General features: G+C 72.1%; 100 protein-coding genes, 1 tRNA gene and 1 other RNA gene (2 of these 102 running past the window's edge). 68 read left to right on the top strand and 34 right to left on the bottom strand.

From position 1 onward, the window contains the following. On the bottom strand, window positions 1-2,849 hold the 5' portion of the coding sequence (locus O7615_RS04925) for a permease (RefSeq protein ID WP_278176081.1). Its footprint begins 2,086 nt before the window's first position; the window shows 2,849 of its 4,935 coding nt (coding positions 1-2,849); its start codon is at window positions 2,847-2,849; its stop codon lies beyond the left edge, outside the window. A 113-nt stretch (window positions 2,850-2,962) separates the two neighbouring features. Beyond that, window positions 2,963-4,390 (bottom strand): UDP-glucose/GDP-mannose dehydrogenase family protein, encoded by a 1,428-nt coding sequence (locus tag O7615_RS04920; protein WP_278176080.1) that lies wholly within the window; start codon window positions 4,388-4,390, stop codon window positions 2,963-2,965. 257 nt (window positions 4,391-4,647) lie between these two features. Here O7615_RS04920 and O7615_RS04915 point away from each other — a divergent pair, with 257 nt between their 5' ends. Then, window positions 4,648-5,811 carry an acyl-CoA dehydrogenase family protein gene (locus O7615_RS04915; protein WP_278176079.1) on the top strand — a complete coding sequence of 388 codons (1,164 nt, stop codon included), beginning with the start codon at window positions 4,648-4,650 and terminating at the stop codon, window positions 5,809-5,811. An 80-nt stretch (window positions 5,812-5,891) separates the two neighbouring features. On the opposite strand, the gene O7615_RS04910 is transcribed toward O7615_RS04915, so the two are convergent. Next, window positions 5,892-6,542 (bottom strand): hypothetical protein, encoded by a 651-nt coding sequence (locus O7615_RS04910; RefSeq protein WP_278176077.1) that lies wholly within the window; start codon window positions 6,540-6,542, stop codon window positions 5,892-5,894. Between the two features lie 248 nt (window positions 6,543-6,790). Between O7615_RS04910 and O7615_RS04905 the strand changes: the two genes are divergently transcribed. Then, a complete protein-coding gene (locus O7615_RS04905) occupies window positions 6,791-8,773 on the top strand; it encodes an acetoacetate--CoA ligase (protein ID WP_278176076.1) in 1,983 nt (660 codons plus the stop codon). Between the two features lie 380 nt (window positions 8,774-9,153). Here O7615_RS04905 and O7615_RS04900 read toward each other — a convergent pair whose 3' ends face one another. After that, a complete protein-coding gene (locus tag O7615_RS04900) occupies window positions 9,154-9,843 on the bottom strand; it encodes a TIGR03089 family protein (protein WP_278176075.1) in 690 nt (229 codons plus the stop codon). A 151-nt stretch (window positions 9,844-9,994) separates the two neighbouring features. On the opposite strand from O7615_RS04900, the gene O7615_RS04895 reads away from it, so the two are divergent. Both O7615_RS04895 and O7615_RS04890 read left to right on the top strand, forming a co-directional pair. Beyond that, window positions 9,995-11,140 (top strand): glycosyltransferase family 1 protein, encoded by a 1,146-nt coding sequence (locus O7615_RS04895; protein WP_278176074.1) that lies wholly within the window; start codon window positions 9,995-9,997, stop codon window positions 11,138-11,140. 48 nt (window positions 11,141-11,188) lie between these two features. Further along, entirely contained in the window at window positions 11,189-12,280 is a 1,092-nt protein-coding gene (locus O7615_RS04890; RefSeq protein ID WP_278176073.1) for a sugar phosphate nucleotidyltransferase, read from the top strand. Here the strand turns inward: O7615_RS04890 and O7615_RS04885 are convergent. Next, complete coding sequence (locus tag O7615_RS04885) at window positions 12,249-12,863, bottom strand: NUDIX domain-containing protein (protein ID WP_278176072.1); 615 nt, start codon at window positions 12,861-12,863, stop codon at window positions 12,249-12,251. The genes O7615_RS04890 and O7615_RS04885 overlap by 32 nt on opposite strands. Before the next feature lie 333 nt (window positions 12,864-13,196). Here O7615_RS04885 and O7615_RS04880 point away from each other — a divergent pair, with 333 nt between their 5' ends. Beyond that, the gene (locus O7615_RS04880) at window positions 13,197-14,192 is read left to right on the top strand and encodes a winged helix-turn-helix domain-containing protein (protein ID WP_278176071.1); all 996 of its coding nucleotides are present in this window, start codon (window positions 13,197-13,199) and stop codon (window positions 14,190-14,192) included. Between the two features lie 13 nt (window positions 14,193-14,205). Here the strand turns inward: O7615_RS04880 and O7615_RS04875 are convergent, their stop codons facing one another. Both O7615_RS04875 and cofD read right to left on the bottom strand, forming a co-directional pair. Continuing rightward, entirely contained in the window at window positions 14,206-15,294 is a 1,089-nt protein-coding gene (locus O7615_RS04875) for a coenzyme F420-0:L-glutamate ligase (RefSeq protein WP_278176069.1), read from the bottom strand. Further along, window positions 15,291-16,238 (bottom strand): 2-phospho-L-lactate transferase, encoded by a 948-nt coding sequence (cofD, locus tag O7615_RS04870; protein WP_278176068.1) that lies wholly within the window; start codon window positions 16,236-16,238, stop codon window positions 15,291-15,293. Before cofD ends, O7615_RS04875 begins: the two co-directional genes overlap by 4 nt. A gap of 98 nt (window positions 16,239-16,336) precedes the next feature. Here cofD and O7615_RS04865 point away from each other — a divergent pair, with 98 nt between their 5' ends. From O7615_RS04865 to O7615_RS04855, 3 genes are all read left to right on the top strand, one after another. After that, a complete protein-coding gene (locus O7615_RS04865) occupies window positions 16,337-17,386 on the top strand; it encodes a hypothetical protein (protein ID WP_278176066.1) in 1,050 nt (349 codons plus the stop codon). Between the two features lie 98 nt (window positions 17,387-17,484). After that, complete coding sequence (locus O7615_RS04860; protein ID WP_278176065.1) at window positions 17,485-20,067, top strand: bifunctional FO biosynthesis protein CofGH; 2,583 nt, start codon at window positions 17,485-17,487, stop codon at window positions 20,065-20,067. Window positions 20,068-20,648: 581 nt separating this feature from the next. Further along, a complete protein-coding gene (locus O7615_RS04855; protein ID WP_013731688.1) occupies window positions 20,649-20,906 on the top strand; it encodes a WhiB family transcriptional regulator in 258 nt (85 codons plus the stop codon). A gap of 75 nt (window positions 20,907-20,981) precedes the next feature. Here the strand turns inward: O7615_RS04855 and O7615_RS04850 are convergent, their stop codons facing one another. Then, window positions 20,982-21,431 carry a metallopeptidase family protein gene (locus tag O7615_RS04850; RefSeq protein ID WP_221086181.1) on the bottom strand — a complete coding sequence of 150 codons (450 nt, stop codon included), beginning with the start codon at window positions 21,429-21,431 and terminating at the stop codon, window positions 20,982-20,984. Window positions 21,432-21,582: 151 nt separating this feature from the next. On the opposite strand from O7615_RS04850, the gene O7615_RS04845 reads away from it, so the two are divergent. Next, window positions 21,583-21,948: a DUF3499 domain-containing protein gene (locus O7615_RS04845; protein WP_278176059.1), complete on the top strand. Its 366-nt coding sequence runs from the start codon at window positions 21,583-21,585 to the stop codon at window positions 21,946-21,948. A 155-nt stretch (window positions 21,949-22,103) separates the two neighbouring features. Here the strand turns inward: O7615_RS04845 and O7615_RS04840 are convergent, their stop codons facing one another. After that, complete coding sequence (locus tag O7615_RS04840; protein ID WP_278176058.1) at window positions 22,104-23,450, bottom strand: aspartate aminotransferase family protein; 1,347 nt, start codon at window positions 23,448-23,450, stop codon at window positions 22,104-22,106. A 690-nt stretch (window positions 23,451-24,140) separates the two neighbouring features. Here O7615_RS04840 and O7615_RS04835 point away from each other — a divergent pair. Both O7615_RS04835 and O7615_RS04830 read left to right on the top strand, forming a co-directional pair. Continuing rightward, a complete protein-coding gene (locus O7615_RS04835; RefSeq protein ID WP_278176057.1) occupies window positions 24,141-24,815 on the top strand; it encodes a DUF5753 domain-containing protein in 675 nt (224 codons plus the stop codon). Next, window positions 24,806-25,018: a DUF397 domain-containing protein gene (locus O7615_RS04830; RefSeq protein WP_278176056.1), complete on the top strand. Its 213-nt coding sequence runs from the start codon at window positions 24,806-24,808 to the stop codon at window positions 25,016-25,018. The genes O7615_RS04835 and O7615_RS04830 overlap by 10 nt, the downstream gene beginning before the upstream one ends. A 203-nt stretch (window positions 25,019-25,221) precedes the next feature. On the opposite strand, the gene O7615_RS04825 is transcribed toward O7615_RS04830, so the two are convergent. Beyond that, on the bottom strand, window positions 25,222-25,734 hold the full coding sequence (locus O7615_RS04825; RefSeq protein WP_278176055.1) for an Lrp/AsnC family transcriptional regulator: 513 nt from the start codon (window positions 25,732-25,734) through the stop codon (window positions 25,222-25,224). A 207-nt stretch (window positions 25,735-25,941) separates the two neighbouring features. On the opposite strand from O7615_RS04825, the gene O7615_RS04820 reads away from it, so the two are divergent. The 7 genes from O7615_RS04820 to O7615_RS04790 all read left to right on the top strand — a co-directional run bounded on the left by O7615_RS04820 (window position 25,942) and on the right by O7615_RS04790 (window position 33,423). Next, complete coding sequence (locus O7615_RS04820; protein ID WP_278176054.1) at window positions 25,942-27,126, top strand: spermidine/putrescine ABC transporter substrate-binding protein; 1,185 nt, start codon at window positions 25,942-25,944, stop codon at window positions 27,124-27,126. Window positions 27,127-27,128: 2 nt separating this feature from the next. Further along, a complete protein-coding gene (locus tag O7615_RS04815) occupies window positions 27,129-28,280 on the top strand; it encodes an ABC transporter ATP-binding protein (protein WP_278176053.1) in 1,152 nt (383 codons plus the stop codon). A gap of 31 nt (window positions 28,281-28,311) precedes the next feature. Further along, the gene (locus tag O7615_RS04810; protein ID WP_278176052.1) at window positions 28,312-29,217 is read left to right on the top strand and encodes an ABC transporter permease; all 906 of its coding nucleotides are present in this window, start codon (window positions 28,312-28,314) and stop codon (window positions 29,215-29,217) included. A gap of 114 nt (window positions 29,218-29,331) precedes the next feature. Further along, on the top strand, window positions 29,332-30,138 hold the full coding sequence (locus tag O7615_RS04805) for an ABC transporter permease (RefSeq protein WP_278176051.1): 807 nt from the start codon (window positions 29,332-29,334) through the stop codon (window positions 30,136-30,138). Then, on the top strand, window positions 30,138-31,340 hold the full coding sequence (locus O7615_RS04800) for a saccharopine dehydrogenase C-terminal domain-containing protein (RefSeq protein WP_278176050.1): 1,203 nt from the start codon (window positions 30,138-30,140) through the stop codon (window positions 31,338-31,340). The genes O7615_RS04805 and O7615_RS04800 overlap by 1 nt, the downstream gene beginning before the upstream one ends. Further along, on the top strand, window positions 31,337-32,350 hold the full coding sequence (gene speB / locus O7615_RS04795) for an agmatinase (RefSeq protein ID WP_278176049.1): 1,014 nt from the start codon (window positions 31,337-31,339) through the stop codon (window positions 32,348-32,350). The genes O7615_RS04800 and speB overlap by 4 nt, the downstream gene beginning before the upstream one ends. Window positions 32,351-32,577: 227 nt before the next feature. Beyond that, the gene (locus O7615_RS04790; RefSeq protein ID WP_278176048.1) at window positions 32,578-33,423 is read left to right on the top strand and encodes a DUF559 domain-containing protein; all 846 of its coding nucleotides are present in this window, start codon (window positions 32,578-32,580) and stop codon (window positions 33,421-33,423) included. A 142-nt stretch (window positions 33,424-33,565) separates the two neighbouring features. On the opposite strand, the gene O7615_RS04785 is transcribed toward O7615_RS04790, so the two are convergent. Genes O7615_RS04785 through O7615_RS04775 form a run of 3 tightly spaced genes read right to left on the bottom strand, consistent with a single transcriptional unit; the run spans window position 33,566 to window position 36,802 of the window. Beyond that, the gene (locus tag O7615_RS04785) at window positions 33,566-33,958 is read right to left on the bottom strand and encodes a DUF779 domain-containing protein (RefSeq protein ID WP_278176047.1); all 393 of its coding nucleotides are present in this window, start codon (window positions 33,956-33,958) and stop codon (window positions 33,566-33,568) included. Continuing rightward, on the bottom strand, window positions 33,958-35,463 hold the full coding sequence (gene adh, locus O7615_RS04780) for an aldehyde dehydrogenase (protein WP_278176045.1): 1,506 nt from the start codon (window positions 35,461-35,463) through the stop codon (window positions 33,958-33,960). The genes O7615_RS04785 and adh overlap by 1 nt, the downstream gene beginning before the upstream one ends. A gap of 37 nt (window positions 35,464-35,500) precedes the next feature. Beyond that, window positions 35,501-36,802 (bottom strand): GAF domain-containing protein, encoded by a 1,302-nt coding sequence (locus tag O7615_RS04775; protein WP_278176043.1) that lies wholly within the window; start codon window positions 36,800-36,802, stop codon window positions 35,501-35,503. 156 nt (window positions 36,803-36,958) lie between these two features. On the opposite strand from O7615_RS04775, the gene O7615_RS04770 reads away from it, so the two are divergent. The 7 genes from O7615_RS04770 (at window position 36,959) to O7615_RS04740 (ending at window position 43,240) form a co-directional block, all read left to right on the top strand. Beyond that, on the top strand, window positions 36,959-37,627 hold the full coding sequence (locus O7615_RS04770; RefSeq protein ID WP_278176042.1) for a response regulator transcription factor: 669 nt from the start codon (window positions 36,959-36,961) through the stop codon (window positions 37,625-37,627). Further along, a complete protein-coding gene (locus O7615_RS04765; protein ID WP_278176040.1) occupies window positions 37,624-38,682 on the top strand; it encodes an ATP-binding protein in 1,059 nt (352 codons plus the stop codon). Before O7615_RS04770 ends, O7615_RS04765 begins: the two co-directional genes overlap by 4 nt. Window positions 38,683-38,799: 117 nt before the next feature. Beyond that, window positions 38,800-39,615 carry an acyltransferase gene (locus tag O7615_RS04760; protein ID WP_278176039.1) on the top strand — a complete coding sequence of 272 codons (816 nt, stop codon included), beginning with the start codon at window positions 38,800-38,802 and terminating at the stop codon, window positions 39,613-39,615. After that, window positions 39,587-40,627 carry a pyridoxal-phosphate dependent enzyme gene (locus O7615_RS04755; RefSeq protein ID WP_278181971.1) on the top strand — a complete coding sequence of 347 codons (1,041 nt, stop codon included), beginning with the start codon at window positions 39,587-39,589 and terminating at the stop codon, window positions 40,625-40,627. The genes O7615_RS04760 and O7615_RS04755 overlap by 29 nt, the downstream gene beginning before the upstream one ends. Further along, window positions 40,624-41,775 carry a D-alanine--D-alanine ligase family protein gene (locus O7615_RS04750; RefSeq protein WP_278176038.1) on the top strand — a complete coding sequence of 384 codons (1,152 nt, stop codon included), beginning with the start codon at window positions 40,624-40,626 and terminating at the stop codon, window positions 41,773-41,775. Before O7615_RS04755 ends, O7615_RS04750 begins: the two co-directional genes overlap by 4 nt. Continuing rightward, window positions 41,772-42,407, top strand: coding sequence for a M15 family metallopeptidase (locus tag O7615_RS04745; protein WP_278176037.1), 636 nt, complete (start codon window positions 41,772-41,774; stop codon window positions 42,405-42,407). The genes O7615_RS04750 and O7615_RS04745 overlap by 4 nt, the downstream gene beginning before the upstream one ends. A 125-nt stretch (window positions 42,408-42,532) precedes the next feature. Continuing rightward, entirely contained in the window at window positions 42,533-43,240 is a 708-nt protein-coding gene (locus O7615_RS04740; protein WP_278176036.1) for a hypothetical protein, read from the top strand. 58 nt (window positions 43,241-43,298) lie between these two features. Here the strand turns inward: O7615_RS04740 and gabT are convergent, their stop codons facing one another. Both gabT and O7615_RS04730 read right to left on the bottom strand, forming a co-directional pair. Continuing rightward, on the bottom strand, window positions 43,299-44,609 hold the full coding sequence (gene gabT / locus O7615_RS04735; protein ID WP_347405067.1) for a 4-aminobutyrate--2-oxoglutarate transaminase: 1,311 nt from the start codon (window positions 44,607-44,609) through the stop codon (window positions 43,299-43,301). Between the two features lie 27 nt (window positions 44,610-44,636). Beyond that, window positions 44,637-46,073, bottom strand: a complete 1,437-nt coding sequence (locus tag O7615_RS04730; protein ID WP_278176034.1) for a gamma-aminobutyraldehyde dehydrogenase — start codon at window positions 46,071-46,073, stop codon at window positions 44,637-44,639. A gap of 140 nt (window positions 46,074-46,213) precedes the next feature. On the opposite strand from O7615_RS04730, the gene O7615_RS04725 reads away from it, so the two are divergent. Further along, a complete protein-coding gene (locus tag O7615_RS04725; protein WP_278176032.1) occupies window positions 46,214-47,653 on the top strand; it encodes an aldehyde dehydrogenase family protein in 1,440 nt (479 codons plus the stop codon). A 16-nt stretch (window positions 47,654-47,669) separates the two neighbouring features. Here the strand turns inward: O7615_RS04725 and O7615_RS04720 are convergent, their stop codons facing one another. Beyond that, window positions 47,670-48,902: an SUKH-3 domain-containing protein gene (locus O7615_RS04720; RefSeq protein ID WP_278176031.1), complete on the bottom strand. Its 1,233-nt coding sequence runs from the start codon at window positions 48,900-48,902 to the stop codon at window positions 47,670-47,672. A 212-nt stretch (window positions 48,903-49,114) separates the two neighbouring features. Here O7615_RS04720 and O7615_RS04715 point away from each other — a divergent pair, with 212 nt between their 5' ends. The 7 genes from O7615_RS04715 (at window position 49,115) to ahcY (ending at window position 57,156) form a co-directional block, all read left to right on the top strand. Further along, a complete protein-coding gene (locus O7615_RS04715) occupies window positions 49,115-50,332 on the top strand; it encodes a hypothetical protein (RefSeq protein ID WP_278176030.1) in 1,218 nt (405 codons plus the stop codon). A 70-nt stretch (window positions 50,333-50,402) separates the two neighbouring features. Continuing rightward, on the top strand, window positions 50,403-51,782 hold the full coding sequence (locus O7615_RS04710; RefSeq protein ID WP_278176029.1) for a phosphomannomutase/phosphoglucomutase: 1,380 nt from the start codon (window positions 50,403-50,405) through the stop codon (window positions 51,780-51,782). 61 nt (window positions 51,783-51,843) lie between these two features. After that, window positions 51,844-52,026 (top strand): Trm112 family protein, encoded by a 183-nt coding sequence (locus O7615_RS04705; protein WP_278176028.1) that lies wholly within the window; start codon window positions 51,844-51,846, stop codon window positions 52,024-52,026. Beyond that, window positions 52,023-53,219, top strand: a complete 1,197-nt coding sequence (locus O7615_RS04700; RefSeq protein WP_278176027.1) for an SIS domain-containing protein — start codon at window positions 52,023-52,025, stop codon at window positions 53,217-53,219. Before O7615_RS04705 ends, O7615_RS04700 begins: the two co-directional genes overlap by 4 nt. 22 nt (window positions 53,220-53,241) lie before the next feature. Continuing rightward, window positions 53,242-54,195 (top strand): cation diffusion facilitator family transporter, encoded by a 954-nt coding sequence (locus O7615_RS04695; RefSeq protein WP_278176026.1) that lies wholly within the window; start codon window positions 53,242-53,244, stop codon window positions 54,193-54,195. Window positions 54,196-54,198: 3 nt separating this feature from the next. Further along, window positions 54,199-55,356 carry a mannose-6-phosphate isomerase, class I gene (manA, locus tag O7615_RS04690; RefSeq protein WP_278176025.1) on the top strand — a complete coding sequence of 386 codons (1,158 nt, stop codon included), beginning with the start codon at window positions 54,199-54,201 and terminating at the stop codon, window positions 55,354-55,356. Window positions 55,357-55,641: 285 nt separating this feature from the next. After that, entirely contained in the window at window positions 55,642-57,156 is a 1,515-nt protein-coding gene (gene ahcY, locus O7615_RS04685) for an adenosylhomocysteinase (RefSeq protein ID WP_278176023.1), read from the top strand. 87 nt (window positions 57,157-57,243) lie between these two features. On the opposite strand, the gene O7615_RS04680 is transcribed toward ahcY, so the two are convergent. Beyond that, a complete protein-coding gene (locus O7615_RS04680; protein ID WP_278176022.1) occupies window positions 57,244-57,402 on the bottom strand; it encodes a hypothetical protein in 159 nt (52 codons plus the stop codon). Next, window positions 57,402-58,478 (bottom strand): RDD family protein, encoded by a 1,077-nt coding sequence (locus tag O7615_RS04675; RefSeq protein ID WP_278176021.1) that lies wholly within the window; start codon window positions 58,476-58,478, stop codon window positions 57,402-57,404. Before O7615_RS04675 ends, O7615_RS04680 begins: the two co-directional genes overlap by 1 nt. 16 nt (window positions 58,479-58,494) lie before the next feature. Here O7615_RS04675 and O7615_RS04670 point away from each other — a divergent pair, with 16 nt between their 5' ends. Beyond that, window positions 58,495-59,475, top strand: coding sequence for a stage II sporulation protein M (locus O7615_RS04670; protein ID WP_278176020.1), 981 nt, complete (start codon window positions 58,495-58,497; stop codon window positions 59,473-59,475). Between the two features lie 74 nt (window positions 59,476-59,549). Here the strand turns inward: O7615_RS04670 and O7615_RS04665 are convergent, their stop codons facing one another. Genes O7615_RS04665 through O7615_RS04645 form a run of 5 tightly spaced genes read right to left on the bottom strand, consistent with a single transcriptional unit; the run spans window position 59,550 to window position 64,645 of the window. After that, window positions 59,550-60,860, bottom strand: a complete 1,311-nt coding sequence (locus O7615_RS04665; protein ID WP_278176019.1) for a DUF58 domain-containing protein — start codon at window positions 60,858-60,860, stop codon at window positions 59,550-59,552. After that, window positions 60,857-61,828, bottom strand: a complete 972-nt coding sequence (locus O7615_RS04660; RefSeq protein ID WP_278181970.1) for a MoxR family ATPase — start codon at window positions 61,826-61,828, stop codon at window positions 60,857-60,859. Before O7615_RS04660 ends, O7615_RS04665 begins: the two co-directional genes overlap by 4 nt. Before the next feature lie 11 nt (window positions 61,829-61,839). After that, window positions 61,840-63,150: a DUF4350 domain-containing protein gene (locus O7615_RS04655; RefSeq protein ID WP_278176018.1), complete on the bottom strand. Its 1,311-nt coding sequence runs from the start codon at window positions 63,148-63,150 to the stop codon at window positions 61,840-61,842. Further along, on the bottom strand, window positions 63,147-63,803 hold the full coding sequence (locus O7615_RS04650) for a DUF4129 domain-containing protein (protein ID WP_278176017.1): 657 nt from the start codon (window positions 63,801-63,803) through the stop codon (window positions 63,147-63,149). Before O7615_RS04650 ends, O7615_RS04655 begins: the two co-directional genes overlap by 4 nt. Continuing rightward, window positions 63,800-64,645 (bottom strand): hypothetical protein, encoded by an 846-nt coding sequence (locus O7615_RS04645; protein WP_278176016.1) that lies wholly within the window; start codon window positions 64,643-64,645, stop codon window positions 63,800-63,802. The genes O7615_RS04650 and O7615_RS04645 overlap by 4 nt, the downstream gene beginning before the upstream one ends. Before the next feature lie 210 nt (window positions 64,646-64,855). Between O7615_RS04645 and mtrA the strand changes: the two genes are divergently transcribed. The 5 genes from mtrA to raiA all read left to right on the top strand — a co-directional run bounded on the left by mtrA (window position 64,856) and on the right by raiA (window position 70,692). Then, a complete protein-coding gene (gene mtrA / locus O7615_RS04640) occupies window positions 64,856-65,545 on the top strand; it encodes an MtrAB system response regulator MtrA (RefSeq protein WP_278176015.1) in 690 nt (229 codons plus the stop codon). Between the two features lie 12 nt (window positions 65,546-65,557). Continuing rightward, the gene (mtrB, locus tag O7615_RS04635; protein WP_278176013.1) at window positions 65,558-67,315 is read left to right on the top strand and encodes an MtrAB system histidine kinase MtrB; all 1,758 of its coding nucleotides are present in this window, start codon (window positions 65,558-65,560) and stop codon (window positions 67,313-67,315) included. Then, entirely contained in the window at window positions 67,312-69,108 is a 1,797-nt protein-coding gene (locus O7615_RS04630; protein ID WP_278176012.1) for an LpqB family beta-propeller domain-containing protein, read from the top strand. The genes mtrB and O7615_RS04630 overlap by 4 nt, the downstream gene beginning before the upstream one ends. A gap of 7 nt (window positions 69,109-69,115) precedes the next feature. Continuing rightward, entirely contained in the window at window positions 69,116-69,814 is a 699-nt protein-coding gene (locus O7615_RS04625) for a phosphoribosyltransferase family protein (protein ID WP_278176011.1), read from the top strand. 248 nt (window positions 69,815-70,062) lie between these two features. Continuing rightward, window positions 70,063-70,692 (top strand): ribosome-associated translation inhibitor RaiA, encoded by a 630-nt coding sequence (gene raiA, locus O7615_RS04620; RefSeq protein ID WP_278176010.1) that lies wholly within the window; start codon window positions 70,063-70,065, stop codon window positions 70,690-70,692. An 81-nt stretch (window positions 70,693-70,773) separates the two neighbouring features. Here raiA and O7615_RS04615 read toward each other — a convergent pair whose 3' ends face one another. Both O7615_RS04615 and O7615_RS04610 read right to left on the bottom strand, forming a co-directional pair. After that, window positions 70,774-71,898, bottom strand: a complete 1,125-nt coding sequence (locus O7615_RS04615) for a GNAT family N-acetyltransferase (protein WP_278176009.1) — start codon at window positions 71,896-71,898, stop codon at window positions 70,774-70,776. Then, complete coding sequence (locus O7615_RS04610) at window positions 71,895-73,040, bottom strand: GNAT family N-acetyltransferase (protein WP_278176008.1); 1,146 nt, start codon at window positions 73,038-73,040, stop codon at window positions 71,895-71,897. The genes O7615_RS04615 and O7615_RS04610 overlap by 4 nt, the downstream gene beginning before the upstream one ends. 171 nt (window positions 73,041-73,211) lie before the next feature. On the opposite strand from O7615_RS04610, the gene secA reads away from it, so the two are divergent. Then, window positions 73,212-76,139 carry a preprotein translocase subunit SecA gene (gene secA / locus O7615_RS04605; RefSeq protein ID WP_278176007.1) on the top strand — a complete coding sequence of 976 codons (2,928 nt, stop codon included), beginning with the start codon at window positions 73,212-73,214 and terminating at the stop codon, window positions 76,137-76,139. A 112-nt stretch (window positions 76,140-76,251) separates the two neighbouring features. On the opposite strand, the gene O7615_RS04600 is transcribed toward secA, so the two are convergent. Then, complete coding sequence (locus tag O7615_RS04600) at window positions 76,252-76,929, bottom strand: Rv3235 family protein (protein ID WP_278176006.1); 678 nt, start codon at window positions 76,927-76,929, stop codon at window positions 76,252-76,254. Between the two features lie 115 nt (window positions 76,930-77,044). Beyond that, window positions 77,045-77,272 (bottom strand): helix-turn-helix domain-containing protein, encoded by a 228-nt coding sequence (locus O7615_RS04595; RefSeq protein ID WP_278176005.1) that lies wholly within the window; start codon window positions 77,270-77,272, stop codon window positions 77,045-77,047. 218 nt (window positions 77,273-77,490) lie between these two features. Here O7615_RS04595 and O7615_RS04590 point away from each other — a divergent pair, with 218 nt between their 5' ends. Then, the gene (locus O7615_RS04590; protein ID WP_278181969.1) at window positions 77,491-78,009 is read left to right on the top strand and encodes a hypothetical protein; all 519 of its coding nucleotides are present in this window, start codon (window positions 77,491-77,493) and stop codon (window positions 78,007-78,009) included. Window positions 78,010-78,049: 40 nt separating this feature from the next. Here the strand turns inward: O7615_RS04590 and O7615_RS04585 are convergent, their stop codons facing one another. Beyond that, on the bottom strand, window positions 78,050-79,132 hold the full coding sequence (locus O7615_RS04585; RefSeq protein ID WP_278176004.1) for a hypothetical protein: 1,083 nt from the start codon (window positions 79,130-79,132) through the stop codon (window positions 78,050-78,052). Window positions 79,133-79,415: 283 nt separating this feature from the next. Here O7615_RS04585 and pruA point away from each other — a divergent pair, with 283 nt between their 5' ends. From pruA to O7615_RS04545, 8 genes are all read left to right on the top strand, one after another. Further along, window positions 79,416-81,044, top strand: a complete 1,629-nt coding sequence (gene pruA, locus O7615_RS04580) for an L-glutamate gamma-semialdehyde dehydrogenase (RefSeq protein WP_278176003.1) — start codon at window positions 79,416-79,418, stop codon at window positions 81,042-81,044. A 167-nt stretch (window positions 81,045-81,211) separates the two neighbouring features. Beyond that, window positions 81,212-81,727: a PadR family transcriptional regulator gene (locus O7615_RS04575; protein ID WP_278176002.1), complete on the top strand. Its 516-nt coding sequence runs from the start codon at window positions 81,212-81,214 to the stop codon at window positions 81,725-81,727. Window positions 81,728-81,909: 182 nt separating this feature from the next. After that, window positions 81,910-83,031: a peptide chain release factor 2 gene (prfB, locus tag O7615_RS04570; protein ID WP_278176000.1), complete on the top strand. Its 1,122-nt coding sequence runs from the start codon at window positions 81,910-81,912 to the stop codon at window positions 83,029-83,031. 118 nt (window positions 83,032-83,149) lie between these two features. Next, the gene (ftsE, locus tag O7615_RS04565) at window positions 83,150-83,830 is read left to right on the top strand and encodes a cell division ATP-binding protein FtsE (RefSeq protein WP_013731749.1); all 681 of its coding nucleotides are present in this window, start codon (window positions 83,150-83,152) and stop codon (window positions 83,828-83,830) included. A gap of 68 nt (window positions 83,831-83,898) precedes the next feature. Beyond that, entirely contained in the window at window positions 83,899-84,774 is an 876-nt protein-coding gene (ftsX, locus tag O7615_RS04560) for a permease-like cell division protein FtsX (RefSeq protein ID WP_278175995.1), read from the top strand. Between the two features lie 238 nt (window positions 84,775-85,012). Next, complete coding sequence (smpB, locus tag O7615_RS04555) at window positions 85,013-85,492, top strand: SsrA-binding protein SmpB (protein WP_278175993.1); 480 nt, start codon at window positions 85,013-85,015, stop codon at window positions 85,490-85,492. Window positions 85,493-85,599: 107 nt separating this feature from the next. Further along, window positions 85,600-85,975, top strand: a transfer-messenger RNA (tmRNA) gene (ssrA, locus tag O7615_RS04550). Window positions 85,976-86,108: 133 nt separating this feature from the next. Continuing rightward, a complete protein-coding gene (locus O7615_RS04545) occupies window positions 86,109-87,065 on the top strand; it encodes a hypothetical protein (RefSeq protein ID WP_278175992.1) in 957 nt (318 codons plus the stop codon). 31 nt (window positions 87,066-87,096) lie between these two features. Here O7615_RS04545 and mdlC read toward each other — a convergent pair whose 3' ends face one another. Further along, the gene (gene mdlC, locus O7615_RS04540; RefSeq protein ID WP_278175991.1) at window positions 87,097-88,692 is read right to left on the bottom strand and encodes a benzoylformate decarboxylase; all 1,596 of its coding nucleotides are present in this window, start codon (window positions 88,690-88,692) and stop codon (window positions 87,097-87,099) included. Between the two features lie 296 nt (window positions 88,693-88,988). Between mdlC and O7615_RS04535 the strand changes: the two genes are divergently transcribed. From O7615_RS04535 to O7615_RS04525, 3 genes are all read left to right on the top strand, one after another. Next, a complete protein-coding gene (locus tag O7615_RS04535; protein ID WP_278175990.1) occupies window positions 88,989-89,579 on the top strand; it encodes a YqgE/AlgH family protein in 591 nt (196 codons plus the stop codon). A 90-nt stretch (window positions 89,580-89,669) separates the two neighbouring features. Next, window positions 89,670-89,745: transfer RNA gene (locus O7615_RS04530), tRNA-Ala, on the top strand. 680 nt (window positions 89,746-90,425) lie between these two features. Then, window positions 90,426-91,559, top strand: a complete 1,134-nt coding sequence (locus O7615_RS04525) for a tyrosine-type recombinase/integrase (RefSeq protein WP_278175989.1) — start codon at window positions 90,426-90,428, stop codon at window positions 91,557-91,559. A 240-nt stretch (window positions 91,560-91,799) separates the two neighbouring features. Here O7615_RS04525 and O7615_RS04520 read toward each other — a convergent pair whose 3' ends face one another. Both O7615_RS04520 and O7615_RS04515 read right to left on the bottom strand, forming a co-directional pair. Then, the gene (locus O7615_RS04520) at window positions 91,800-93,221 is read right to left on the bottom strand and encodes a relaxase/mobilization nuclease domain-containing protein (RefSeq protein WP_347405066.1); all 1,422 of its coding nucleotides are present in this window, start codon (window positions 93,219-93,221) and stop codon (window positions 91,800-91,802) included. A gap of 29 nt (window positions 93,222-93,250) precedes the next feature. Next, on the bottom strand, window positions 93,251-93,703 hold the full coding sequence (locus tag O7615_RS04515; protein ID WP_278175987.1) for a hypothetical protein: 453 nt from the start codon (window positions 93,701-93,703) through the stop codon (window positions 93,251-93,253). A gap of 681 nt (window positions 93,704-94,384) precedes the next feature. Here O7615_RS04515 and O7615_RS04510 point away from each other — a divergent pair. The 16 genes from O7615_RS04510 (at window position 94,385) to O7615_RS04435 (ending at window position 110,984) form a co-directional block, all read left to right on the top strand. Continuing rightward, complete coding sequence (locus O7615_RS04510) at window positions 94,385-95,293, top strand: hypothetical protein (protein WP_278175986.1); 909 nt, start codon at window positions 94,385-94,387, stop codon at window positions 95,291-95,293. A 236-nt stretch (window positions 95,294-95,529) separates the two neighbouring features. Further along, the gene (locus O7615_RS04505) at window positions 95,530-95,859 is read left to right on the top strand and encodes a hypothetical protein (RefSeq protein WP_278175985.1); all 330 of its coding nucleotides are present in this window, start codon (window positions 95,530-95,532) and stop codon (window positions 95,857-95,859) included. Beyond that, window positions 95,856-96,218, top strand: coding sequence for a hypothetical protein (locus tag O7615_RS04500; RefSeq protein ID WP_278175984.1), 363 nt, complete (start codon window positions 95,856-95,858; stop codon window positions 96,216-96,218). The genes O7615_RS04505 and O7615_RS04500 overlap by 4 nt, the downstream gene beginning before the upstream one ends. A 224-nt stretch (window positions 96,219-96,442) precedes the next feature. Next, window positions 96,443-98,023 carry a ParB N-terminal domain-containing protein gene (locus tag O7615_RS04495; RefSeq protein WP_278175983.1) on the top strand — a complete coding sequence of 527 codons (1,581 nt, stop codon included), beginning with the start codon at window positions 96,443-96,445 and terminating at the stop codon, window positions 98,021-98,023. Between the two features lie 136 nt (window positions 98,024-98,159). Next, entirely contained in the window at window positions 98,160-99,029 is an 870-nt protein-coding gene (locus O7615_RS04490) for a hypothetical protein (protein ID WP_278175981.1), read from the top strand. Beyond that, a complete protein-coding gene (locus tag O7615_RS04485) occupies window positions 99,026-100,129 on the top strand; it encodes a DNA methyltransferase (RefSeq protein ID WP_278175980.1) in 1,104 nt (367 codons plus the stop codon). Before O7615_RS04490 ends, O7615_RS04485 begins: the two co-directional genes overlap by 4 nt. Next, complete coding sequence (locus O7615_RS04480; protein ID WP_278175979.1) at window positions 100,126-101,361, top strand: hypothetical protein; 1,236 nt, start codon at window positions 100,126-100,128, stop codon at window positions 101,359-101,361. The genes O7615_RS04485 and O7615_RS04480 overlap by 4 nt, the downstream gene beginning before the upstream one ends. Window positions 101,362-101,434: 73 nt before the next feature. Then, entirely contained in the window at window positions 101,435-101,911 is a 477-nt protein-coding gene (locus tag O7615_RS04475; protein ID WP_278175978.1) for a hypothetical protein, read from the top strand. A gap of 340 nt (window positions 101,912-102,251) precedes the next feature. Then, a complete protein-coding gene (locus tag O7615_RS04470; RefSeq protein WP_278175977.1) occupies window positions 102,252-104,012 on the top strand; it encodes a DUF2637 domain-containing protein in 1,761 nt (586 codons plus the stop codon). 218 nt (window positions 104,013-104,230) lie between these two features. Beyond that, window positions 104,231-104,920: a hypothetical protein gene (locus O7615_RS04465; RefSeq protein WP_278175976.1), complete on the top strand. Its 690-nt coding sequence runs from the start codon at window positions 104,231-104,233 to the stop codon at window positions 104,918-104,920. Window positions 104,921-105,095: 175 nt separating this feature from the next. Continuing rightward, on the top strand, window positions 105,096-105,326 hold the full coding sequence (locus tag O7615_RS04460) for a helix-turn-helix domain-containing protein (RefSeq protein ID WP_018790599.1): 231 nt from the start codon (window positions 105,096-105,098) through the stop codon (window positions 105,324-105,326). A 19-nt stretch (window positions 105,327-105,345) separates the two neighbouring features. Further along, window positions 105,346-106,758, top strand: a complete 1,413-nt coding sequence (locus O7615_RS04455) for a hypothetical protein (protein WP_278175975.1) — start codon at window positions 105,346-105,348, stop codon at window positions 106,756-106,758. A 36-nt stretch (window positions 106,759-106,794) separates the two neighbouring features. After that, on the top strand, window positions 106,795-107,775 hold the full coding sequence (locus O7615_RS04450; RefSeq protein ID WP_278175973.1) for a hypothetical protein: 981 nt from the start codon (window positions 106,795-106,797) through the stop codon (window positions 107,773-107,775). Further along, window positions 107,772-108,230 carry a DUF4913 domain-containing protein gene (locus O7615_RS04445; RefSeq protein ID WP_278175972.1) on the top strand — a complete coding sequence of 153 codons (459 nt, stop codon included), beginning with the start codon at window positions 107,772-107,774 and terminating at the stop codon, window positions 108,228-108,230. The genes O7615_RS04450 and O7615_RS04445 overlap by 4 nt, the downstream gene beginning before the upstream one ends. Before the next feature lie 946 nt (window positions 108,231-109,176). Continuing rightward, entirely contained in the window at window positions 109,177-109,569 is a 393-nt protein-coding gene (locus O7615_RS04440; RefSeq protein ID WP_038849185.1) for a hypothetical protein, read from the top strand. Continuing rightward, the gene (locus tag O7615_RS04435; protein ID WP_278175971.1) at window positions 109,566-110,984 is read left to right on the top strand and encodes a hypothetical protein; all 1,419 of its coding nucleotides are present in this window, start codon (window positions 109,566-109,568) and stop codon (window positions 110,982-110,984) included. The genes O7615_RS04440 and O7615_RS04435 overlap by 4 nt, the downstream gene beginning before the upstream one ends. A gap of 284 nt (window positions 110,985-111,268) precedes the next feature. On the opposite strand, the gene O7615_RS04430 is transcribed toward O7615_RS04435, so the two are convergent. The 3 genes in view from O7615_RS04430 to O7615_RS04420 are tightly spaced (each overlapping or abutting the next) and all read right to left on the bottom strand, a layout consistent with a single transcriptional unit that may run on beyond the window. Continuing rightward, the gene (locus O7615_RS04430) at window positions 111,269-113,341 is read right to left on the bottom strand and encodes a toprim domain-containing protein (protein WP_278175970.1); all 2,073 of its coding nucleotides are present in this window, start codon (window positions 113,339-113,341) and stop codon (window positions 111,269-111,271) included. After that, window positions 113,331-113,537, bottom strand: a complete 207-nt coding sequence (locus O7615_RS04425; RefSeq protein ID WP_038847634.1) for a hypothetical protein — start codon at window positions 113,535-113,537, stop codon at window positions 113,331-113,333. The genes O7615_RS04430 and O7615_RS04425 overlap by 11 nt, the downstream gene beginning before the upstream one ends. After that, on the bottom strand, window positions 113,534-115,343 hold the 3' portion of the coding sequence (locus tag O7615_RS04420; protein WP_278175969.1) for a type IV secretory system conjugative DNA transfer family protein. 59 nt of this gene lie beyond the right edge of the window; 1,810 of the gene's 1,869 nt are visible here — the last part of the coding sequence; its start codon lies beyond the right edge, outside the window; the stop codon is at window positions 113,534-113,536. Before O7615_RS04420 ends, O7615_RS04425 begins: the two co-directional genes overlap by 4 nt.

Here is a 115,343-nt window from a genome sequence, read left to right as displayed (position 1 = left end):
CACCACGAGAGGTCGAACGCGGCGGGAGCGCCGATGGTGGCGAGCACGACCGCCACGCCGGCCACGTCGTAGCGCCAGGGCGGGGGCAGCAGGATGCCCGCGGCGACCGCGAGCAGCGCCAGGGCGATCGGGCCCTGCCAGGTGGCGCCGCCGGTCGGTGCGGCCGGCCAGCCGCTGAGATCACCGTTCCAGATGGGGCCGGGGGTGGCCAGCACCCCGACGCCTCCGCGCAGGGCCATCCAGCCGGCCAGCAGCCCGATCAGCACGCCGCCGACCGTGAGACCGAGGACCGGTCCGCGCCGCCACTGCTCGGGCATCGCCCGTGCCGCCACGGCGACCAGCAGGACCAGGGCGGCGGCGACGGCGAGCTGCCCGCCCGGCGCGAGCACCGCGCCGATCCGCAGCAGGGTGGCGACCAGCGCGGCGGTCACCGCGGCGGCCGCCAGGTCGGAGCCGTCCAGGGTCAGGTCGGAGCGGCGGCCGGTGTCGATCGAGGGGGCCAGGAAGAGCAGCACCGCAGAGACCAGCAGCAGCGCGCCGACCCAGGCGTCGGCCACGGTGGCGCCCGGTGCGCCGAACGCGGCAGCGGCCACCGCCAGCGCACCGAGGCCGGTACCCACCGACAGCGGTACCGGGATCTGGCGTTGCGACACCTGCACGATCGCGGCGTAACCGAGGGTGACGCAGACGGCGAGGAAGCTGGCCGCCAGCACCGGCACGGTCGCCTCGCGCAGGCTCGCCGGGGTCGGCGTGGCGTCGACCGGCAGGGTGGCGGCGACGAAGGCGGCCACCGCTCCGGGCAGCGCGAAGGCGGCGCCGCCGGCGGCCCAGGCCGAGACCGTGTCCGCCGGCGCCGGGGCGAGCCGGATCCGGGGGGCGGCGGCGATCAGCGCGCCGGCCACGACGATGCTGAGCAGCACGGCGGCGGTCAACGCCGGACGGGTCAGGGATGCGCCGGCACCGGCCAGGCCGACGACGGCGGCGGCGACCGCGTGCGCCAGCGCGGCCCGGGCGGTGCGGGCGGACAGTCCGGTCGCGCCGATGCCGATCGCGGCCAGCACCATCGGCCACGGCGCCCACGTCCAGGCCAACCCGAAGGAGGCCGGTACGGCGAGTGCGGTCAGCGCGGCGCCGGTCACCGCGAACTCGCGGCGGATCTCCGGTGGCAGGGCCAGCACCGCGGCCACGGTCAGCAGGAAGGCGCTGGCGGCGAGCTGCCCGGCGGCCGGTCCCACCGCGGCGGCCAGTTCGGCCGGGTACCGGTCGAGATCCGCCGCCCAGGCCGGCAGCGCCGCCTGTACCGGGGCGAGCCCGGCGCGCAGGGCGCTGCCGGCGACCACCACTCCGCTGACCGTGAGCGCCACCGCGGAGGCCAGCTGTGGGCCGCGGCGGGCGGACTCGGGTACCGCACGTACCGCGAGACCGGTGACCGTGATGACGGCCGCGATCAGCAGCAGCGCGCGGCCGGGCAGCGCCACCGAGGCGATCCGGCCCAGGGCGCCGATCACGGCGAGGGTGAGCACGCCCGCGCCCAGGTCGGGCAGGGGTGGGCGGCGGAGCATCAGCGTGCCGGCCAGGCAGACGGCGGCGGCGAGGAGCAGCACCAGCCCGGCGCCGGTCGCGTCCGTCACGGTGGTGGTCCGCAGCAGGGCGGTCACCGCGTACGCCAGGGCGACCGCGACCGCCACGCCGTGCAGCGCCCAGGTCAGTTCCCGCAGCCCCGGCACCGGTCGGCTCGGCGGCACCGCCGCGGTCCCCGGAGTGAGGTCCAGCAACTCGCCGGACTCCTCCGGCGCGGCCTCGGGCCTCCCCTCGGCCTGCCGTTGCCGGGGCGCGTTCGTCCGGGCGGGCGCGGTCGGGACCTCGGTGAGCGGCTGTTCCACGGTGACCGGGGAGCGGGCCAGCCACAGGTCGAGCAGGGCCACCACCGTCAGCACCAGCGCCCAGCCGGCCGGGCCGGTGATCCGGTCGTATGCCAGCAGCGGCACCACCGGCTGCGCGGCCAGTACGGTGGCGAACCGGGGTGCCCGCAGCCTGGTCCACCCCGCGTAGGCGACGGAGACGGCGGCGGTCACCGCGAAGATCACCCCGGCGAAGACCGCACCGGAGGCGGCGCCGTTGCCGATCCGGTCCACGGTCCACAACGCGTACCCCGCGAGGGGCACCAGGAGCAGGCCCACCGCGGAGATGGTCTCGGCGGTGGAGGTCAGCCCGCGTCGGACCAGCACCGGCGGCGCGAGCAGCATGAGCACGGTCGCGAGCAGCAGGATGCCGAGGCGGGTCAGCGCGTCCATCGAGCTGGTGGCGACCACGGCGAAGACCACCGCGGCGACACCGAGCAACAGCGCGCCGAGGCCGAGCGGGATGTTCTGCACCTCCCGTGAGGAGGCCTCCGGCGGGTGCTCCGGGTCGTCGGCGTCCAGCCAGACGGGTGGTACGGGATCGTCCGCGTCGATGGTGGCGCCCTGCCGGGGCACCCGAGGCGGTGGTGGTGGCGGTGGTGCGTTGCCGGCCGCCGGGCGACGCGGTGCGGCGGTGCCGTCGCCCGACGGGCGGCGCGGCGATCGGCGGCGCAGCACCCGGCGGGGCCGGGCGGCCTGGCCGGTACGGTCCTCGCCGGCGTTACCGGCGTGCGCGAGGGTGTCCCGCTGGAAGAGTGCGGCCTGCATCTTGGAGGCGAGTTGCCGCTGTTCGCTGGCGATGGCGGCCTCGCGGGCCTTCATCTCCGCGATGGACCGCTCGATCTCCGCCAGGTGCTCGGACCACTGTGGCTGATGGGCGCCGCAGTGCGGGCAGCGGACGGCCGGCTTGATCTCCCGGTCGCACGAGGAGCACTGAAAGGTCGCCACGACACCCCTCCACCCGCAGTGTGGATTTCCACTGTCGCAGCATGCCCAATGCAGCCCCGGAATTCGACCACCGTCGGCGGGTCACTCACCAGACTGGGCCAGGTCACCCCAACCTAGGGTCGCCCCATCCCCCGATACTCCCACCCCGCCTGCGTCCACAGTGCCGGGTCGAGGCAGTTGCGGGCGTCGACCACCCGCCGGCCGGCGACCAGCTCGCCGAGGGCGGTGGGGTCGGCGTTGCGGAAGTCCGCCCACTCGGTGAGGACGCAGACCAGGTCGGCGCCCCGCACCGCCTCGGTGACGTCGGGTTCGTAGACCAGCTCCGGCACCGCCCGGCGGGCGTTCTCCATGCCCTGCGGGTCGTGGACGTGCACGTCGGCGCCGGCCTTGTGCAGCAGCGCGGCGACGGCGAGTGCGGGCGCGTCGCGTACGTCGTCGGTGTTGGGTTTGAAGGTCGCGCCGAGCACCGCGATCCGGGTGCCGGACAGGTCCGGGCCGGCGGGGCCGGAGGGGCGGCCGAGCAGGTCGGCGGCGAGCTGGAGGACCCGCGTCCGGCGGCGCAGGTTGATCAGGTCGACCTCGTGCAGGAAGCGCAGCGCCTCGCCGGCGCCCAACTCCTGTGCCCGGGCCTGGAAGGCGCGGATGTCCTTGGGCAGGCAGGCGCCGCCAAAGCCGAGCCCGGCCTGTAGGAAGCGGTTGCCGATGCGGGGGTCGTAGCCGATGGCCCGGGCCAGCTGGGTGACGTCGCCGCCGGAGGCCTCGCAGACCTCGGCCATCGCGTTGATGAAGGAGATCTTGGTGGCGAGGAAGGCGTTCGCGGCGACCTTGACCAGCTCCGCGGTGGCGAAGTCGGTGACCACCAGGGGCACCTCGCGGTCCTCGGTGGCGGCGAGGTCGAACACGCCCTTGTGGGCCGCGTACAGCATGCCGTTGGCCCACTCGCTCTTGACCCCGACCACGATCCGGTTGGGCCGCAGCACGTCGTCGACGGCGAAGCCCTCCTGGAGGAACTCGGGACTCCAGGCCACCTCGACGCCGAGGTCGATCTGGCTGTGCTTGCCGACCAGCTGCTCCACCCATTCGGCGGTGCCGACCGGAACGGTGGACTTGCCGACGATCAGCGCCTTGCGGGTCAGGTGCTGGGCCAGGCGGGTGACCGACGCCTCGACGTACGACAGGTCGGCGCCCATCCCGTCGGCGCGCTGCGGCGTGCCGACGCAGATGAAGTGCACGTCGCCGAAGTCGGCGGTCTCGGCGATGTCGGTGCTGAACCGCAGCCGGCCGGCGGCCAGGTTGCGGCGGAGCAGCTCGTCCAGGCCGGGCTCGTGGATCGGCACCTCGCCCGCGTTGAGCTTGGCGATCTTGTCCGTGTCGACGTCGAAACCGAGCACCTCGTAGCCGAGTTCGGCGTAACAGATGGCGTAGGTCGCGCCGAGGTAGCCGGTGCCCAGGAAGGTCACCCGCGGCCGGGAGGCGCCCGAGGGAGGTGCCACCGCCGCGATGGCGGGCACCGGCTGGGTGTTCGGGTACGGGATGGTCACGCCTGTCTTCTCCGCTCGCGTGGGCGCCGCGTGGCTGCGTCGCGTTCATGTCGCGGCGCCAGGGCGGGGCGCCGGAGGGGGTGGTTCGTTGTCCGTCTTCCATCATCGCCGAGCGGCGCCGGCGCCCCGCCATGACCCAGCCTACGCGCCGGTAACATCAGCTGAACTGTGGCCGTTATCCTTCAAGTCTGCGCGGTGGGCGTCCGGATGACCACGCTACAGATTGCGCATGTTGGCGGCGAAGGGGAGGGGCCGATATGGCCGCAGAGCAGTCGTTCGACGCGTACCGGTTGCCCGAGGAGCACGAGGCGATCCGGGAAGCGGTCCGTGAGGTCTGTGCGGCGAAGGTGGCTCCGCATGCCGCCGAGGCGGATGAGACAGGTGAGTTCCCGAAGGCGTCGTACGACGCGCTGCGTGCCGCCGACTTCCACGCGCCGCACGTCCCGGTCGAGTACGGCGGTGCCGGGGCGGACGCGCTGGCCACGGCGATCGTGATCGAGGAGGTCGCACGGGCCTGCGCCTCGTCCTCACTGATCCCGGCGGTGAACAAGCTCGGCACGATGCCGCTGCTGCTCGCCGGCTCCGACGAGCTCAAGCGTCGCTACCTGACCCCGGTCGCCAGCGGCGAGGCGATGTTCTCGTACTGCCTCTCCGAGCCGGAGGCCGGCAGTGACGCGGCGTCGATGACGACCCGGGCGGTACGTGACGGCGATCACTGGGTGCTCAACGGCGTGAAGCGGTGGATCACCAACGCCGGTGTCTCGGAGTTCTACACCGTCTTCGCGGTGACCGACCCCACCGCCCGGTCCCGGGGCATCTCCGCCTTCGTGGTCGAGAAGTCCGACCCGGGGGTCAGCTTCGGCGCGCCCGAGAAGAAGCTGGGCATCAAGGGCTCCCCGACCCGCGAGGTCTACCTGGACAATGTCCGGATCCCGGCGGACCGGATGATCGGCGCCGAGGGCACCGGCTTCGCCACCGCGATGAAGACCCTGGACCACACCCGGGTCACCATCGCCGCGCAGGCCGTGGGCATCGCCCAGGGCGCGCTCGACTACGCCAAGGGGTACGTCGCCGAGCGCAAGCAGTTCGGCAAGGCGGTCGCCGAGTTCCAGGGCGTGCAGTTCATGCTCGCCGACATGGGGATGAAGCTGGAGGCGGCCCGGCAGCTGACGTACGCGGCGGCCGGCCGGTCCGAGCGTGGCGACGCCGACCTGACGTACTTCGGCGCGGCGGCCAAGTGCTTCGCCTCGGACGCGGCGATGGAGATCACCACCGACGCGGTGCAGCTGCTCGGCGGCTACGGCTACACCCGGGACTACCCGGTGGAGCGGATGATGCGCGACGCCAAGATCACTCAGATCTACGAGGGGACGAACCAGGTCCAGCGCATCGTGATGGCCCGCCAGCTGCTCAAGGGCTGACCGCCGGCGCAGATGCCGGCCGCCGCCCCCCGCCCCGCGGACTGCCGCCGGGCGGGGGTGGCATTCCGGTGTACGGGGGTTCAGCTGATGGTGTCGTCACGCCGGGGCAGGCTGCCCGGCGGTTCCGACCAGGGTGAGGCCCCGGCGCGCCGGGGCAGCGGTTCGGTCGGCGTCGGGTCCGGGGCCGGGTAGCCCAGGCTCAGTGGGGCGGTGTCCCGCTCCGCCCCGTCGGCCGTCGGCCAGTCGGTCGGGGTCGACTCCTGCGTCGGCCCGTCCGCCGCCACCGGCGTCGGTTCGGTGACCGGCAGCGGCCAGCTCCGCCAGCGCTGCCCGCTGAACGTCGCGACCAGCAGCAGCATGCCGATCAGGAAGAGCGTGCCGTTCTGCACCGGCAGGAGCAGCGGCAGCGGGTCACCGAGGAACTCCCAGCCGGACGGGATGCGCTCGCGTACCCGGAACGGCGCGATGAACAGCCCGACGTACGGGGTGACCAGCAGCAGCCCGGCCACCAGTGGGCCGAGTGGCGAGATGCGCAGTGTGCCGAGCAGGCCCAGCACGATGCCGCCGACGGCGAGGTATACGGCCGGTTCGATGAGGTTGGCCGTGTTGGATGTGCCGATCTCCACCCACCGGTCGACGGTGCCGGCCGACCCGTCCTGCCCCAGGGTGACCAGCACCCAGGTGACCGGCACCACCACCAGCCCGGCGAGGAAGCTCCACAGATGTCGCATTGGCGCACCGTACCGTTTCCGACATGACCGAGCATCCTCCACCGCCCTGCCGGCCAAGCCGGCGTCGTACTCCCGGGTAACCCACCGCGGGCAGTGGCGTAGCACCCACATCGCATGCGGTCGGGGGGTGTGGGGCGGGCACATGCGCTGGCCGGGTCCGGGTGCGGAGAATGGCGCTTCGAGGTAGGGCAAGATGGCGCCACGGCCCACCGCACAGCGTCGTGCCGGGCCAGGGGAGGAGTGGACCAGTGACTGACGTGCTGTGGACGCCACCGGCCGACGTGCTCCAGCGGTCGCGGATCGGGGCGTACCTGCGCTGGCTCGCCGACCACCGAGGGCTGGAGTTCGCCGACTACGACGCGCTGTGGCGGTGGTCGGTCACCGACCTGGACGCCTTCTGGCGCTCGATCTGGGACCACTTCGAGGTGGTCGCGCACACGCCGCCGACCGCGACCCTGGCGCACCGGGGGATGCCCGGGGCTCGGTGGTTTCCCGGCGCCACGCTCAACTACGCGGAGAACGTGCTGCGGATGCCGGGCCGGGCGGACGACGACCAGGTGGTCATCGCGCACGGACAGACCCGGGCGCCGGTCACCCTCACCGCCGCGCAGCTGCGCGAGCAGGTCCGCCGGGTCGCCGCCGGGCTGCACCGCCTCGGTGTCACCACCGGCGACCGGGTGGCCGTGTACGCGCCCAACATCCCCGAGACGTACGTCCTGCTGCTGGCCACGGCCAGCCTCGGCGCCGTCTTCTCCTCCTGCGCGCCCGAGTTCGGCACCCGCAGCGTCACCGACCGCTGGCAGCAGATCGCGCCGACGGTGCTGGTCGCCGTCGACGGCTACCGCTACGGCGACAAGCCGGTGGACCGGCGCGCCGAGGTGAGCGCGATCCGGGCCGCGCTGCCCTCGCTGCGGCACACGGTCTCGATCCCCTACCTCGACCCCGACGGCCCGGCCCCGGCCGGGACGCTGGCCTGGGCGGAGCTGGCGGCCCGGACCGACGAGCCGCTGACCTTCACCCCGGTGCCGTTCGACCACCCGCTCTACGTGCTCTACTCCTCCGGCACCACCGGGCTGCCCAAGCCGATCGTGCACGGTCACGGCGGCATCCTGCTGGAGCACCTGAAGATGCTCGCGCTGCACCACGACCTCGGGCCGGCCGACCGCTTCTTCTGGTTCACCACCACCGGCTGGATGATGTGGAACTTCCTGGTCTCCGGGCCGGCGGTGGGCGCGGCGATCGTGCTGTTCGACGGCAACCCGGGCCACCCCGACCTGGGCGCGCTGTGGCGGCTGGCCGAGGAGACCGGCACCACCTACCTCGGCACCTCGGCGCCGTTCCTGCTCGCCTGCCGCAAGGCCGGGCTGGTGCCGCGCGCGATCGCCGACCTCGCCGCCCTGCGCGGGGTCGGCTCCACCGGCGCCCCGCTGCCCGCCGAGGGCTTCACCTGGGTGTACGACGCGGTCGGCGCCGACCTCCAGCTCCAGTCTCTGTCCGGCGGCACCGACGTCTGCACCGGCTTCGTGGGCGGCGTGCCGCTGCTGCCGGTGCACGCCGGCGAGATCACCTGCCGGGCGCTCGGCGCCAGGGTGGAGGCCCGTTCGGTCGACGGCACCCCGGTCGTCGGCGAGCTGGGCGAGCTGGTGATCACCGAACCGATGCCGAGCATGCCGGTGGGCTTCTGGAACGACCCGGACGGCGTGCGCTACCGGGAGGCGTACTTCGACGTCTACCCGGGGGTGTGGCGGCACGGCGACTGGATCACCATCAACGCCCGGGGCGGCTGCGTGATCACCGGCCGCTCCGACGCCACCCTCAACCGGGGCGGCGTGCGGCTGGGCACCGCCGAGTTCTACTCCGTGGTGGAAGGGCTGGACGAGGTCGCCGACTCGGTGGTGGTGCACCTGGAGGACGACGAGGGCGGCGCTGGCGAGCTGCTGCTGTTCGTGGTGCCCGCGCAGGGCGTGACGCTCGACGACGAGCTGCGGCGGAAGATCTGCCGGGAGCTGCGCACCGCGTTGTCGCCCCGACACGTCCCCGACGAGATCCACCAGGTCCGCGCGGTGCCGCGCACCCTGTCGGCGAAGAAGCTCGAGGTTCCGGTCAAGAAGATCCTCACCGGCACCCCGGTCGACCAGGCCGCCGCCAAGGGCGCCCTGGCCAACCCGGAATCCCTCACCGCCTTCGCCGCCCTGGCCGAACACCGCACCCCGGACCACCCGGCCACCTGACCCGACCCGGTCGCCTGACCCGCCCCCGTCACCTGACCCGACCCGGTCACCTGGCTCCACCCACCTGTCGCCGACTCCACGCAGCCTGCGCCCTGCCTTTACTCAGCGTGCTGTCGCGCCCCGAGGGCCGACTACCCTTCCCCATCCTTTGCTCTGCTTCAACCCACGCAACGGTTACTCGCCGCAACTTCTGGCGCTTGGTCGGCCCGTGGCTCCGGCTGAGGCGGTGCAGGTCAGTGCGGGTTGCGTAGGTTGAAGCAGAGCAAAGCGTCGAAGTGGGGACTCCGGACGACAACCTGAGTGGCCACGCTCGGTAATCGTTACGTAGGGTGAGTCGCCGCCGGTCGCCGGCCCGGGTCAAGACGGGCCCTCAGGGGCGGTCAGGCGATCGTGCGGGTGGCCCTCTCGGTCGACTGACGGTCGGCGAGGCGGGCCGGGTCCGGGTGGGCGCAGAGCACCAGGGTGGCACCGGCGCTCAGCGGTGCCAGCAGCCAGTCGAGCGGGTCCGGGTGCCGGTCGACATCCACGAGCAGGCGGTCGCCCGGGGAGATCCCCAGCTCCGCGGCGCGGGTGGTCGCCCGGTCCCGCAACGCCGCGTGGTCCGGCCCACCCGGCGGGTACGCCCCGAAGTGGTCACCGTGGGCGCGTACCTCGGTGACGTAGTCGGCGAAGCCCGCCGGCACCTCCCGCAGCGGCAGCGCGAAGGGGTGCAGGGCGAGGGCGTACCGGTCGCCGGCCGACCAGGCGTCCGCCTCGGCGGTGCGGTCCGTGGCGGCGAAGAGGACGTCCACCTCGCCCGGCCGGTCGGCGACGGTCAGCCCGGCCGACCAGCAGCCGAGCAGCACCGCCGCGCTCTGCCAGTGTGGTGGCAGCAGCACCGCCGCGGTGGCGTCGGGACCGAGGGCCAGCTCGTCGACGAGCAGGTTGGCCGTCTTGGCCACCCAGTTCGCCAGTGTCGCGCCGGAGAGTTCGGTGCGTTCGCCGGTCGCGTCGTCATACCAGGTCAGCAGCGGGCGGTTCGGGTCGGTCGCGATCGCGTCGGCGAACACCCGGGCAATGTTGTCGGCCATCGGCGCGAACGATACGCGCCCGGCGGCCGTACTCGATGACAGCGGCAAGTCGGCGTACCGTCGGGTCGCAGTCAGCGTCCGTACCCGGCTCCGGCGTAGGCTTGGCCGGAGTGTTGTTCCCCACAGTCCCGCCATTGCAAGGAGTCGCCCCGTGACCGCCGGTCGCCCGCCCCGCGTGCTCATCGACGCCACGAGTGTTCCCGTCGATCGCGGCGGCGTCGGTAGATACGTCGACGGTCTGCTCGGTGCGCTGGGCAAGGTGTGCGGGTCGGCGGTGGATCTGGCCGTGGTCAGCCTCCGCACGGATCTGGAGCGCTACCGCCGGATGCTGCCCGGCGCCCAGATCATCCCCGCCCCGGCGGCAGTCGCACACCGGCCCGCCCGGCTCGCCTGGGAGCAGACCGGCCTGCCCCTGCTCGCCCAGCAGGTCGGCGCCGAGGTCCTGCACTCGCCCTTCTACACCTGTCCGTTGCGGGCTGGCTGCCCGGTCACGGTGACCGTGCACGACGCGACCTTCTTCACCGAACCGGAGCACTACGACAAGTCCCGCCGCACGTTCTTCCGCAGCGCCATCAAGACCTCGCTGCGTCGCGCGGACCGGGTGATCGTGCCCAGCAAGGCGACCCGCGACGAGCTGATCCGGCTGCTGGACGCCGATCCGACCCGGATCGACGTGGCGTACCACGGCGTCGACCACGCCGCCTTCCATGCCCCCGGCGACGAGGAGAAGGCCCGGGTACGCGCCCGACTGGGCCTCGGCGCCAGCAGCTACGTCGCGTTCCTCGGTGCCAAGGAGCCCCGCAAGAACGTGCCGAACCTGATCCGTGGCTGGGCCCGGGCGGTCGCCGATCGGCAGGATCCGCCCGCGTTGGTGATCGCCGGTGGGCAGGGGCACGACGACGACATCGACCGCGCGGTCACCGAGGTGCCGTCGCACCTGCGGCTGCTGCGCCCCGGCTACCTGCGCTACGCCGACCTGCCCGGCTTCCTCGGCGGAGCGCTGGTGGCCGCCTACCCGTCGTACGGTGAGGGGTTCGGGTTGCCGATCCTGGAGGCGATGGCGTGCGCCGCCCCGGTGCTCACCACGCCCCGGCTGTCGCTGCCGGAGGTCGGCGGCGACGCGGTGGCGTACACCAGCGAGGATCCGGACCAGATCGCCACCGACCTGGCCGCGCTGCTCGACGACGAGCCGCGCCGGCTGTCGCTGGCCAAGGCCGGCTTCGATCGGGCGAAGGAGTTCACCTGGGAGTCGAGCGCCGAGGTGCACATCGCGGCGTGGACCAGGGCGCGGGCCTGAGGCCGGCAACCGGGCGCCCGGTCCGGGTGGTTCGGGCATGATGTCCAGGTGATCTATGTCGTCATTCCGGCGGGTGGCAGCGGCACACGGTTGTGGCCGCTGTCCCGAGCCGGCCATCCCAAGTTCCTCCACCCGTTCACCGGCACCTCCGCGTCGCTGCTCCAGACGACGGTGGAGCGGCTGGAGCCGCTGACCACCCCGGAGCGCACCATGGTGGTCACCGGCGCCGCACACGCCGCCGCCGTGGCCCGCCAGCTGACCGGTCTGCCGGAGGAGAACATCCTGGTCGAGCCCTCGCCACGGGACTCCTGCGCCGCCATCGCGCTGGCCGCGGCCGTGATCGCCGTACGCGATCCGGACGCGGTGATGGGCTCGTTCGCCGCGGACCACCTGATCGGGGACCCGCAGCAGTGGGTGGCCACGGTGCAGGAGGCGGTCCGGGGGGCGGAGCAGGGGTTGCTGATGACCGTCGGGATCACCCCGACCCGGCCGGAGACCGGCTACGGATACCTGCGGACCGGCGAGCCGGTCGGCGGCGGCCCGATGCGTCCGGTGATCGAGTTCAAGGAGAAGCCGAGCGCGGAGGTGGCCGAGGCGTACGTCCGGTCGGGCCACTACCTCTGGAACGCCGGCATGTTCGTCTGGCGGGTGTCGGCGTTCCTCGCCGAGCTGGCGCGGCAGCAGCCCGCCCTGCACACCGGGGTGACGGCGATCGCGGCCGCGTGGGGCAGCGGCGAGCAGGACGACGTGCTCGGCGCGGTCTGGCCGACACTGCCGAAGATCTCGGTCGACTACGCGGTGATGGAGGGCGCGGCCGCCGCCGGGCGGGTGGCGACCGTACCGGGCGACTTCCGGTGGAACGACGTGGGCGACTTCCACACCCTCGGCGAGGTGCTGCCGCCGGACGCCGACGGCAATGTGGTGCTCGGCGCGGACGCCAAGGCCGACGTGCTGCTGCGCGACAGCAGTGGACTGGTCGTGGCGCCCTACTCCGGCCGGCTGGTGGCCACCGTCGGGGTACGCGATCTCATCGTGGTGGACACCGCCGACGCGTTGCTGGTCTGCTCCCGGGAACACGCCCAGGGCGTCAAGTCGATCGTGGACGAACTCAAGGCGCGGGGTGCGGACGGGCTCGTCTGAAGGCCGCCAGGCCCGGCGCGACGAGCCGGGCCGTCCCGCCGGCCAGCGGATGCGGCAGCCGCTCCGGCGGGAACCAGCCCAGCGCCTCGGACTCCGCGCTCACCCGTTCCACCGCCCCCACCGGGGCGAACACGGCGAAGCGGACGTCGTGGTGCAGCGACCCGCCCTGGCAGGCCACCGGGTGCACGTCCACGTCGATCGGCACCGGATCCACCCGCAGGCCGGGGATGCCCGACTCCTCGGTGGCCTCGCGCAGGGCCGCGCCGGCCAGCGTCCGGTCGCCCGGCTCGCAGTGCCCGCCCAGCTGCACCCACTTGTGGAACTTGCCGTGCAGGCAGAGCAGCACCCGTCCACCGGTCGCGTCGAAGACCAGCGCGCTGGCGGTGACGTGGCCGGGACGGTGCTCGCGGCTCATCGCGACCGGCCCGGCGCCCAGCAGGTCGAGGGTGCGATCGCGGGTGTCGACGGCGTCCGGGCTGGTCGGCGTCCAGCCGGCGAGCAGGGCGGTCGCGTCGGCGTGCAACTCCGCCCAGCCGGCCGCGTCGCTGTGCGGGGAACCGTCCACCACCCGGGGCGTCAACAAGGGTCGCTCCTCTCGTCCGTGGCCAGCGTACGGGTGTGGCGTTCGTACGCGGGCAACGGTGGGCCGGAGCGGCGGGGATCGGGTCGATGGGGTGGGCGGCGCCCCCTGCGGAACTCGCGAGCCGCAGACCCTCGTATGGCACCGCCCCCCACGGACGCCCCAGGAGCCGGACACGCTCGACGTCGGTCGCCCCTGTGGCACGGGAAGCATGGCGGACCGGGCCGGTCAGCGTCGACCTTTTTCAGCTGAGGCTTAACTGCCCGAGGCTGACGCGGGCGGGTAGAGTTCGTAGGTCGCCGGGTGTCCCCCAGCCGGGCGGCGGGGAGCGGTCCCATGCTGAAGATCCATTTCTCTGCCGAGGACATTTTCCGGACCCGGGTGGCACCGGCGGCAGATCCGGTCTGGGAAGTGGTGCTGAGCCTGCACCTGTTGGCCGGACGCAGCCGTGACTCGCTGTTGGCCGGCTGGCGTCGTGAGGTCTCGCGCGAGCTGCGCCAGCAGGAGGACGTCGACGCCCTGCGGCTGCTGTCCGCGTTGAGCCCACCGCGTGGCTACTTTCCGGACTTCCTCACCCCTTACGAGAGCCTGCACGGGTTCGAGGCGGGGATGGAGGCGTTGCGACGCACCCCTGTCGCGCTGCTGCAACGCGACCTGACGCTGCTCGCCAACGGCAGGAGCGGGAGTCTGCCCGCCGGCGTCGCCGCGCTGGCCCGGGGCGAGCCGGATGCCCTGGGGCACCTGACCGAGACGATGGGTCGCTACCGGGAGTTGGCCCTCGGGCCGTACTGGCCGCGGGTCCAGGCGGCGGTGGAGGCCGACCGCGTCCGCCGGGCGCGGGCCATGCTCGACGGCGGCATCGAGGGGCTGCTGACCACGCTGCGGCCGGGCGTGCGCTGGGAGTCGGGGGCGCTGGAGATCCCCGCTTACCCGAGCAACCGGGAGCTGCACCTGCGGGGTCGAGGGCTGCTGCTGGTGCCGTCGTTCTTCTGCGCGAACACTCCGGTCGCGCTGCTCGACCCGCAGCTGCCCCCGGTGCTGGTCTACCCGGTGGACCGGCTGGGCGGACTGACCGCCGATCGCGCCGGGGCGGACGGTACGGGCCGGGAGGCGCTGACCGCGTTGCTCGGCCGTACCCGCGCGGCCGTCCTCGCCGCCACCGACGACGGCTGCACCACCGGCGAACTGGCGCGCCGCTTGCACATCTCGGCGGCCGCGGCCAGTCAGCACGCCACCGTCCTCCGCAACGCCGGCCTGCTGATCAGCCAGCGCGACCGCAACACCGTCCTGCACACCCTCACCCCGCTGGGCCGCGCCGTCCTCACCTCATAGACCCGCCCGGGATTCAGAGGGCGAGGGTGGCGGCGGCGGTGGTGGCGTTGGGTGGTGGGAGGAGTTGGGTGGGGACGTTGTGGGCCGCCAGGGCGGTGCGCAGGCGTTGTACGTCGGTGCCGAAGCGGACCAGTTGGACCGGACCCACAGGGGTGGGCGGGGAGCAGAGCACCAGACCGTTGGCGTGTGGCGGCCAGCCCGGCACGGTAGCGACCAGGCCGCCGCGTACGTCATCGTCGGTGACCTGGGTGAAGACCGTGCCGGGCGCGATCACGCCGGCGACCGCCGCGATCGCCCGGTCGACCACCGTCGGGTCGGGTGCGACGCTGCCCGGGTGGTCCGGCAGGGTGGCGGCGGCCGCGAACCCGACCGCCTTCGCCTCGGCGGTGCCGAGCGAGAACAGGTCCATCGCGGCATCCCGGACCAGGACCCGGGTCCCCTCGCCGTCGTCCGGCAGCGGCGGGACCAGGTAACCGCGGATCACCGCCACCGGCATCTGGTCGCGCTTTCCCTTGATCAGTTCGCCCGCCGCGGCCAGCTCGTCGACCACCGCCATCTGCGTCAGCACCAGCTCGTTGCCGTACGGGTCGACCTCGCCCCGGTGGTCGCGGATGGCGGCCATCCCGGCGACGCCGAGCGCCACGTCGGTCAGCCCGTTGCGCCAGGGCCGGCCCATGGTGTCGCTGACGATCACCGCCACGTCCACGCCGTACCGCTGGCGCAGGCCGGCGCGCAGCGCCCGCGCCGAGGCGTCCGGGTCCTCCGGAAGCAGCACCAGCCGGGTCTTGTCGACGTTGGAGGCGTCGATCCCGGCCGAGGCCATCACGAAGCCGTGGCGGGTCTGCACGATCTGGGTGTCGCCCCGGGCCGCCACCGCCCGTACGCTCTCGGCCGCCAGCACCCTGTCCCGGGCGGCCTGCCGGTCCGGGCCGTCCGCCGGCACGTCCACCAGCCGTCCCTCGGCCTTGGAAACGATCTTGCTGGTCACCACCAGCACGTCACCGTCGCGCAGCCAGGGTGCCGCGCCCCCGATCAGCGCCGCCAGGTCGTCGCCCTCGGTCACATGCCCGATGCCGGGCACCGGCAGGATCTCCAGTCTCACGTCAACTCCACCGCGGCGCGGACCATCGCCGCCGTCGCCGCCTCGTCGGTCATCCGCAGCGGCACCGCGCGGACCGTCACGTCCGGCACCAGCGTGCCCGCGTCCTCCTCGGCCACCAGCCAGCCGTCGAGCAGGCCGCCGGCGGCCCGCCCACCGTACAGACCGCCGACCCCGGCGGCGCTGCACTCGACGTCGACCACCGCCAGGCAGCGGTCGGCCATGCCCCGTACCGGTGCACCGCCGATGATCGGCGACACCCCGACGACCGGGGCGGGGCCGTCCGTGACCGCCTCGCGCAGGCCCGGCACGGCCAGAATCGGTGCGATGCTGACCACCGGGTTGCTCGGTGCCACGAGCACCACGTCGGCTCCGGTGATCGCCTCCGTCACGCCGGGCGCCGGCTTGGCCGACTCCGCGCCGACGAAGACGAACCGGTGGGTCGGCACCTGCGCCCGGTGCCGCACCCACCACTCCTGGAAGTGGATCGCCCGCTGGCCGCCGTCGGCGTCGACGACCGCGTGCGTCTCCAGGCGGTCGTCGGTCGCCGGCAGCAGGCGTACGCCGGGCTGCCAGCGCGTCGCCAGCGCCTGGGTGACCGCGTGCAGCGGATAGCCCGCGTCCAACATGGTGGTGCGGACCAGGTGGGTGGCGATGTCCCGGTCGCCCAGCCCGAACCAGCCCGGTTCGGCACCGTACGCGGCCAGTTCCTCCTTGACCGTCCAGCTCTCGTCGATTCGCCCCCAGCCCCGCTCCGGGTCGGCACCGCCGCCCAGGGTGTAGAGGACGCTGTCCAGGTCCGGGCAGATCCGGAGCCCGTGCAGGCGGAGGTCGTCGCCGACGTTGACCACGGCGGTCACCTCGGCGCCCACCTCGCGGGCGTACGCCCGCACCCCGAGCAGGAACCGGGCACCGCCGATTCCGCCGGTCAGAACCACGATGCGCATCCGCCCATCCTCGCCTACGTGACGCCTTCGGCACCGGGCCGCCCGGGGAGACTAGGCTCACGTCGGCATCTGTCCGCTTTCGCCCCCAGGGAGAGTTCGTGACCAGCCCCGCCGAGCCCTCGCCAACCGACCCGACCCCGGCCCGTCAGGTGACCGGGCCGTTGCGGGAACTCATCGCCATCGTGCTCCTCGGCGCGAACGCCGTCTTCCTCTTCGTCGGGTTGGTCCGGCTGTTGACCCCGCAGGGCGCCTACAGCACGGTGACCGGGCGCGCCGCCGACTCGTTCTCCGCCTTCATCGGCGTCGAGGCGGTTGTCCTGCCGGTGCTGGCCGTGCTGCTGGCCACCCACGTGGCCCCGGTCGTCCCGAGGGCGAAACTGATCACTCAGGTCGCGCTCGGCGAGTACGCGGCCAGCGCGATCCTCGGCGGGCTGACCCTGCTGATCTGGGTGGTCGGTCGGCTGGCCGAGGCGCAGCTCTTCGACGCCATGACCGGTCTGCTCACCCGGGCCGCCTGGGTGGCGCTGTTCGCGGCGGCCGCGTACGTGGTGTGGAGCGTCTGGCAGCGGCTGTACCACGTGCCCCGGCCGAAGCCGGAGCCCGGCGTGTATGGCACGCCGCAGCCGGGCTGGCCGCAGCCGAGTGGCCCGGGCCAGTCCGGATACCAGCAGCCCGGATACCAGGCTGGTGGCTGGCCACCGGCGGGCCAGCCGGGCGCCTGGACCGGCGGTCACCCGGGCAGTGGTCAGCCGGGCAGTGGTCAGCCGGCCGGTGGCTACCCGGCCGGTGGACAGTCGGGGTCGCCCGTGGTGGGCCAGACCCACCCGGCCGGTGGGCCGCCGGAGTCCCCGCACACCTGGCCGCCGCACGGGCAGCCGGCGGTGCCGCCGCAGCCGGCCGCACCCACCTCACCGGCCGCGCCGCCGTTCGGGCAGCCCGCGTCGGCCGATCCGACCCAGAGCATCCCGCGCCAGGGCGCGGAGCCGACCCAGGCGATCCCGCGACCCGGCGACGGTGGTGCCGACCCGACACAGGCGATCCCGCGACCGGGCCACGGCGGCGCGGAGCCGACCCAGAGCATCCCGCGACCGGGCGACGGCGACGCCGACCGGACCCAGCGCATCGACCCGGGCGACAACCCCGGCTGACCGAGCGATCTCCAGTCGACAGAGGGCGGCCAGCCGGATCGCGTGCGGTTGCCCACGGGGCGGGGACCGGACCGGGCGGCAGCGCATAGGCTGGGCGGATGGTTGATCGGAGCGAGCCTGGGCCGGGCGACGCGGGCGTACGGCGGGCGCTGCGCCGGGCCGCCGCCGGGCGGGCGCTCGACGTCGACGAGGCGTCCGCACTGCTGACCGCCCGGGGCTCGGCGTTGGAGGAACTGCTCGCCATCGCCGGGTCGATCCGCGACGCGGGCCTGCGTGATGCCGGCCGGCCCGGCGTGGTGACGTACTCGAAGAAGGTCTTCATCCCGCTGACCCGGCTCTGCCGGGACCGCTGCCACTACTGCACGTTCGCGACCGTGCCGCACCGGTTGCCGGCGGCCTTTCTGGACCGCGACGAGGTGCTCGCCATCGCCCGGGCCGGCGCCGCGCAGGGCTGTAAGGAGGCCCTGTTCACCCTCGGCGACCGGCCGGAGGCGCGCTGGCCGGCGGCCCGGCAGTGGCTGGACGAACGGGGCTACGAGTCCACCCTGGACTACCTGCGCGCCTGTGCGGTGGCGGTGTTGGAGGAGACCGGCCTGCTGCCGCACCTGAACCCGGGGGTGCTCTCCTGGTCGGAGCTGCAACGGCTCAAGCCGGTCGCGCCGAGCATGGGGATGATGCTGGAGACGACGGCCACCCGGCTCTGGTCCGAGCCGGGTGGCCCGCACTACGGCTCACCCGACAAGGAACCGGCGGTGCGGTTGCGGGTGCTCGACGACGCCGGGCGGGTGGGCGTCCCGTTCACCACGGGCATCCTGATCGGCATCGGCGAGAACCTCACCGAGCGGGTCGACGCGATCTTCGCGATGCGGCGGGCGCACCGGGAGTACGGCCACCTCCAGGAGGTGATCGTGCAGAACTTCCGGGCGAAGCCGGACACGGCGATGCGCGGCATGCCCGACGCCGAACTGCACGACCTGGCGGCCACCGTGGCGGTGGCCCGGGTGCTGCTCGGGCCGAAGGCCCGCATCCAGGCGCCGCCCAACCTGATCGCCGGCGAGTACGACCTGCTGCTGCGGGCCGGCATCGACGACTGGGGCGGTGTGTCGCCGGTGACGCCGGACCACGTCAACCCGGAGCGGCCCTGGCCGCACCTGGACGAGCTGGCGGCCCGCACGGCCGCCGCCGGCTTCACCCTGCGGGAGCGGCTGACCGTCTACCCGGAGTACGTCCGCGCCGGCGAGCCGTGGCTGGATCCGCGCCTGCTGCCGCACGTGACGGCGCTGGCGGATCCGGCGACCGGGCTGGCGGTGGCGTCGGCCCGGCCGGTGGGCCGACCATGGCAGGAGCCGGACGAGACGTACGCCGGCGGCCGTACCGACCTGCACGTCACCATCGACACCACCGGGCGTACGGAGGATCGGCGGGGCGACTTCGACCACGTCTACGGCGACTGGTCGGAGGTCGCGGCCAAGGTCGCCGTACCGCCGGCGCGGGCGGGCACTGTCGACGGCCCGGCGGCGGATGCGGGCCAGCGGCCCGGGGTCGGCCGGCAGGCCACCGCGGGCTCCGGTGACGCGGATCTGCGGGCCGGGCTGCGGCTGGCCGCCGATGACCCGGCGGCGTTGCTGGAGCCCCGACACGTCGATGCCGCGCTGGCGCTCTTCGGCGCGGACGGCCCGGCGCTGGACGAGCTGTGCCGTACCGCCGACGAGCTGCGCCGGGCGGCGGTCGGCGACGACGTCACCTACGTGGTGAACCGCAACATCAACTTCAGCAACGTCTGCTACGTGGGCTGCCGGTTCTGTGCCTTCGCGCAGCGGGAGCGGGATGCCGACGCGTACCGGCTCTCGGTGGAGCAGGTCGCCGACCGGGCGCGGGAGGCATGGGACGCCGGTGCCGGCGAGGTGTGCCTGCAGGGTGGCATCGACCCGAAGTTGCCGGTGACGATCTACGCCGACCTGGTGCGGGCGATCAAGGCGCGGGTGCCGCAGATGCACGTGCACGCCTTCTCGCCGATGGAGATCGTCACCGCCGCGGCCAAGGCCGGCGTGTCGGTGCGGGAGTGGCTGACCGGGTTGCGGGAGGCCGGCCTGGACACCATCCCCGGGACCGCGGCGGAGATCCTCGACGACGAGGTGCGCTGGGTGTTGACCAAGGGCAAGCTGCCGACCACCGCCTGGGTCGAGGTGGTCAGCACGGCCCACGAGCTGGGCATCCGGTCCAGCTCCACGATGATGTACGGCCACGTCGACCACCCCGCTCACTGGTTGGCGCACTTCCGGGTGCTGGCCGGCGTGCAGGACCGTACCGGTGGCTTCACCGAGTTCGTGGCGCTGCCGTTCGTGCACACCAACGCCCCGATCTACCTTGCCGGCATCGCCCGACCCGGGCCGACCTGGCGAGAGAACCGGGTGGTGCACGCGATGGCCCGGGTGCTGCTGCACGGCCGGATCGACAACATCCAGTGCTCGTGGGTGAAGCTGGGCGACGCGGGCACGGCGGAGATGCTGCGCAGTGGCTGCAATGACCTGGGCGGCACGCTGATGGAGGAGACCATCTCGCGGATGGCGGGCTCCGGCAACGGGTCGGCGCGTACGGAGGAGCAGCTGCGGGCGATCGCGGCGTCGGCGGGCCGGCCGGCGCGTCGGCGTACGACCGCCTACGGCCACGTCCCCGCCTAGGGGCGTTGTACCGCCTGGTGGGATGGTGGCACGCTGCCGCGCCGGTCACTGTGGTCGGTCGGCGGTGGCCACGTTAGCGCTGGTGGCCGGGGCACCTTGGATGACGGATCGATCGCTCAGGTCCCTTGTGATCGCGCGCGTCGTCCACAATGTGGACGGAACGCGGTCGTCGTCTACCCGCTCGACGGGCGGGGGTGGCGAAGTCGGGATAACCTTGCGGGTCAAGATCAACCGATCTTGACGGGTGGCTCTCCCGGGGGTCGGCGACGCTCGATCACGTCTGCGCAGGCCGCGCGCCACGGGAGAAAACTCGGGCAACTCGCCGGGAGGGGCGTTACTCGGCCGGGGTCTGAATCGATAGGGCAGGACGAGGCCGGGTGGTCCGAACGGCCGTCCGGATGCGTGTCGGGAGGGCGACTCCATTATCAAGTTTGGCTTGACGGCGCACGTATTACACGCGTGTAATTTGAATGGGGTTGTTCGAACGAACCGCAACATAAGGGGATGGGACGGACAAAGCACGCCTTTCGCGTGGGGGGTTGCAGCGGCGATGACGCCGGTGCGCGACAAGGAGGCAATCGATGGACGGCCAGCTCGAGGCGGCCGACCTGCTCGGAAACGCGCCGGAGTGGCAGGAGCGGGCCCTGTGCTCGCAGACCGACCCGGAGGCGTTCTTTCCCGAGAAGGGCGGCTCGACCCGCGAAGCGAAGCGGATCTGCTCGCGGTGCGAGGTCAAGACGGAATGCCTCGAATACGCTCTCGGGCACGACGAGCGGTTCGGGATCTGGGGTGGGCTCTCCGAGCGGGAGCGGCGCAAGCTCAAGCGTCGGGCGGCCTGACCCGTCGGCGGGGCGGGGCGGTTGGGGGACCGTCCCACCCGGTGCCGGTCGGTGCCGGCCCGTGCCCGCCGAGGCTCAGGCCAACTCGTCCGGATCGACGCCGAGCAGGTTGGCCACCTGCTCGATGATCACGTCGTGCACCAGGTCGGCGAGATCCTCCCGGTCCATGGCCCGGAACTCCAGCGGGCGCCGGTACAACACGATCCGCGGCGGCACCTCCTGACGACCCGGCCGGCCGGGCAACAGCCGGGCCAGCGGCACCTCGCCGTCCTCCAGGACGTCGGAGTCGTAGACGTTCAGGTCGGGCGGGACGTCCTCGACGGCGAACTCCACCCCGGCCAGCTCCTTGGCGAACCGGCGTTCGAGCGTCTCGACGGTGTCCAGCACCAGATCGTCGAAGATCTCCGCCTTGGTCCGCGCCAGCGGCACGGTGGCCGGTACCAGCCGCCCGCGCAGGCCGCGTCCGTGCCGGTCGCGGTGGGCGCGCCGGCCGGGGCCGGGGCGGCGGTTCTCCGGGCTCGTCATGAGCCACAGGGTAGCTTCTGGTCTGGCCCGGGCCGCATCAGCGCCACCACCGTGGCGCGCCGCGGTGCCCGGGAGAAATGTGATCACCAAGACGGGCGTGTCGTAACGCGAAGCGGTGCGCCGGAGCCGGTAATGGAGATACCCTGCGCCGGTGAGGTCACCACGGCGCTGCTCCCGTAACGGCTGCCCCCGGCAAGCGGTCGCCACACTGACCTATGTCTACAACGAGTCGACCGCCGTGGTGGGCCCGTTGGCCGCCTTCGCCGAGCCGCACACGTACGACCTCTGTGAGCCGCACGCGCGCAGCCTGACCGCACCGCGTGGCTGGGAGGTGGTCCGGCACGAGGGCGAGTTCGAGCCGCCGCCGCCCACCACCGATGACCTGGTCGCCCTCGCCGAGGCGGTCCGCGAGGCGGCCCGTCCCGCCCCCCGCCCCCCGCAGGACGATCACGCCGACCACGCCGCGCCTCCCACCTCCCGCCGCGGCCACCTACGCGTCATCCCACCCACCCACTGACCCCCGCCCTCCCGCCCCGCCCTCCACACCCGCTGACTCCCCGTTGATCATGAGGTTGGCGGGCGGTTTGATCTCTAAAACACCCGCTAACCTCATGATCAACGGGCCGGATGGGGCGGGTGGGGTGTGTGGGCGGGTGGGCGGGTGGGAGGCGGTTAGAGGTGGGAGTGGGCTTGGGTTAGGACGGATCGGAGGATCTGCTCGATCTCGTCGAACTGCTGCTGGTCGGCGATCAGCGGCGGGGCGAGCTGGATCACCGGGTCGCCGCGGTCGTCGGCGCGGCAGTAGAGGCCGGCGGAGAAGAGGGCGCCGGAGAGGAAGCCGCGCAACAGCCGCTCCGACTCGGCCTCGTCGAAGGTCGCCCGGGTCGTCTTGTCCTTGACCAGCTCGATGCCGTAGAAGTATCCGTCGCCCCGGATGTCGCCGACGATCGGCAGGTCGTGCAGCTTCTCCAGGGTGGTGCGGAACGCCGCCTCGTTGGCGCGTACGTGCCCGACCAGATCCTCCCGGGCGAAGACCTCCAGGTTGGCCAGGGCCACCGCGCAGGAGACCGGGTGGCCGCCGAAGGTCACCCCGTGGGCGAACATGCCGGTCTCGGTCAGGAATGGTTCCATCAACCGGTCGCTGGCGATCATCGCGCCGAGCGGGGCGTAGCCCGAGGTGATGCCCTTGGCGGTGGTGATGATGTCGGGCTGGTAGCCGTAACGGATGGCGCCGAAGTACTCCCCGAGCCGGCCCCACGAGCAGATCACCTCGTCGCTGACCAGCAGCACGTCGTGCGCGTCGCAGATCTCCCGTACCCGCTCGAAGTAGCCGGGCGGCGGCGGGAAGCAGCCGCCGGAGTTTTGCACCGGCTCCAGGAAGACGGCGGCGACGGTGTCCGGCCCCTCCCGCTCGATGGCGCGGCCGATCTCGTCGGCGGCCCACCGGCCGAACGCCACCGGGTCGTCGCCGTGCTCCGGCGCCCGGTAGAAGTTCGTGTTCGGCACCTTGATGCCGCCCGGCACCAGGGGCTCGAAGTCGGTCTTGATGCCGGGCAGGCCGGTGATCGACAGGGCACCCATGGAGGTGCCGTGATAGGCGATGTAGCGGCTGACCACCTTGTGCTTGGTCGGCTTGCCGGTCCGCTTGAAGTAGGCCCGGGCCAGCTTCCAGGCCGCCTCGACCGCCTCCGAGCCGCCGGTGGTGAAGAAGACCCGGTTCAGGTCGCCGGGGGTCAGCGCCGAGATCCGCTCCGCCAGCTCCACGGCGGTCGGATGAGCGTACGACCAGAGTGGAAAGTAGGCCAGCTCACCGGCCTGCTTGGCGGCGGCCTCGGCCAGCTCGGTGCGGCCGTGGCCGGCGTTCACCACGAAGAGCCCGGCGAGCCCGTCCAGGTAGCGGCGGCCCTGCGCGTCCCACACGTAGGCGCCCTCGCCGCGGACGATGGTCGGCACCTCGCCGGCGGAGTAGCTCGCCATCCGGGTGAAGTGCATCCAGAGGTGGTCGGTGGCGTTGGCCATGTCAGCCCCATCGGTCTCGGGCCGGTCAGGGTCACCGGCCGCTCTGCCTCGGTTATCCCACAGCCCGACGCCGGATAGCAAGTGCTATCGGTTGCCTCTGCGGCAAAGCGCGACGGATTTAGCAATCTGCTATGACTTACGCAACGGAATCCGTACCACACTGACCCGGCCTGTGCGGTGCCCCTTGGCCAGCCGGCCCGCACCCCGAGGCGGTCGGGGCCCGGTCCGGGTGGGGGTAACTCCAGCGCCGCCTTTGCTCTGCTTCAACCGACGCACCGCCTTCGGGCGGGAATCGCTGCGTGGGGTGTTCGGCAGCCGGCTCTCTGCCCGGCCGGGCTCATGGCCGCGATCGGTTCGAGATCTTGGAAAGTTTCCGTTAGTGCGGAACGGTAACTGTCCAAGGTTCACATTCAACGGGGTGGAGGGCCGCCGGGGCGGTGGTCGGTGGGGCATGTCCAGGGCAGTCGGGGGTCAGTTCGGTCGCATCTGAAGTGCGCGAAACAGTCCCGACCGCAACACGCCGAGACCGGGCGGACAACGCCACTCAGAGTGGCTAGCGTGCGGCGCAATGTGACGCTCGAATGGAGGTCGGTAGATGAACGAGGCGCTGCGGCTGGCGATGGCGGACAAGGGCGAGACTGCCGAATCATTGGCAGGGAAGGTCGGTGTCGACCCGAAGACGGCGGGCCGGTGGCTGGCGGACGGACGGACCCCACATCCCGGACCCGGGTCGCCGTCGCCACGGTCCTCGACCGCAAGGCCAAGGAACTCTGGCCGGAGCCGTTCCGCCGCCGCGACCTGCCCTGGTTCCGGGAGTGGGCGGAGTTTGAGCAGAAGGCCAGCTCGCTCCGGTGGTATGAGCCGCTGCTGGTGCCGGGCCTGCTCCAGACCGAGGCGTACGCCCGGGCAGTGCTCACCACCGGCGGCCTGCTGCCGCCGGTCGAGGTGGAGGAGATCGTGGCGGCGCGGCTGGCGCGGCAGCGGGTGCTGGAGCGCGAGATCCCGCTCCAGTTGGTGGCGGTGATCGACGAGGTGGTGCTGCGTCGGCGGGTGGGCGGCGACCGGGCGGTGATGGCCGGGCAACTGACCCACCTGGCTGACCAGGGCGAGCGGGAGAACGTGCAGGTGCGGGTCATTCCGGCGGAGAGCCCGTGGCACACCGGCCTGGCCGGGCCGTTCGTGCTGGGCCGCACGCCGGACGGTGCCGAGGCGGCCTATCTGGACAACCAACTACGCGGTCAGGTGGTGACCGAGCGTGCCGACCTTGCTAGCCTGGGCGCGAGATGGGAGAGCGTCACCGGTGAGGCGCTGCCCCGTCGCCGGTCCATCGAGCTGATCAGGGAAGTGGCGACGACATGGAGTTGACCGACGCCCGTTGGCGCACCGCCACCCGCAGCAGCAACAACGGCGGTGCCTGTGTCGAGGTGGCCGACAATCTGCCCGGCCGGGTCCTGGTACGCGACAGCAAGGACCGGACCGGCGGCACGCTGACCTTCACCCCCGACGCCTGGCGCGCGTTCGTCGCCACCACCCCTGCGCCGACCTCCTGCGACGGCCTCCCGCACTGACCGTCCGCGCCGACCACGCACACGCCGACCGAGCGCGTGCCGTCCCTCACGCGCCGACCGTCCGCGCGCCGATCATGGAGTTGTGGTCGCGGAAACGCGCCGATCGCCCTGGTTTGTCGCTGCCACAACACCATGATCGCCGTGCCGTGCCGTGCCGTGCCGTGCCGTGCGGGGCGGGGCGGGGCGGGGTGAGGCGGGGTGGGTTAGGCGGTGCCCCAGCTGTAGGTCTGCTTGCGGAGCTTGAGGTAGACGAACGCCTCGGTGGAGAGCACGCCGGTGACCGCGCGCAGCCGTTGCAGGATCTCCAGCAGGTGCTCGTCGTTGCGGCAGACCACCTCGGCCAGCAGGTCGAAGGAGCCGGCGGTGATCACCACGTAGTCGACCTCCTCCAACTCGGCGATGCGGTCGGCCACGCTCTCCAGATCGCCGTCGGTACGCAGCCCGATCATGGCCTGCCTCGGAAAGCCGAGTTGGAGCGGGTCGGTCACCGCGACGATCTGCATCACCCCGGCGTCGAGCAGGCGCTGCACGCGCTGGCGTACCGCCGCCTCGGAGAGCCCCACCGCCTTACCGATCGTCGCGTACGGGCGGCGGCCGTCCTGCTGCAGCTGCTCGATGATCTGCTTGGCCACGTCGTCGAGCAGGGCGTGGCTGGCACCGTCGCGCACGCTGACCCGGCGCCCGCCGTTGCCGTTCTCCTGCTGCCGGTTCGTCATCGACCGCTCCCCATGTCCGTCACCGGGCTGAGCCTATCGCCAACGGCCGCGCTGGCGTAATTCGTCGTCTATAGCTATTCCAGCAACGGAATCCCTTGTGAGAGAGGTTTCCTCATGTCACGATCAGTCGTCCATCGCCATTGACCCTCCAGCCGGCGCGCCCACCCCCGTCCCGCCGCCGACGATCACCCCCATAGGAGTCGTCACATGCGTAGTGCCTTCCGGCCCCTCACCCGGCGTGGTCTGCTCACCGGCACCCTCGGCTCGGCCGCGCTGCTCGCCAGCGGTGGCGCCCTCGCCGGCTGCGGCACCCCCGGCGCGCAGCAGACGGAGGCCGGCTGCGTCAGCGAGGACGTGTCCGGTACGGAGAAGACGCTGGCCTTCTCCAACTGGCCGCAGTACATGGACGTCGACGAGGACGACGAGTCGAAGCGCCCGAGTCTCGACGCCTTCGTCAGCAGGACCGGCATCCAGGTGACGTACACCGAGGACGTCAACGACAACAACGAGTTCTTCGGCAAGGTGCAGAACCAGCTTTCCGCCTGTCAGAGCACCGGGCGGGACCTCATGGTGCTCACCGACTGGATGGCCGCCCGCATGATCCGGCTCGGCTGGATCCAGCGGCTCGACAAGGCGAAGCTGCCCGCCGTCGAGGCCAACCTGCTGCCGTCGCTGCGCAACCGGCCCTTCGATGTCGACAACCACCTCGCCGTCCCGTGGCAGTCGGGCCTGGCCGGCCTCGCGTACAACGGCCGGGTCACCGGGGAGGTCCGGACCGTCGACGAGTTGCTCACCCGCCCCGACCTGAAGGGCAAGGTGACCGCGCTGACCGAGATGCGCGACACCATGGGGCTGCTGTTGATGTCCAACGGTCACAACCCGGCCGACTTCACCGCCAACCAGTTCGACGACGCGCTCAACAAACTCAAGAAGGCGGTCGCCTCCGGGCAGATCCGCCGGTTCACCGGCAACGACTACGCACCCGACCTGGCCAAGGGCGACATCGCGGCCTGCATCGGCTGGTCCGGCGACATCATCCAGCTCGGCTTCGAGGACGAGCGGATCCAGTTCGTGGTGCCGGACTCCGGCGTGATGCTCTGGTCGGACAACATGCTCGTGCCGAACCGGGCCACCCACAAGGGCAACGCCGAAGAGCTGATCAACCACTACTACGACCCGGCGGTCGCCGCCCAGCTCGCCGCGTACGTCAACTACATCTGCCCGGTGCAGGGCGCGCAGGAGGAGATGGAGAAGATCGACCCGGAGCTGGCCGCCAACCCGTTGATCTTCCCGGACGAGGCCATCCTCGCCAAGGCCCGCGTCTTCATGGCGCTGGACGAGCAGCAGGAGCGCGAGTACGAGACCAAGTTCCAGCAGGTTATCGGAGCGTGACGATGGCGCGGGAGACCCCGGCCGGCGACCTGAGGCTGGCCCATCTCACCAAGACGTTCGGCGCGTTCACCGCCGTCGACGACCTGAGCCTGACGATCGGCCAGGGCTCGTTCTTCGCCCTGCTCGGCGCCTCCGGCTGCGGCAAGACCACCACGCTGCGGATGATCGCCGGCCTGGAGGAGCCGACCGGTGGGCAGGTGCTGCTCGGCGACCGGGACATCGCCCGGCTGCGCCCGTACAGGCGGCCGGTCAACACGGTGTTCCAGAGCTACGCGCTCTTCCCGCACCTGGACATCTTCGAGAACGTGGCCTTCGGGCTGCGCCGGCGCGGCATCCGCTCCGTCGACGGGCAGGTCCGGCAGATGCTGTCGCTGGTGCAGCTCGACGGGTACGAGCGGCGGCGTCCCGGCCAGCTCTCCGGTGGTCAGCAGCAGCGGGTCGCGCTGGCTCGGGCGCTGATCAACCATCCGCAGGTGCTGCTGCTCGACGAGCCGCTCGGCGCGCTCGACCTCAAGCTGCGTCGCCAGATGCAGATCGAACTCAAGCGGATCCAGACCGAGGTCGGCATCACGTTCGTGCACGTCACCCACGACCAGGAGGAGGCCATGACGATGGCCGACACGGTCGCGGTGATGAACGCCGGCCGGATCGAGCAGCTGGGCGCGCCGGCCGAGATCTACGAGTTCCCGGCGACCGCGTTCGTGGCCAACTTCCTCGGCCAGTCCAACCTGATCGCCGGCGAGGTCACCGGCGGCAACGGCGGGGACATCCTGGTCACCGCGCACGGCTCGCGGTTCTCGGTGCCCGCGGGCCGGTCCCGCGCCGACCAGGGTCCGGTCCATCTCGGGGTACGTCCCGAGAAGCTGCACCTGGCCGGCGCCGCCGACCAGGTGCCCGCCGGCAGTCAGTACCTGGACGGGACGGTCACCGACGCCTCCTACGTCGGCGTCAGCACGCAGTATCTGCTGCGCACCGGCTGGGGCACCGAGCTGAGTGTCTTCGTTGCCAACAGTGGCGCCCAGCAGCGGTTCACGCCGGGGGAGCGGGCCGTGGCGTACTGGGATCCCCGGCACGCTTTCCTGCTCGGCCGCCGCGCCGACGAGGACGACCGAACCACCCCGCTCCTCGACGAGCCCGTGAGTGCGGCGTCGTGAGTGAGCGCAGCGAACGGGACGGGACGGCGACGTGAGTGCGCTGGCGCACGTACCCACCACCGGGTCCGGGCCGTCGGCGCCGCCGCCGGCCGGCCGGCACCGGCTCCTGCCGTATCTGCTGCTGTTGCCCGGTGCGGCGTGGCTGTTCCTCTTCTTCGCCGTGCCGCTGGTGCAACTCGCCGCGGCCAGCCTCTACGACCCCACCGGCACGCTCTCCACCGGGTACACGCTGACCTGGGCCTTCGGCAACTACCCGGCGGCGTTGCAGGCATACTGGCCGCAGTTCGGCCGGTCGTTCCTCTACGCCGGCATCGCGCTGGCCCTGGCGCTGCTGATGGGCTACCCGCTGGCGTACGCGATCGCGCAGAAGGCGGGCCGGTGGAAGAACCTGCTGCTGGTCTGCGTGATCGCCCCGATGTTCACCAGCTTCCTGGTCCGTACGCTGGCCTGGAAGACGATCCTGTCGGACAACGGCGCCCTGGTCGGGCTGCTGCGCGACGTGCACCTGCTCGGCCCGGACGGGCGGCTGCTGGCCACTCCGATCGCGGTGGTGCTCGGCCTGACGTACAACTTCCTGCCGTTCCTGGTGCTGCCGCTGTACGCGAGCCTGGAGCGGCTCGACTACCGGCTGCTGGAGGCCGCCCGCGACCTGTACGCCACCCCGCTGAAGACGTTCCGCCGGGTCACCCTGCCGCTGTCGATGCCCGGCCTGATCGCCGGCACCCTGCTCTTCTTCATCCCGGCGACCGGCGACTACATCAACGCCGAGCTGCTCGGTACCCCGAACGAGTACATGATCGGCAACGTCATCGACTCGGCGTTCCTGGTCCGGCTGGATTATCCGCAGGGCGCGGCGCTGTCGTTCCTGCTGATGTCGGCGATCCTCGCGGTGGTCTTCGTCTACCTGCGCCGCGCCGGCACGGAGGAGGTCCTGTGAGCGCGAGGAGTGCAGCGCAGCGGAGCCCCGCAGTCGCGAACGAAAGGCAGGCGCCGTGAGCGCGAGGAGTGCAGCGCAGCGGAGCCCCGCAGTCGCGAACGAAAGGCAGGCGCCGTGACCCGCTTCTCCCGCTGGCTGGCCGAGCACTGGGTGATGGGCGTCGCGCTGCTGGTGCTCGGCTACCTGTTCCTGCCGATCGCCGTGGTCGCCGCGCTGTCGTTCAACCGCCCGTCCAGCCGGCTGTCGTACGACTTCAACGAGTTCACCCTGGACAACTGGCGCAACCCGTGTGCCACCTCCGACATGTGCGACGCGGTGCTGCGCAGTGTGCAGATCGGCTTCATCGCCACGGTGGCCGCCACCGCGCTCGGCACCCTGATGGCGTTCGCCCTGGCCCGGCACCGGTTCCGGGGCCGGTCCGGGCTCAACGTGCTGATCTTCCTGCCGATGGCGACGCCGGAGCTGGTGATGGGCACCTCGCTGCTCGCCCTCTTCGTCGCCGGTGGGGTGCCGCTGGGCTTCTGGACCATCGTCATCGCCCACGTCATGTTCTGCGTGTCGTTCGTGGTGGTCACGGTCAAGGCGCGGCTGGCCGGGATGGACCGGCGGATGGAGGAGGCCGCGATGGACCTGTACGCCACCGAGTGGCAGACGTTCCGGCGGATCACCCTGCCGCTGGTGCTGCCCGGTATCGTGGCCGCCGCCCTGCTGGCGTTCTCGCTCAGCTTCGACGACTTCATCATCACGAACTTCAACTCCGGCACCACCGTCACGTTCCCGATGTACGTCTGGGGCGCCGCCCAGCGGGGCATTCCCCCGCAGGTCAACGTCATCGGCACGGCCATGTTCCTGGTCGCGCTGCTGCTGGTGCTGGCCACCACCCTGCGCGGCCGGCGCGCCCGCCGGGCGGTGGTGGCGTGATGCGTATCCTGCTCGTCGGCGCCGGTGGCGTCGGATCCGCCGTCGTCGCCATCGCGGCCCGGCGGGCGTTCTTCGAGACCATGGTGGTGGCCGACCACGACGGTGCCCGCGCGACGCGGGCGGTCGCCGGCCGGGGCCCCCGCTTCGTCGCCGCCTCGGTCGACGCCGCCTCCGCCGAGGCGGTCGCCGCGCTCTGCCGCGAGCACCGGATCACCCACGTGCTCAACGCGGTCGACCCGCGCTTCGTCATGCCGATCTTCGACGGTGCGTACGCCGCCGGCGCGGACTATCTCGACATGGCGATGTCGCTGTCCCGCCCGCACCCTGATCGTCCCTACGTCGAGACTGGCGTCAAGCTCGGCGACGAGCAGTTCGCGGCGGCGGACCGCTGGGCCGGATCGGGGCGGCTGGCGCTCTGTGGCATCGGCGTCGAGCCCGGCCTGTCGGACGTCTTCGCCCGGTACGCGGCCGACGAGTTGTTCCGCGAGATCGACGAGATCGGGGTGCGGGACGGCGCGAACCTGACCGTGGAGGGCTACGACTTCGCGCCCTCGTTCTCCATCTGGACGACCATTGAGGAGTGCCTCAACCCGCCCGTGGTCTGGGAGGCCGGCCGGGGCTGGTTCACCACCGCACCGTTCAGCGAACCGGAGGTGTTCCACTTCCCCGAGGGCATCGGCCCGGTCGAGTGCGTCAATGTGGAGCACGAGGAGGTGCTGTTGATCCCGCGCTGGGTGCCGGCGAAGCGGGTCACCTTCAAGTACGGCCTCGGCGACGAGTTCATCGAGGTGCTGAAGACGCTGCACAAGCTCGGCCTCTCCTCGACCGCGCCGGTGCGGGTCGGCGGGGCGTCGGTGTCGCCGCGCGACGTGGTGGCCGCCTGCCTGCCCGACCCGGCCACCCTCGGCGACCGGATGCGCGGCAAGACCTGCGCCGGCACCTGGGTACGGGGGACCGGCATCGACGGCCGGCCCCGCGAGGTCTACCTCTACCACGTGGTCGACAACGAGTGGTCGATGCGCGAGTACGGCCACCAGGCGGTGGTCTGGCAGACCGCGATCAACCCCGTGGTCGCCCTGGAGCTGCTGGCCAGCGGCGCATGGTCGGGCGCCGGAGTGCTCGGCCCGGAGGCCCTGCCGCCGAAGCCCTTCCTCGACCTGCTGACCGGCTACGGCTCACCCTGGGGCCTGGAGGAACGATGACCCGGTACGGCGCGATGTACGGTCCCGACGTCACCTTCCTCGGCGTACCGCCGTGCACGCTGGAGGAGCCGGTGACGTACGCCGACGCCGACGTGGTCGTCGTCGGGGCGCCCTTCGACGGCGGCACCTCGCACCGGCCCGGCACCCGGTTCGGCCCGTCGGCCATCCGGCAGGCCTGCTACCTGCCGCACGACGGCTCCCGGCCGTCGCTGGCGCTGCGCGTCGACGCCCTGCGTGACCTGTGCGTCTACGACGCCGGTGACGTGGAGATGTTCTCCGGTGACATCGAGCGGTCGTTGGCCGCGCTGGAGACCGCCGTGTACGCGGTCGCCTCGGCGGGGGCGATCCCCGTCGTACTCGGCGGCGACCACTCGATCGCACTGCCCGACGCCACCGGGGTGGCCCGCCACCACGGGCTCGGCCGGGTGTCGCTGGTGCACTTCGACGCGCACGCCGACACCGGTGACATCGAGTTCGGCTCGCTGCACGGGCACGGCCAGCCGATGCGCCGGCTCATCGAGTCCGGGGCGGTACGCGGCGACCGCTTCCTCCAGATCGGGCTGCGCGGCTACTGGCCGGGGCCGGAGACGCTGCGGTGGATGGCCGAGCAGCGGATGCGCTCGTACGAGATGACCGAGATCGTGGCGCGGGGCCTGAATCCGTGCCTGTCGGAGGCCTTCGAGATCGCCGTGGACGAGTGCGAGGGCGTCTTCCTCTCGGTCGACGTGGACGTGGTCGACCCCGGCATGGCGCCCGGCACCGGCACCCCCGAGCCGGGCGGCCTCACCTCGCGGCAACTCCTCGACGCGGTCCGCCGGGTCTGCTACGAACTGCCGGTGGTCGGGGTGGACGTGGTCGAGGTCGCCCCGCCCTACGACCACGCGGACATCACCGCCTATCTCGGCAACCGGGTCGTCCTGGAGGCGCTGTCCGCCATCGCCCGCCGCCGCCGCGACACCGCCGACGGCCCACCCTGGAACCCACACCAACCCCTCCTCGACTCCCGCTGACATCCACCCTCCCCGCCCACCCTCCGCCGCGATCTTGCACTTATTGTCTCCACATTCCGGGTCATACTGGACTAATGGCTGACACAAAATGCAAGATCGCGGGGGGAGGGGTGGGGGATAGCACATGTTGAGGGGAAGGAGGGGACTGTCCACAGGGGGGGTGGGTTATCCACAGGGGACTTGGTGTGGGTCGCGTGGAGTTGATGGGTGAGGGCAGGGTGCTCCGCGTGACGACTCAACTGTGGCGGGTAGAGAGCCTGATGCGTACCCTCAGTGCTCGTCGACTGCGAACCCGTGTCGGCCGAGACGAACTCCGACGGGTGCGCCGGGGTGTCTACGCCGACCAACCCTGCGACGACGAGGACGAGCTGCGGGCTCTGCTCCTGTGCCTGCCGGAAGGTGCGATGCTCGCCCGCCAGACGGCGGCCCGCCGGCACGGCTTCGGTGTACTGCGCGACGACCTGGTGCACGTCCAGCTGCCAAGCACGGTGCCGAAGCCTCGGCTGCCGGGGCTGGTCGTGCACCGTTCCGTCCTTCCGACGCGGCCGGTCGTCATTCGCGGGCTGCCCTGCGTGCCGGCGGCTCGGTGTGCCGTCGACCTTGCGCGTACGACACGACGCCTCGACGCGCTGCCCGTGCTCGACTGCGCCCTCAGATCTGGGGTGGTGACTCGGGATGACCTGTCGGCGGAGGTCGTTGTCCATCGGGCACTGCGCGGCGTACGCCAGGCGCGGGAGTTGGTGCCATTGGCGGACGGTCGGGCGGAGTGCCGGCAGGAGAGCCAGCTTCGGCTCGTCCTGCTCGACGGTCGGCTGCCGCCACCGGAGCCCCAAGTGTGGGTTCACGACGAGTATGGATTCGCGCGCCACCGCATCGATCTGGGCTATCGCGAGCGCAGGATCGGCATTGAGTACGACGGTCTCTCCCACCTCGACCGCGACGCTCTCCGGTACGACCGCGACCGCGTGAACTGGCTCGACGCGCAAGGCTGGCGGATGCGCTACTTCACCGACCGCGACCTCTACCGCCGCCCCACCCACATCGTCGCCACCATCCGCGCCGCCCTCTCCTGACTGCCCCCAGCCCTCCAACCCCGCCCCCGCCTCACCCCGCCCCCGCGATCTTGCACTTTACGTCGCGGCAAAAGCCGCATACTGCGCGTTTAGGCGACACAAACTGCAAGATCGCGGGGCGGGGTGGGGGTGGGGTGGGTGGTTAGGGGGCTAGGTGGGAGCGGGTTAGGAAGCGGAGGCCTTCGGGGGCTTCCAGGGAGAAGCCGCTGCCTCGGCCGGGGACCACGTCGATGGTGAGCCGGGTGTGTTTCCAGAGTTCCCACTGGGCCGCCGATATCCAGAAGTCCACCGGCTCGGCAACCCCCTCGATCTGCAGAGCCGCCAGCAGGACGTCGGACGCGCCGGTGCGGAACTCGCCGGCCGGGTAGCACATCGGGGCGCTGCCGTCGCAGCAGCCGCCGGACTGGTGGAACATCAGCGGCCCGTGTTGCCCCCGCAGCGACCGGATCAGCTCGGCGGCCGCCGGGGTCACCGTGACCGTGCCGGGAGCCGGTGCGGCCGTGGCGGCAGCACCGTCGGTGTCCGGGTCGCCCATCAGAAGAAGCCCAGCTTCTTCGGGGAGTAGCTGATCAGCAGGTTCTTGGTCTGCTGGTAGTGCTCCAGCATCATCTTGTGGTTCTCCCGGCCGATGCCGGACTGCTTGTACCCGCCGAACGCGGCGTGCGCCGGGTACGCGTGGTAGCAGTTGGTCCACACCCGGCCGGCCTGGATCGCCCGCCCCGCCCGGTAGGCGGTGTTCATGTCCCGGGTCCAGACGCCGGCACCCAGCCCGTACAGCGTGTCGTTGGCGATCTTCACGGCGTCGTCCAGGTCGGCGAAGGAGGTCACCGAGACCACCGGGCCGAAGATCTCCTCCTGGAAGATCCGCATCGAGTTGTCGCCCTCGAAGATGGTCGGCTCGACGTAGTATCCGCCGGAGAGTTCGTCGCCGAGGTCGGCTCGCGCGCCACCGGCCAGCACCCGGGCGCCCTCCTGTCGCCCGATGTCCAGGTAGGACAGGATCTTCTCCAGCTGGTCGTTGGACGCCTGTGCGCCGATCATGGTGTCGGTGTCCAGCGGGTGCCCCTGCGTGATCGCCTCGGTGCGGGACACCGCCGCGGCCAGGAAGTCCGCGTAGTGACCCTGCTGGATCAGCGCCCGGGACGGGCAGGTGCAGACCTCGCCGGAGTTGAGGGCGAACATGGTGAAGCCTTCGAGCGCCTTGTCCAGGAAGTCGTCGGCGGCCCGGCTGACGTCGTCGAAGAAGATGTTCGGGCTCTTGCCGCCCAGCTCCAGGGTGACCGGCCTGATGTTCTCGCTGGCGTACTGCATGATCAGCCGCCCGGTGGTGGTCTCGCCGGTGAACGCCACCTTGGCCACCCGGGGCGAGGAGGCGAGGGGCTTGCCGGCCTCCACGCCGAAGCCGTTGACGATGTTGACCACGCCGGGCGGCAGCAGGTCGGCGATGAGCGACATCAGGTAGTGGATCGAGGCCGGGGTCTGCTCGGCGGGCTTGAGCACCACGGCGTTGCCGGCGGCGAGCGCGGGGGCGAGCTTCCAGGTCGCCATGAGCAGCGGGAAGTTCCACGGGATGATCTGCCCGACCACGCCGAGCGGCTCGTGGAAGTGGTACGCCACGGTGTCGTCGTCCAGCTCGCCCAGCGACCCTTCCTGCGCCCGGATCGCCCCGGCGAAGTAGCGGAAGTGGTCGATGGCGAGGGGGATGTCGGCGGCCAGGCTCTCGCGTACGGGCTTGCCGTTCTCCCAGGTCTCGGCGATCGCCAGGGACTCCAGGTTCTCCTGCATCCGGTCGGCGATCCGGTTGAGGATCAGCGCCCGCTCGGCGACCGGGGTACGGCCCCAGGCGTCGGCGGCGCCGTGTGCGGCGTCGAGGGCCTTCTCGACGTCCTCGGCGGTGCCCCGGGCCACCTCGCAGACGGGCTGCCCGGTCACCGGGGTCGGGTTCTCGAAGTATCTTCCGCCGTGCGGCCTGACGTACTCGCCGCCGATGAAGTGGTCGTAGCGGGACTGCCAGTGGGTGGGCGCGTCGTAGCGCGTCATGGTGACCTCCGCCGTCGGTGGGTGGTGTTGGCGGAGGTTAGTTACGCGGACGTTGCAGCGACGTTGCGTGCGGCAGGCCGTACTCGATGCGGAGCTGGCGGATCCGCGCGGCGGCGAGCGGCCGGCGGGGCGCGCCCGGCGGCAGCGCCCGCGCCAGGGCCTGCCAGGCGGCCAGGTCGTCGGCGCCGGCCGGGGTGGCGGTCCAGGCGGCGAGCAGCGCCGGGTCGCCCGCCACCAGCACGGCCGCCCGCAACTGGCCGTCGACCAGCCGGCGCAGTCGCGTCACTCCCGGCGCGTCGGAGCCGGGCAGCAGCGGCCCGGCGTACGCGTCGAGCGCCCCCGCCGGGTCGCCCCCCTCCAGCAGTTCGACGACGGTACGGAAGTCGGCCCGGACGGTGCCGCGCAGCCGGTACGGGCGGGAGTCGAGCAGCTCGGGGCCGAGGACCCGGCGCAACCGGGACAGCTCGGCCCGCAGGGTCACCGGGTGCAGTCGGTCGTCGCCGTAGAGGTCGAGGCCGAGCTGTTCGCCGGTGCGCCCCTCGGGATGGTCGAGCAGCAGCACGAGCAGCTCGCTGTGCCGCCGCCCGAGCCGGATGCGTCGCCCGGCCAACCGCAGTTCCGCCTCGTCGTGGCCGAGCGCGGCGACGTGCACGGTGCCGGGATCGAGCGGTCGGTCGGCGGCGAGCTGCGCCTCCGCTGCCCGGGCGGTGGCCCGGACCAGGGCGAGGCTCTGCGGGGTGGCCAGGTGGTCGCCGCCGGTGATGTCGATCGCGCCGAGCAGCCGCCCGGTGGCCGGATCGTGGATCGGTGCGGCGGCGCAGGTCCACCGCTGCACCGGCCGGGCGAAGTGCTCGGTGGCGAAGATCTGCACGCTGTGGTCGACCGCCAGGGCGGTGCCGGGGGCGTTGGTGCCGGCGTGCGTCTCGTCCCAGCGGGCGCCGGGGACGAAGTTCATCCGCTCGGCATGGCGGAGCACACCCGGGTGGCCCTCCACCCAGAGCAGCCGCCCGTGCGCGTCGCAGACCGCCATCAGGTGCGCGCCGTCGGTGGCGATGCCCCCGAGCAGGTCGCGGAAGAGCGGCAGGACCCGGGCGAGCGGGTGCGCGGCGCGGTAGTCGGCCAGGGCGTCGTCGGCCAGCTCGATCGGTGGGGTCGCCTCCGGGTCGAGCAGCGCGGCCGAGCGGCGCCAGGAGTGGGCCACGACGTCCCGCAGCCGCCGGTCGGTGAGCCGGGCGGCGTCCGCGCCGCCGGTGAGGAACGCCTCGTGGGCGGCGCCCACCTGCGCGATCCGCTCCACCGGATCGACGCCGAATTCCAGGGCGAGCCACGGGTCGGCCACGGGCGACCTCCTCCGGCCCATGGTGACGCAGCTCACCCCGGATCGCCAAGTGGCTGGTGAGGGGGCGTGGAGGATTGCTGCGGCGGGCGCTTACAGAACTCTTAACTCCTGCCTGAGAACGTATGCCCGACAGCGACGGACCACGGGGAGCGGAACGTGCGGGTGCTGGTGGCGGACGACGAGCGGTTGCTGGCCGACATGGTCGCCGAGGGGCTGCGTCGTCTCTCGATGGCGGTCGACGTCTGCTACGACGGCGACGGCGCGCTGGAGCGGGTCGGGGTGAACCGGTACGACGTGGCGGTGCTGGATCGGGACATGCCCGGGCACACCGGCGACGAGGTGTGCCGCAGCCTCGCCGACTCCGGCTCCGGCACCCGGGTGCTGCTGCTCACCGCGGCCGCCGGCATCCGGGACCGGGTGGAGGGCCTCGGGCTCGGCGCCGACGACTACCTGACCAAGCCGTTCGCCTTCGCCGAACTGGTCGCCCGGGTGCAGGCGCTGGGCCGCCGGTCGGCCCCGGCGGTGCCGCCGGTGCTGGAGCGGCACGGTGTGGCGCTGGACGTGGCCCGGCACACGGTCACCCGGGAGGGCCGCCCGATCAACCTGAGCCCGAAGGAGTTCGCCGTGCTGCACGTGCTGATGCGCGCCGAGGGGCGGGTGGTCAGCGCCGAGGAGCTGCTGGAACAGGCGTGGGACGAGTTCGCCGACCCGTTCACCAACGTCGTGCGGGTCACCGTGATGACGCTGCGCAAGAAGCTCGGTGCGCCCCAGGTCATCCACACCGTGCCCCGGACCGGTTACCGGATCGGGGGTGCCGACCAGTGACGCCGCGCCGGCGGATCGTGCTGGTCGGCACGCTCGCCCTTCTGGTCGGGTACGCCCTGCCCACGCTGACCTGGGGGGTGCTGGGGCAGCTGTGGCTCTGGGCGCAGGAGCTCTGTAACGCGGGGCTGCCCGGCGCCAGTCGGGTGTGTCAGCCGGCGCGGGACGTCGCCGTGCTGACCGTCCCGCTCGCCGCGCTGGGCGTGCTCGCGCTCGCGGTGGCGGGGATCTGGGCCGCCGCGGTGTGGTGCCTGCGCCCGGTGCGGGATCTCGCCGGGCCGATCGCGCACGTCGGGCCGCAGAACCTCGGCCACCGGATCCGGCCGCGCGGCAACGACGAGGTGGCCCGGCTCGCCCGGTCGATCGACGAGATGATGGAGCGCATCGCCGCCGGGTACGAGGGGCAGCGGCGGTTCGCCGCGAACGCCTCGCACGAGCTGCGTACGCCGCTGGCGGTCCAGCGGACGCTGATCGAGGTCGGGATGGCCCGGTCGCTCACCGGCGAGCAACTGGAGCTGCTGACCGGGCAGCTGCTGGAGACGAACGAACGCAACGAGCGGCTCATCGAGGGGCTGCTCGCGCTCAGCGAGAGCGACCAGGGGCTGCGCTCACGTGCCCCGCAGCGCCTCGACGAGATCGTCGCCGCGGTGCTCGCCGCGTACCAGGACCGGGTCGCGGAGGCCGGGCTGACAGTGCAGAGCCACCTCGAACCCCGGATCGTGCTGGGCGAGCGGGTGCTGCTGGAACGCCTGGTGACGAACCTGGTGGAGAACGCGATCAAGTACAACCGGCCCGGTGGCACGCTGACCGTCACGGTGGGCCGGAGCCCGGCGCTGACCGTGGTCAACACCGGCCAGGTGGTGCCGGCCGAGGCGGTGGCCGGGCTCTTCGAGCCGTTCCGGCGGCTGGCCCGGGACCGCACGAACCACAGCGGGGGCGCCGGCCTCGGCCTGGCCATCGCCCGCTCGATCACCCAGGCCCACGACGGCCTGATCACCGCCCGACCCGCCGAGTACGGCGGGCTGCGGGTGGACGTCCAACTGCCCACCGCACGCTGACCCGGCTCCCGAGCCGGCAGCACATCACCCATCGCCCGACCGGGGCCGCGCAGCGCGGCATCCCGGCCTTCGGCGTGCCCGGAACCGTCCGCGCCCGTCATCGAACGAGGAGATCCCGTGCGTACCCCTGACCACGCCGCCCCGGGCGACGGCGCCGACGCGGCCGGCGGCCGGTTGGCCTGGGCGGACGTCGCCAAGGGCGGCTGCATCCTGCTGGTCCTGCTGTGGCACGTGATCATGAAGGACTACCTCCAGTTCGACTGGCGGCTCGACCTGCCGGTGGCGGGCGCCTGGGGGACGCTCGGCGAACTGCTGCCGATGCGGATGCCGCTGTTCTTCACCATCTCCGGGATGTTCGCGGCGCACGCCGTGCGGCGGCCGTGGCGGTCGGTCGGCCGGCCCCGGATCGCCCGGTTCCTCTACCTGTACGGCGTCTGGCTGCTGATCCACACCGCCGTGCTGGCCCTCGCGCCGGACTTCCCGACCGACCGGGCGACCAGCCCCGGTGAGCTGCTGGCACAGCTGACGGTCACCCCGTCCAACCTCTGGTACCTCTCCGCACTGGCGCTCTACTTCGTGCTGGCCAAGGCGCTGCGGCGGGTCCACCCGGCGGTGCTGCTGGGCGCGGCGGGCGCGGCTGGCCGCCCTCGGCCGCCGGACGCTGCCGATCTACGTGATCCACATGCCGGTGCTGGCGCTGCTGCACCGGCTGATCGCCGAGCCGGTCGCCGGCCTGGACGACACCGCCCGGCTCGCGTTGGCCTTCGGCTTCCCGTTCTCGCTCACCGTCCTGGTGTTGGCGCTCAGCCTCGGCCTGCACCGGGTGCTGCTGGCGGCCCGCGCGACGTGGCTCTTCGACCTGCCCGCGGCCGCGCCGCACCGATCGACTCGACAAGGAGACGACATGTTCCACACCGATCCAGCCGGGCCTGACCGGGCAGCGGTCGACGTGACGGCGGCCGCCCGGTGGCTCGACGGCCAGGTGGTGCGTACCCCGGTGCTGCGCTCCCCGGCGATCGACCGGCTGGCCGGCGCCCGGGTGCTGCTGAAGGCGGAGAACCTCCAGGCCGGCGGCTCCTACAAGATGCGTGGCGGACTGTACGCGGTCAGCCGGCTCGCCGCCGCCGGGCACGCGGGCGTGGTCGCGCAGAGCACCGGCAACCACGCCGTCGCGGTGGCCCTGGCGGCCCGGCGGTACGGGTTGGCCGCCACGGTGGTGCTCCCGGTCGACGCGGCACCGACGAAGGTCGCTCAGGCCCGTGCGGCGGGCGCCCGGGTGCTCCTCGTCGACTCGGACACGGCGGAGCGGCTGGCCGTGGCCCGCGAGATCAGCGACGAGACCGGACACCCGATCGTCGACGCGTACGACCATCCGGACGTCGTCGCCGGGCAGGGCAGCGCCAGCCTCGAACTGATCGAGGAGGCCGAGCGGGCGGGCACTCCGCTGGACGCGTTGGTGCTGCCCGTCGGCGGGGGCGGCGGTGTCGCCGGTGCCTGCCTGGCCGCCGCCGGCCGGCCGATCGAGGTGTACGGCGTCGAGCCGGTCGGCTGTGACTCGCTGGCCCGCAGCCTGGCCGCCGGTCGGCCGACCCCGGTGCGGCCGGTGCCGACGATCGCCGACGGGCTACGCCCGTCCTGCGTGGGTGAGCTGCCCTTCGCCATCCTGCGCAGCCGCCTGCGTGGGGTGATCCGGGTGGACGACGAGGAGATCGCCGAGGCCTTCCGGCTGCTCCTGATGGAGCTGAAGGTGCTGGCCGAGCCGTCCGGCGCGGCCGGTTTGGCCGGCGCGCTGCGGCTGGCCACAGACGGCGCGCTGCCGGCGGCCGGCCCCGGCACGCAGCGACAGCGCACGGTCGGCGTGGTGCTGACCGGCGGAAACGTGGAGGCGGAACTGGTCGCCCGGCTGGCGGCCCCCGCCCGACTTAGGGAAGAGGTACCGGCATGAGTGAGCGGCAGCGGGTGAAACCCCGGGTGCGGATCGGGATCCTGTTCGGCGGGCCGTCGGCGGAGCACGAGGTCTCCTGCGCGTCGGCGCTCGGCGTGGCCCGGGCGCTGGCCGGTGACGGCTACCGCGTCGTTGCGATCGGTGTCACCCGGGCCGGTGGGCTGCGGCTCATGCCGGACCCGGTGCTGGCCGGTTGTCTCGACGGCACCGGCGCGGATCGGGCCATCGACGACCGGCTGACGGTGACCGGGCCGGCCGTGGAACTGCGGGCCGGGCCGCGCGCGGGAACGGCGGTGGTCACCGCGGTGGACGCGCCCGGCGCGGTGCACGCCGAGCTGGACGTGGTCTTCCCGGCGCTGCACGGGCCGTACGGCGAGGACGGGGTGGTGCAGGGGCTGCTCGAATCGCTGGGTGTGCCGTACGTGGGGTGCGGCATCCTCGCCTCCGCCGTCGGGATGGACAAGGTGGCGATGAAGCGGGCGCTGCGGGCCGAGGGAGTGCCGATCACCCCGCACGTCTCGTTCGACGCGACCACCTATCGGGCCGCCGAGGATCCGGAGAAGCTGGTGGTGGGGCTGCGCCGGCCGCTGTTCGTCAAGCCGGCAAGGATGGGCTCCTCGATCGGCATCTCCCGGGTGGCCGACGGTGACGACCTCGCGGTGGCGGTCGAGGAGGCGCTGCGGCACGACACCCTGGTCGTGGTGGAGCAGGGGGTGACCGGCCGGGAACTGGAGTGCGGGGTGCTCGGCGGTGCCCGCCCGGAGGCGTCGGCGGTCGGCGAGGTCCGGGTGACCGGGGGCTGGTTCGACTACTGGCAGAAGTACCTCGGCGACGCCGACCCGATGGTGGTCCCGGCGGCGCTGCCCGAGGGCGTGGTCGAGCGGATCCGGGAGCTGTCGGTGCGGGCCTTCGCCGCGATCGGCGGCTGGGGTCTGGCCCGGGTCGACTTCCTCTACGACGAGACGGCCGGCGAGCTGTACGTCAACGAGTTGAACACCATGCCGGGCTTCACCGCGCATTCGATGTACCCGAAGGTGTGGGCGGCCGCCGGTGTCGGTTACCGGGAGGTCGTGGACCGGCTGGTCGCGTTGGCGTTCGCGCGGCACGCGGACCGTCCCCGACCCATCGGCAAGGAGGAGTCTCGATGATCCTCCTCGGTGATCCGCGCGTCGCGGCGGTGCGCGGTGCCGACGACGGTGAGCCGCTGGTCGACCTGCGTGGCGTGCCGGAGCTGCGGCTGGACGGCCGGGCGGCCGATCCCGCCGGGGCGTACGCCCGGTTGCGCCGGGGTGTGGTGGACCGGTTGCTGGCGGCGCAGCGGGCGCTTCCCGACGGGCTGCGCCTGCTGGTCATCGAGGGATACCGGCCGTACCAGGCGCAGCTGGACATCTTCCTCGGTTACCGGGACGAGTTGCGGCGTGGTCACCCGGACTGGTCGCCGGAGCGGGTGTACCGGGAGACCACCAAGTTCGTCTCGCCGGTCGAGGTGGCGCCGCACAGTACCGGTGGTGCGGTGGATCTGACGCTCTGCACGGCCGACGGTGTGGAGCTGGACATGGGCACCGCCGTGGACGCCACCCCGGAGGCCAGCGGCAACGCCTGCTTCACCGCCGCACCGTCGATCGGTGCCGTCGCCCGGCAGCGCCGGCAGGTCATGGTGGCCGCGCTGACCGGGGCGGGCCTGGTGAACTACCCGACCGAGTGGTGGCACTGGTCGTACGGCGATCGCTACTGGGCGTTGTTGACCGGTGCACCACACACCCGTTACGGCCCCGTATGACCGATAGGTCGCTGGTTCATCCGAGCCCTTTGTTTTCGATGCATGTCACGGCGGTGAACTGAACAGCACTCCCGGGCCGTACCAGCCTTCGAAGAGGTAGGGGCCGTGAGGACGGGAGGCAACAGGTGAGGCTGCAGCGCAAGCACGTGCTGGCGGCGGGGGTGGCGGTGGTCGCCGCGGCGACCGTGGCGGTGGGCACCGGGCTGGGGTTCGCCGACAGCGCGCCGGCGCGACAGAGCGTCTGCCCGGGGTCGATCACATTCTCGGCCGAGGGCGGCGTGCCGGCCGCCACCAGCAACCAGTTCCCGGTGGGCACCCGGCTGCGGGTGACCAACCTGGACAACGACCGGTCGGCGGAGGTGACCGTGGTCGGTCCGTCGGGCAGTTGCGTGCTGCTCAACGCCGCCGCGATGGAGTTGGTCCGGGAGCCGGGCAAGAACGTCATCCGGCGCAACGTGGTCGAGCGGGTGGGTGACGCCGTGGCACAGCCGGGCGCCGGACAGCCGACCGGGCGGCCGGGTGCCGGGCAGCCGGGCAAGGTCGGTGACCGGCCGGGCGCGGCCTCGCCACCGGCGACCCGCCCCGCCACGGGCTCGGCCTGTCAGGGTGCGATCACGTTCTTCGAGGAGGCCGCCGGGCCGGCCGCCACCAGTAACCAGTTCCCGGTGGGCACCCGGCTGCGGGTGACCAACCTGGACAACAACAGGGCGACCACGGTGACGATCACCGGGCCTTCGGGTAGCTGCGTGCTGCTGAACTCGGCCGCGATGGAACAGATCCGTGAGCCGGGCAAGAACCTGGTGCGCAACAACACCGTCGAGGTGCTGCGCTGAGTTGAGGGCCGGGTGGCTGCCGCGCGGTGCGGACGCGGCAACCACCCGGCCGGCCCGATCAGCCGAAGGCGGCGTCGAGAATGTCCAGGCCGCGATGCAGCTCGTCGTCGGAGATGACCAGCGGGGGCAGGAAACGCAGCACGTTGCCGTACGTGCCGCAGGTGAGGGTGAGCAGCCCGGCTGCGTGGCAGGCCGCGGCGAGCGCCGCCGTGGTGGCCGGGTCGGGGGTGAGGGTGCCCGGCCGTACGATCTCCACGGCGAGCATCGCGCCACGGCCGCGTACCTCCGCGACGCGTGGATCGCGGGCGGCGACCGCTTGCAGCCGCGCCTCCATCACGGTCCCGATCCGCCGGGCGGCGGCGGCCAGGTCGAGTGCGCGCATCGTCTCGATGGTCGCCAGCGCGGCGGCGCAGGCGATCGGGTTGCCGCCGTAGGTGCCGCCGAGGCCGCCGACGTGCACCGCGTCCATCAGCTCCGCCCGGCCGGTCACCGCGGCCAGTGGCAGCCCGCCGGCGATGCCCTTGGCCAGGGTGACCAGATCCGGTTCGACGCCCTCGTGCTGGCAGGCGAACCAGTCGCCGGTGCGGCAGAAGCCGGTCTGGATCTCGTCGGCGACGAAGACCACCCCGGCCGCCGTCGCCCAGGTGCGCAGCGCCGGCAGGAACCCCGGAGCCGGTACGACGAAACCGCCCTCGCCCTGGATCGGCTCGATCAGCAGCGCGGCCACGTTCTCCGCGCCGACCTGCTTCTCCACCAGCTCGACGGCACGGGCCGCGGCGGTGGCACCGTCGAGGCCACCGTCGCGCAGCGGGTACGACATCGGCACCCGGTAGACCTCGCCGGCGAACGGCCCGAACCGGTGCTTGTACGGCATGTTCTTCGCGGTCAGCGCCATCGTCAGGTTGGTCCGCCCGTGGTACGCGTGGTCGAAGACCACCACCGCCGGCCGCCCGGTGGCGTGTCGGGCGATCTTCACGGCGTTCTCCACCGCCTCGGCGCCGGAGTTGAACAGCGCCGAACGCTTCTCGAAGCGGCCCGGAGTCAACGCGTTGAGCTGCTCGCAGACCGCCACGTACGACTCGTACGGCGCGACCATGAAACAGGTTTGGGTGAACCGTCCGACCTGCGTGCGTACCGCTTCGACGACCGCCGGTGCGGCGTTGCCGACGCTGGTCACCGCGATGCCGGCGGCGAAGTCGATCCATTCCCGGCCCTCGACGTCGGTGAGCGTCCCGCCCGAGGCGCGGTCCACATAGGACGCGATGACGCTGCCGACGCCCCGGGCCACGGCCGTGCCGCGCCGCCTGTGCAGCCCTTCCGACGACGGGGTCACAGAGCTCTCTTTCGTTCGCGACTGCGGGGCTCGCAAACCCGGCTCACTCCTCGCGCTCACGGGTCAGGCCCCGATGTTGTGCATGACGTGCTTGATCCGGGTGTAGTCCTCCAGGCTGTAGACGGAGAGGTCCTTGCCGTGCCCGGAGTGCTTGAAGCCGCCGTGCGGCATCTCGGAGATGAACGGGATGTGGGTGTTCACCCAGACGCAGCCGAAGTCGAGCCGCCGGGTCATCCGCATCGCCCGGCCGTGATCGCGCGTCCAGACCGAGGCGGACAGGCCGTAGTCCACGCCGTTGGCCCAGCGCACCGCCTCGTCCTCGTCGGAAAACCGCTGCACGGTGATGACCGGCCCGAACACCTCGTCCTGGATGATCTCGTCGTCCTGTCGGACGCCGGAGACGACGGTCGGGGCGTAGAAGTAGCCGCGCTCGCCCACCTGCGCGCCGCCGGTGCGCACCGACGCGTGGTCGGGCAGCCGGTCGAGGAAGCCGCGCACCCGGGCCAGCTGGTGGGCGTTGTTGAGCGGGCCGTAGAGCACGTCCTCGTCGTCCGGCGCGCCGGTCCTCGTGTTGCGGGCCTGTTCGGTGAGGGCGGCGACGAAGTCCTCGTGGACGCCGGGCGCGGTGAGCACCCGGGTCGCCGCCGTGCAGTCCTGGCCGGCGTTGAAGTAGCCACCGACGGCGATGGCCTCGGCCGCCGCCGCGATGTCCGCATCGTCGAAGACCACCACCGGGGCCTTGCCGCCCAGCTCCAGATGGGTGCGCTTGAGGTCGGGCGCGGCGGCCGCGGCGACCTCCGCGCCGGCCCGGGTCGAGCCGGTGATGGAGACCAGTCGCGGGGTGGGATGCGCGACGAGGGCACGCCCGGTGTCCCGGTCGCCGCAGACGACGTTGAACACGCCCGCCGGCAGGAACTCGGCGGCGATCTCGGCCAGCAGCAGCGTCGACACGGGCGTGGTGTCGGAGGGCTTGAGCACGACCGTGTTGCCGGCGGCGAGCGCGGGAGCGATCTTCCACACCGCCATCATCAGCGGGTAGTTCCACGGGGTGACCTGGGCGCAGACCCCGATCGGCTCGCGCCGCACGTACGAGGTGTGCCCGGCCAGGTACTCGCCGGCCGAACGGCCCTCCAGCAGGCGGGCGGCACCGGCGAAGAAACGGAACTCGTCGACGGCGGGTGGCAGCTCCTCCTCGGCGGTGAGCTGGCGGGGCTTGCCGGTGTTGCGTACCTCCGCGTCGACCAGGTCGGCGGCGCGGGCCTCGACCGCGTCGGCGAGCTTGAGCAGCGCCCGCTGCCGCTCGGCGGGCGTGCTGTCCCGCCAGCTGTCGAAGGCGGTCGCGGCGGCCGTCATCGCCGCGTCCACATCGGCGGCACCGGAGACCGGGGCCCGGGCGAAGACGTCACCGGTGCAGGGGTCGATCAGGTCGGCGTAGCCGCCGTCGACCGGCTCGACGTACTCGCCGTTGACGAAGTTGCGCAGCTTCTGCTGGTCACTCATGGCGGGATCGCTCCGAGGGGTCCGGGGGCGCGCTGCGGCGGTTATCGCAGCCTTCTTGCCATCTTCGCTACTGAATTCGCGGCATACAAGGGCTGCGGCGACTGTTTCCGTCAACCAACCGGTGGTCTACGCTGCGGAATGTGGAGCCCACAGCGTTCTTCGTCGCCGGCCGGCCCGCCCACGGTGCCGGTGAGTTGACCGTCCACCACCCGTACGACGGCCGCCCGGTCGGGCGTACCACCCTCGCCACCGCCGACCAGGTCGAGGCGGCCGTGGCGGCGGCGGCCGGGGTGGCGGCGACGGCCGCCGCGTTGCCCGCGCACGCCCGCGCGGCGGCCCTGGACCACGTCTCGCGCCGGCTCGCCGAGCGGGCCGAGGAGGTCGCCGCCCTGATCACCGCCGAGAACGGCAAGCCGGTCAGGTGGGCCCGCGCCGAGGTGGGCCGGGCCAGCTCGACCTTCCGCTGGGCGGCCGAGGAGGCCCGGCGCTTCTCCGGTGAGCTGCAACGGCTCGACACCGACCCCGCGGCCACCGGCCGCATCGCCCTGGTGCGCCGGGTGCCGAAGGGGCCGGTGCTCGGCATCACCCCGTTCAACTTCCCGCTGAACCTGGTGGCGCACAAGGTCGCTCCGGCGCTCGCGGTCGGCGCGCCCATCCTGGTCAAGCCGGCGCCCGCCACCCCTCTGTCGGCGCTGCTGCTCGGCGAGATCCTGGCCGAGACCGAGCTGCCGGCGGGGATGTTCTCGGTGCTGCCGCTGCCCAACGAACGCGCCGCGGAGCTGGTCGCCGACCCCCGGCTGCCGGTCGTCTCGTTCACCGGCTCCGGGCCGATCGGCGCGGCGATCCGTCGGGCCGCACCGGAGAAACACGTGACGCTGGAACTGGGCGGCAACGCGGCGGTGCTGATCTGCCAGGACTGGGCCGACGACGAGGACCTCACCTTCGCGGCGCACCGCGTCGCCACCTTCTCCAACTACCAGGCCGGGCAGTCCTGCATCGCCGTGCAACGGGTCTACGTGCACGAGTGGCTCTACGACGGCTTCCTGCCCCGGTTGGTCGCGGCGGTGCGGGAACTGCGTACCGGTGACCCGGCCGACCCGCTGACCGACGTCGGGCCGCTGGTCTCCGAGGCCGCCGCGCGCCGGGTGGAGGCGTGGGTGGACGAGGCGGTCACGGCCGGCGCCACCATCGAGACCGGCGGCCGGCGGGACGGCGCGACCTACCCGCCGACGGTGCTCAGCGGGGTGCCGAGGGACGCCAAGGTCCGCGCCGAGGAGGTCTTCGGTCCGGTGCTCGTCGTGGACCGGGTCACCGACGACACCGCCGGCTTCGCCGCCGTCAACGACTCGGCGTACGGCCTGCAGGCCGGCGTCTTCACCCGCCGCCTCGACGTCGCCTTCGCAGCGGCGCGGACGCTGGAGGTGGGTGGGGTGATCGTCGGCGACGTGCCGTCCTACCGGGCCGACCAGATGCCGTACGGCGGGGTGAAGGGCAGCGGCGTGGGCCGGGAGGGGCTGCGCAGCGCCATGGACGACTACACCGACCCCCGCGTCACCGTCCTCACCGGCGTCCAGCTGTAGGTCAGGTGAGCGACCGTCACCAGCTGCCGTCGTCGCGTACCCGGGCGGGGGCGCGGCCGAGCAGCAGGGTGATCAGCGCGGCGTCGATGTCGGCGCCGAGGAACCATTCGCCGGCCTGATCCAGCGCGAAGATCCGGCCATGTTCGTCCACCGCGATGATGCTGTGCCGGCTCTCCGTGCCGATCGGGAAGAGCCGTGCACCGATCACCGTCGCGAAGTCGCCGAGCGAGTCGGCGGTGTGTGCCACCCGGCGGGGGCGGACGTCGAAGGGTGAGATCCACACCTGCTCACCCGGGCCGCGCCGCTCACTGGTCAGGCTCGGGAAGGCGGTGAGGGCGGCGGTCGCCGCGGGGATCGCGGCGTGCTCATGCGTCCTGCCGCGCACCGCCGCGACGTCGTGCATGGCCGACGTCGCCGTCGCCGCGTCGTCGAAGTGCGGCCGCCAACCGGCGGCGACCAGTGCGTGAGCGACCTCCGGCGGAAAGCGGCCCGGCGCGGGGTCCGGGGCGGGTTCGGCGAGCCGGGGCACGGTGTGGGCCCGTTCGGATGACGGCAGGGCGTGGAACTCCACCAGCATGTCGAGGCACGAATCGCAGGGCCGCTCGGCCGGGCCACCGTGCGGGTCGCCCGGTTCGCGCACCTGGAACACCTCGATGCGCGCGGACTCCAGCAGGTCCCTCGCGTCGCCCGTGCTCATCTGGGCGATGCCTTCGGCGTTGCGGCGGTGGTCGTACTCGTGCAGGACGTCGGAGACGACGACGAACTCGGCGTGCCGGTCGCCGCCCCGCACCAGGCGGCCGGCGGGCAGTTCGTCGAGGTACGCGCGGACCAGCGGATGATGGTGGAGCGTCACGTCCCCCTTGGCGCCCCGGGCGGTGAAGATCCGCCCGTCGAGGGTGAGATGCGCGGTCGTGGTCGGGGTGGGCAGCCGGCGGATCTCCCGTAGCAGCTGACCGGCCGGGTCGACGGTGCGCGGAAACCGCGGCCCGGTGGACCGGCTGCGGCGGTAGAGCCGCTCGACCACCTCGGGCGGTACGCGTGGCCAGGTGGTCACCTCGCCGGTCTGTTTGTCGACCACGGTGGTGGGCAGGTCGCCGGGAAGCGCTCTGGCCGGTGTGGACACGGTGGAGGTGATGACGTACCCGAGGTCGAACTCCGTGACGACCGGCTGGCAGTCGCGCCCCAGTCGTAGCGAATCGCGGCGGGCCCACACGGCTGCGATCTGCTCGGCCTGTTCGCGGTCGATCACATCCGCGAACCTACCGGACAACGGAGATCCGTGGCAGTCGGTGCGTCCCACCCTACGGACGGTGATGAGTTGGGCGCCGCCGGCCGGCGGTGTGGCGCGGGCGCGCGGCGTGGCGCGGCGCACATGCGGGGTGCTCGATGACCAGCCCGGGTCCGGCCCCGGTAGTAGCCTGACGCGGCGATCCCCCGCCGGGGGAGGAACGGTGGTTGATCATGTCGGTACGTCGCCACGCGGCGCGACTCGCAACGGTCTGCGTGCTCCTGGGCGGCCTGGTCGTGCTCGGTGGCGCCCCCGCGCACGCCGACGAGGACCGGGTGCGGGTGCGTTCGGCGGGGAGCTTCACCGCGGGCCGTTCCGCCGGGGGCGTGACCGTGGAGGTGCGGAAGCGGACCGACGGCTGCGTGCGGGTGCGTAGCGCGCTGGGTCTGAGCCTGCCCGGCGTGCGGGCCGACCAGGTGGCGGTGCAGGCCAACGTGGGGGGTCGCTGGGTGCCGGTGGCGGTCCAGGGAGAAGCGGAACTGGTGACCACCGCACCGGTCGCCCCGGCGAAGGACGAACTCTGCAAGGGCAAGGGCGTGGCGATGCGGTACCGCGTGGCCTTCGCCGCCGACGCGCCCGCGGGCCGTCTGGTGGTGACGGGCGAGGCCACCACGGCGCGGGCGGCCGTGCTGGGCCGGGCCGCGGTGTCGTCCCGGGTGATCGGTGGCCGGGTCTCGCCATCGCCGTCGCACTCGCCGTCGCCCACGCCCAGCGAGGAGGTGGCCGAGGAGAGCGTCGTCGAGACCACGCCGACCGTGGCGCTCGCCGCGGACGGGACGGGCGATCTTGCCCAGACCGCGGGCGAGTCCTCGGGCGGGTCGTCGGTGATGTACTTCGGTGTCGCCATGGTGGCCGCCGGGGCACTGCTCATCGGGCTGCTGATCCACCGCTCCCGCCGGGATCGGCGGCGCTCCGGTGACCGGCTCGACATTCCGCCGCCGCGCAACCCGGGCGGCACGACCTACCGCTCCGGCGGTGGTCAGGGTGCCGCACCGGTCCCACCGGGTCCGGGCGTCCCGCCCGCGACACCGCCCGGTCAGACGTACGGGACGGGCCGGTCCGGCACGCCACGGGTCTACGGCGGCACGCCGGCACCACGGCCGTCCGGCGGTCTGTACGGTGCGCGGCCCGCCGACCCGGGCGATCCGACCCGGGCGGTGCCGCCGGGCACGTCCGCCCGTGCCGCCGTCCCACCGACGTCGGTGCCGCCCGGCGTGCCGCCGATCTCCGCCCCGCCGATCTCCGCCCCGCCGATCTCCGCCCCGCCGGTCGCGCCGGCTTCGGGACCGCCCGGTGACGTCGGCCGTGGTGCGGTACCGGGGCGGCAGGACGGGTCACCGGCCACCGGTGAGGGCGACGAGCCGGGGTACGGGCGCGGGCTCCCCGGCTGAGCCGGGGCGGAGGCCGCCGCTCCGATACGCTCAGGTTCGTTGGCTGACCCGCAGGCGAGGAGTGGAACCGGTGTCTGATCTGTCCCAGATCGTGAAGGCGTACGACGTCCGTGGGACGGTGCCGGACCAGTGGGACGAGCGTGTCGCCGGTGCCCTCGGTGTCGCCTTCGCCCAGATGCTCGACGCCGCCGGTGAGCCTGGGCAGGCCGTCCTGATCGGGCACGACATGCGGGCCTCCGGGCCCGGACTGGTCGCCGCCTTCGCCACCGGCGTACGCGCCGAGGGACGCCCCGTCATCGAGATCGGGCTCGCCTCGACGGACATGGTCTACTACGCCTCCGGCGCGCTCGGGCTGCCCGGGGCGATGTTCACCGCCAGCCACAACCCCGCGCAGTACAACGGCATCAAGTTGTGCCACGCCGGCGCCCGCCCCGTCGGGCAGGACAGCGGGCTGGCCGAGGTCCGCGACCGGGCGCAGGCCCTGCTCGACAAGGACGAGCCGCTCGGTGCGCCGACCGCGCCGACGCAGCGGCGTGACCTGCTGCCGGAGTACGCCGCACACCTGCGCACGCTGGTGGACCTGTCCGGCATCCGGCCGCTGACCGTGGTGGTGGACGCGGGCAACGGCATGGGCGGGCACACCGTGCCGAGCGTGCTCGGCGACGCGGCCCTGGCGGCCCTGCCGCTGCGGATCGTGCCGCTGTACTTCGAGTTGGACGGCACGTTCCCCCACCACGAGGCCAACCCGCTGGACCCGGCCAACCTGGTCGACCTGCAGCGCGCCGTGGTGGCGCACGGCGCGGACATCGGGCTGGCCTTCGACGGCGACGCCGACCGCTGCTTCGTGGTCGACGAGCGTGGCGAGCCGGTCTCGCCGTCGGCGATCACCGCGTTGGTCGCCGCCCGGGAGTTGGCCAAGCACCCCGGTTCGACGGTGATCCACAACCTGATCACCTCCCGCGCGGTACCGGAGATCATCCGGGAGCACGGTGGTGAGCCGGTGGTGGCCCGGGTCGGTCACTCGTTCATCAAGGCCGAGATGGCCCGTACCAACGCCGTCTTCGGTGGCGAGCACTCCGCGCACTACTACTTCCGGGACTTCTGGTTCGCCGACACCGGGATGCTGGCGGCCATGCACACCCTCGCCGCGCTCGGCGAGCAGCCGCTGCCGCTGTCCACGCTGGCCGCGGAGTACGAGCGGTACGTCGCCTCGGGCGAGATCAACTCCACGGTGGCGGACCAGGCGGCCAAGGTGGCCGAGGTGCGGGCCGCGTACCCGGACGCCGAGGCCGACGAGATGGACGGGCTCACCCTGCGTTTCCCCGACGGGGCGTGGTGCAACCTGCGCGCCTCGAACACCGAGCCGTTGCTGCGGCTCAACGTCGAGGCACCCACCGCCGAGCGGATGGCCGCGCTCCGCGACGAGGTGCTCGAACGGGTTCGCCGATAAGATCGCTCGCGCCGTCGGCACCGCCGACCGGTGACGCCGCATACGTGGAAGGAGCCGCGCAGTGGCCCTCGACCCGCAGTTGCTGGACATCCTCGCCTGCCCGGACACACACCATGCCCCGCTGGACTACGACGCGCAGGCCCAGACCCTGACCTGCACCGAGTGCGGCCGGATCTTCGAGGTACGCGACGACGTGCCGGTGCTCCTGCTGGACGAGGCGCGCGGCCCTGCGGGGCGGTCGTGATCGACGGAACGGCCGGCGTCAGCGGCCACCGCCACGCCGACGAGCGGCTGCTCGACGACCCGCAGGCGTTGGCCGAGCGGGATCCGGGCGGCATGCTGCGGCACACCGCCTCGGCGGGCGCGCAGGTACGCGAGTCGGCCGCGCTGGCCGCCGAGGCCAACCTTGCCGTGCTCGCTGGCGAGGGGCGTCCCCGGGCGGTCGTGATCGCCGGCATCGGCACCGCCGGGCGTACCGGTGACGTGCTGGCCACGGTCGCCGGGCCACGGTGTCCCGTGCCGGTCATCGCGCACCGCAGCGCCGGGGTGCCCGGCTGGGTCGGCGCGGCCGACGTGGTGATCGCGGTCAGCGCCTCCGGCCGCAGTCCCGAGGCGCTGGGTGCCGCCGAGGCCGCCCACCGTCGGGGTGCCCGGCTGGTCGCGGTGGGCCCGGCGGACTCGCAGCTGCAGTCGGTGGCCGAGCGGGCCCGCGCGCCGTTCATCCCGGTGCCCCGGCGGGCACCGGCCCGGGCCAGCCTCTGGGGCCTGACCGTGCCGGTCCTGCTCGCCGCCCGGGCGCTCGGGCTGGTGAAGGTCAACGAGGCGGACCTGGCGGAGACGGCGGCCCGGCTGGACGCCGACGCCGACCGCAGCCGCCCGACCGCGGAATCCTTCGTCAACCCCGCGAAGTCGCTCGCGCTCGGCCTGGCCGGTTCGATCCCGATCGTGTGGGGCTCGTCGCCGCTGGCCGCGGTCGCCGCCCGCCGCTTCGGCGACACCCTGTCGGCCAACGCCCGGTACCCGGTGGTCACCGGGGCGCTCGGCGAGGCGGGTCGGGGCCGGGTCGGCCTGCTCGACGGCGTCTTCGGTGGCCTGGCCGAGGGGGAGCGGGACATCTTCGCCGACCCGGAGGAGCCGGTCGGTGAGGGCACCCGACTGCGGCTGGTGCTGCTGCGTGACGGAGGGCTGAACGCCGAGGACGACGCCGACGAGCCCCTCGCCGTCGAGGAGCGGCGCGCCGACGCGGTGCAGACCCTCGCCGAACGGCGGGGCGTACGGTGCGACGTGGTGACCGCCGAGGGCGGTTCGGCGCTGGAGCGGCTGGCCTCCCTGGTGGCGGTGCCGGACTTCGCGTCGATCTACCTGGCGCTGGTGCACGGCCTGGATCCGATGGCCGTGCCGGCGATCACGGAGATGAAGGAGCTGTCCAACCAGTGACCGGGCGCTGCGGGGAGCAGGCGTGAGTGCGTCGGGTGGCACCAGGGCGATCATTGCCGCGCTGCTGGCCAACCTCGGCATCGCCGTGACGAAGTTCGTCGCCTATCTGCTGACGAGTTCGTCGTCGATGCTGGCCGAGTCGATCCACTCGGTGGCCGATTCGGGCAACCAGGCGCTGCTCCTGCTCGGCGGCAAGCGGGCCCGGCGGGCGGCCACCCCGCAGCATCCCTTCGGCTACGGCCGGGAGCGCTACGTCTACGCGTTCATCGTCTCCATCGTGCTGTTCAGCCTGGGCGGGTTGTTCGCGCTCTACGAGGCGTGGCACAAGTGGTCCGACCCGCACGGGATCACCGCCTGGCAGTGGGTGCCGGTGACCGTGCTGGTTGCGGCGATCGTGATGGAGTCGTTCTCCTTCCGTACCGCGATCAGGGAGTCGAACCTGGTCCGGGGTGGCGAGTCCTGGGCCCGGTTCGTCCGCCGGTCCAAGGCGCCGGAGCTGCCGGTGGTGCTGCTGGAGGACTTCGGCGCGCTGGTCGGTCTGGTCTTCGCCCTGTTCGGCGTGGGCATGACGCTGATCACCGGTGACGGCCGGTGGGACGCGGCCGGCACCGCGATGATCGGTCTGTTGCTGGTGACCATCGCGATCGTGCTCGCGGTGGAGACCAAGAGCCTGCTGCTCGGTGAGGGGGCCGAGCCGGCGGACGTCTCGGTCATCGAGCAGGCGGTCACCGCCGGCCCGGAGGTCGAGCGGATCATCCACATGAAGACCCTCTACCTGGGCCCGGAGGAGCTGATGGTGGCCGCGAAGGTCGCGGTGGCCCGGTGCGAGACCGCCGAGGAGGTGGCCCGGGGCATCGACGCGGTGGAGGCACGGATCCGGGCCGCGGTGCCGGTGGCCCGGGTCATCTACCTCGAACCGGACATCTATCAGGCCAGGGCGGGCTCGTCGACGGCGTCCGGGCGCCCCGGGAGCTGACCGGTGGAACCGCTGTACGGGCAGATCAAGGACTACGCCTGGGGCTCGCGCTCGGCGATCGCCGCACTCCAGGGGCGACCGGTGCCGAGCGATGGGCCGGAGGCCGAGTTGTGGCTCGGGGCGCACCCGGGCGCGCCGGCCACCGTCGAGCGCGGCGGTGCCCGGGTCGCGCTGACCGAGGTACTCGCCGCCGAGCCGGCCGACTGGCTCGGCCAGCCGGCCCTCGACCGGTTCGGGGCACGCCTGCCGTTCCTGCTCAAGGTGCTGGCGGCGGAGGCCCCGCTGAGCCTGCAGGCGCATCCGGACGCGGAGCAGGCGCGAGCCGGCTACGCCGCCGAGCGCGCCCGCGTCGGTCGGCACCGCAACTACGTCGACCCGTTCCACAAGCCCGAACTGCTGGTGGCGCTCGGGCCGATGGAGGCGCTGTGCGGGTTCCGCGCCCCGGCCACCTCGGCGAGGGTGCTCGCCGGGTTGGGCGTACCGCAGCTGCGTCCGGTGCTCGACGCGTTGGCCGCCGGGCCGGCGGGGCTGGCCGAGGCCGTACGCCTGCTGCTGGACTGGCCGGCGGCGGAGCGTGCCGGGCTGGTGGCGGCGGCCCGGGCGGCGGGCGGCCCGGACGGCGACCTGGTCGCGCTGCTGGCCGAGGCGTACCCGGCCGATCCGGGGGTGCTCGTCGCGTTGCTGCTCAACCGGGTGAGGTTGGCCCCGGGTGAGGCGATCTGGATGCCGGCCGGGAACCTGCACGCGTACCTGCGCGGTACCGGGGTGGAGGTGATGGCGGCCAGCGACAACGTGCTGCGCGGCGGTTTGACCCCGAAGCACGTGGACGTCGCCGAACTGCTGCGGGTGCTCCGCTTCGAGGTGCTGGATCAGCCGGTCGTGGCGCCGCGGGCGGTCGCCGACGGCGTGGTGACCTGGCCGGTGCCGGTGGACGACTTCGCGTTGCATCGGGTGACGGTGGACGAGCGACGACCCGAGGTGACGCTGACCGTGCCGGGTCCGCGGGTGGTGCTGTGCGCATCCGGCCGGATCACCGTGTCCGACGGGTTGGCGGCGGTGACGCTCGGCTCCGGCCGGGCCGCGGTCGGGCCGGCGGCGGCCGGAGCACTGACGGTGACGGGCGCGGGTGCGGCGTACGTCGCCTCCACCGGCCTGGACTGAGGCGGGGCCTGCCGGTCTCCGCCCCGACCATCAAGTCCGACTTTCCCGGAATAGCTTGACTCGCCTCTCGCTCAGTGTAACTCTATGAGTGCGCAGCGTTATCGCGACGAAGGTCCGAGAACGCGCGGGGGAACCAAACCGGGGGGATGCACGGGGCGGACGGAGATGGACGGCACACGTCCACGACCGACCGCCCCGTGCGCTGTTCGTAACCACTCCAGCCGCCCTCAGACGGCGCGCGTAAGGTGGGAGGTTGCGCAGCACCATCGTCCGACAGGAGCTTTCATGACCAGCACCCTCCCGGCATCCGCCAGCGGCACGTCGTCCGAGGCACGGCCGCGCACTCTCGCCGAGGGCGACTACAAGGTGGCGGATCTGTCACTCGCCGAGTTCGGGCGCAAGGAGATCCGCCTCGCCGAGCACGAGATGCCCGGTCTGATGGCGATCCGCCGCGAGTTCGCCGACGCGCAGCCCCTCGCGGGCGCCCGGATCACCGGTTCGCTGCACATGACGATCCAGACCGCCGTCCTGATCGAGACCCTGGTCGCGCTCGGCGCGCAGGTCCGCTGGGCGTCCTGCAACATCTTCTCCACCCAGGACCACGCCGCCGCCGCGATCGTCGTCGGCCCCGACGGCACCCCCGACGCCCCCGCCGGGATTCCGGTCTACGCCTGGAAGGGCGAGACGCTGGAGGAGTACTGGTGGTGCACGGAGATGGCGCTGACGTGGCCCGACGGCTCGGCTGGCGATGTCGGCGGCCCCAACATGATCCTGGACGACGGTGGCGACGCCACGCTGCTCGTCCACAAGGGCGTCGAGTTCGAGAAGGCCGGTGCCGTGCCGCCGGTCGAGTCCGCCGACTCCGAGGAGTTCGCGGTCATCCTCGGCCTGCTGCACCGCTCGCTCGCCGCGGACGGCCAGCGCTGGACGCGGATCGCCGCCGGCATCAAGGGCGTCACCGAGGAGACCACCACCGGGGTGCACCGCCTCTACGAGATGCACCGCGCCGGCACCCTGCTCTTCCCGGCCATCAACGTCAACGACTCGGTGACCAAGAGCAAGTTCGACAACAAGTACGGCTGCCGCCACTCCCTGATCGACGGCATCAACCGCGCCACCGACACGCTGATCGGCGGCAAGATGGCCGTCGTGTTCGGCTACGGCGACGTGGGCAAGGGCTGCGCCGAGTCGTTGCGCGGCCAGGGCGCCCGGGTCGTGGTGACCGAGGTCGACCCGATCTGCGCGCTTCAGGCGGCGATGGACGGCTACCAGGTCGCCACCCTGGACGACGTGGTCGAGCGGGCCGACATCTTCATCACCGCCACCGGCTGCTTCGACGTCATCACCAACGAGCACATGGCCCGGATGAAGCACCAGGCCATCGTCGGCAACATCGGCCACTTCGACAACGAGATCGACATGGCCGGCCTGGCGAAGCGCTCGGATGTCACGCGGGAGAACATCAAGCCGCAGGTCGACCTCTGGAAGTTCGACGACGGCCACGCGATCATCGTGCTCTCCGAGGGTCGTCTGCTGAACCTGGGCAACGCCACCGGCCACCCGAGCTTCGTGATGTCGAACTCGTTCGCCAACCAGACCATCGCCCAGATCGAGCTGTACACCAAGACCACCGAGTACCCCACCGGCGTGTACGTGCTCCCCAAGCACCTGGACGAGAAGGTCGCCCGGCTGCACCTGGACGCGCTCGGCGCCAGGCTGACCACGCTGACCAACGAGCAGGCCGCGTACCTCGGCATCACCCCGGAGGGCCCGTTCAAGCCGGACCACTACCGCTACTGACCGCACCACACCGAACCGGGCCGACGCTGGAGCCGGCCCGGTTCGGCGTCTCCGGCCCCCGGCGCCGGGCTCACCTGGAACCGGCCGTCAGCGGGGGTGATCGCGGCGGCGGGAGGGACGGACCCAGGTCCAGACGCACCAGGCCAGCCAGGCCAGCGACACCAGCGCCGCCAGTGCACGCAACCGCAACGCGCTGAGCAGCAGCACCAGCGCGAGCACCGCCAGCCACGGTCCGAAACCCCTCATCACGGCCTTCCCGGTGTCGCGTCGACGCCGGCCACCGGCGCCGTGTGCGCATCAGCTCCCGCCGGGCGGCGTACCCCTGGCCCGGCCTGGGCCGGCACCGCCGCGTCGGCCCGCGTTCGGACCGTCGGGTCGGGCGGTGCCCCGGCCTCCGCGTCGGACCGTGTCCCGGGCGGCGCATCGGGTCGCGTTCCGGGCGGCGTGGCGGCGAGTTGGGGCCAGAGCGCGGTGGCGAGCCCGCGTTCGCCGGCGAGCCGGTGGCGGGCCCGCCGGTGCCGCTCGCCGAGGACGGCGGCCAGGTAGGCCGACGCCGGCAGCCCCGGCCGCCCCGTTGGGGGCGCCGGGGGCGGTGGGGTGGTCACCGTGGCGACCTCCCGCCACAGCCGGCGGGCCAGGTCGCCCCGGATCGGCTCGGCGAACTGGTGGGCCCGGGCAAGGTACTGCCGGGCGGCGAGCGCGAGGTCCGGGTCCAGCCGGCTCAGATCCAGGGTGTACGCCCAACCGGCCAGCTCCGGCACGGTGGCCGGTATCGGGCGCCACCTCGTCGCGGCCCGGGTGTGTACCACGAGGGTGCCCGCCACCAGATCGCCCAGCCGCCGGCCGCGGGCATCGGTCAGCATCACGGTCACCCCGGCCACCCAGGACAGCAGCGGCAGCACCAGGCCCGGCCACTCCACGGCGACCCCGACCAGCGCCCGGGTCAGCGACTGCCGGAACCCGACGGGGGCGCCGTCGACGCTGACCACCTGGAGCCCGACCGCCGCCTTGCCCGGCGTCCGGCCGTGGTTCAGCCGCTCGAAGAGCACCGGATAGCCGACCAGCAGCACGACGAGCGCGATGGTGAACAGCGCCCGCTCCATCGCCGCGTCGACCACGCCGTACGGCAGTGCCGCCAGGGCCAACCCCACCAGCACGGTGAGCAGCAGGGCGAACACCAGCTGGAGCAGCACGTCGAGCGACAGGGCGAGCACCCGGGAGCCGATCCGGGCGGCCCGCACGTCCAGGTGGACCGCCTCGCCGCTGACCAGTCCGGCATCGCCCCAGGCCGGGGCGGTCCACCGTCGCGCCGCTGTGCTCACCCCGACAGTGAACACTATGATCGCGCGGTCGGAGGTGGTGGTGGATCTCGACGCGTACGTCGCGGAGCACGGCGATGGCTGGCGCCGCCTGGACCAGCTCTGTGGCCGGCGGCGGCTCGACGCCGCCGAGGTCGACGAGTTGGTCGCGCTCTACCAGCGGGCCACCACCCAGCTGTCGGTGCTGCGCAGCCGCTCGCCCGATCCGGCCCTGGTCAGCGAGTTGTCCCAGGTGGTGCTCCGGGCGCGGGCCCGGCTCAACGGCCGGCCCCGCCCGTCCTGGGCGGCCGTCCGGCACTTCCTGATGGTCGGTTTCCCCGGTGCCGTCTGGCGGGCGGCGCCGTGGTGGTGCGCGGTGGCGACGGCCTTCACCGTGCTCACCTTCACCCTGATGTGGTTCGTCGCGGACAATCCGGAGACGGCGGCGGCGTTCATCGGCGACGAGGAGGCCGCCGAGCTGGTCGAGTCCGGCTTCGCCGGCTACTACACGGAGTTCTCCGCCCCGACCTTCGCCTTCCACCTGTGGACGCACAACGCCTGGCTGGCCGCCAAGTGCCTGGCGGCGGGGGTGCTGATCGTGCCGGTCGGCTACCTGCTGTGGCAGAACGTGGTGAACATCGGCGTGGTGGGCGGGGTGATGGTCTCCTACGGCCGGGCGGATGTCTTCTTCGGGCTGATCACCCCGCACGGACTGCTGGAGCTGACCGGGGTGTTCGTGGCCGCCGGGGTGGGGCTGCGCATCGGATGGGCGTGGATCGCGCCACCGGAGCAGCTGACCCGGGGTCAGGCGGTGGCCCGCGCGGGCCGCGACGGCATCCTGGTCGCCCTCGGCCTGGTCGTCCTCTTCGCGGTCTCGGCGGTGATCGAGGCCTTTGTCACTCCCGCCCCCCTGCCGACGCCCCTGCGCATCGCCATCGGCGCCACCGCCTGGCTGGCCTTCCTCGCCTACACCACCCTCCCCGCCCTCCGAGCCCCCACCCGCCCACCCTCACCCCGTTGATCATGAAGTTGTTGTCGCGACACGCCGGGCGGGGTCGCAACAACCTCATGATCAACGGGGCAAGGGCGGGTGGGTTAGAGCTGGGCGGTGGACTTCAGGTGGAGGTAGGTGTCGGCCAGGGCGGGGGCCAGGTGGGGGGCGGGGGTGTCCAGCACCAGGACGTTGTGGCGGGTCAGGGTGGCCGCGAGGCGGTCGCGTTCGGCGAGGGTACGCCAGGCGGCTGCCGCGGCGTACGCGTCCTGGGGGCGCCGTGGTGGCGCGACGGTGAGGGCGGCCAGCACCGGGTCCTGAGCCGCCGCCACCAGCACCCGGTGCCGGGCGGCCAGCCGGGGCAGCACGGGCAGTAAACCCTCGCCGAGCGCACCGGGCTCCAGGGCGGTGAGGAGCACCACCAGGCTGCGTGGGCGGTGCCGCCGCAACAGTTCACCCGCGATCATGCGGAAGTCGGTCTCGACCAGCGTGGGTTGCAGTGGGGCCAACGCGTGCGCCAGCCGGCCCCACTGCGCCGGCCGCTCGGCCCCGCCGACCGAGGCGCGGGTCACGGCGTCCGCCGCGAGCACGTCCACCCGGTCGCCGGCCCGTGCCGCCAGCGCGGCGAGCAGCAGTGTCGCGTCGATCGAGGCGTCCAGCCGGGGCTCGTCGCCGAGCCGTACCGCCGAGGTGCGCCCGGTGTCCAGCACGCAGACCAGCCGCCGGTCGCGTTCCGGCCGCCAGGTACGCACCAGCACCTCGGAGCGCCGGGCGCTGGCCCGCCAGTCGATGGAGCGTGCGTCGTCGCCCGGGACGTACTCGCGCAGCGCGTCGAACTCCGTGCCCGGGCCGCGTCCCCGACCGACCTGCGTGCCGGCGATGATGCGCAGCCGGGACAGCTTCTCGGGCAGGTGCCGGCGGGAGTCGAAGCGGGGCAGCACCCGCAGGACCCACGGCGGCGTGGCCGGCCGGCCCGTCCGTTGCCGGAACGCCAGCCCGAGCGGCCCGAACGAGCGGACGGTCAGGGCCACGGCGGCCCGGTCGCCCCGGCGGGTGGGGGTGAGATGGCTGGGCAGCGCCCGCACCTCGCCGGGGGCGACGTGGACCATCCGGGTCGGCGGCACCTCCGGCCGGGCACCGGCCGACGGCACCCAGGCGTCGCGGACCCGGGCACGCAGCGGGCGGCCGGAGGAGTTGCGCAGGTGGAGGGTGACCGTGGCGGTGCCACCGAGGCGGACGGCCCGCTCGCCGGCCCGCTCGGCGACGAGCGCCCGCAGCGGCGCGGCCAGCGCGAGATCCACCGTGACCAGCAGCAGGACCGCACCGGCCATCACCGCCACCCCGACGAAGGGCGCCGACCAGGCGGGCAGGGTCAGCGCACCCGCCGCGAGCAGCGCCGCCGCCCGCCAGGTCATCGCGGAGCCGGCACGGTGGCCAGCACCGCGTCCAGGACCGGATCCACGTCGACGCCGTCGAGTTCGGCCTCCGGGCGCAGCCGCAGCCGGTGCCGCAGGGTGGGCCGGGCCATCGCCTTGACGTCGTCCGGCACCACGTGGTCGCGCCCGTTCAGCCAGGCCCACGCCTTGGCGGTGCCGAGCAGGGCGGTCGCGCCGCGCGGCGAGGCGCCCAACTCCAGCGCGGGGGCGGCCCGGGTGCCCCGGCACAGGTCGACGACGTAGCCGAGCAGGGGCTCGGCGACATGCACCCGACCGACCGCCGCGCGAGCAGCGACGAGATCGGCCGCGCCGGCCACCGGGCGTACGCCGGCGGCGGCCAGGTCCCGTGGATCGAAGCCGGCGTGGTGGGCACGGAGCACACCCAGTTCCTCCTCCCGGCTCGGCAGCGGCACGGTGAGTTTGATCAGGAAGCGGTCCAGCTGGGCCTCGGGCAGCGGGTAGGTGCCCTCGTACTCCACCGGGTTCTGGGTGGCGACGACGATGAACGGGTCGGGCAGGGCGCGCTGCTCGCCCTCGACGGTGACCTGCCGTTCCTCCATAACCTCCAGCAACGCGGACTGGGTCTTCGGCGGGGTCCGGTTGATCTCGTCGGCGAGCAGCAGGTGGGTGAAGACCGGCCCCTCGCGGAAGGTGAACGCCGCGGTGCGCGTGTCGAAGACCATCGAGCCGGTGACGTCACCGGGCATCAGGTCGGGGGTGAACTGCACCCGCCGCGACGTCAGGTCCAGCGCGGCGGCCACCGTACGCACCAACAGCGTCTTGGCCACCCCCGGTACGCCCTCCAGCAGGACGTGGCCACGGCAGAGCAGGGCGACGATCAGGCCGCTGACCACGCCGTCCTGCCCCACGACCGCCTTGGCGACCTCGGCGCGCAACCGTTGCAGCGCGGCCCGCGTGGGGTCGACGGCGAGCGGGTCGATGGTCATGGCGGGTCGGGTCACCGGGTGTCTCCTTCGGCTCGTGTGGTGCGGTCCAGGTCGCCGGCCAGCTCCAGCAGGTCACGGTCGCTGTCGGGGGCGTCGCCGTAGAGCAGTTCGTGGACGGCGTCGGGGCGGTCGCCGGTGCGGGCGGCCACCGCGGCGGCGACGGCGGCGGGCGGCGCGCCGGCCGGCAGGTGCAGCCACCGCGCCAGCCGGGAGCGGGCGGCGGTCCGGAGCACCTGTGCCGCACTCTCCCGGGCCCGGGCCTGCTGGTAGAGCCGGGCCCGGCCGTGGACCGTCTCGGCCGCGGGCACGGTCACCGGCAGCGGTTCCGGGGTGGGCGGGCCGAGCCGCCGGGCCCGCCCGGCGGCGATCAGCAGGGCCGCCAGGGCGAGTTGCAGCAACAGCGCCCAGAACCAGGCAGGGAAGGCGGACCAGAGCGAGTGGGGTGCCCCGGAGGCGCTTGGTCCGCCGGGGTTGGCCGGCTCGCCGCCGGGACCGTTGCCCGGTGCCGTCCCGCCGTTCTGACCGCCGCCCGGGTCCTCTCGGCCGTCGGGCTCGTCCTCCGCGGGCTCTGGCAACTGCCGGGTGGGGGAGGGACTGGGCTCGGGCGGGGGCGGTGCCGGGCCATCGAGGTCGAGCCAGACCACCCGGCCGGAGGTGGCGAGCAGCCCGGTGGCGAAGGCGTGGTTGTCCCACTCGTCGATCCGGCCGTTGCGGAACGGGTCGCTGGCGCCCACCACCACGCTCTCGGCGGGGCCGGGCAGCCGGGCCAGGCCGGCCGAGTAACAGAGGTCGACGCTGCCCGGTGCGCCGATGGAGGCGTACCGCTGGCGGGCGACGGCGGCCGTGGTGGCGGGGATGATCTCGGCAAGGGGGCAGGACCGCTCGGGGGTGTGCGGGGCGACGGCCCGGGCCGCCCAGCGACGGCCGTTCGGCCGCAGCGGTAGCCCGGCGGCGGCCAGCACCCGCCGGGGCGGGTCGACCAGCACCAGCCGGGTGCCGTCGGGCAGCAGACCCAGGTAGTTGACGGTGCGCGGGTGCAGCAACTCGGGCGCCGGCACGAACAGGGTGACCGGGCCGGGCCGGGTGGCCCGCAGCGCCCGGAGCGTGTCGGTCTCCCGCTGCACCACCACGCCGCGCCGGCCCAGGCTCGCGGCGAGCCGGCTGCCGCCGTCGGCGCCGGTCGCCACCGGGGAGAGGAAACCCGGGTCGGTCTGGTCCGGCTGGTCGACCTCCCGGGTGACCAGCGTGACGGCGAGCAGCACCGCGCCCACCAGCATCGGGATCACGATCCGGTGGCGGCGTCGGGGCCGCCGGACGGTCACGGCGCCACCGTCCCGGACGGGCCACGCGGGCCTTCGGCGGTGGTGGGCGCCGGGTCACCGCTCGCTGCGGTGGCCGCCGGCCGCTGATCGGGCGCGGGGTCCGCGGCGAGCAGGTGCCGGAGCCGGTCGGCATGGTCGCGCATCCGATGGTCGTGCTGGGCCGTGGCGGGGCGCTGGGCGTACCACACCTCGGAGAAGATGGACGCGGCGGCGGCCAGGGGCGGGCCGGCCGGTGGGCGGTTGGCGGCGGCCACGGCGACCACCTCGGTGACGGTCATGCCCGGCCGGATCGGTACCACGTGGCGGTCGGTCAGCTCGTGGAGCATGGCCCGCAGCCGCTCGCGGATCGCCTCGTCGTAGCGGCCCTCGGCGGCCAGCCGGTCCGCGACCGCGAGGATTCCGTCGCGCGTAACGGTCGGCTGCGGGGTGTGCGCGGCCGGCGGCGGTGCGGTGGCGGTCGCCCGTCGGCGGGCCGGCCGGGCGGGGCGCCACCGGGGCAGCCGGGGCAGCCGGCGGGGCACCCAGGCGGGGAAGGCGTACCAGGCCGCCGCGGCCAGGGCCGACGCCAGCACGAGCAGCAGCAGGGCCAGCGGCAGCGGAACGTGGTCGCTGACGGCCGCCGTGGTCTCGGTCCACCACCGGCTGAAGCTCATCCGCCGACCGCCAGCAGCTGCGCCGGTGTCCCGGTGGCGGGGGCCCGCGAGAGGTGGATGTCCAGCCCCTCGGTACGGATCCGGGTCTCCAGGTGTACGACGGCGTCCAGGCAGGCCAGCGCGGCGTAGGCGACCGTGTTCACGGCCGCCCAGAGCAGCATTGCCACGGCGGTGGACCAGCCGTCGGGAATCATGCCGAGCGTGGTCAGCCCGGTGAACATTCCCCAGCCGAGCCCGACCCGGACGATCCACCAGACGAGGTAACCGAGCACCCGCACGGCGGCGGCGCGGCCGTCGACGCGCAGCGCCAGCGTGGCGGAGCGGGCGATCGCGCGTACCGGTGTGACCCGGTCGACCACCAGCGCCGGGGCGACCGCGCCGAGCAGGGCGAACCCGACGAGCCAGCCCGGCCCGAGCAGGGACACGAGCAGCATGACGGCGCCGACCATCGCGCCGAGCAGGGCGGTGGCGCCCCACCGGGCACCACCGGGGCGCAGCAGTTCGCCGGCGGTGACCCGGTGGCCGAGCAGCGCGCCGCCGGCGGCGCGGGCGGCCGGGTTGCCGAGCAACAGGATGATCATCGCTTCGGTGGCGGCGCCGACGGCGAGCAGGAACCAGAAGAAGCCGAGCCCGCTCATGCCGGGTGCCCACCACAGCGGGGCGGTGGCGCCCGCGGCGGTGCGCAGCGGCAGCAGGAGGAGTTGCTCGCCGACGGCCAGGGCGGCGGAGAGGGTGAGCAGGACGGATGCGCGGGTACGGAGCAGCAGCACTGCGGAGTCGAGCAGTTCGCCGACGGTGAGCGGGCGACCGGGGAGTACGACGATCGGGCCTGTTTCGGGCACGCGTACTCCTGGGGGGCGGTGACGGTGGCGCGCTGCGACGCACCCGGGGATCATGTTGACACGCGCGGTCCGCCCGGGTGCAGCCCTGCCCCCTGGGGTGGCTCGCGCGGGCGATGCAACCGGCCGGTGCTGGGCACGGCCCACCTGGCGGCAGTAGCGTGCCGGGTGACGCCGAGCCCAACGAACTGACGGGATGGAAACATTAACCCCATGAGAGCCCGGGTACTGGTGGTCGACGACGACCCCGCGCTCGCCGAGATGCTCGGCATCGTGCTGCGCAGCGAGGGCTTCATGCCCTCCTTCGTGGCGGACGGGGAACGGGCTTTGGCCGCGTTCCGCGAGAACCGGCCCGACATCGTCCTGCTCGACCTGATGCTGCCCGGAATGAGCGGTATAGACGTGGCGCGGGCGATCCGGACCGAGTCCGGGGTGCCGATCGTGATGTTGACGGCCAAGAGCGACACCGTCGACGTGGTGCTCGGTCTGGAGTCGGGGGCCGACGACTACGTGGTGAAGCCGTTCAAGCCCAAGGAGCTGGTGGCCCGGATGCGGGCCCGGCTGCGCCGGGGCGAGGACGCGGCGCCGGAGCTGCTCACCATCGGCCCGCCCGGCAACCAGATCGCCATCGACGTGCCGGCGCACACGGTCAGCCGCAACGGCGAGGAGGTGAAGCTGACGCCGCTGGAGTTCGACCTGCTGGTCGCGCTGGCCCGCAAGCCGCGTCAGGTCTTCACCCGGGAGGTGCTGCTGGAGCAGGTCTGGGGGTACCGGCACGCGGCGGACACCCGGCTGGTCAACGTGCACGTGCAGCGACTGCGCGCCAAGATCGAGCCAGATCCGGAGCGACCGGAAATCATCCTCACCGTTCGCGGCGTGGGCTACAAGGCGGGTACCGGATAGCCTGGTCGCACTGTGACCAGCTCCCCGATTCCGGATCTCGACCCGACGTCCCGCCGGCGTGGTGCCGCGCGGGAGCTGTGGCATGGCGTGAGCGGTCGGGTGGCCCGGTTGCTGGCGGGGCTGCACCAGACCTGGCGGCGCTCGCTGCAGGTGCGTGTGGTGACCATCACGCTGGTGACGTCCAGCCTGCTGGTCGGCGGGTTCGCCTACCTCATCGCGGACAAGATCACGAGCATCCTGCTGGACAACGCCAAGACCGACGTCCAACTGCGGCTGCTCAGCGGCGCGGAGTACGCGTCGAAGCAGTTCAGCCTCTACAGCCAGCCGCAGGAGGCCCAGCTCCAGGAGACCATCGACGGCACGGTCAACTACCTGGCCGGCGGCGACCCCCAGCAGAACAGCGGGGTGGTGGTGGCGCTCACCGCGGAGAACTGGCCCGGCGTGATCGAGCCGCGCACCTCGCCCGCGGTGAACGTCCGGCCGCTGATCAGCCCCGAGCTGCGGGCCGCGGTGGCCGGCGGCAACGTCGCCAACCAGATCCGCACCGGCCGGCTCACCGGCGACACCGAGAAGAAGTACCTCGTCTACGGCTCGCCGGTGCCGACCGGGTTCGGGCAGGTGGAGCTCTACTACTTCGTACCCCTGACCCTGCAGGACGCCACGGCGGGCCAGGCACGGGCCACGGTCGTGGCCACCGGCGTCGCCCTGGTGCTGCTGCTCGGCCTGCTCGCGGCCCTGGTGACCCGGCTGGTGGTGCTTCCGGTGCGGGTCGCCGCCCGCACCGCCCAGCGGCTCTCGGCCGGCCTGCTCGACCAGCGGATGGCCGTCAACGGCGAGGACGACCTGGCCCTGCTCGCCGCGTCGTTCAACCAGATGGCGACCAACCTGCAACGGCAGATCCTGCGGCTGGAGGAGATGTCGCGGCTGCAGCGCCGGTTCACCTCGGACGTCTCGCACGAGCTGCGTACACCACTGACCACGGTACGGATGGCCGCCGATCTGATCTTCGCCGAGCGCGACGGGTTCGACCCCGCGGTGGCGCGCAGCGCCGAACTCCTCCAGGCCGAGCTGGACCGGTTCGAGGAGCTGCTCACCGACCTGTTGGAGATCAGCCGGTTCGACGCGGGGTTCGCGGTGCTCGACGCCGAGCCGACCGACCTGGTGCCGGTCGTCCAGCGGGTGGTGGACCGGCTCTCCGGCCTTGCCGAGCGGGTGGGGGTGGCCATCGAGTGGGACGTACCGACCGCCCCGGTGATCGCCGAGATCGACCCCCGGCGGGTCGAGCGGGTGCTGCGCAACCTGGTCGGCAACGCCGTCGAGCACGGCGAGGGTCGGCCGGTGCGGATCACGCTCGGGATGGACGAGACCGCCGTCGCGCTGACCGTCCGCGACCACGGCGTCGGGCTCAAGCCGGGCGAGGAGAAGCTGGTGTTCAACCGGTTCTGGCGGGCCGACCCGTCCCGGGCCCGGCAGACCGGCGGGACCGGGTTGGGGCTGTCGATCAGCGTGGAGGACGCGCGGCTGCACGGCGGCTGGCTGGAGGCGTGGGGGGCACCGGGGCAGGGCGCGCAGTTCCGGCTCACCCTGCCGGCACGCGCCGGTGACCGGCTGACCACCTCGCCGCTGCGGCTGGTGCCGGCGGACGCCACGCTGCCGTTCGGCGGTGCGCCCGCCGGCGGCCTGCTGGCCATCGCCCCCGGTCCGGACGGCGCGCTCGCGATCGGCCCGGGGCCCGCCTCCGGGCAGCGGCGCGCGGAGGTGGGCTCGTGAGGCGACGGCTGCTGACCGGCGTGCTCGGCGGTGCGCTGGTGATGGCCGTGTCCGCCGGCTGCGGCATTCCGGACCGCACCGAGGTGCAGATCGAGCAGCGGGGGCCGGCCGCGGAGACGAACTGGTCGCTGGGGCGGGGCAACGAGCCGCCGACGCGGGAGGCCAGCGGTAGCGACGCCGACGCCTTCGTGCGGAACTTCCTGGCGGCGGCGGCCGGTGAGCCGGATCGGGCGTACGAGCGGGTCAAGCGGTTCATCGCGACCCCCGAACGGGGCGGGTTGCAGGTGAAGCAGGGCAGCGAGGTGGCGCTGTCGGTGGTGCGGCTCACCGAAAACCCGCTGATCGAACCGGACGTCGACAGCATGAAGGTCACCATCAGCGTGCAGCAGGTCGGCCTGCTGCGGGCCAACGGCATGCTGGTGCCCCCGCTGGCGACCGAGTCGACGTACGAGTTCCGGCTGGTCAACGCCGGCCCGGCGGGCGAGGACGACGCCGGTTTCTACGTGAGCAACCCGCCGAACCTGTTGCTGCTGAGCGATGACGCGCTGCGCCGCTACTACGAGGCGGAGCCGATCTACTTCTGGAACTCCGACCGCACCCGACTCGTACCCGACCAGCGGTACCTCTCCTCCGCGGTGCCGGCGGAGCGCCGGGTGAGCGAGGTGGTCCGGTGGTTGACCGCCGGTCCCTCGGAGTGGCTGCGGGTCGGTGTCTCCGGCCTACCGGACCGCACCGAGATGATCAACAACGCCACCGGGTCGGACGGCCGCTGGGAGGTCAACCTCGACATGCCCGGCGCCGACGAGATGCGGCTGGAGCAGCTCGGCACCCAGTTGGCGCTGTCCCTGCCGGAGTTGGACGGCACCCTCGAAATCAAGATCCTCAACCAGTCCCGCAAGGTGGTCGATCTCGGTGAGCGGCGCAGGCTGAACTCGCTCTACCGGATCGACGTCAACGCCCGGCGATACTGCGTCTACGACGGGGCGATCCACGCGCTGACCGTGTCCGGTGAACCGGCCGGCGCGGTGCCGGTGGCGCCCGAGGCGAACCGTGACATCGTCTCCGCGGCACTGCGGCGCGCCGACGAGGACGTCCTGGCCGCCGTGGTGGTGGCGGGGGAGGACGGGCGGCAGCGGCTGGCCGTCGGCCGGGGCAGGGGCGTGGTGGAGAGCCTCGACACCGGGTCCACCGCGTACACCGAGATGGGTCGCCCGGTCTGGATCCGCAGCGACGGCAGCCGGCCGGCGGGCCTGGTGGTCGCCGACGGCCGGCTGCACCGGTTCGACGACCGGGCGGCGACCAGGCAGGTCCAGCTCGGTCTGCCCGGCCAGGTCACCGCGGTGGCGGCGGCGCTGGACGGGCACCGGGTCGCGCTGGTCGTCGACGGTGCGCTGTACGTCGCCGCGATCAACTGGAGCGGTGGCCTGCCCACGCTGGGCCCGGCCCGGCGGCTGGTCAGCTCGCTGACCGACGTGACGGCGGTGGACTGGTGGGCGGAGAATCGGCTGCTGGTCGCCGGCTCGGTCGGCCGTCCGGCGATCTACGACGTCAGCGTGGACGGCGCCCTGGAGACCCCGCTGCGGGAGGACACCGGCACCCAGGTCAACCACCTGGCCGCGTACCCCACCACCCCGGCGCTCTCCCCGCTGGCCGGGTCGTTCATGTACGAGGCCAACGGGGTCGCCTACAGCAACCCGGTCGAGCGGATCAATCGTGACCAGGTCCAGGACGTGACCCCGCCGGCGGCGGGGCTGCGCCCGGGCAACCCCACCGCACCCGTCTTCCTCTACTGAGGTCGCCATGGTGGGCGGGCTCTGGGCGGACCTGGCCGACCTGGTGCTGCCCACCGAGTGCGCCGGCTGCCGGGACCGCCGACCGGGGCTGCGACACGGCGTCTGCCCGGACTGCGTGACCGCGCTGCGGTCGCTGCGCCCCGGTCCCGTGCGGCCCGATCCGGCCCCTCCGGACCTGCCGCCCTGCCACGCCCTCGGTGCGTACGGCGGACCGCTACGGGAGACGCTGCTGGCGTACAAGGAGCACGGCCGGCACGCCCTGGCCCGGCCGCTCGGCATCCTGCTCGCCGAGGTCGTCGCGGCGGCGGTCGGCCCGGCGCACCCGGTGCTGCTGGTACCGGTGCCGGACACCCCGGCGGCGGCCCGGGCCCGCTACGGCGACCACCTCGGCCGGCTGGCCCGGCACTGCGCGCGCCGGCTGCGGGCGGCGGGCTGGCCGGTACGGGTGCACCGGCCGGTGCGCGCGTCGCCCCGGCCGGACTCGGTCACGCTGGACAGCGCCGGTCGGGCGGCGGCAGCCACGGCCGCGTTCCAGGTCCGGCCGGGCACCCGACCGGCGCCCCGAGGATCGCGCGTGGTGCTGCTGGACGACATCGTCACCACCGGGGCCACCGTCGCGGCGGTGAGTCGCGCGTTGACCGCGCACGGGCTGGCGCCGTCGGCGGCGGCGGTGCTCGCCGCGACGGAGAAAAGGCACCGGCGGTGACCGATCGTGTTTCCGTTTCACCCCATCGTGTATGAGGTGTGGAAATTCACGGGTGGTCTTGGCAACCGGGGGTGACTGCCGGGCTAACAGGAGTTAGCGTTTGGCTGTCGGGGGTAGGAAGGCCATCCCACCCACCCTCGACGGTGAGAGGAGGCGTAGCCGTATCGACCGGTCGACGCCGAAAAGGGGCCATCCCCGGGCGCGACCGGAGTTCTCGGATCGAAGACCGTCCGAACAAGGGAGGTCACGTGGACATCGTGGTCAAGGGCCGCAACGTCGAAGTGCCGGACCATTACCGGGTGCACGTAGCAGACAAACTCGCAAAGATCGAACGCTACGACCACAAGCTAATCCGTGTCGATGTCGAACTGTTCCACGAGCGCAATCCGCGCCAGGCCGATCACTGCCAGCGGGTGGAGATAACCTGCTTCTCCCGTGGCCCGGTGATCCGGGCCGAGGCCTGCACGGACGACTTCTACAGCGCCCTGGACGCGGCGATCGCCAAGCTCGACGCCCGGCTCCGCCGCGCCGCCGACCGGCGCCGGGTCCACCGGGGCCGGCACGCGCCGCTGTCGGTCGCCGCCGCCACCGCCGGCCTGCCGGTGACCGATCTGCCCGCGCTGGCCGCGCCCGCGGAGAACGGCACCGCCACCGCGGTGGCCGAGCGGCCCGAGGATGAGTACGCGGACGACCAGCCGTGGCACATCGCGCGGGAGAAGGTGCATCCGGCCGAGCCGATGACCATCGACGACGCCCTTTTCCAGATGGAACTCGTGGGCCACGACTTCTACCTGTTCCAGGACAAGGAGTCCGGCCGGCCGAGTGTGGTCTACCGGCGGCACGCCTACGACTACGGGATCATCTCGCTGGACATCTGACCGGTGACGCCGGCCCGGGTCGAGTGCCTCGACCCGGGCCGGCGGGCCGGCCCGCGTGAGCCGGCGGAGCGCTGCGGCCGGTCAGCCCGCCAGGTCCTTGGGCAGCAGGCCGTAGACCGTCGAGTCGGCCCGGGTTCCGGCCGCGCCGGGCAGCCGCCCACGCAGCAGCCCTTCCCTGCGGAATCCGGCCTTCTGGAGCACCCGCTGGGAGGCGACGTTCTCCGGCAGGGTGCCGGCCCACAACCGGGACAGGCCGACGTGGTCGAACCCCCACCGGGCGAGCAGCGTCACGGTGCGGGTGGCGTACCCCCGCCCCCGCCACCGCGGCAGCAGGCTGTAGCCGAGCATCGCCTGGCCGGTGGCGGGCTGGTCGTAGATCAGGGTGCAGTTGCCGACGAAGTCCCCGGACGCCGCGTCGAGGACGGTCATGGCCGCGGCGGTGCCGACCAGCCACTGACCCTCCGCGGCGCGGCAGCGCCGGTCGACCTCGTCGCGGGCGGCCGGCACCGGGGGTACCCGGCTCTGCACCACCTCCGGGTCGATGTGCAGGCGGTACGTCTCGTCACCGTCCTCGGGGCCGAGGCGGCGCAGCATGATCACGCCGTCGGTGAGTCGGCCGCCGGGCAGATCCGGCAGCGGGCGCGTCGACGGGCCGGGCGGGTCGTCGACGAGTCGTACCCACACCGTCAGGTCCCGCCGGCCACCGTCCCGTAGCGGCGCGGCGGCGCGGCGTACCCCCTCGGGCCGGAACCCGGTGGCCAGCGCGACCCGCTGGCTGGCCGCGTTCTCGACGTGGGTGAGCAGTTCCAGCCGGGCGGTGCCGGTGGCGAAGGCGTGCGCGGCCAGGGACCGGGTGGCGGCGGTGGCCACCCCCCGACCACGCGCCCATGGTGCGACCCAGTAGCCGATCTCCGCCTGGCCGCGCTGCGGCACCGGGTGGCTCAGCCCGACGGTGCCGAGCAGCCGGTCGGTGGCCGGGTCCGCGATGGCGTAGGCGGCCCCGCCACCGGCAACGGCGGCGGGGGCGCCCTCGGTGACCCACCACCGGGCGTCGGCCTCGGTGTACGGGCTGGGCAGGCTGTCGATGAACCGCTGGGTGAGCGGGTCGGCGCAGCCGGCGGCGATGTCGCCGACGTCGCCCAGGCGGAACGGACGCAGCCGCACCCCGTACGCCTCGATGGCCGGTGGCTGCCTCGGCTGGCTCACGTCAGATCCCGTGCGAGCAGCGCGCCGATCCAGGCGTCCACCCGGACGCCACGGTGGTGCAGCGCCTGACGGAGCGTGCCCTCCAGGGTGAAGCCGGCCTTCTCGGCGACCCGCCGGGAGGCGACGTTGCCCACCTGGGCCTGCCATTCGATCCGGGCCAGCCCGAGCGTCGTGAAGCCCCAGGCACAGACCGCGGCCAGTGCCGCCGGCTGGTAGCCCCGGCCCCGGGCGGATGGTGCGGTGACGAAGCCGACGTCGGCCACCAGCGGGTCGGTGGCCGACAGCCGCAGGTCGATCGAGCCGGCGTACCGGTCGGCGGCGTCGGTGATGACGAAGCAGGCGCTGCTGCCGGCGGCCCAGGTGCCCCGGACGAAGGACAGGAAATCCTCGGCGTCCGTGCGCTCGTAGCCCTCCGGGACCGTCGTCCAGCGCAGCGTCTCGGGGTCGCGGCAGGTGTCGACGATGTCGTCGAGGTCGCGCTCCTCCATCGGGCGCAGACCCAGCTCGTGTGCGCTGGCGGTGGCGAACAGGGTGGGCTGCGGCCGGCCGAAGACGGCCGCCCGACGGGCTTCCAGCGTGCCCGGACCCGCCGGACCGACCTCGCCGGGAGCAGGTACGTCGCCGGGGAGCAGCGAGCCGAACCACTCGTGGGTGCCGTACGCCGGGTCGGCGGCGCGCAGTCTGCCCTCGATCCGGAACCCGGCGCGCAGCGCCACCAGCCGGGAGGCGTGGTTGCCCACCCGGGCACCCCAGAGCAGCCGGCGCAGCTTCAACTCGTCGAAGGACCAGCGGGACAGCGCCCGGACGGCGCGCACGGCGACGCCCTGACCGCGTGCCCACGGTGCGGTCCAGTAGCCGACCTCGCTGAGTTCGTGGTTGCGGTCGATCGCGTTGAGCCCGCAGCCGCCGAGCAACTCGCCGGTGGTGGCCGCACAGACCGCGAAGGGCGCGCCGGTGTCGAGTTCCCACTGGCGGGTCCGGGCGGCAACGAACTTCTGTGCGTGTTCGGGCAGGAACGGGCGGGGTACGGCGGTCCCGCGCTGGATGTCCGGGTCCTGGAAGGCGCGGTGCACGGTGTCGGCGTCGGCGGGGCGCCACGGCCGCAGCACCAGGCCGTCCTCGGTGATCTCCACGGGCTCCATCCCGGTCATAGTGCCGGATCGTTCGCCCACGGCGTAACCGGATAACCGGGGACACGGGCGGGACCTGGGCGTGATATGTCGGTTTCGCCGTAGCCGACCGCCGCCACCAGTGACCATCGACGCGATGGAGCGCCTACGATGGTTCGAGACTGTCTAGGGGAGCGTTGATCCGTGTCGATTCTGGAAAAGGTCCTCCGCGCGGGCGAGGGGCGCATGGTGCGCCGCCTCAAGGCGATCGCCGCCGCCGTCAACTCGATCGAGGACGACTACGTCAACCTCACCGACGACGAGCTGCGCGACATGACCGAGCAGTTCAGGGAACGGCTCGCCGAGGGCGAGACCCTGGACGACCTCCTGCCCGAGGCGTTCGCGGTCTGCCGCGAGGCGGCGGCCCGGGTGCTCGGCCAGCGGCCGTACGACGTGCAGGTGATGGGTGGCGCGGCGCTGCACTTCGGCAACATCGCCGAGATGAAGACCGGTGAGGGTAAGACCCTGACCTCGGTCATGCCGGTCTACCTCAACGCGCTGTCCGCCAAGGGCGTGCACGTGATCACCGTCAACGACTATCTGGCCCAGCGTGACGCCGCCTGGATGGGTCGGGTGCACGAGTTCCTCGGGCTGACCGTCGGCGTGGTGCTGCCCAACCGGCCGGCCGCCGAGCACCGCGCGGCGTACGAGTGCGACATCACCTACGGCACGAACAACGAGTTCGGCTTCGACTACCTGCGCGACAACATGGCCTGGTCGAAGGAGGAACTGGTCCAGCGCGGCCACAACTTCGCCGTGGTCGACGAGGTCGACTCCATCCTGATCGACGAGGCCCGCACCCCGCTGATCATCTCCGGTCCGGCCGAGCACTCCGCCCGCTGGTACGGCGAGTTCGCCGCCGTGGTGGCCCGCCTACAGGTGGGCAAGGACGGCGAGGGCGACTACGAGGTCGACTTCTCCAAGCGCACCATCGCGGTCACCGAGCGCGGCGTGGCCAAGGTCGAGGACCGGCTCGGCATCGACAACCTCTACGAGTCGGTGAACACTCCTCTGGTCGGCTACCTGAACAACGCGATCAAGGCGAAGGAGCTCTACAAGCGCGACAAGGACTACATCGTCAGCGACGGCGAGGTCCTGATCGTCGACGAGTTCACCGGCCGCATCCTGCACGGCCGCCGCTACAACGAGGGCATGCACCAGGCGATCGAGGCCAAGGAGGGGGTGGAGATCAAGCAGGAGAACCAGACCCTGGCCACCATCACCCTGCAGAACTACTTCCGCCTCTACGACAAGCTCTCCGGCATGACCGGTACCGCCCAGACCGAGGCGGGCGAGTTCAACAAGGTCTACAAGGTCGGCGTGGTGACCATCCCGACGCACCGGCCGATGGTCCGGGAGGATCGGGCCGACGTCATCTACAAGACCGAGAAGGCCAAGTTCAACGCCGTCGTCGAGGACATCGCCGAGCGGCACCAGGCCGGGCAGCCGGTGCTGGTCGGCACGGTCTCGGTGGAGAACTCCGAGATCCTGTCCCAGCTGCTGCGCCGCCGGGGCATCCCGCACTCGGTGCTGAACGCGAAGTTCCACGCCCGGGAGGCGGAGATCGTCGCCCAGGCCGGTCGCAGGGGCGCGGTCACGGTGGCCACCAACATGGCCGGCCGAGGCACCGACATCCTGCTCGGCGGCAACCCGGAGTTCCTCGCCGCCAGCGAGCTGCACCAGCGTGGGCTCGACCCGCTGGAGAACGCCGAGGAGTACGAGAAGGCCCTCGAAGAGGTCCTGCCGACGTGGAAGCAGGCCTGTGACGCCGAGGCGGAGGAGGTCGCCGCCGCCGGCGGGCTCTACGTGCTGGGCACCGAGCGGCACGAGTCCCGGCGGATCGACAACCAGCTGCGCGGCCGGTCCGGCCGGCAGGGCGACCCGGGCGAGTCGCGGTTCTACCTGTCGCTGCAGGACGACCTGATGAAGCGGTTCCGCTCCGGCGCGGTGGAGGCGGTCATGGACCGCTTCAACATCCCGGAGGACGTGCCCATCGAGTCGAAGATGGTCACCCGGCAGATCAAGGGCGCGCAGGCCCAGATCGAGGGGCAGAACGCCGAGATCCGCAAGAACGTCCTCAAGTACGACGAGGTCATGAACAAGCAGCGCCAGGTGATCTACGCCGAGCGGCTGCGCGTACTCAACGGCGAGGATCTCTCCGACCAGGTCCGCAACATGATCGACGACACCGTCGAGGCGTACGTGCGGGGGGCCACCTCCGAGGGCTACGCGGAGGACTGGGATCTCGAGCAGCTCTGGTCCAACCTCAAGCAGCTCTACCCGGTGGGCGTCACCGTCGAGGAGCTGGAGGAGGAGGCCGGCGGGTCGCGGGCCAGCATCGACGCCGACTTTCTGGTCGCCCGGCTCAAGGAGGACGCGCACGCCGCGTACGACCGGCGCGAGGAGCAGCTCGGCACCGAGGGCACCCGGCAGCTGGAGCGCATGGTGCTGCTCCAGGTCATCGACCGGAAGTGGCGCGAGCACCTCTACGAGATGGACTACCTCCAGGAGGGCATCTCGCTGCGGGCGTACGCCCAGCGCGACCCGGTGGTGGAATACCAGCGCGAGGGCTTCGCCATGTTCACCACCATGATGGAGGGCATCAAGGAGGAGACGGTCGGCTTCCTCTACAACCTCGAGGTGCAGGTCAACGAGCCGGAGCCGGAGGCCGAGGAGGTCCAGCTGCTGGACAAGCCGGTGGAGATCCGGGCCAAGGGTCTGGGCCGCGCGCCGCAGCAGCAGGGGTTGCAGTATTCCGCGCCGACCATCGACGGCGAGGCCGGTGCCGGTGGGGTCGCGGTGCAGCGTGAGGAGCAGCGGGCTCCCGCGCTCGGCATCGGTCGCCCGGACCCGGGCACCCCGGCGGCACCGGGGCGGACGGCCCCGGCCGCGCCGCAGCGCCCGAGCTCCGGTCTGCGTGGCCCCGCGGCTCCGGTCGGCGCGGCCCGCCAGCCGGCACCGGGGCAGGCGACCGCCAGCAACGGTCCGTCGCGCAACGCGCCGTGCCCCTGCGGCTCGGGCCGCAAGTACAAGCGCTGCCACGGCGCCCCCGGCGGCCCGTCGGCCAACTGACAACGCACCGCATCGGTGAGAGTCGGGGCCTTGGCGGACCGCAGCCCGGGCCGCGGCTCGCCCGGGGCGAGCACGGCTTGAGAGCGGCCGGCGACAGGACTGGCGAGGCGGGTCAGAGGACGCGCAGGTCGGTGCAGAGCCAGTTGCCCCGCCGGTGCTCCAGGCGCAACGCCATCGCCCAGCTGCGTCCGGCGGCGCCGGTGAGCACCGCGGCGGCCTCGATGGCGGCCGGCCGGGGCTGGCAGACGCGCAGTTGACGCAGCCGGAGGCCGGCACGGGTCGAGCGGCGCCGCGCCGGTGCTCCGCGGGCGGTGGCGCGGGCCAGCTCGGGCAGCAGCTGTGCGGCCCGGGCCGGGTCGAGCTGGCGCCGTAACTGCACCGGCGGCCGGAAGCCGTTGAGCACCTCCAGGCAGGTGGCGACGAACCGGTGGGCGACCCGATTCGCCGCCGGGGTGGCGGTGGCCAGTGCCCCGGGCGGCAGGTGCCGGGCCACTTTCGGGTCCGGCCTGGCCGGGGCGGGTCGGGTTCGCGGGCCGGAGTCGTGCGATGTCGGTGTGCCCGGTGCGACCGACCGGAGACCGGAGCGGGGGGCGCCCCACCGGGTGGGCGGCCGGTCCGGCTCACGGCCGGTGGGCCACTGCCGGTCGGCGGCGAAGAGGTCGAGCGCGAGTTGACCGTCGGCCGGCCGCCAGCCGGCGGCTGCCTCGTCGAGGAAGGGCGGGTCGAGGGCGGGCGCGGGGCGCAACCGCACGGGCGGTCGCGCCGGCCCGGGTCGCTGGAGGTCGGTCATCGTGCTGCCCCCTAGCTCAACCGCAACTCGTTGCGTTTGCCTTCGTTTGCTTCCGACAACCTCGATTCTCGGGCATGGGTAAGGCGATGGTCAATGCCTGACCGATATCGTGCGGCTACTCGGGGTCGCGCTCGGTCAGCGGGTTACCGCGTACCCACTCGGCGGTCTCCGCGTACTTGTGCTGGATGTACTCCTCCAGGCGGGCCCGCTCCACGCGCCACTGACCCCGGCCGCCGATCTTGATCGCGGGCAGTTCGCCGCTGCGTACCATGTGGTAGACCTGCGAGTCGGACACGTTCAGCTCGGTGGCCACGTCGGACAGGAGCAGGAACCTGGGCTCCACCGAAACTCCCCGGGTTGGCGTCGTTCGCCTCAGTTTGCCATCGACAGCAGGATCTGGGCCAACCGGTCCCCTGGCCCGCCGGCCGCCACGAACAGTCCGGCTCGCCCCGGAACTTCCACCGGGGCGGTGCGAGGTGTATGACGGTCAGGGCGTACGGCGTGGCCGTCCGCCGGGCCGGCGGCATCGCCGGCGAGGGAGCAGAGCGGGGGAGACCACCGGTGACCGACGAGCTTGTCCGGGTCTACGTGCCGGCGACCGTGCCGATGCTGGCCGGGTTGCCCGAGCACGGCCTCGCCGTGCCGCAGGCGCATGCCGTGACGCCGACGCTGCGCGAGTGGTATGCGGAGGGCGACGAGGAGGAACTGGAGTACGTCGCCTTCACCCGCGCCGCCCAGGACGCCCTCCAGCTGATCCGCCACGACCCGGCCGCGCCGCGCCGACGGGTGGTCGTCTCGGCGGACCTGCCCCCGGCCACGATCGGCCGGGGCGACGGGGAGCTGGGATCCAGCGTGGTCGAGTTGCGTGCCCCGGTGCCGGTCTCCGCCGTGGCGGCCATCCACGTCGACGGCGCGGACGCCGCGGCCGACATCGCCGCCGCCGCGCAGGTGGTGTTGGAGGCGCTGGCCGGCGACCCCGACGCGCAGTTCACCGTCGACGGGGCCGAGGACCACGAACTGGAGTGGTACGACGCCAGCGAACTGGAGTCGTTGCTGCGCGCCGCCTCCGCCGAGGACTGACCGGCGCGGTCTCCGCTCAGGGCCGCCCCGCCGGCCCGGGTCAGCGGCCGGCGGCGCGGTCGCCCGCCTCCCCGGTCCGGGCGCCGTCCGTGCCGGCCGTCTCGTCGTCGGCCGTCTCGTTGCCGGGTGTCTCGTCGGCGGGTGTCTCGTCGTCGGGCGGCGAGCCGAGCGTGCGGCCGAAGCTGACCAGGGCGGTCAGCGCGCCGACGAACAGTACCCAGATGGCGTTGTCCACCCGCGAGGTGCCGAGCGAGGTCTGTGCGACCGCGTCCGCCTCGCTGAGCGCGGCGGCCAGGTCGATCAGCGAGCGCCCACCGATCCGGATGATCACCTCGGTGAGCAGCAGGAGGAGCCCCGGCCCCGCACCGGCGACCAGGTACGCCGGCCAGTTCGGCCCCGACCACGTGCCACCGCGCACGGCCCGTCGCCGGGCCCAGGTGAGGTAGCCGAAGGCCAGGCCGCCGGCGATGAGCCCGGCCAGCACGGACTCGGTTCGGGAGACCCAGCTGGCCGCGGTGACCAGCGACTGCTGGCTGTCGCCGGCGCCGAAGAGCTGGAACAGCGGATCCCGCGCCACACTGAAGACCACCACGAAGATCAGCGTGCCCAGCGCCGAGGAGGCCACGGCCCCGACCGCCGCACCGTTGCGGGCACCCGCGAGCGCCCCGCCGATGACGGCCGCGGCGGCGGTGGTGCCGGCGATCGTGCGGGTCGTGATGTCGCCGGCGTAGCTGAGATCGATGGCGAGCGCGGCGAGGAGCCCGACCAGCAGACCGGCGCCGAGCGCCACCGCGAATCGCAGGGTCACCCGGTCGGCCCGGCGGATGACCGCCGTGCCGGCGGCCAGCCCCACCGCCGCGCCGGCCACCAGCGCGGCCGAGATCACGCCGGGCAGCGCGAAGGCCGAGAGGCTGACCGCGGTGACGCCGGCGGTCGCCGAGCCGATCGCCTCCCGGGTCGACCAGAGCATCGCCGCGAGCCAGCCCGTCGCCAGCAACGCCAGGGCCGGTGCGGCCGGTACGGGTGCCGGACGCCCGGTGTCGGTGGGCCCGCCGGTGGCCGGGTCGACGGTCTCGGCGTGGTCGGGCTGCGCGGCGGTGGACCCGCCGGGCTCGTTGGTCATCGTTGTCCCTTCGCCGCCGGGCCCGACCGGGCCGGACCATCACCGGCAACCCAGCGTACGCGTCGAGGGCGGCTGATCATTAGAACCTCGCAGCGCCTGCTTTCCTTCGGTCATCTGCCTCCTTCGGGTAAGAATCCGTGTCGAAGTTCGTCGTCGGCCTCCTGATCGGTGGTCTATGGGTGGCCGGGGCGTGATCGTGTGGCGGCGGGCGTGGGAAGATTGGCCGAGGTCCCGCCACCCGGGGCCGGTTTCGCCACCGCCGTCGAGATCGCCAGGAGCCCTGATGGACGCCGTGTTCTCCGTACCCGAGCCGCAGAACGAGCCGGTGCGCACCTACGAGCCGGGCAGCACCGACGCCGAACGGCTCCAGCGGCGGCTGACCGAGCTGGCCGCCGAGCGGATCGACCTGCCGATGACCATCGCGGGCGAGCAGCGGATGGCCGGCGGCGAGCCGATCCAGGTGGTGCAGCCGCACCGGCGCGCTCACGTGCTCGGGGTCACCGGGCACGCCACCCACGACGACGCGCGGGCCGCCGTCAAGGCGGCCAAGGACGCCGCGCCGGGATGGCGGGCGCTGCCCTTCGAGGAGCGGGCGGCGATCTTCCTGCGCGCCGCCGAGCTGCTCTCCGGCCCGTGGCGGGACACCCTCAACGCGGCCACCATGCTCGGCCAGTCGAAGACCGTCGTGCAGGCGGAGATCGACTCGGCCTGCGAGTTCATCGACTTCCTCCGGTTCAACGTGCACTTCGCCCGCAGGCTGCTTGCCGAGCAGCCGATGTCGTCGGCCGGGGTGTGGAACCGGTTCGACCACCGGCCGCTGGAGGGCTTCGTCTACGCGGTCACGCCGTTCAACTTCACCGCGATCGCCGGTAACCTGCCCTCGGCGCCGGCCCTGCTCGGCAACACGGTGGTCTGGAAGCCGGGGCCGACCCAGCAGTTCGCGGCCCACTTCACCATGCGGCTCTTCGAGGCGGCCGGCCTGCCGCCCGGCGTGATCAACATGGTCACCGGCCGGGGTGAGGAGGTCTCCGATGTGGTGCTGGCCGACCCCGACCTGGCCGGCATCCACTTCACCGGGTCCACCAAGGTCTTCCAGCACCTCTGGCGCACAGTGGGGGAGAACATCGCCACCTACCGCGGCTACCCGAGGCTGGTCGGGGAGACCGGGGGCAAGGACTTCGTGGTCGCCCACTCCAGCGCCGACGCCGACGCGCTGCACACCGCCCTGATCCGCGGCGCCTTCGAGTACCAGGGTCAGAAGTGCTCCGCCGCCTCCCGGGCGTACCTCCCTCGGTCGCTCTGGGAGGGCGGCCTGCGCGACCGGCTGGCCGCCACCGCCGACGGGCTGGCCTACGGCGACGTCACCGACTTCCGCAACTTCGGCGGCGCGGTGATCGACGACAAGGCGTTCTCCCGGCACACCGCCGCGCTGGAGCTGATCTCCACCGACGACAGCTGCCGGACCATCGCCGGTGGCACCGCCGACGACTCGGTCGGCTGGTTCGTCCGACCGACGATCTTCGAATGCGGCGACCCGGCACACGAGACGTTCACCACCGAGTACTTCGGGCCGATCCTCGGCGTGCACGTCTTCGACGACGCCCGCTTCGACGAGGTGGTCGCCCAGGCCGAGTCGATCGCCCCGTACGCGCTGACCGGGTCGATCTTCGCCACCGACCGCCGGGTGGTCGACGCGGTGGCCGAGCGGATGCGGTACGCGGCCGGCAACTTCTACATCAACGACAAGCCCACCGGCGCAGTGGTCGGGCAGCAGCCCTTCGGTGGCGCCCGGGCCAGCGGTACCAACGACAAGGCCGGCTCCTGGCACAACCTGGTCCGCTGGACGTCGCCCCGGACGATCAAGGAGACCTTCGTCCCGCCCACCGACCACACCTACCCCCACATGCACTGAGGAGGTACGGAAGGGCCCCTTCGTAACGCCTGGTAGAGGAGGGGCTCCTCCTTGACACCGGACGCAGATGGACCGTCGCGCGCCGACAGTGCACATAGGAAACCCCAATGGGTGGCGAAACGGTGAAATCCTGGACGCCGGCCCGGCAAAGTGGCAGCGTGAGGGGCATGGCGGAATCCGGAGTCAACCCCACGGCGGCGGCCCTGCTCGGGCTGCTCCATGAGGGTCCCATGACAGGTGGCCAGTTGATGGCCGCCGCCGAGCGCCGGCTGGCGCCGTACTGGTCGATGACCCGCAGCCAGGTCTACCGGGAGTTGCCGGTGCTGGCCGAGCGAGGTTTCGTCCGGTTGGGTAAGCCCGGGCCGCGGATGAGTCAGCCGTACGCGATCACGGCAGCCGGAAAACGGACATTCTCCCGCTGGCTGGCAGAGGACCCGGGGCGGGACACCATCCGCAACCCGATCGCCCTGCGCATCGCCTTCGGCGAACTGCACTCTCCGAGCCAGCTGAAGAACCTCCAGGCCGCGGCCAACGAGTACCACACGGACGCGCTGGCCCGGGTCCGCGAGCAGGTCAAGAACGCCAAGAAGGAAGGCGACACGTACGACGCGAGCGCGTTGGAGTTCGCCGTGGCGTACCATCGCGCCGCCCTGTCCTGGCTCAAGAGCGCCCCCGCCGGCTGACCGCCCCCGCCAGCTGCGGCGCGGGACCGCGGGGCTCGCAAGCTCACTCCTCGTCCGAGCAGGGTTGGTTTGGCTCGGACTGCGGGGCTCGCAAGCTCACTCCTCGTCCGAGCGGGGTTGGTTTGGCTCGGACTGCGGGGCTCGCAAGCTCACTCCTCGTCCGAGCAGTACCCTTGTCTGTCGTGACCGCTGCCGACTTCGCCGAACAGCTCAAGGACCTCGACGCCACCCTGCGCAACATCGAGGCGGTGCTCGACCTCGACCGCCTCCGCGCGGACAAGGCCCGCCTGGAGCAGGAGGCATCCGCCCCGGATCTCTGGGACGACCAGGCCCGCGCCCAACAGGTGACCTCGCAGCTGTCGTACGTCAACGGCGAGATCGACAAGCTCGGCAGCCTGCGGTCGCGGCTGGACGACGCGCGCGTACTGCTGGAACTGGCCGAGGCGGAGTCCGACTCGGGGGTGCTCACCGAGGTCGAGACGGAGATCGCCGGGCTCGGCAAGGCGATCCAGGAGATGGAGGTCCGCACCCTGCTCTCCGGCGAGTACGACTCCCGGGAGGCGCTGGTGGCCATCCGGGCGGGCGCCGGGGGCGTGGACGCGGCCGACTTCGCCGAGATGCTGCTGCGGATGTACCTGCGCTGGGCCGAGCGGCACGGATACCCGACCGAGGTCTACGAGACCTCGTACGCCGAGGAGGCGGGCCTGAAGTCGGCCACCTTCACGGTCAAGGTCCCGTACGCCTTCGGCACGCTCAGCGTGGAGTCCGGCACGCACCGGCTGGTGCGGATCAGCCCGTTCGACAACCAGGGCCGGCGGCAGACCAGCTTCGCCGGGGTCGAGGTGCTGCCGGTGGTCGAGCAGACCGACCACATCGACATCCCCGAGAACGAGATGCGGATCGACGTCTACCGCTCCTCGGGCCCGGGCGGGCAGAGCGTCAACACCACCGACTCGGCGGTGCGGATCACCCACATCCCGACGGGCATCGTGGTGACCTGCCAGAACGAGAAGTCGCAGCTACAGAACAAGGCCTCCGCGTTGCGCGTGCTGCAGGCCCGGCTGCTGGAGCGCAAGCGCCAGGAGGAGCAGGCCAAGCTTCAGGGCCTCAAGACCGACGCGGCGGGCTCCTGGGGTGACCAGATGCGCTCGTACGTGTTGCACCCGTATCAGATGGTGAAGGATCTGCGTACCGAGCAGGAGACCGGCAACCCGAGCGCGGTCTTCGACGGTGAGCTGGACTCCTTCATCGAGGCGGGGATCCGGTGGCGCAAGCAGCAGCAACTCGCCGGCGACAGCGCGTGACCGATCGTTGGCGGAGCGCTTCGTCGATCTCTACGTGACGTGCTGATTCGATGACTTGTCCCGCAACGGTGGGGCGTGGGACTTGGCACGACAGTTACACCGCGTAGACTCACCACCCGTGATTCAGCTTGAGCAAGTGACGAAGACGTACCCGAAGGCGTCGCGGCCTTCGCTCGACAACGTGTCCGTGTCGATCGACAAGGGCGAGTTCGTCTTCTTCATCGGTCCATCCGGCTCCGGCAAGTCCACGATCATCAAGATGCTGCTGCACGAGGTGACCCCCAACAAGGGGCGCGTCGTCGTCAACGGCAAGGATGTCACGTCGATGCGGTCCTGGAAGCGCCCGCACTTCCGCCGCTCCATCGGCTGCGTCTTCCAGGACTTCCGGCTGCTGCCCAACCGCACCGCGTACGAGAACGTGGCCTTCGCGCTGGAGGTGATCGGCAAGACCAAGGCGGTGGCCCGCCGGGTCGTGCCGGAGGTGCTGGAACTGGTCGGCCTCGGTGGCAAGGAGCACCGCTACCCACACGAGCTCTCCGGTGGTGAGCAGCAGCGCGTGGCGGTGGCGCGGGCGTTCGTGAACCGCCCGCTGATCCTGCTGGCGGACGAGCCGACCGGAAACCTGGACCCGGACACGTCCATCGAGATCATGCGCCTGCTGGACCGGATCAACCGCACCGGCACGACCGTCGTGATGGTCACGCACGACTCCAACATCGTGAACCAGATGCGCCGCCGGGTCATTGAGATCGAGAGCGGCCGCATCGTTCGCGACCAGGCCCGCGGCGTCTACGGGTGACGAGGCCGATCCACCGCACCCCGATCTGACGACGAACACCTCACGCCGGAGAGCCGGAGGAAATCCCGATGCGGATGAAATACGTCATGTCCGAGGTACTGGTCGGACTGTGGCGCAACGTGACCATGACCATCGCGATGATCATCACGCTGGCGGTCTCGTTGACCATGCTCGGTGCCAGCGGCCTGATCTACACCAAGGTCGCGGACATGAAGCAGTTGTACTTCGAGAACATCGAGGTCTCGATCTTCCTGACCGGTGATGTCACCGAGGAGCAGCGCGCCTCGATCGGCACCCAGTTGGAGTCCGACCCGCTGGTCTCGCAGGTCACCTACGTCAACAAGGACGAGGCGTTCCAGCGCTTCCAGGAGATGTTCCGGGACTCGCCCGACCTGCTGAGCGCGGTCAAGGCGGACCAGCTGCCGGAGTCGTACCGGCTCAAGCTGGTCGACCCGCAGGAGTACAAGACCATCTCCGACCAGTACGCCTCGGTCGAGGGGGTCGACCAGGTCGTCGACCAGAGCCAGGTGCTCGACAAGATCTTCAACCTCTTCACCGCCGGGCAGAACATCGCGCTGGCCGCCGCCGTCGCGATGGCCATCGCCGCCCTGCTGCTGGTCGCCAACACCATCCAGGTCGCCGCGTACAGCAAGCGGCGTGAGGTCGCGGTCATGAAGCTGGTCGGTGCGTCCAACTGGTTCATCCAGGCGCCGTTCGTGCTGGAGGCGGTGGTCGCCGGCCTGATCGGCTCGATCCTGGGCCTCGGTGCCCTGATCGCCCTCAAGATCTTCCTGTTCGACGGTGCGCTCAGCGCCCTACAGGGGCTGTTCGCGCCGGTGAGCTGGGGCGAGGTGTTGCTGACCTTCCCGGTGATGGCCGCCGTCGGTGGCCTGATCAGCGCGGTCACCGCCTGGGTCACCCTCCGTTTCTACCTGCGGGTCTAGGGCCTGCGTCGAAGTCCCTGGCCGGCCTGCGGCGGGCCCAGACGCCGGCCGCCGTCTGGACTCCGCCTCGGCGGCTCGACCGAGGACTTCGACACAGGCCCTGGTCCGTCGGGCAGGGGCCCTCCCGCCGCCGGAATAAACGGCGCGGGAGGGCCCTTGTCGTTCGGGTAACATGATCTCCGCTTTCCGACCGGCCGCGCCGGGCGGAGGGCGGCAACGGAAAGGGGGTGGCGCGGCGATGCCACGGGAGAAGGGGCGCAAGGTCGTCGCCTCCAACAAGAAGGCGCGTCACGACTACGCCATCCTCGACACGTACGAGGCGGGCATGGCCCTGACCGGCACCGAGGTGAAGTCGCTGCGGGCCGGGCGGGCGTCGCTGGTCGACGCGTTCGCCCAGGAGCGCGACGGCGAGCTCTACCTGCACAGCATGCACATCCCGGAGTACTCCCAGGGCACCTGGACCAACCACGAGCCCCGGCGGACCCGCAAGCTGCTGCTCAAGCGGTTGGAGATCGACCGGTTGATCGGCAAGCTCCGGGAGAGCGGGCTGACCCTGGTGCCGCTGCAGGTCTACTTCTCCGACGGCTGGGCCAAGGTGGAGATCGGCCTGGCCAAGGGCAAGAAGGCGTACGACAAGCGCCAGGACCTCGCCAAGCGGGACGCCGACCGGGAGATCGCCCGGGCGGTCGGTCGGCGAGGTAAGGGGATGCAAGACTGATTTGTCCGTATCATCCCTAGCTCGGGCGATCGGCGCGGGCTAGGGATGAATCCGGTTGCGGCAGGCGTTACGCTTGTCGGAGCCGCCGGAACCCGGCGGCCTGTCGAGGGGGTGACTGGTTTCGACTTCGTACGTTGCGGCAGGGGAAGCGAGCCGAGGAAGCCGACGTCGTCTCGAGAATCGTTCGTCGGAAACCAATAAGCGCCAAGAACAATCGCGCTGACTTCGCTCTCGCCGCCTGAGGCGAGTAGCAAGTCTGTCGGCCTGGGAGCGCCTTCGACCCAGTCAGCCGGCATCAGCTAGAAGGCTGGCCAACCGGACCCGGTCGCGGGGTCCGTGCGGCGAGATCAATCAGCGACTGGGCCCGTCACACCGACTCGCTCGCGTGATCGGAGGGGCCGAGTAGAGGCATAGCGAGCTGCGCTCGGAGAAGCCCTGACAAGGCGGCGAAGGACCCGGGTTCGATTCCCGGCACCTCCACCACCTGGACTGCGCGCCCCGGTCACCCGACCGGGGCGCGCAGTCGTCTGCCCGCCTGTGCACCGGGCTGGTCCGTCCGGTCGGGCGGCGACCGCGATCGACGGAACCCGTCGGGACGCCGGCCCGTCAAACGGCTATGCGTCGACGAGTCGCCCTGCTGGGCGTGCCGCTGATGATCATGGTCGCCGGTTGCGCCCCGGTGGGCACCGGGCCGGCCAACCCGGGCAGCCCGGCCGACCGCCAGGAGGCGTTCGACCAGCGGGCGAGGGAGGTCGCCGACGCGTGGCGGCCCGACGCGGCGTGGACGAGCGGCTACGTGCCGCTCCAGGAACCCACGGTGCTCGTCGGCGAGCCGGAGTTCACCGAGGAGACGAAGCTGGCCTTCCACGCCGGCTGGTACCACCAACGGGCGGATCTGCCGGCCGGGCAACCCGACGAGGGCACGATCCGCTTCCCCGACGGTGAGCAGCTACCCGTACCGCTGATCACCGCGGTCGAGGCGTACCGTCAGCTCGACCAGGGCGACCCGCCGCCCTGCCCGGCGCGGCCGACGGAGCCCGCCACGCCGCCGCCGGCCAGCCCGCCGGGTGGCCCGGACGACCCGGTGAGCAGCGAGCCGCAGCTCGCGTGCGTCCCGCTCACCGTCACCGACGTGGCACTGGGCCTGGCGCCGATGCACACCAGCCGGGGGGTGGCGCAGGTGCCGGCGTGGCTGTTCACCGTGGCGGAGATCGACGCCGTGGTGGCCCGGATCGCGGTCGCACCCCGCGCGGTCGGCGCCGCACCCGAGCCGGTCGCGCCCGCCGCGCCGGCCCCGCAGGACCTGGTCAGCGCGCAGGACATCCAGGCCGTCGACGGGGCGACCCTGACCTACCGGCTCGGTGTGGGCAGCTGCGACACCGGGATCACCCCGCTGGTGCAGGAGCAGGATCACGTGGTGGTGGTCGGCGGTTCGGTGGTGCGGCCCACCGCCGGCGCCTGCGACGACATGCTCAACCTGGCACCGGTCGTGGTGACGCTGCGGGCACCGCTAGGCGCCCGCGCGGTCCTGGACGTGCTCAACGGCGCGCCGCTGCGGCTCGCCGCCGGCTGACCGGCAGCGGAGGGCGGCCGCCGCCGTCGGGTCAGAGAATCGGCGGTACGTCCGTGCGGATCGGCACCGGCAGCACGGTCGGACCGTCCGCGCGCAGCGCCGTGGCCAGTGCGTCGCCGAGCTGGTCGGGTGTGTCGACGACTGTGGTGGCGCAGCCATAGCCCCTGGCGATCGCGGCGATGTCGAGGCCGGGCAGGTCCAGCCCGGGTACGCCCGGAGTGTGCTTGAGCGCGGCGAACGCCTTGAGGATGGCGTACTGCTGGTTGACCGGGACCACGACGGCCAGCGGCAGCCGCAGCTGGGCGGCGGTCCAGAGGGCCTGCACCGAGTAGTGGAACGAGCCGTCGCCGATCACCGCGACCACCGGCCGGTGACGGCCGGTGTCCCGCTGCGCCAGCGCGATGCCGACGGCCGCCGGCAGCCCGTAGCCGAGACCACCGCTGGCCATGGTGAAGTACGACCCGGGAGTGTGGAACCGCAGCCGGCGACGCAGCGCCGACAGATTGGACGGCGACTCCTGCACCAGCACCCCGTCCTCGGGCCAGTGGCGGGCCAGCGCGGCGAAGAGCGCGTCGGCGCTGAGCGGGACCGAGTCCTCCACCGGGGACGGTGCCGGCCGGGCCGGCGGCGGTGGCCGGTCGGCCGGCGGCATCAGCTCGGCCAGCGCGGCGAGGGCGAGGCCGGCGTCGCCGAGCAGGCTGTCACCGACCGGCGCCCGGGCCGCCTCCTCCGGGTCGTCGGTCACGTGCAGCAGGCGGGCACCGTCCGGGAGCGTCTCGCCGGGCACGTGCGGGTAGTAGCGGAACACCGGGGCACCCACCACCAGCACGGTGTCGTGTCCCCGCAGTTGGTCGGCCAGCGGACCGATCGCGAAGGTCAGCACGCCCTGGAAGTGCGGGTGATCCTCGGGGAAGGCGGTCCGTTCGGATGCGGGTGCCGACCAGACCGGGGCGACCAGCCGCTCCGCCAGGGCCACCGCGGCCTCCCAGGCGCCGGCCCGGTCCACGGCGGCGCCGAACACGAGGGCCGGTGACCGGCTGGTCGCCAGCGCCGCGGCGAACTGGCGCAGTCGCTCCGGGTCGGGGGCGAACCGGGTGGCCACCGTGCGGGCCTGCGGAGGCGGGTCGGCGGGCTGCGCCCAGTCGTCCAACGGCAGGGAGAGGAAGACCGGCCCGGCCGGCGGCTGGATCGCGGTCGCGTACGCCCGCATCAGCGCCGCCGGGACGTCCTGCGCCCGGACGGGCTCGTGGGCCCACTTGACGTAGGGCTGGGGTAGTTCGGTGGGGTGACGGGCGGCGAGCCGGGGTTCGAGCAGCAGCATCTCCCGGGTCTGCTGGCCGGCGGTGACGATCAGCGGGGTCCGGTTGTGCCAGGCGGTGACGATGTTGCCCATGGCGTTGCCGGTGCCCGGCGCCGTGTGCAGGTTGACGTGCGCCGGCCCTCCGGTGACCTGTGCGTACCCGTCGGCCATGCCGACCGCCGATGCCTCGTGCAGCGCGAGCACGTACTGGAAGTCGTCGGGGAAGGCATGCAGGAACGGCTCCTCGGTGGAGCCGGGGTTACCGAAGACGGTGGTCATACCCAGGGCCCGGAGCAGGTCGTAGGTGGTGTCGCGGACCGTTGCCATCGCTCCTGAATGTATCGGGACGGCTCGGCCGGCCAGGGCGTTTCGGCACTGCTCGCTATCGGCTTCCGCACAGTGCCGGCCAGCGCGTCCCGAAAGGGAGTCGGGGCCGGCTCCGGATGCCGCCCGGCGCCGCCGCCGGGTCTGTCGATCACCCGACGGTCAGACCTTCGCCTCGGTCGGGGACGCAGGCTATGGTGCCAGGCATGGCAATGACAGAGCGGACGTCACCGGTGGGGCCCGCCGTCGATGTGTGTTACCGGTTCCGCCTCCCCGTGCACGACTGACGGGTGCGCGTGATGCAGGGAGAGGGGCAGGCGATCGGCGGGCGGGCAACGGAGCCGATGAGCGGGAAGCTGCTGGTGGCGACACCGGCGCTGAAGGACCCGAACTTCGACCGTACGGTCGTGCTCCTGGTCGCGCACGAGCCCGGCGGCGCGCTCGGCGTGGTGCTCAACCGGGCCACCGAGGTGCCCGTGGCGGACGTGCTGCGCGACTGGGGCGACCTGGCCCGCCACCCGGCGGTGCTGTTCGAGGGGGGCCCGGTGCAGCCCGACTCGGCAATCTGCCTGGCCCGGATGCGGCCCCCGGTCCGCCGGCTCAAGGGCTTCCACCAGGTCTCCGGCGCGGTCGGCACGCTCGACCTGTCGGTCGACCCGCAGCGGCTGCGGGACAGTGTGCAGAGCATCCGGGTCTTCGCCGGGTACGCCGGCTGGGGCACCGGGCAGCTGGAGCAGGAGGTCGAGGACGGCTCCTGGTTCGTGCTGGACGCGCTGCCCGGGGACGCCTTCGTCGAGCGGCCCGACGACCTGTGGCCGATGGTGCTGCGCCGGCAGGGCGGCATGATGGCCGCGGTGGCGCACTTCCCGCCGGATGTGGCGCTGAACTGACCCCGCGCCGGCGGGCGACCCGCGAGATGACCATGCTGGCGGGCGTGTGTATAGTTCTTCCAGTGCCCGGGCGACCGGGTGCGACAGCAGGGGGCCGTGGCGCAGCTGGTAGCGCACCACACTGGCAGTGTGGGGGTCAGGGGTTCGAGTCCCCTCGGCTCCACCAGGATTGACCTGGTGATATAGAAGTACGGCGATGATCTTGTGGTCACCGCCGTGGTCACAGAGATCCGTTACCGTGGTCCTCGCAGTCGTCGCGTGTGACCACGGGAGGCACAGATGAAGGTCCTCTGTGACCAAGGGGTGAGGGAGTTTCGTAGCCCCTCGATCCACGTTTGTGCATGCCTGAGGTCGAGCTACCGGGCAGGCTTGCGTCCTGGTCGCCTTGCCGCTGGACGCATTCCGGCAACGCCAGAGCCCTCTGCGGTTGGGCTCACTCCATGACGGTCTCGTAGCGCCCGTAACCCTGCACGGATCCGGCTGAGCTTATCCGTAGCGCTGCCGATAACCCGCGCCGATCAGCATCGGCGGGGGAGATCACCGTGCCGAGGTACGACGAGATGGCTGCAACACCAGGGCGGCCCCGAGCACGTGACTCCACCACAAGCCCGGGGCCTAGATCGGACGTAGGAGGTCCAATCCATGCACAACTCTACGATCCCGTGCGGGTCCTGCCCGCGTGCCGTCGAGGTAGCGGCAGTGCCGGCAGGCGCTCTGCCTCCGGTTGCGCCGTACTCCAAGCCCGCCTTCACCTCGGCCGGCGCGGTCACCGTTCCATTCGAGGCGCGCTTGCGTGGTGCTGTTGCCGCGCTCGCGAACGTGGCGTGAGTCGAGGGAGAGAAGAACATGGCAGTTCATTTCGATCCCAAGCGGCGGAACTGGTACTTCGTCATCGACCTTCCCAGGGGCGAGGACGGCAAGCGAAAGCAGATGAAGCGTCGTGGGTTCAAGGACGAGAAGCAGGCAATCCGTGAGGAAGGGCTGGCTCTCAAGCAGTTCGGCAAGACCGAATTGGCGGCGGACGGAAGTGTGGCTGCCGAGCTGATTCACTGGCTGGAGGAGCGCGAGCTGGACGTTGCTGTTACGACTCTCGGCAACTACCGCAACGCGGTCATGAAGTACATCATTCCTCGGCTGGGCGCTCTACAGCTCTACGACCTCGACAAAAGGGCTATCAATGATCTTTACCGTTACTTGCTCAAGAAGGGGGGAAGGAACGGTACCGGATTGTCGGCGGAGACGGTTCGGCACGTCCACCGCACCCTCAAGAAAGCGCTCCAGGATCTCGGAATCGTGATCGAAGGGGTACGCCAACCCCAGCCCTCTGAGCGTGAGGATCGGGGCCGCAAGGGCATCTGGACGGCTAAGCAGTGCACCAAGTTCCTTACCGCTGCGGCGAACGACCGCCTGTACGCCGCGTGGGTGCTCGTCGTGGTGTGCGCGATGCGCCGTGGTGAACTGGCCGGGCTGAAGTGGCCGAAGCTCGACCTGGAGAGCGGGGTGATCTACGTCCACTGGCAGCGCGCGGTGGCTAGTGGCGAGGTGGAGGGCGGCGTGATCGAGAAGGAGCCCAAGGGCAAGAGCAAGCGTTCGATCGCTATCGGTGCCGCGATAACCAAGGTCCTTTTGGAGCACCTTCGCCGCCAGGAGAAGGAGATGGCCGAGGTGGGCGTGCTCTACAAGCAAAGGGGCTACGTCTTTTGCAAGGAGGACGGCTCGCCTTACCACCCGAAGTACTTGACCGACCGGTTTCGGGCCCTCTGCATCCAGGCTGGGGTGCCGGTGATCGCGCTTCATGACGGTCGGCACTCGTCGGCGACGGTTGGAGCCGATAACGGGATCCCTCAGCACGCGATGCAGCGTCGACTGGGACACGCGCAGTCACGGACTACGCAGGAGTGGTACACCCATGTCCTGCCGGAGGCGGAACGCGCGGCGGCGAAGATCATGGAACAGACCATCCTGGGTGAAGCAGCGTGATCCTTGATCAGGCATAAAGATCAACTCCGGCCTGGAACCTGCTGTTTCTGAGCCGGTTTCTCTAGCCTGAAGCAGGGCGGGTTCCCGCGACTTCGGGAGCCCGCCCTGCTTGCTACTGTAGCCTCCCGACGCGGAGCTTGCGGCAACGTGGCATGCGCCGGAGTTGACGTTGCCGGCGGTGCTGTGGTTCGTCCGCGACCCGCTCGGGGTGCAGCGCATCCTCCGAAACTGACCGGTACCTCAAGCTATGCGACCCTTGGGCTGGCTCCGTCCGGGGACTACGTGTGCGGGTGTGATGGCGGATCGGACTTCTACCGGGTTGGTGGGGGCATTCGCTGCGGTCTCGCGGAGTCGTTCCGCTGCTTGTCGGGCTGCCCGAGCCTGGTGAAGCCTGCCTTGAGCCTCGCGGAGGCGGGCGAGGTTGTCCGCGATCATTGAGATGCGCAGTACGAGTTGGAGAGCTGCGGCCGTGTCGTCTTCGCCGGTGAGCCGGCCGACCGTCGAGATGAGTCGGGACATGGCCCGGAGTTGATCGGCTGCCGGATGGATCCGACGGCCAAGGCGTCGCTGGTTCGGCTCACGGGCGGCGCGGTCCAGGATCTCCGAGGCATCGCTGAGTGGGCCACCCTTGCGGCCCTCGAACGCCCGTGCGGTGGACGCCAGGACGTCGGACGCAGACTCGGCAATGGATGCGATGTCATCCTCGTTGACATCTCGCTCAGCCATGAGGTGACGGGCGCCCTTGTCCGCCGCTGTTGTTGCCCGGCGGAACGCGCTTGCTCGTCGCTGAACGCCCGGGGGCGGTGTGCGCTGCCGGCCGCCACGCGGGACTGCTCCGGAGCCTGAATCCCAGCGTCGTCGGAGTTGCGGGAGGGTGAGGTCTGGGGCGAGTCGGCCGCCGCCATACCAGACGGTGTTTCCGGTGCTGGTGTGGTGGTCGGGGAGTCCAACTGCGTAGCCGGTGATCTCGGTCGGGTTGATCGTGCTGTGCCGGAGCCGTACGAGAACACCTGCTGCCTGGAGCCGGTTGACGAAATCGTTCTCGTCGGTGGCTGCGGCTGCGGCGGCGCGTACCTCGCGGCGGAGCTTGTCTCGGGGAAATTCGGGCCGGCCCTGTCGGTGGCTCTTGTTCTGCTCCGCGGCGGTTGGCCGGCGGTGGCTGGTGTGGTCAACCGGGCCGACCTGGTATAGGCCGTAGCGTTGTTCGAGGTCTCGGGCGGCGGTTTGGGCCTTGAGGCGTTCGTTCCAGGCCCAGACGGTCTCGCCGTCCTGTCGGACGAGCGTGGCCACGATGTGAATGTGGTCGTCGGCGTGGCGGACGGCCACCCATCGCACAGCGTCCGGGTCGCCATGCGGGGCGATGCCGACGGCGGCGACGATCTCGGCGGCGATGTGCGCCCATTGGCTGTCGGTGAGGATGCGGTCGGTGATGTGGTTGCGGACGGAGGTGTGCCAGACGAACTTTTGTGGCGGGTTCCTGCCGGCCCGTACGGGCTGTTCGAGCAGGCGGGCCAGGGCCCGGATGTCGTGGCGTCCGGAGGCGTGGGTTGGGGGTTCCAGCGAAGGTAGCTGGCTGGGGCCGGACCACGCGGCAATGAGGTGGGGGTTGACGTGTTCCTCAGCCTTCCCTGGCCCGAACAGGTAGCGGAGCAGGCCGCCCACGTTCGTGCCGCGGGGATGGATCGCGGGGATCAGCGCAGCCGCCGGTCGATGTCGGCCACGAGGGCGTCGAGTCTGTCGAGTGCCTGCACGGACCGCCTGACGGCGTGGTCGAGCCAGACCGGCGCTTCGCCGGTGGCGTTGAGGGCTGCGGTGGCTTGGTTTAGGTTGGTGCCGGTGCGCGTGATAGCGGTCCGTGCAGCGAAGAGTTCCCGCTGCATGGCGGCGAGTTCTGCTCGGGTGACGCCGGTTCCGGCGATCAGGGCGCCGGGGGCGGTGGTGCTCCTGGCGGCGGCCAACGCGGCGTCGGCGCAGAAGCCGGTCGGGGTCAGCCCGGCGCGGTTCGCGGCGGTCAGGACGTCGCTGTGCTCGGCCTCGTCGAGTCGGAGGTTGATCCGTTGCCGTCGGCCTGGGAACTGGTGACGCCGGTCGGCGCCACGTGGGCTTGGCGTGCCGCCGGTCGCTGTTCGCGTACGGGTGTCCACCGTCGTCGCCTCCGCTTCGCACGTTCCTGCGTCCGAACGTGCGGCGGCGGGGTTATCGGCGACGCTACGGGTAGCGGCTCGGCATGACTCTGCTTCCGGTTCCGCTTCGGCTGTGACGGTGGAAGCAGGAGTCCGCGACCGGAAGCAATCGTGTCGGACCTGCCGGCTGCGGAAGCGGAACCAGTCGGGACCGCTTCGGTGCGAAGTATGGCAACTCGCCCTCGAAGGCGGAAGCCTGCCGGAGCGTCGGCGTGGCTGCTGTCGGCGCGCGACGTGGTCGCGTTACCTTGTCCACTGACCCCGCCGGGTCAGTGCTCTTGCCGGTTGCCGGATGTGTCGACCGTGCTCGGTCGGCACATCCGGTGACCGGTACTACAACTTGCTTGCGCCCTTCCACGCACACCGGTTCCGGAACGGGGCGAGGCAGCAGCGTTGACTTGAATCACCGATAGGGCGGTGAGCGTTCGCCATATTGATCTTGGACCGCGCTCATGAGCAGTTCGGTTGTCGACCCCGAATGCAGTGGCTGACGGCAGCCTCTCGCCCCCCGTCTTTGCAGGTCAAGTAGGTCTAGGGCTGCCATTCCTGAGGCTGATGCGGTATCATTACAAGTGAAGGGAATCGAACCCCTTCCTGATGGAACCCAGACCCCTCCTGGAGGTTCATGTGCCCCGTAGATCTTTGACTCCCGAGGAGCGCTTCAACGCCATCCGTCCGGTCCTGGTCGACGCTCGACACAAGATCACGACCGCCATCGAAGCCGTGCACCCGGCTGCCGCCGAGTGCCTTCCGATGCCCGAACTGGTCGTGCCGGACGTTGACGGCTTCGCTGCCGCCTCCCGCGCGCTGAATGCCAACCTTTTCACCGCCATCGGCGGAAGGGCAGCGGCCTGGGTCGAAGCCCGGTCCGCATGCGCGCATGACCCGAAGGCTGCTATGGCGGTCTACGAACTCTGCTACTTCTGGTACCAGCTCATCAACGCCGGTCGCTCGCGCATCGAGTCGATGCCCGGCTGGACCAACCACATCGAAGGGCTGTTGGAGATGCTTTCGGGGCGCATCGCTCAGTTGTCCGGCGTGTCGGCCGGCGTCGAGCATGGGGAAACTCCGCCTGCCTCCGATCGAGGAAAGGAAAAGCGCATGACTGGTCAACTGGAAGTTGTCGACGCTGGTGCCGACAACGGAGCCGCCGGGGTGTCGGCCGTGGGCGATCCTGTGATCTCGTGGTATGACGATGACCTGGTGGAGTACGGCGGGGGTGACGGCGGCCCTTGGACGACCCTGAGCTTCGCGTTGCTCGCCGGCGGTCTACCGGTTCGCAAGTGCGAGCCGGAGCGCGTCGCCCCCGCTGACACTCCGATTCCGGGCAAGGACGCACGGGTCTCCGTCGTCAAGCGCACCCGAGCCGAGATGCCCTACGGGGAGCCCGGGGTTTGGCAGCTCACGCTGCCGGGCGGCGGTGTTCCCACCTGGCATCGCACCAAACGGGATGCCGCGATGGCCGGCCTGCGCCGGCTGGCGATCCTCGACTGGCACCGTGCGCGAGCTGAGGCCGCAGCCGCCGCCGGGGCCGTCGCGGACCAGCCCTGAAAGCCTAATGCGGCATCATTGCAAGTAGCGAGGTGGGTTGGCGACGACCAGCGTCGCTTGCGGCGCGACGAGGAGAGGCCACGGGTGCCCGGCCGCTCGGACCCGTGGCTTCCTTCCGGCGAATCGCCTCGCCGGACTCGCACCGACCCTGACTCTTCGACGTGTGGCCCTCGGGTGTCGCTACCACCTGGCGCACGTCGTCATCGACAACCGCCAGATTGATCGAAGGAAGCTCCGTGACTGCCCAAGGAAAGAAGACCACGACCCGCTTGACGCGGGGCGATCGAATCCTCATCACCGACGACGCGACCAAGGCATCGACCCGTAACCCGGGCACCTGGCACCCGAGCCGGGTCAAGACCGGCGCGACCGCTGCGACCGTCCTCGACAAGCAGGCCCTCTCCGGCCGACGCACCCGGTACAACGTCGTCACCGACACCGGCACGGTCCTGGACCTGTCCGGCGGACAGACGTTCCTGCTCGCCCCGCCAGCCCACTCACCTGAGCCGGCTGAGGCGGCAGCGGAGACCATGACCGATGGCGAACAGCCCGGCGGTGCGCAGTGACCGGCCAGCAGCCGGGCGACGCCGGGAACCCGGGCCTCGTGCCGGACGAGAATCCCACGCCCACCCGGCAGTCCGTGACCTACATCATCCTGACCACGCTGCGCCCCGACTCCGGCCTCCTCATCGGAAGCGTGCGGGCGGTCGCCCACGCGGAGATCTCTCGACGTCTGGGTGGCCCCGGCAGCCGTGACGCGCTGGTCGCTGCCTACGTCCGGCTGGCCGACGAACTGGTGCCGGTCGACGTGGAGACCATCGAGCTACCCGCTGTCGATGGGCTGGCCCGGTACCAGATTCGTACGTGGCTGGGACAGCAACTGATCAGTCAGTGCGAGCTGGAGACTCCGTTGCGCCGGAGGTGACAGCGCCGGCCCGCGCGGTCTCGTGACACGCGGGCCGGCCACCGGGGCTCCAAGCCGCTACAACCCGAGCCCGACGTACCGCCAGACGGTCCGCACCGGCCAGCGTAGCCGCTGCGGCTACCCGTAGCGCCGCTCGTCGCCATACCACCCCTTTCACCAACCGCCTCCGACGCGGTGGGCCAGCCGTGCCCGCTGCTCGTACATCCCTTGGAAGGACCTTCACCGTGACGCTCTCTGCTCCCACGACGGCCACGGCCACGGCACCTCATGCCCTCGATGACGAGGAGTTCGAGGAGGAGCTACTCCGCGTCGACCCCGCGACCCTGGTCGTGGGCGCCAACGTGCGCCTGGACCCCCGGTTGCGCAAGACCTACGTCGACAACGTCCGCCAGCGTGGCGTTCTGGAGCCGGTCATCGCCTACCGCGACGACAACGGCCGCCTTGTGGTGCTGCGCGGGCAACGCCGGACCCTGGCGGCCGTGCAAGCCCAGCGCCCGTGGGTACGGGTGATGGTCGTTCCGAAGCCGGACGAGGCCGACCGGCTGACCGACCAGGTGAACGAGAACGATCACCGGGAACCCCTCACCGTCGCTGAGCGTGTAGCCGCGTACGACCAGCTCGCCCTGTGCGGTGTCCCGGCCGGGGAGATCGCCAAGCGGATGTCCACGAGCCGGCCCGTGGTCGACAAGGCGCTGTCGGTGGCTCGCAGCAAGCTCGCTCGGGGGGCGACGCAACGGTGGGAGTTCCTCACCATCGACCAGGCCGCGGTGGTCGCGGAGTTCGAGGACGACGCGGAGGCGGTCAAGCAGCTCGTGGTCGCCGCCCAGCGCGGCGGGTTCGACCACGAGGCGCAGAAGTTGCGTGACGCTCGCGCGGAGGAGGCGGCGAAGGCCGAGACTGCCGCTGCCCTCGCTGCCGCCGGGATCAGCGTGGTCGACCGGCCGGCGTGGAACGACGAGAAGGTCAAGCGGCTGTCGGAGCTGAAGCACGGCGAGGAACAGCTCACCGAAGAGAACCACGCATCGTGCCCCGGGCACGCTGCCTTTCTCGACGACGAATGGGTCCACCCGGACGAGGGCGACGCCGAGGAGGAGGAGGAGGACCCGTGGGGCGATGACACGTCGACCGAGGCAGACGAGGACGCGCAGGAGCCGGAGCCTGCTCGCCCGTACCGGATCTGGGTGCCTGAGTACGTGTGCACCGACTTCGCCGCCCACGGACACGCACTGCGCTGGCGGGGGCACGACTCCGGCAGCGGGCGCAAGACCGTCGCGGAGATGACCGACGCCGAACGGGAGGAAGCCCGCGCCCAGCGCCGTGACGTGATCCAGTCCAACAAGGCGTGGGACAGCGCCGAGACGGTACGCCGGAACTGGCTACGCACGTTCCTCGCCCGCAAGACCGCGCCGAAGACGGCCGCAGGTTTCATCGCCGGCAGCCTCGCCCGCACCGACCACGCCGTCACGTCGGCGCTGACCGGCGGCAACCGGCTGGCCCATGACCTGCTCGGGCTGCCGGACCAGGCTCCCACGCTCGGCCGGCGAGCCCCGGCGATGGTCGAACTCGTCGGCAAGGCCAGCGACGAGCGCGCCCAGATGATCGCGCTGGGCCTGCTGCTCGCCGCGTACGAGGAAGCGACGAGCCGCAACTCGTGGCGCACCGTCAGCGACAGCACCACCCGCTACCTGCGCTACCTCGAAGCCAACGGGTACGAGCTGTCCACGGTCGAGCTGCGGGCATGCGGTGAGTCACCGCTGCCGGCCACCGACACCAACCCCGCAACCCTCGCTGCCGACGAGGCATAGCCGACGCGACCCTACGGCCGCCGCCGGACGGCGGCGACCGAAGGACCCAGCGACGCGCCAATGGCGCCCAGGTCGACCTGCCCAGGGCGGCGACCCGCCCGCTCACACCCCTCGAACAGATGCACGGGGACACACCATGCTTAAACAACTCTCCCTGTTCGACCCTGCCTTCTGCCAGCGATGGCGGGGCGGGAACCACACCTGGCGGCCGGTGCACGAGGGCGGCTTCGACCACCGCCGCTACCGGCTGGAACCGGTACCGGAGGCTGCGGCCCGCCGGTTCGTCGCCGAGCACCACTACAGCAAGAGCTTTCCCGCCGCCCGGATGTCCTTCGGGCTGCTCGAAGGCGACCATCTGGTCGGGGCGGTCGTGCTCGGCGTGCCGATGCACCCCGCCGTGCTGACCAAGCCGTTCCCCACCCTCGGCCCCGGCCGGGCTGCCGAGATCAGCCGCCTCGTCCTGCTCGATGAGGTGCCGTCCAACGCCGAAAGCTGGCTGCTGGGCCGGCTGTTCCGGCTCGCCGCCGATCAGGGCATTCGGGGGCTCGTCGCCTTCTCCGACCCGATGCCCCGGATCCTAGCCGGGGAACTCCTCATGCCCGGCCACATCGGGCACGTGTACCGCGTGACTCGCGGAAGATACCTGGGGCGGGGGACCGCCAGGACCATCACGATCCTGCCGGACGGCACCGTACTGACGGCCCGAGCGGCGCAGAAGGTGCGCGCCGGGGAGCGCGGGGCTGCCGGCGTCCGGGCTCGGCTCCTGGCGCTGCGCGCCCGACCTCTGCCCGAGCTGGTGGCCGATTACGCGCGGGCCGGTATGGACCTGACCCCCGGCGAGTGGCTGGAACTCGCGCTCGCCCAGATCGGCGCTCGACGGGTCCGTCATCGCGGCTGCCACCGCTTCGCCTGGCCGGTGGGGGACAGGGGCTGGCGCAGGCGCTGCCCGATCGGCCTGGTCGAACTGCCCTACCCGCTCGCCACCGACCCGGCGGTGACTCTGTGAACCCGCTGCGCACCGAAGCCGACCTGCTGCGCACCCTGGAACGTGGCTGCTACACCCTGCCCGAACTGTACCGGCTGGCCGAGCAGGCGGGCCTGGCCGACCGGGCGGACGGCCGCCGGATCATCCAGGACGGGCAGGCCCAGTACAAGCGGCGGCTGCGCTCGGCGCTGCACGCCTTCAAGCGACAGGGCCGCGCCCGCCCGGCGGGTACCGGAAAAGCCGCCTGGCTGATCGAAGGCTCGACCACCCGGCCGCACCGGGCGCTGCTGATCTGGCTGCCCGCCGACCCGTCGCACGTCGAGCTGGTGCTCGGCGCGGCTGCCACCGTGCTGCGCGAGGCGGACGAGCCGATCGACCTCATTGTCGCTGACCCGCCGTGGGCGCTGGGCCGAGGTGACCACCGCTCTGCCTACCGGCGCACGTACGGCCGGAACCATGACCAGGTGATGCCGGGATACGTGGACGTTGACCCGGCCGAGTACGCCGCGTTCACCTCGGAGTGGATCGGGGCGGCCAGCGCGGCGCTTCGTCCTGGCGGCTACCTCGCGGTAGTCACCGGCGCTCAGCAGGCAGCGCGGGTCCAGGTGACGGCCGAAGACGCCGGGCTCACCTACGTCAACTCGATCGCCGTCGCGCGCCGATTCGGTCTCTACACCCGGCGCCGCTTCGTCCACCAACACCATCGGGTGACGCTGCTGTGCAAGGGATCGCTCACCGAACCCGCCCGGGTGTTCCACCTTCCGCCGGAGATGCCCCGAGGCCGTACCGGGCAGATCTACGCCACGGACCTGTGGACCGACATCCCCGAGCAGCGCCGCCGGAACCTCCTGCGCTACGACAACTCGCTACACCCGGCGCTGGTGTCCCGGGTGATCCGGGCCACCACCGACCTCGACCATCTGGTCGCGGACCCGTTCCTCGGCTCGGGCACCACCGCCATCGCAGCCCTCCAGGACGGGCGACGCTTCTACGGCGGAGACCTGAACGCGGAGAGCTTGCGCTTCACCATGGGACGCATCCTTGCCGAGGTCGTGCCCGTCATCCGGCCCGAGACCGAGCAGCTCACGCTCTTCGACGCGCCGGCCGGAGCGCCGGCATGACCGTCGACACGATCCGCCGCGCCACCGTCCCAGCCGCCGGTGTCTCCCCGCGACGAGCTGACGAACTGCTGGCGTTCCTGCGGAAGCAGAACTTGACGCAGTGGCCCCCACCGCCACCAATGATGCAGGAGCGTCGCGCCCGCTGGGACGTACACGTGGCCCGGTTCGGCCTCGGCCCCGACCGGCTGGACACGCCCTGGGGGCCGGTCACTCCCTGGACCGTCAGCGAGTTCCATTCCGACGCCGCGCGCCGGGCCACCTTCTACCTCGGGGTGGGGCATCCCCATTGGCTGAACGACTCACCAGTGCCGCTGTTCCTCTCGGCGACAACCCTGGCCCGCTACCGGCGGCGCGGCGACGACTTCCCGGTCCGGATGAACGGGGGACCGTGGGCCGGCGACTCCGGCGCCTACGCAGCGCTGATCCTGCGCGCCGACCCGGAGGGACATCCCTGGTTCGCGCACCCGGACGAGTACGGGGCCATGTGGACCCGCTTCCAGGAGGACGTGGGACCGCCCGATGTCGTCGGCATCCAGGACTGGCCCTGCGAACCGCAGTGCCTGCGCCGCACCGGAGCCACCGTCCGGGAGCACCAGGAAGCGGCCCTGACCAACTACCTCTACCTGGCCGAACAGTTTCCCCACGTCCCGTGGCTGCCGACCTTGCAGGGGTGGCATCCGTGGGAGTACGTCGAGCACCACCACATGTACCAGGCCGCGGGGGTGGACCTGGCCGGCATGCGCGTTGGTGTCGGCAGCCTGTGCCGGCGCGGCTCCCAGCGCGAGGTTGCCCGCGTCCTGGGCACCCTCGCGCCGCTCGGCATGCGGATGCACGGATTCGGCGTGAGCATCAACGCGCTACGGCTCGTCGGCCCGCTGCTGGCCAGCTCCGACAGCCAAGCCTGGTCCGCCACCGCCCGACGGGAACGCATCCGCCTCCCAGGTTGCACGCACCTGAGCCGTCCGGACCCGCTGACTGGCTGCCGAGTTCCCACCGACTGCCGCAACTGCTTTCGCTACGCCCTGGTCTACCGGGAGGAGGTGATGGACGCCCTTCGGTACGCCGCACGCGCGCCGTCCGCTCCGTCGACACCGCTGGTCGACCTGCCGTCGATCCCGCCCGTGGCGCCGGCGAGTAACCGGCGTAGCGCGCTGGCCTGGCGCTCCCGGCCTCGGGCTCCGCACCCCGACCAGCTCACGCTTTTCGATGATCCGGGCGGCAACACTGACTAATTGCGGTATCATTACAACTCATATCGGAGTGGTGCTGCCGGCCCCCGACGTCAAGTCCTTGTGGAGAGACCTCATGACAACGCGCGTGACAAGCCACCTCGACGGTGCCGGCCGCCTCGGCGGTTGGCCCGGTGACCCGCTCGCTGCCGCCGACCTCGGTGAGGTGTGGCTGCACCTGCCGACCGGGGCCGCCGGCCTGATCGGCATCCGTCCCCACCACGACAACGGCCCGGTCCCGGCCCGCGGGTTCAGGTTGCTGGAGGCGACCACGCCGGTACCGCTGCCGGCCGGGCATCCCTTCGCCCGGCGGACGACGGCCGAGGTGGAGGCCGTGTTGTACACGGAGGGCTGGCGCGTCATCAGTCGCGCCGACGCCGCCACCCGGCTTCGCGCCGCCGGATATCGGCTCGGCACCCGCCGGGCCACCGGGCACCTGCTCTACGCCGATGACGCCGACGACACCACCTGGCGGGAGCACTGCTCCGGCTACTGCGTCAAGGCGTTCACCGCGCCGATCCACCCCCCGCCCGGCCAGCCGCCGGCGCGCTGAGCGGCGTCAACCGCTGCGTGCGGTCAGGGCGACCCGGCCCCTGCCGGAAGGGAAATCCGAGCACCGTACACCAGGTGCGTTACCCGTAGCGCTGCCGATAACCCGTAGCTCTCACGATGAGCCGGATGATCACCCACCGTTGGTGCCCTATCCGGCCCGTAAACGCAGGCGGTCCCGGCCGGTGGAGGCAACCCACCGGCCGGGACCTTGATCGGACAACGGAGGTCCGACTGATGACAGACCTTACGGCCCCGATACCGCCGCGCCCTCGGCCCCGGATTCACCACCTGCTGCCAGGGTCGGTGCCGACGCGCGCGGTGCTGGAAGGCACGGTGGCGCGATGAGCACCGACCTGACCGACCTGGCCAGGGCCGACCGGCGGGTCGCCCGTGAGCTGGCGACCGCTGAGCGGGAACGGCTGGCCAGCGCGCAGCGGATCGCCGACGAGGACGCGGCGGTGCAGCGACGCCTTCACGAGCAGGAAGGGCGGCTGCGCCTGGACGACCAGCGCGATCGGCAGAAAGCTGACCGCGCCGAGCGTCGCCGCAAGGAACGCGAGAACAAGCGCGAGGCGAGGCGCAAGCGGCGGCAGGCCCGCCGGCAGGACACGGCGGCGTGGTACGCGCGTCGCGTCGAGTACGTACGGGCCAACGCCGCCTCGGTCTACTCCGGCGTGATCTACGGCCTCGCTGTGGCCGGCGCCGTGTATGGGCAGGTCGACGCTGCCAGGATCAACGGTCTGCCCACGCCGATCGGCGTCGTGGCGGCGGTCGCCATCGAGGGCACGGGCCTGGCGATGGCCCTGACCGCACAGCAGCAGCGCCTCGCCGGGGAGCGGGCGCTCGCAGCGCGGGCGCTGATCTGGATCTGCACGGCGGCGGCGGTCGCGATCAACGCCATCGGCCACCACACCGACCCGGTCAAGGCGGTCGGGCTGTCGTTCCTCTCGGCGCTCGGCATCATCGTCTACGAGGTCCGCAGCGGAGCCAAGCACAGGCCGACGCTGCGCGACCGGGGCATGCTGCCGCCACCGCCGGAGCGGTTCGGATGGCGGCGGTGGCTGGTGGCCCCCCACTCGACCCTCACCGCCTGGCGGCTGGACGTGCTGGACCGGCTGAGCCCCGGCGCGGCGGCCCTGGTCGCGCGTGCCGAAGCCGCTCGCCGTGAGCGCCGCCGGCTCGCCGCCGTCGAGCGCGACCGGGAACGGCGGGAGTCGCTCGCGGCAGACGTGCGGAAGCAGGCGCGCACCGCCGCCCGCAACGCTGCCCGTGCCGGGGAAACCGGCAAGGCCCTGACGATGCTGCTGCACCTCGCCCAGACCGGCACCTCGGTACCGTCACTGGCGCTACCCGGGCCGGCGCGTAAGGAGATGGAAGCGGCGCAGGAGGCTGCCCGCCTGGCCCGCGTGGCGCTGGCGGAAGCGGAAGCGCGGCTGGCCGCAGAAGCGACGCGGCGCGCTCAGGCGGAAGCGGAAACCCGGGCGGCTCGGCAGACGGCGGAAGCGGAAGCAGCGCGGCGAGCGGAAGCAGCCGAGGAGGCGCAACGAGCGACGCGGCGGGCGGAGCACGAAGCCGTCCTGCGGGCGGCGGCCGAGGAAGCAGCAGCGACTGCCCGAGCGGAAGCGGAGCAGGCGGCCCGAGGTCGGGGGCAGGCGGAAGCGGAAGCTCAGCAGTGGCGCCGGCGCGGCGAGCTGGCGGAAACGGAGGTCGCCAACGTCCGGCTCAAGGGCAGGGAGCAGGCGCGGGTACAGAAGGACCTGGAGGTGCGGGCGGCAACCGCCGAGCGTGCCCTCGCTGACGAACAGCAGCGCCGCGAGGCCGCGGAGGAGCAGCTTCGCGGGCTCATGGAGCGGATGTCGCCGCGCCGTCGCCGGACGACGTCGAACGCGCCAGCGGGCGAGCCGCTGATGTTCGACGGGCGGCCGGTACCGCAGGTCGACCGGGTCAGCCCTGCCACCGTCCTGGCGGTGCTCGAAGCGCACCGGGATCACCCGGACGCGAAGCAGCAGGAGTTGGCGACCTTGGTGGGCGTCACCGACCGGACGGTCCGGAGCGTGCTTTCTGCGGCATCGCGGAAAGAACTCGTCACCGCCGGCACCTGATCTGCAAGTCCCCGCAATTTGGCAACGCCTCCCGGTGTCAGCCCGGGAGGCGTTGCCCGTACTTACACCGAGCGCGGATGCCATCTCCTGCCCGCACAGCCCTCTTGCCGCACTGGATCAGCCGCCCGGCCACGCCAGAGCCGAACCTCGCCGGGCTCCTGCGGATGCTTATTGCACCTGCCCACGTTTGCAGAGGACGGTTCATGATGCGTACTGACGTGGTGCTTCCGGAAGCAGCGGAAGCAACCGGCGACGTTGCTGCCGGTACAGTGACCCTTACCCGCGACCGGAGCCGCCCGGCTGCGGCGAGCGGAAGCGGAAACGGCTGCCTGGCGGGCGACGCCGGGGCACATCGGGACGTGAACGCAGGGGGTTGCGTGGAGCTACGGGTGGTCAACGACCGCCTCTGTACGAACCGTCGCGGGGCCGCGGAGTACCTCAACCGGAGCCTGGAGACCATCAATCGGGTCGCCTCACCGAAGCATCGTCCTACCACCGGCTGGCGCGAGCCGGTCGACGTGGTGGACGGCCAGGAGTGGTACGCGCTTGAGGATCTCGACGTGTTCAACGCCTCATACTTCCAAGTCAAGCGGACCGCTCGTATGGCGAGGGTGCACCAGGTCAGCCTGGAGGGCGACCCGGACGAGTTGATCAACGCCAAGGAGTTTCGCACCCTGATCCGAGTCACCCACGGAGCCTGGTCCAAGTACGTGGAGAAGAGCGTCCCGGCCTGGGAGGAGGACCGGGACGGCTACCTGATCAAGCCAGATCTGGAGGAGCCCGGCCGTCGCGGGATCATCCGCTCCTGGAAACGTCACCGTGTCGAAAGCTGGATCAACAGCCGCACTGGTTCAGCGTCGAGCACCGGTCGACCGAAACAGGACGCGCAACCGGACGCCGGAGGATGAGCCCGAGCTACCCCTAACACCGCGGCTGGCTGGGATGCCGGCCCTTATGGCCCGGCTGCGCTACGCCTAGCGCAGGACATCGCAGGGGTAGCCCTGGCGCCACCCCGTCATCGGCACCGTCGCTGTTGTCGCAGACCCACAGGTCGGCACCAGACAGCAGCGGGAGGACTCACCGATGACGACCAGCACCGCGACCACACCGCAGTCCCAGGTCTGGACCGAACAGGCCGTGCGTGCCCTCGGCATGACCACCGACGTCGAGACCGCCGGGGAGATCCTCGGCATCGGCCGAACGAAGGCGTACGAGCTGGCCAAGACCAATGAGTTCCCGGTGAAGATCCTGCGCATCGGTCGCCGCTACCTCGTCAGCGTCCCGGCCCTGCTCAAGCTTCTCGGCGTCGACTAGCCGCGACCCGGATCACTCGATGATCATCCGGGTGCACGCCCGTGGCGCCCTCGTGGTCGCCGCGATCCGCCGCGCGTACGCCGCCCGCGCTGTGACCGACCCGGCACCCCAGTTGGTCGCCGCGTGGGCCGGTAGCGGCGAGCTGGCCGATCTGGAGCCAGCGCCCCGACCAGGTGGGTACGACACCACTCGCCTGGCCGCACTGCTCGCCGAACCGATGAGGGCAGGCGCCACCACGCCGACCCGGCCCGTCTGGCGGTGCACCCTCGAACTCGACCCCACCGAACGGCGGCTCACTCACCAGGAGTGGGCCGCCGCCGTCCGGGATCTCCTCGACGAAGCCGGCCTGGCGCCCCACGGCGACCGCAACGCCGTGCGGTGGATCGCCATAGCGCACGGACACGCACGGGTCGACGTCGTCGCCACTCTCGTGCGTCAGGACGGCCGGACCGAACCGGCCAGCGACGACCGGCACCGGTGCGCGCACGCCACCCGCAACCTGGAACACCGACTCGGACTCGCAACACCTCCGCCGGGACCAGATACCACCACGCCCGGCACTCCGCGCGCCGCTGCGACTCGCCGGGCCGCGCCCCCCTCGGCCCGTGAGCGGCTGCGCCGCCAGGTCCGCTCAGCCGCGGTCGTCGCTACCGACGAAGACGACTTTGTCCACCGGCTACGGGCCGCCGGGCTGCGGGTGCGGCTACGGCGCAGCCGCGCCGACAACAGCGTCACCGGCTACGCCGTCAGCCGTCCCGCCCTGCCCGGCAGGGACCATCCGCCCTGGTTCGGCGGCGGTCAACTCGCCCCCGACCTGACCCTGACGCACCTGCGTGCCCGCTGGGCCCAGACACCCCGACCGTCCGAGACCTCCACACCCACCACGGCGGAGCAGCGGCAACACCTGTGGCAGGAAACGGCCGACGCGATCACCAACGCCGCCGACGACCTGGCCCGGCCAGCGCAACCGTTGTCCGCACAGGCGGCCCATGCCGTAGCCGACATCCTGACCGCCACCGCGATTACCGTCCCGCAACCGCAGGCACACCGCCTGGCCCACGCCGCAGAACTGCTCCACCGCGCCATCGGTGGGCGGCGGGAAACCCCGCTCCCGGCTGTGGATGCCCGTGCGGTGCACCTTCGTTCCCTCGCCCGGCTGGTCGGGCTGATGGGACAACTCAGCAGCGACCGCACCGGTGCGGTCGCGCTGCAACTCGTCTACCTGCTGGCTGGCTTCGCCGACAACCTCGCCGCTCTCCGGCAATCCCAGCAGCGCCGTAGCCAAGCTGCGGCGGCCTCCACCGCCGCCGCGCGCCTGCACGCCTCGGCTGGCAGGCACGGTCGTCCGCCCGCGACACCGGCACCCGACCAGCCGCTACCCGTAGCCCCGCTACGGTCGGCCCGGCCGTCCGCCCGTAGCCGCTCCCGGTAGCGCCGCCGAAAACCCGTGCCCCGCAGCGTCGGCGACATGGAACCCGAGCATCACGATCCCTGGAGCGAGGGCAACCAGCGCGCGATGGAACGGCTCATGGCCCTCGGCGTACTCGTCGAGGCCGGGTCGCGGCTGGCAGCTGAGAACGCCCGAGCCAAAGCCAACCGAGCCGAACAGGAACTACGCGACCAGACACGCCGGGAACAGGACGAGCAGAAGGCGAACCGGAAAGCCGAGCGGCTCGCCGCAGCGGACGCCTCCCGACGCAAGCGGCAATGGGCCCGTCTCGTCGGGGACGAGGGCCGGCTACGCGGCTACCTTGCGGACCTGCCCGTCGTGGAGGTGGCGCGGCACTGGGGACAGGCGGCCCAGAACGCCGACCGCAATCCCACCGACGCCACCATGCTGACCGCCGCCGAAGAGGAATTGCGCCGCCGCGCCCCGAGCCTGATCGACTTCTACCACCGGGGCCGCGACGCCGGCCTTTCACGCCAGGACGCGATGGCGGACGCGGCCCGCTACGTCTGGTCCGGATCCGGCCCCGCCCGGCCACATGGCGGCCGGGCGCCCACCGCCGGCGCGCTCACCCAAGTTGGTGAAGAACTCGACCAGGAAATCGCCCGGCTCGCCGGCACGCTGGACCCGGTTGGCCGGGCCCGACTGCTGCGCAACCTCGAAGACAGCGGCTGGTCCGCGCAGTCACTCGCCCACATCGAGACCCTCCTCGACCGGGCCGAGGCCGAGCAGCGCACCGCGGCCACCACCGCAGCCACCCCTGACGACCCCGCCACCGCCGTCAACGAACACCAGACGGCTCGCGCCGCCGCCGCAGCGGCAACCGGCCGCGCCGGTGACCTCGCCGCCGATGCCAGCGCCCACGACGCAACCACGCCAGCGGCGGCACGGCTGGCAGCCGAGTCCTTCGCCCTGCCCGCGCAGCGGGCACTCACCGCCCACCCGAGCGCCATGCCAGCCCGTACCCCGACCGCGCATCCCGCCCAGAGGAGGACCCGGTGACCAGCCGCCGTGACGAGGACCTGGCCGGAATGGTCGCCGCCTTGCAGACCCAGGTCGCGGAACTCACTCAGCGGCTCGACGACCAGGCACCCGGTGCCACCGAGGCGCCGGCCGCCTTGAGGTTCCCGACCGTCGAAGCCTGGGTCACCGGCTTGTTCCTTCCGATGTTCGCGTGGCGCGTCGACGGGCAACGCTGGCACTGGTGCCCGCAGTGGTGGCGCCACGCAGAGGCCATCTGGCGCCTCGAACTGCTCTGGCGCTCCTGGGAAGTCAGCCGCCTCGCCCCGACCGGCATGTCCGGCTGGTCGGTCGAGGTCGACCGGCACATCCACGAACTACTCGGCGACAGTGGACCCTTCAAACAGTGCCGGGCCGCCGACGAAGACCGCGCTGCCCGTCACACCGACCTGCCGTCAGCGACCGCCGACTCCGCCCCCGATGGGTGGTGGGACTGATGACCGCCCCGATCCGAGCGGTCGCGTTCGGCGGCGGCGTCCAGTCGACGGCGCTGCTGGTCCTCGCCGCCACCGGAAAGATCAACTTTCCCACATTCCTCTTCGCCAACACCGGTCGCGACTCCGAGGACCCAGCAACTCTGGAGTACCTCCAGCGGTACGCCAAGCCGTACGCGGCGGCGCACGGCATCGAGCTCCACGAGCTGCACCGCACACGCCGCGACGGCACCGTCGAGACCCTGTGGGGCCGACTCACCCGCGAGGGATCCCGAAGTCTGCCCATCCCGGTTCGCATGTCGAACGGCGCACCCGGCACAAGATCATGTACCGCGGACTTCAAGATCAAGGTACTCGGGAAGTGGCTGAAGCAGCACGGCGCGAGCCGTGACAGGCCAGCGACGGTAGGCATCGGCATCAGCCTGGACGAGATCGAACGGGTCAACAGACGCCAGGCGATGCCGTACGAGATCCCGGTGTACCCCCTGCTTGACCACGAACCTCCACTACGCCGCCACGACTGCGCGGGCATCATCGCCAGGGCGAAACTCCCGGTTCCGCCCAAGTCCGCGTGCTGGTTCTGCCCTCTCAAGACGCCCCGAGGCTGGGGCGAGATGCGGCGCGATCGGCCGAGCCTGTTCTACTCGGCCTGCGACCTGGAAACTCTCCTGAACGCGCGGCGGAGCACGCTCGGCAGAGATCCGGTCTGGCTGACGCGGTACAACCGCCCTCTCGCCGAAGCGATCCCCGAAGCGCAGCAAACCCTGCCAGGGCTCGACCTTGAACCTGGCGACGGCCTCTGCGACAAACAGCTCTTGCTTCACCTGACCAGCGCCGACAACTGCTCGGTACGAGCATCCGAGGGCGGACGCGACGCGCCTCGGTCGGTTATCCACAGGGCTTCGCTGCCGTTGTGGACAGAGTTCTGGGCCGTGGGAAGGATCCGGGAATGGACTACATCACCGCGCTGCAGCAGGCCATTACTCGTGTGGAGGAACGGGGAATCGTCGACGAGACGGAGGCGCAAGCCGGCCTGCGACTGGCCTGTCTGGCCTTCGACTCTCCGGATGTGCCCTCCCAGCAGTGGGCACTGCTCGGGTTCGAGTTGCTCACCGCGCTTGCCGAGCTGTACCCCGAACCGGCACCGATCGCCGTCACCGTCACCACGGCGCGGTCCTCGATCACGTCCACCACAACGCAACGGACCCTCATCCGCCTCGTCTCCGTGCTGGGGGACGGCTACGACCAGGCGAGTCAGCAGCCGGAGGTGTCGGCCCAGCGCCGCTTCGCCTACGCCGCGACCGCCGAGCGATTGAACGCTGCGGTGCGAGGTCTGGTGTGACGTACGGAAACTGGCTGTCGCGGGCGCACGACGAGCTCACCCGCGCGCAAGCACGCCTACCGTCCGATCCGGCGGTCACTCTCGATGACGTCGGAGCGACCGTCGTGGCCCGGCAGCGGGTCTATGCCCGGCTGGCCAAACTCGTGGAGCTGGTCGTCGGCGGCCAACCGGCTCGTGCCGACATCGACCGCGAAACCGTCGATGTCGCTCTGCGGATGCAGGCGGGGGATCACACGACACGGCTCTACCTGGGACTCACCGCTGCGGCTCGCAGCGACCGGCAGGCTGCCCCCGCCACGGCCCCGATCTGCCGGGTCGGGCGCCATCTGGAGTCGGCGGCGGAGGCGATCGCGGTGGCCGGGGAGATCCTGGCCGGTCACACGCCGCCGGCCCGGGATCCGCTGACGCCGGAGGGCGTGGCGATTCGTGCCGGTGCCGGGCGAAAAGCCGGCTTGGCCGACATCGCCGTACTGACCACCGACATGCTGGCCATCGACGCAGGGCTACCTGAGTGGCTGTCCGGCAGCCATCGACTCGCGTACGGCGCTTTCGAGACGGTGGCGGAAGAGGCCCGCTGGACCAGCAACGGCTACCTGACCGAGGTCGTGCACCAGCTGATCTCGGCCGCCGGCGACGCTCCATCACTGCTGCACCTGCTGGAACCGCCGCCACCGGTCCCGGTAGGTCGCCGGGCGATCAGCGATGGCGCGTCGGCGCTGCGCTCGCTGGTCGCGACGCGAGACTGGATGCACCGCAACCCCGGCGAGGTGCGCGTCATGCACCTGGCCAAGGCGACCCAAGCGGCACTCGCGGTCAGCGCACTCGCCTCACCCGGCGCTGTTGGAGCGGACTGGCGATCGTGGAGCGCAGCGGCCCACGCAGCCGGTCAGCTACACGGCACGCCCCCACACGGCCCGGCGGCAGCGCAGACAGCCCGTGAGCTTGATCTGGTGACAAGATGGGTCCGTCCCGGGCCACCGCGACCAGGCCATGTCACCAGCCGTGGGTCCCGACTCGAAGCGATCGACAAGCTGGCGGCGGTGCTCCCGTCACTGTCGGAGGTTCTGCGTGTGGCAACCCAGACGGCCGCTCGAAACCGCCACTTCTTCGTTCTCGGCCGCCGGCAACTCGAACGCGTGCCCAGGTCGCTCGTGTACCACGCTGTCGCCCGATGGTGCGTTGCGCAGCCAGACGACGAGCAGGTCTACCGGCTGAGGTCAACGCTCGCCGCTGCGGGCGCCTCCGCACTCGCATCGCCGCCGTCGCACCTACCCCGCGCCGCACCACGCCTGGCCAAGCTCGCCTTCGCGGCGTCGGTCGACGCCGAGCCGAGCCAGCAGGCGAAAGGCGCGATAGACCGGGCTGCACGGGAGGTCCTGCCACGTCCGAGCCGCCACGATCATTCGCGCCGGTGAGTCAATGTCGCCGGACAGGTTGGTGTGAGGTTCCGCTCGCCTCAGTGGTCCGAGTCTCCGGGAAAATCGGGTAGCAAATCGTGGGCAGGGCGCTCTAGGCTGTTCTTCGTAAGCTTCCGGAGTAAGGGCCCTACCGGGTGCGCAACCGGTGGATCGCCCAGTTCCTCTGGCCCGTCTCCTCTGCGGGGCGGCTACGACGCCGGAAGCAAGGCTTTCAATCGGTCCCCGGGTCTTTCCCGGGGACCGATTGCGTTTTCCGATCGGACGCACAGGGCCGCAGTCGGTCAGCGTCGCCGGCCGGCGGCCGGCTGACCGAACCCTCGCACCGACTCGGCCTGCGGCGTCGTGACCGCCGCAGGACCGGTTCCTGCGTCCGTGAAGGAGGTCTTGGCCAGGGCCGCCGGGGATCCTGACGCCGTCACCGTCGCGTGGGCGTTGGTTCTGGTCGTGGTGACCAGAGCCGGTGGTGCGGATCGGGCGTGGATGAGTAGGACCGTCGCATCTCGCGCGTTGTGCTGCCCGACCCCGCGGGCGAGCCGGTCGGCGCTGGCTTGGGCATCGCTCATGCCCGCCAGCTCTGCCGCGAGCTGGCGCTCGGGGATCGCGCGGTGCACGCCGTTGTTGCACAGCAGCAGCGGCCCTTCGTCAAGAGGGCACACGCTGATGTCGCCGGCGCGGATGCTGGAGGTGAGCAGCACGTCCGCGATACCGGGCGATGGGTGCTCTCCCTGATCGCGGCGTTGCCAGGCGGCGGTGTGATCGGCGGTGACCTGGGCAAGTTGGCCGGCGCGGATGGTGTAGGCGCGGCAGTCGCCGGCCCAGGCAAGCTCCCACCGTACGCCGTGACGGTGTGTCGGGGATGGGTACGCAGAGACGACGAGCAGGGAGGCGTCGCCCGCCTGGCTGGGGTGGACCCCGCTGTAGAAGGCATTGATCGCTGCCCGCGCGCCGTGCAGCCCGGCCGCTGGCGTGGAGCGCAGGCTGACCGTCGCCGCGATGTCGGCCGCCATCTGCGCGGCGGTCGCGGCCTGCGCGTGGCGGCCGATGCCGTCGGCAAGTGCCCAGACGGTGATTCCGCTGCTCGGGTCGTAGCGTGTGATCGCAGCAGTGGTGCCGGCGCGGCGACTCCCCGTGTTGTGAGCTGTGGCCGAGACGGTGATGTCCGTCTCGGCTACGCCATGAGAAGGGCTGGAGGGCGTCGGGACCTCGGCTGGTGGGCCTGCCGCCGGTTCATCAGCGGAGGGCGGGGCGGCCGTGTCCGGAGGAGGGTCGGTTCCGCCGGGGGTGTCGGTGCGGGCACTCCATGCCTCGATGACCCCACGCGCGACGTCGGTCGAGGCCAGGCCGAGCCGCTCGGCGGCGGCTTCGGCCATGTCACGGGTGGCGTGCGGCGCGTCGACGAACAACTCGGCGATAGCCCGGTAGGCGGTGATCCGATCTTCGACGAATCGGACCGGATCGGTGATCCGCTTGGTGGCGAACAGCCGGTCGATCGTGTTGGTCATCTGGACCTGAGCGAGAGGCTGGACGGCACCGATGATTTCGCTGATCGCCCAGACGGGATCCATGGCGCCGAGCATGTCGGCAGGGTCCTGTCCCTCCGGCAGGCGTATTCCGGAGACCTGGCCGGGCCATCGAGAGGCGACCGGGTACACCCGGTCGGCGGCTCGACGTCCGGCGTCGTCGCCGTCGAAGGCCAGGATCAGGTGGGCACCTGGCAGGGTTTGTTGGATCAGGTCGAGCTGGTCTCGGGTGAGGTTGGTGCCACACGGTGCGACCGCGTACAGCGGCTGCGTCTCGGGGATCGCAGCGTGCGCGGCGGCCATGCGGTGCATCGCGAGGACATCGGCGGCGCCCTCGACGACGAACACGATCGGGTCGCCGATACCGGCGGGCCGGTTCGCGAGCTGCTGGCCGAGACCGTACAGCAGCAGGCGTTTGCGGTAGATAGCTGTCTCTGGCGTGTTCAGCCACTTGGCCTCGGCGCGTCCGCCCAGGTCGCGGGCGGTGAATCCGACGACGCGGTTGTGCACGTCGGTGACGGGGAACATGAGCCGGTCGCGGAAGCGGTCCAGTAGGTGTCCGCTCCTGTTGTGGATGAAACCGAGACCGGCGCCGGTCACCTCCTCGTCGGTGAATCCCGCTGCCCGCAGGTGGGTGGCCAGTTCGGTCCACCGTCCCGGTGCGTAGCCGACCTGCCAAGGGCCGGTGGGGTCCGCTGCGGTGTTGATGCCGTGGCTGTGCAGGTAGCGGGCCGCCTTGCGCGAGACAGGCAGCCGGCTGGCGTAGAACTGGGCGGCGGCGGCGTTGACCGCGTAGAGGCGTTCCGGCGGCGGGGCGGGCCGCTCACCGGGCATCGTCGGCCTCCGTGGGCGTGGCCGACGCAACCGTGCTGTCCGTGTCCGCCCGCAGCGTTGCGAGGGTGTGCACATGCACGAGGTGGGACAGCGCCCGCAGCTCACCGGCGAGCTCGTCGATCTGCCGTTGTAGGTCGGTGAGCATCGCCTCGACCCAGCGCAGGTCGGCCGACAGCCGGGCGGAGTGGCCGCTCATGACAGGTCTCCGCGGTCGGTGGACGTTGTTGTGTCCGAACTCGACGGACCGAGGTGGTCGGCACCCAGGTCCGCGCGGGCGGTGCGGGTGATGGCCTCGACATTGGCGGTGGTGTCGGCACCGATGATGTCGGCGTGGTCGCCGCGATACCACGGCATCAGGTCGATCATGGCGGCTCGGGCGCCGGTCGCTAGCAGGATCGCCCGCCCCCGCTTGAGGGCGCGGAGGTCGCCCGGTTCGAGGATCCGGCGCCGTTGGGCGCTGGTGGAGTAGCTGGTGTGACCGTTGCCGTCACGGTTGATCGAGGTCGTCGCGACGTCGTGGTCGCCGATCAGGCGGGAGATGTCCTCGGCGTGGCGGGCGTCGTCCAAACCTGCGCCGATGACCTTGACGGTGGCGGCGGACCAGAGGGCCGTCATGCCGCGCTCGCCCCACACGCCCTGGCCTTGGGCGATGTTCTGGATGATGGTGATCGGGATGACCCCTCTACCGCCGAGATGGCTGTAGAGCTGCGGCAAGTCATTGATCTTGCATATGTTGGCCGCCTCGTCCAATACCGCCAGGACGGGCGGGTCGATGCGGCCACCGGCCGCCTCGGCGTGGACGACAGCGGTGCGGAACACGGCGTCGGTGAGCGCGGCGACCAGGGGAGCGGCGGCACCCGCGCCCTCCTTGCTCAGGAGGTAGAGGGTGTCGCGGGAGCCGGGGAACGTGGTCACGTCGAGCCGGTCCAGGGCGCTGGTCGGCGGTGTTACCCAGGCCATGATTTCCGGATCGGACAGGCACCGGGCGGCCGTACGCGCGGTTTCGTAGACGCCGTCTCTGGTTTCCGGGGCCCCTCCTTGACGGCCGGCGAGCGCACGGGCGGCCTGGGGGTATCCGGCAGCGCGCAGCAGCGTGACCGGCTCGCGGCTGGTCACGTCGGACAGCCAGGCTTGCACGTCGGTGAGCGTGCCGCCGGAGTTGGCGGCGGCGAGGAAGAGACACGTGAGCAGGTCCCCGGCGGCCAGCGGCCAGAACGGGTCGGAGGAACCGACGCCCCGGATCTCCTGGATGAAATGGTCGGCGAGCCGTGCGGCTTCCTCGACACCGTTGATGGTGGCCAGGGGGTTCCACCAGAGGGTTTGAGGTTGCCGGGTGACCCGCTGTGGGTCGAACGTCCAGACCCGGCCGACCCGCTCGCGGGCTCGGGCGGTGGCCGCCCACAGGTCGGAGCGGTTGCTGGTAGCGAGCACCGGTCCCGGTGCGTCCAGGATCGGGGGCACGGCGAGGCTGGTCGTCTTGCCGGCCCGGGGCGCCATCACGGCGAGGAGCACGTCTTCCCAACTGGACCGCAGCACCGGCCCGCGGCGGCCCCCGGTGACGAGTCGTCCAAGCGCGATGCCGATCGCGGTGGCGGGCACCTGCTTGGGTGCACGTCCGGCGAGGCTCGGCCGTAGCCGCTGTGCCCGCGCAAGCGCGGTCGCGCCGATGAGTTCGTCGACGTCGCGGGTGCGGGCGAGGGACGGCAGTGGGTCTCCGGCCTGCGGGCGGCGGGCCTGCCACCACGCCCACGCCCAGAAGCCGGGCACGACCGTCGTGGTGAGCAGTAGCGCGTAGATCAGCGCTACCAGTAGCGGTGGCACGCCGGGCCACAGATGCTGCCAGTCCTGGTCAAGCAGGCGCTTCGTGAACTCCCAGCCGAAGGATGGGCCGGTGTCCCAGGGGCGGCCGGCGGCCACGGCGGCGAGGCGGCCGGCGATCCACGCCAGCCAGGTCAAGGCCGCGGTGGCGGCGCAGGCTCCCAGGATCAGCCACGGGGCTAGG

The sequence above is a fragment of the Micromonospora sp. WMMD1082 genome (assembly GCF_029626175.1).
GTDB lineage: Bacteria > Actinomycetota > Actinomycetes > Mycobacteriales > Micromonosporaceae > Micromonospora.
The sequence above is the reverse complement of the archived record's forward strand: the minus strand, read 5'-3'. Positions and strand labels throughout refer to the sequence as shown.

What these genes read in the sequence shown, in the direction of transcription:
- O7615_RS04915 (WP_278176079.1), top strand. Translation starts at nt 4,648, where the DNA reads ATGGCCGCAGAGCAGTCGTTCGACGCGTACCGGTTGCCCGAGGAGCAC.
- O7615_RS04910 (WP_278176077.1), bottom strand. Translation starts at nt 6,542, where the DNA reads ATGCGACATCTGTGGAGCTTCCTCGCCGGGCTGGTGGTGGTGCCGGTC.
- O7615_RS04900 (WP_278176075.1), bottom strand. Translation starts at nt 9,843, where the DNA reads ATGGCCGACAACATTGCCCGGGTGTTCGCCGACGCGATCGCGACCGAC.
- O7615_RS04880 (WP_278176071.1), top strand. Translation starts at nt 13,197, where the DNA reads ATGCTGAAGATCCATTTCTCTGCCGAGGACATTTTCCGGACCCGGGTG.
- cofD (WP_278176068.1), bottom strand. Translation starts at nt 16,238, where the DNA reads ATGCGCATCGTGGTTCTGACCGGCGGAATCGGCGGTGCCCGGTTCCTG.
- O7615_RS04860 (WP_278176065.1), top strand. Translation starts at nt 17,485, where the DNA reads ATGGTTGATCGGAGCGAGCCTGGGCCGGGCGACGCGGGCGTACGGCGG.
- O7615_RS04855 (WP_013731688.1), top strand. Translation starts at nt 20,649, where the DNA reads ATGGACGGCCAGCTCGAGGCGGCCGACCTGCTCGGAAACGCGCCGGAG.
- O7615_RS04850 (WP_221086181.1), bottom strand. Translation starts at nt 21,431, where the DNA reads ATGACGAGCCCGGAGAACCGCCGCCCCGGCCCCGGCCGGCGCGCCCAC.
- O7615_RS04840 (WP_278176058.1), bottom strand. Translation starts at nt 23,450, where the DNA reads ATGGCCAACGCCACCGACCACCTCTGGATGCACTTCACCCGGATGGCG.
- O7615_RS04830 (WP_278176056.1), top strand. Translation starts at nt 24,806, where the DNA reads ATGGAGTTGACCGACGCCCGTTGGCGCACCGCCACCCGCAGCAGCAAC.
- O7615_RS04825 (WP_278176055.1), bottom strand. Translation starts at nt 25,734, where the DNA reads ATGACGAACCGGCAGCAGGAGAACGGCAACGGCGGGCGCCGGGTCAGC.
- O7615_RS04820 (WP_278176054.1), top strand. Translation starts at nt 25,942, where the DNA reads ATGCGTAGTGCCTTCCGGCCCCTCACCCGGCGTGGTCTGCTCACCGGC.
- O7615_RS04815 (WP_278176053.1), top strand. Translation starts at nt 27,129, where the DNA reads ATGGCGCGGGAGACCCCGGCCGGCGACCTGAGGCTGGCCCATCTCACC.
- O7615_RS04800 (WP_278176050.1), top strand. Translation starts at nt 30,138, where the DNA reads ATGCGTATCCTGCTCGTCGGCGCCGGTGGCGTCGGATCCGCCGTCGTC.
- speB (WP_278176049.1), top strand. Translation starts at nt 31,337, where the DNA reads ATGACCCGGTACGGCGCGATGTACGGTCCCGACGTCACCTTCCTCGGC.
- O7615_RS04785 (WP_278176047.1), bottom strand. Translation starts at nt 33,958, where the DNA reads ATGGGCGACCCGGACACCGACGGTGCTGCCGCCACGGCCGCACCGGCT.
- adh (WP_278176045.1), bottom strand. Translation starts at nt 35,463, where the DNA reads ATGACGCGCTACGACGCGCCCACCCACTGGCAGTCCCGCTACGACCAC.
- O7615_RS04755 (WP_278181971.1), top strand. Translation starts at nt 39,587, where the DNA reads ATGTTCCACACCGATCCAGCCGGGCCTGACCGGGCAGCGGTCGACGTG.
- O7615_RS04750 (WP_278176038.1), top strand. Translation starts at nt 40,624, where the DNA reads ATGAGTGAGCGGCAGCGGGTGAAACCCCGGGTGCGGATCGGGATCCTG.
- O7615_RS04745 (WP_278176037.1), top strand. Translation starts at nt 41,772, where the DNA reads ATGATCCTCCTCGGTGATCCGCGCGTCGCGGCGGTGCGCGGTGCCGAC.
- O7615_RS04730 (WP_278176034.1), bottom strand. Translation starts at nt 46,073, where the DNA reads ATGAGTGACCAGCAGAAGCTGCGCAACTTCGTCAACGGCGAGTACGTC.
- O7615_RS04715 (WP_278176030.1), top strand. Translation starts at nt 49,115, where the DNA reads ATGTCGGTACGTCGCCACGCGGCGCGACTCGCAACGGTCTGCGTGCTC.
- ahcY (WP_278176023.1), top strand. Translation starts at nt 55,642, where the DNA reads ATGACCAGCACCCTCCCGGCATCCGCCAGCGGCACGTCGTCCGAGGCA.
- O7615_RS04680 (WP_278176022.1), bottom strand. Translation starts at nt 57,402, where the DNA reads ATGAGGGGTTTCGGACCGTGGCTGGCGGTGCTCGCGCTGGTGCTGCTG.
- O7615_RS04670 (WP_278176020.1), top strand. Translation starts at nt 58,495, where the DNA reads ATGATCGCGCGGTCGGAGGTGGTGGTGGATCTCGACGCGTACGTCGCG.
- O7615_RS04665 (WP_278176019.1), bottom strand. Translation starts at nt 60,860, where the DNA reads ATGACCTGGCGGGCGGCGGCGCTGCTCGCGGCGGGTGCGCTGACCCTG.
- O7615_RS04660 (WP_278181970.1), bottom strand. Translation starts at nt 61,828, where the DNA reads ATGACCATCGACCCGCTCGCCGTCGACCCCACGCGGGCCGCGCTGCAA.
- O7615_RS04650 (WP_278176017.1), bottom strand. Translation starts at nt 63,803, where the DNA reads ATGAGCTTCAGCCGGTGGTGGACCGAGACCACGGCGGCCGTCAGCGAC.
- mtrA (WP_278176015.1), top strand. Translation starts at nt 64,856, where the DNA reads ATGAGAGCCCGGGTACTGGTGGTCGACGACGACCCCGCGCTCGCCGAG.
- O7615_RS04625 (WP_278176011.1), top strand. Translation starts at nt 69,116, where the DNA reads ATGGTGGGCGGGCTCTGGGCGGACCTGGCCGACCTGGTGCTGCCCACC.
- O7615_RS04610 (WP_278176008.1), bottom strand. Translation starts at nt 73,040, where the DNA reads ATGGAGCCCGTGGAGATCACCGAGGACGGCCTGGTGCTGCGGCCGTGG.
- O7615_RS04600 (WP_278176006.1), bottom strand. Translation starts at nt 76,929, where the DNA reads ATGACCGACCTCCAGCGACCCGGGCCGGCGCGACCGCCCGTGCGGTTG.
- O7615_RS04585 (WP_278176004.1), bottom strand. Translation starts at nt 79,132, where the DNA reads ATGACCAACGAGCCCGGCGGGTCCACCGCCGCGCAGCCCGACCACGCC.
- pruA (WP_278176003.1), top strand. Translation starts at nt 79,416, where the DNA reads ATGGACGCCGTGTTCTCCGTACCCGAGCCGCAGAACGAGCCGGTGCGC.
- O7615_RS04575 (WP_278176002.1), top strand. Translation starts at nt 81,212, where the DNA reads ATGGCGGAATCCGGAGTCAACCCCACGGCGGCGGCCCTGCTCGGGCTG.
- ftsX (WP_278175995.1), top strand. Translation starts at nt 83,899, where the DNA reads ATGCGGATGAAATACGTCATGTCCGAGGTACTGGTCGGACTGTGGCGC.
- smpB (WP_278175993.1), top strand. Translation starts at nt 85,013, where the DNA reads ATGCCACGGGAGAAGGGGCGCAAGGTCGTCGCCTCCAACAAGAAGGCG.
- O7615_RS04545 (WP_278175992.1), top strand. Translation starts at nt 86,109, where the DNA reads ATGCGTCGACGAGTCGCCCTGCTGGGCGTGCCGCTGATGATCATGGTC.
- mdlC (WP_278175991.1), bottom strand. Translation starts at nt 88,692, where the DNA reads ATGGCAACGGTCCGCGACACCACCTACGACCTGCTCCGGGCCCTGGGT.
- O7615_RS04535 (WP_278175990.1), top strand. Translation starts at nt 88,989, where the DNA reads ATGCAGGGAGAGGGGCAGGCGATCGGCGGGCGGGCAACGGAGCCGATG.
- O7615_RS04525 (WP_278175989.1), top strand. Translation starts at nt 90,426, where the DNA reads ATGGCAGTTCATTTCGATCCCAAGCGGCGGAACTGGTACTTCGTCATC.
- O7615_RS04490 (WP_278175981.1), top strand. Translation starts at nt 98,160, where the DNA reads ATGCTTAAACAACTCTCCCTGTTCGACCCTGCCTTCTGCCAGCGATGG.
- O7615_RS04480 (WP_278175979.1), top strand. Translation starts at nt 100,126, where the DNA reads ATGACCGTCGACACGATCCGCCGCGCCACCGTCCCAGCCGCCGGTGTC.
- O7615_RS04475 (WP_278175978.1), top strand. Translation starts at nt 101,435, where the DNA reads ATGACAACGCGCGTGACAAGCCACCTCGACGGTGCCGGCCGCCTCGGC.
- O7615_RS04470 (WP_278175977.1), top strand. Translation starts at nt 102,252, where the DNA reads ATGAGCACCGACCTGACCGACCTGGCCAGGGCCGACCGGCGGGTCGCC.
- O7615_RS04460 (WP_018790599.1), top strand. Translation starts at nt 105,096, where the DNA reads ATGACGACCAGCACCGCGACCACACCGCAGTCCCAGGTCTGGACCGAA.
- O7615_RS04455 (WP_278175975.1), top strand. Translation starts at nt 105,346, where the DNA reads ATGATCATCCGGGTGCACGCCCGTGGCGCCCTCGTGGTCGCCGCGATC.
- O7615_RS04450 (WP_278175973.1), top strand. Translation starts at nt 106,795, where the DNA reads ATGGAACCCGAGCATCACGATCCCTGGAGCGAGGGCAACCAGCGCGCG.
- O7615_RS04440 (WP_038849185.1), top strand. Translation starts at nt 109,177, where the DNA reads ATGGACTACATCACCGCGCTGCAGCAGGCCATTACTCGTGTGGAGGAA.
- O7615_RS04430 (WP_278175970.1), bottom strand. Translation starts at nt 113,341, where the DNA reads ATGCCCGGTGAGCGGCCCGCCCCGCCGCCGGAACGCCTCTACGCGGTC.
- O7615_RS04425 (WP_038847634.1), bottom strand. Translation starts at nt 113,537, where the DNA reads ATGAGCGGCCACTCCGCCCGGCTGTCGGCCGACCTGCGCTGGGTCGAG.